This is a genomic window from Ectopseudomonas khazarica (genome assembly GCF_017915135.1).
Classification (GTDB): domain Bacteria; phylum Pseudomonadota; class Gammaproteobacteria; order Pseudomonadales; family Pseudomonadaceae; genus Aquipseudomonas; species Aquipseudomonas khazarica.
In genome coordinates this window covers 2,144,964-2,256,640 of the sequence record NZ_CP068551.1, presented here as the reverse complement: position 1 = coordinate 2,256,640, position 111,677 = coordinate 2,144,964, and the positions used below count along the sequence as shown (strand labels likewise).

Annotated in this window: 108 protein-coding genes, 6 tRNA genes, 1 other RNA gene and 1 pseudogene (2 of these 116 cut by a window edge); 44 read left to right on the top strand and 72 right to left on the bottom strand. The window is 65.5% G+C overall.

Going from position 1 to position 111,677, the window contains the following annotated elements:
- The 6 genes from ccoG to hemN all read left to right on the top strand — a co-directional run.
- Positions 1–684, top strand: the 3' end of a protein-coding gene (gene ccoG / locus JLK41_RS10690) for a cytochrome c oxidase accessory protein CcoG (protein WP_037057029.1). 729 nt of this gene lie to the left of the window's left edge; only the last 684 of its 1,413 coding nucleotides appear in the window; the start codon falls outside the window, past its left edge; its stop codon occupies positions 682–684.
- A 13-nt stretch (positions 685–697) separates the two neighbouring features.
- A complete protein-coding gene (locus JLK41_RS10685) occupies positions 698–1,216 on the top strand; it encodes a FixH family protein (protein WP_037057032.1) in 519 nt (172 codons plus the stop codon).
- Positions 1,217–1,218: 2 nt separating this feature from the next.
- On the top strand, positions 1,219–3,627 hold the full coding sequence (locus JLK41_RS10680; protein ID WP_210390983.1) for a heavy metal translocating P-type ATPase: 2,409 nt from the start codon (positions 1,219–1,221) through the stop codon (positions 3,625–3,627).
- 56 nt (positions 3,628–3,683) lie between these two features.
- Entirely contained in the window at positions 3,684–3,890 is a 207-nt protein-coding gene (ccoS, locus tag JLK41_RS10675) for a cbb3-type cytochrome oxidase assembly protein CcoS (protein WP_037057038.1), read from the top strand.
- Positions 3,883–4,566, top strand: coding sequence for a sulfite exporter TauE/SafE family protein (locus tag JLK41_RS10670; protein ID WP_037057043.1), 684 nt, complete (start codon positions 3,883–3,885; stop codon positions 4,564–4,566). Before ccoS ends, JLK41_RS10670 begins: the two co-directional genes overlap by 8 nt.
- Before the next feature lie 200 nt (positions 4,567–4,766).
- A complete protein-coding gene (gene hemN / locus JLK41_RS10665; RefSeq protein WP_047587448.1) occupies positions 4,767–6,149 on the top strand; it encodes an oxygen-independent coproporphyrinogen III oxidase in 1,383 nt (460 codons plus the stop codon).
- Between the two features lie 40 nt (positions 6,150–6,189).
- On the opposite strand, the gene JLK41_RS10660 is transcribed toward hemN, so the two are convergent.
- Positions 6,190–6,633: a DUF1931 family protein gene (locus JLK41_RS10660; RefSeq protein WP_037057048.1), complete on the bottom strand. Its 444-nt coding sequence runs from the start codon at positions 6,631–6,633 to the stop codon at positions 6,190–6,192.
- A 153-nt stretch (positions 6,634–6,786) separates the two neighbouring features.
- On the opposite strand from JLK41_RS10660, the gene fnr reads away from it, so the two are divergent.
- From fnr to JLK41_RS10640, 4 genes are all read left to right on the top strand, one after another.
- On the top strand, positions 6,787–7,521 hold the full coding sequence (fnr, locus tag JLK41_RS10655) for a fumarate/nitrate reduction transcriptional regulator Fnr (protein WP_037057050.1): 735 nt from the start codon (positions 6,787–6,789) through the stop codon (positions 7,519–7,521).
- 43 nt (positions 7,522–7,564) lie between these two features.
- Complete coding sequence (locus tag JLK41_RS10650) at positions 7,565–8,113, top strand: adenine phosphoribosyltransferase (RefSeq protein WP_037057052.1); 549 nt, start codon at positions 7,565–7,567, stop codon at positions 8,111–8,113.
- 69 nt (positions 8,114–8,182) lie between these two features.
- Positions 8,183–8,998 (top strand): ion transporter, encoded by an 816-nt coding sequence (locus JLK41_RS10645; RefSeq protein WP_037057066.1) that lies wholly within the window; start codon positions 8,183–8,185, stop codon positions 8,996–8,998.
- Positions 8,999–9,225: 227 nt separating this feature from the next.
- Positions 9,226–10,062 carry a metal-dependent hydrolase gene (locus JLK41_RS10640; protein ID WP_037057053.1) on the top strand — a complete coding sequence of 279 codons (837 nt, stop codon included), beginning with the start codon at positions 9,226–9,228 and terminating at the stop codon, positions 10,060–10,062.
- A 126-nt stretch (positions 10,063–10,188) separates the two neighbouring features.
- Here the strand turns inward: JLK41_RS10640 and JLK41_RS10635 are convergent, their stop codons facing one another.
- Positions 10,189–10,896, bottom strand: a complete 708-nt coding sequence (locus tag JLK41_RS10635) for a TetR family transcriptional regulator (protein WP_175254518.1) — start codon at positions 10,894–10,896, stop codon at positions 10,189–10,191.
- A 116-nt stretch (positions 10,897–11,012) separates the two neighbouring features.
- Between JLK41_RS10635 and JLK41_RS10630 the strand changes: the two genes are divergently transcribed.
- The 3 genes from JLK41_RS10630 to JLK41_RS10620 all read left to right on the top strand — a co-directional run bounded on the left by JLK41_RS10630 (position 11,013) and on the right by JLK41_RS10620 (position 13,894).
- On the top strand, positions 11,013–12,566 hold the full coding sequence (locus tag JLK41_RS10630; RefSeq protein ID WP_210390982.1) for a flavin-containing monooxygenase: 1,554 nt from the start codon (positions 11,013–11,015) through the stop codon (positions 12,564–12,566).
- Positions 12,563–13,450: an SDR family NAD(P)-dependent oxidoreductase gene (locus JLK41_RS10625; RefSeq protein WP_175254517.1), complete on the top strand. Its 888-nt coding sequence runs from the start codon at positions 12,563–12,565 to the stop codon at positions 13,448–13,450. The genes JLK41_RS10630 and JLK41_RS10625 overlap by 4 nt, the downstream gene beginning before the upstream one ends.
- 195 nt (positions 13,451–13,645) lie before the next feature.
- The gene (locus tag JLK41_RS10620) at positions 13,646–13,894 is read left to right on the top strand and encodes a hypothetical protein (protein WP_134675989.1); all 249 of its coding nucleotides are present in this window, start codon (positions 13,646–13,648) and stop codon (positions 13,892–13,894) included.
- Positions 13,895–13,968: 74 nt separating this feature from the next.
- On the opposite strand, the gene JLK41_RS10615 is transcribed toward JLK41_RS10620, so the two are convergent.
- From JLK41_RS10615 to JLK41_RS10605, 3 genes are read right to left on the bottom strand one after another with little or no spacing between them, the layout of a single operon-like run.
- Positions 13,969–14,184 (bottom strand): DUF3820 family protein, encoded by a 216-nt coding sequence (locus JLK41_RS10615; protein ID WP_047587460.1) that lies wholly within the window; start codon positions 14,182–14,184, stop codon positions 13,969–13,971.
- A gap of 46 nt (positions 14,185–14,230) precedes the next feature.
- Complete coding sequence (locus JLK41_RS10610; protein ID WP_210391214.1) at positions 14,231–14,824, bottom strand: 2-hydroxychromene-2-carboxylate isomerase; 594 nt, start codon at positions 14,822–14,824, stop codon at positions 14,231–14,233.
- A 42-nt stretch (positions 14,825–14,866) separates the two neighbouring features.
- Positions 14,867–15,598 carry an SDR family oxidoreductase gene (locus JLK41_RS10605; protein WP_210390981.1) on the bottom strand — a complete coding sequence of 244 codons (732 nt, stop codon included), beginning with the start codon at positions 15,596–15,598 and terminating at the stop codon, positions 14,867–14,869.
- A gap of 92 nt (positions 15,599–15,690) precedes the next feature.
- Here JLK41_RS10605 and JLK41_RS10600 point away from each other — a divergent pair, with 92 nt between their 5' ends.
- From JLK41_RS10600 to JLK41_RS10585, 4 genes are all read left to right on the top strand, one after another.
- Positions 15,691–16,257 (top strand): TetR/AcrR family transcriptional regulator, encoded by a 567-nt coding sequence (locus JLK41_RS10600; RefSeq protein ID WP_134675991.1) that lies wholly within the window; start codon positions 15,691–15,693, stop codon positions 16,255–16,257.
- Positions 16,258–16,305: 48 nt separating this feature from the next.
- Positions 16,306–16,956, top strand: a complete 651-nt coding sequence (locus tag JLK41_RS10595) for a YceH family protein (RefSeq protein ID WP_210390980.1) — start codon at positions 16,306–16,308, stop codon at positions 16,954–16,956.
- 32 nt (positions 16,957–16,988) lie between these two features.
- Positions 16,989–17,303, top strand: a complete 315-nt coding sequence (locus JLK41_RS10590; RefSeq protein ID WP_210391213.1) for an I78 family peptidase inhibitor — start codon at positions 16,989–16,991, stop codon at positions 17,301–17,303.
- Between the two features lie 70 nt (positions 17,304–17,373).
- Entirely contained in the window at positions 17,374–17,826 is a 453-nt protein-coding gene (locus JLK41_RS10585; RefSeq protein WP_037057064.1) for a MarR family winged helix-turn-helix transcriptional regulator, read from the top strand.
- 128 nt (positions 17,827–17,954) lie between these two features.
- Here the strand turns inward: JLK41_RS10585 and JLK41_RS10580 are convergent, their stop codons facing one another.
- The 6 genes from JLK41_RS10580 to JLK41_RS10555 form a co-directional block, all read right to left on the bottom strand.
- Positions 17,955–19,322 carry an aspartate aminotransferase family protein gene (locus tag JLK41_RS10580; RefSeq protein WP_210390979.1) on the bottom strand — a complete coding sequence of 456 codons (1,368 nt, stop codon included), beginning with the start codon at positions 19,320–19,322 and terminating at the stop codon, positions 17,955–17,957.
- A gap of 23 nt (positions 19,323–19,345) precedes the next feature.
- Positions 19,346–20,692 (bottom strand): glutamine synthetase family protein, encoded by a 1,347-nt coding sequence (locus tag JLK41_RS10575; protein WP_037054446.1) that lies wholly within the window; start codon positions 20,690–20,692, stop codon positions 19,346–19,348.
- A 28-nt stretch (positions 20,693–20,720) separates the two neighbouring features.
- On the bottom strand, positions 20,721–21,278 hold the full coding sequence (locus JLK41_RS10570) for a helix-turn-helix domain-containing protein (protein ID WP_210390978.1): 558 nt from the start codon (positions 21,276–21,278) through the stop codon (positions 20,721–20,723).
- A 16-nt stretch (positions 21,279–21,294) separates the two neighbouring features.
- The gene (locus JLK41_RS10565) at positions 21,295–22,584 is read right to left on the bottom strand and encodes an NAD(P)/FAD-dependent oxidoreductase (protein ID WP_210390977.1); all 1,290 of its coding nucleotides are present in this window, start codon (positions 22,582–22,584) and stop codon (positions 21,295–21,297) included.
- A gap of 68 nt (positions 22,585–22,652) precedes the next feature.
- Positions 22,653–22,952 (bottom strand): antibiotic biosynthesis monooxygenase, encoded by a 300-nt coding sequence (locus tag JLK41_RS10560; protein ID WP_134678271.1) that lies wholly within the window; start codon positions 22,950–22,952, stop codon positions 22,653–22,655.
- A 19-nt stretch (positions 22,953–22,971) separates the two neighbouring features.
- Positions 22,972–23,118, bottom strand: coding sequence for a hypothetical protein (locus JLK41_RS10555; protein WP_167494402.1), 147 nt, complete (start codon positions 23,116–23,118; stop codon positions 22,972–22,974).
- Positions 23,119–23,445: 327 nt separating this feature from the next.
- Here JLK41_RS10555 and JLK41_RS10550 point away from each other — a divergent pair, with 327 nt between their 5' ends.
- On the top strand, positions 23,446–24,393 hold the full coding sequence (locus JLK41_RS10550; RefSeq protein ID WP_210390976.1) for an AraC family transcriptional regulator: 948 nt from the start codon (positions 23,446–23,448) through the stop codon (positions 24,391–24,393).
- Here the strand turns inward: JLK41_RS10550 and JLK41_RS10545 are convergent, their stop codons facing one another.
- The 5 genes from JLK41_RS10545 to dnaX all read right to left on the bottom strand — a co-directional run bounded on the left by JLK41_RS10545 (position 24,394) and on the right by dnaX (position 29,590).
- On the bottom strand, positions 24,394–25,542 hold the full coding sequence (locus JLK41_RS10545; RefSeq protein ID WP_210390975.1) for an acyl-CoA dehydrogenase family protein: 1,149 nt from the start codon (positions 25,540–25,542) through the stop codon (positions 24,394–24,396).
- Between the two features lie 66 nt (positions 25,543–25,608).
- Positions 25,609–26,187: an eCIS core domain-containing protein gene (locus JLK41_RS10540; RefSeq protein ID WP_210390974.1), complete on the bottom strand. Its 579-nt coding sequence runs from the start codon at positions 26,185–26,187 to the stop codon at positions 25,609–25,611.
- A 28-nt stretch (positions 26,188–26,215) separates the two neighbouring features.
- Entirely contained in the window at positions 26,216–26,815 is a 600-nt protein-coding gene (gene recR / locus JLK41_RS10535; protein WP_037054265.1) for a recombination mediator RecR, read from the bottom strand.
- A gap of 241 nt (positions 26,816–27,056) precedes the next feature.
- Positions 27,057–27,383, bottom strand: coding sequence for a YbaB/EbfC family nucleoid-associated protein (locus JLK41_RS10530; protein ID WP_003460931.1), 327 nt, complete (start codon positions 27,381–27,383; stop codon positions 27,057–27,059).
- A gap of 23 nt (positions 27,384–27,406) precedes the next feature.
- A complete protein-coding gene (gene dnaX / locus JLK41_RS10525) occupies positions 27,407–29,590 on the bottom strand; it encodes a DNA polymerase III subunit gamma/tau (protein WP_210390973.1) in 2,184 nt (727 codons plus the stop codon).
- 471 nt (positions 29,591–30,061) lie between these two features.
- Here dnaX and JLK41_RS10520 point away from each other — a divergent pair, with 471 nt between their 5' ends.
- A complete protein-coding gene (locus tag JLK41_RS10520) occupies positions 30,062–30,283 on the top strand; it encodes a hypothetical protein (protein WP_037054270.1) in 222 nt (73 codons plus the stop codon).
- Positions 30,284–30,336: 53 nt separating this feature from the next.
- A complete protein-coding gene (locus JLK41_RS10515; RefSeq protein WP_037054273.1) occupies positions 30,337–30,624 on the top strand; it encodes a DUF3509 domain-containing protein in 288 nt (95 codons plus the stop codon).
- 184 nt (positions 30,625–30,808) lie between these two features.
- Here the strand turns inward: JLK41_RS10515 and ffs are convergent.
- Together ffs and JLK41_RS10505 are read right to left on the bottom strand one after the other, a co-directional pair.
- An RNA gene (gene ffs, locus JLK41_RS10510) (signal recognition particle sRNA small type) lies at positions 30,809–30,905 on the bottom strand.
- A gap of 105 nt (positions 30,906–31,010) precedes the next feature.
- A complete protein-coding gene (locus tag JLK41_RS10505) occupies positions 31,011–32,645 on the bottom strand; it encodes a methyl-accepting chemotaxis protein (protein WP_175253600.1) in 1,635 nt (544 codons plus the stop codon).
- Positions 32,646–33,136: 491 nt separating this feature from the next.
- On the opposite strand from JLK41_RS10505, the gene JLK41_RS10500 reads away from it, so the two are divergent.
- The gene (locus JLK41_RS10500; RefSeq protein ID WP_037054278.1) at positions 33,137–33,415 is read left to right on the top strand and encodes an HU family DNA-binding protein; all 279 of its coding nucleotides are present in this window, start codon (positions 33,137–33,139) and stop codon (positions 33,413–33,415) included.
- 44 nt (positions 33,416–33,459) lie between these two features.
- Here the strand turns inward: JLK41_RS10500 and JLK41_RS10495 are convergent, their stop codons facing one another.
- From JLK41_RS10495 to JLK41_RS10455, 9 genes are all read right to left on the bottom strand, one after another.
- Complete coding sequence (locus JLK41_RS10495) at positions 33,460–33,753, bottom strand: copper-binding protein (protein WP_210390972.1); 294 nt, start codon at positions 33,751–33,753, stop codon at positions 33,460–33,462.
- A 20-nt stretch (positions 33,754–33,773) separates the two neighbouring features.
- Positions 33,774–34,274, bottom strand: coding sequence for a cupredoxin domain-containing protein (locus JLK41_RS10490; protein WP_210390971.1), 501 nt, complete (start codon positions 34,272–34,274; stop codon positions 33,774–33,776).
- Between the two features lie 58 nt (positions 34,275–34,332).
- Positions 34,333–35,745 carry a multicopper oxidase family protein gene (locus JLK41_RS10485; protein WP_210390970.1) on the bottom strand — a complete coding sequence of 471 codons (1,413 nt, stop codon included), beginning with the start codon at positions 35,743–35,745 and terminating at the stop codon, positions 34,333–34,335.
- Between the two features lie 16 nt (positions 35,746–35,761).
- On the bottom strand, positions 35,762–37,162 hold the full coding sequence (locus tag JLK41_RS10480; RefSeq protein ID WP_210390969.1) for a TolC family protein: 1,401 nt from the start codon (positions 37,160–37,162) through the stop codon (positions 35,762–35,764).
- Positions 37,149–37,448, bottom strand: coding sequence for a hypothetical protein (locus JLK41_RS10475; RefSeq protein ID WP_210390968.1), 300 nt, complete (start codon positions 37,446–37,448; stop codon positions 37,149–37,151). The genes JLK41_RS10480 and JLK41_RS10475 overlap by 14 nt, the downstream gene beginning before the upstream one ends.
- Positions 37,449–37,523: 75 nt before the next feature.
- A complete protein-coding gene (locus JLK41_RS10470) occupies positions 37,524–37,910 on the bottom strand; it encodes a hypothetical protein (protein WP_210390967.1) in 387 nt (128 codons plus the stop codon).
- Between the two features lie 67 nt (positions 37,911–37,977).
- Entirely contained in the window at positions 37,978–39,405 is a 1,428-nt protein-coding gene (gene arcD / locus JLK41_RS10465; protein WP_210390966.1) for an arginine-ornithine antiporter, read from the bottom strand.
- Between the two features lie 213 nt (positions 39,406–39,618).
- Positions 39,619–40,221 carry a glutathione S-transferase family protein gene (locus tag JLK41_RS10460; RefSeq protein ID WP_210390965.1) on the bottom strand — a complete coding sequence of 201 codons (603 nt, stop codon included), beginning with the start codon at positions 40,219–40,221 and terminating at the stop codon, positions 39,619–39,621.
- A 115-nt stretch (positions 40,222–40,336) separates the two neighbouring features.
- Complete coding sequence (locus tag JLK41_RS10455) at positions 40,337–41,494, bottom strand: aminotransferase-like domain-containing protein (protein ID WP_210390964.1); 1,158 nt, start codon at positions 41,492–41,494, stop codon at positions 40,337–40,339.
- A gap of 82 nt (positions 41,495–41,576) precedes the next feature.
- Here JLK41_RS10455 and JLK41_RS10450 point away from each other — a divergent pair, with 82 nt between their 5' ends.
- The 4 genes from JLK41_RS10450 (at position 41,577) to JLK41_RS10435 (ending at position 46,189) form a co-directional block, all read left to right on the top strand.
- Positions 41,577–42,092, top strand: a complete 516-nt coding sequence (locus JLK41_RS10450; RefSeq protein WP_047584269.1) for a MarR family winged helix-turn-helix transcriptional regulator — start codon at positions 41,577–41,579, stop codon at positions 42,090–42,092.
- 135 nt (positions 42,093–42,227) lie between these two features.
- A complete protein-coding gene (locus JLK41_RS10445; RefSeq protein WP_037054308.1) occupies positions 42,228–42,746 on the top strand; it encodes an RNA polymerase sigma factor in 519 nt (172 codons plus the stop codon).
- Positions 42,743–43,702 (top strand): FecR family protein, encoded by a 960-nt coding sequence (locus JLK41_RS10440; protein WP_210390963.1) that lies wholly within the window; start codon positions 42,743–42,745, stop codon positions 43,700–43,702. Before JLK41_RS10445 ends, JLK41_RS10440 begins: the two co-directional genes overlap by 4 nt.
- Positions 43,703–43,783: 81 nt before the next feature.
- The gene (locus JLK41_RS10435) at positions 43,784–46,189 is read left to right on the top strand and encodes a TonB-dependent siderophore receptor (protein ID WP_210390962.1); all 2,406 of its coding nucleotides are present in this window, start codon (positions 43,784–43,786) and stop codon (positions 46,187–46,189) included.
- A gap of 54 nt (positions 46,190–46,243) precedes the next feature.
- Here JLK41_RS10435 and JLK41_RS10430 read toward each other — a convergent pair whose 3' ends face one another.
- Positions 46,244–46,891 (bottom strand): hypothetical protein, encoded by a 648-nt coding sequence (locus JLK41_RS10430; protein WP_210390961.1) that lies wholly within the window; start codon positions 46,889–46,891, stop codon positions 46,244–46,246.
- A 142-nt stretch (positions 46,892–47,033) separates the two neighbouring features.
- On the opposite strand from JLK41_RS10430, the gene JLK41_RS10425 reads away from it, so the two are divergent.
- The gene (locus tag JLK41_RS10425; protein ID WP_037054314.1) at positions 47,034–47,645 is read left to right on the top strand and encodes a LysE family translocator; all 612 of its coding nucleotides are present in this window, start codon (positions 47,034–47,036) and stop codon (positions 47,643–47,645) included.
- Positions 47,645–48,835: a benzoate/H(+) symporter BenE family transporter gene (locus JLK41_RS10420; protein WP_037054316.1), complete on the top strand. Its 1,191-nt coding sequence runs from the start codon at positions 47,645–47,647 to the stop codon at positions 48,833–48,835. Before JLK41_RS10425 ends, JLK41_RS10420 begins: the two co-directional genes overlap by 1 nt.
- 55 nt (positions 48,836–48,890) lie before the next feature.
- Here JLK41_RS10420 and JLK41_RS10415 read toward each other — a convergent pair whose 3' ends face one another.
- The 5 genes from JLK41_RS10415 to JLK41_RS10395 all read right to left on the bottom strand — a co-directional run bounded on the left by JLK41_RS10415 (position 48,891) and on the right by JLK41_RS10395 (position 53,863).
- The gene (locus tag JLK41_RS10415; protein WP_210390960.1) at positions 48,891–49,787 is read right to left on the bottom strand and encodes a bile acid:sodium symporter family protein; all 897 of its coding nucleotides are present in this window, start codon (positions 49,785–49,787) and stop codon (positions 48,891–48,893) included.
- 111 nt (positions 49,788–49,898) lie between these two features.
- Positions 49,899–50,660 carry an SDR family oxidoreductase gene (locus JLK41_RS10410; RefSeq protein ID WP_037054320.1) on the bottom strand — a complete coding sequence of 254 codons (762 nt, stop codon included), beginning with the start codon at positions 50,658–50,660 and terminating at the stop codon, positions 49,899–49,901.
- Between the two features lie 139 nt (positions 50,661–50,799).
- Positions 50,800–51,501 (bottom strand): orotidine-5'-phosphate decarboxylase, encoded by a 702-nt coding sequence (gene pyrF, locus JLK41_RS10405; RefSeq protein ID WP_047584319.1) that lies wholly within the window; start codon positions 51,499–51,501, stop codon positions 50,800–50,802.
- 143 nt (positions 51,502–51,644) lie between these two features.
- Complete coding sequence (locus JLK41_RS10400) at positions 51,645–52,562, bottom strand: response regulator (protein ID WP_152490105.1); 918 nt, start codon at positions 52,560–52,562, stop codon at positions 51,645–51,647.
- Positions 52,559–53,863, bottom strand: a complete 1,305-nt coding sequence (locus tag JLK41_RS10395) for a sensor histidine kinase (protein ID WP_037054328.1) — start codon at positions 53,861–53,863, stop codon at positions 52,559–52,561. Before JLK41_RS10395 ends, JLK41_RS10400 begins: the two co-directional genes overlap by 4 nt.
- Before the next feature lie 179 nt (positions 53,864–54,042).
- Here JLK41_RS10395 and JLK41_RS10390 point away from each other — a divergent pair, with 179 nt between their 5' ends.
- Positions 54,043–54,210: a DUF2897 family protein gene (locus tag JLK41_RS10390; RefSeq protein ID WP_080756935.1), complete on the top strand. Its 168-nt coding sequence runs from the start codon at positions 54,043–54,045 to the stop codon at positions 54,208–54,210.
- 99 nt (positions 54,211–54,309) lie between these two features.
- On the top strand, positions 54,310–55,068 hold the full coding sequence (locus tag JLK41_RS10385) for a CPBP family intramembrane glutamic endopeptidase (RefSeq protein WP_210390959.1): 759 nt from the start codon (positions 54,310–54,312) through the stop codon (positions 55,066–55,068).
- Here JLK41_RS10385 and JLK41_RS10380 read toward each other — a convergent pair.
- The 3 genes from JLK41_RS10380 to JLK41_RS10370 form a co-directional block, all read right to left on the bottom strand.
- Positions 55,019–55,837, bottom strand: coding sequence for a substrate-binding periplasmic protein (locus JLK41_RS10380; RefSeq protein ID WP_047584322.1), 819 nt, complete (start codon positions 55,835–55,837; stop codon positions 55,019–55,021). The two genes, JLK41_RS10385 and JLK41_RS10380, sit on opposite strands and share 50 nt — an antisense overlap.
- A gap of 77 nt (positions 55,838–55,914) precedes the next feature.
- Positions 55,915–56,700 (bottom strand): substrate-binding periplasmic protein, encoded by a 786-nt coding sequence (locus JLK41_RS10375; protein ID WP_037054335.1) that lies wholly within the window; start codon positions 56,698–56,700, stop codon positions 55,915–55,917.
- An 87-nt stretch (positions 56,701–56,787) separates the two neighbouring features.
- Positions 56,788–57,384, bottom strand: a complete 597-nt coding sequence (locus JLK41_RS10370; RefSeq protein WP_167494404.1) for a TetR/AcrR family transcriptional regulator — start codon at positions 57,382–57,384, stop codon at positions 56,788–56,790.
- A gap of 248 nt (positions 57,385–57,632) precedes the next feature.
- Here JLK41_RS10370 and JLK41_RS10365 point away from each other — a divergent pair, with 248 nt between their 5' ends.
- From JLK41_RS10365 to JLK41_RS10330, 8 genes are all read left to right on the top strand, one after another.
- Entirely contained in the window at positions 57,633–59,420 is a 1,788-nt protein-coding gene (locus tag JLK41_RS10365; RefSeq protein ID WP_210390958.1) for an acyclic terpene utilization AtuA family protein, read from the top strand.
- 185 nt (positions 59,421–59,605) lie between these two features.
- The gene (locus tag JLK41_RS10360) at positions 59,606–60,475 is read left to right on the top strand and encodes an SDR family oxidoreductase (RefSeq protein WP_179554004.1); all 870 of its coding nucleotides are present in this window, start codon (positions 59,606–59,608) and stop codon (positions 60,473–60,475) included.
- Between the two features lie 4 nt (positions 60,476–60,479).
- Entirely contained in the window at positions 60,480–62,096 is a 1,617-nt protein-coding gene (gene atuC, locus JLK41_RS10355; protein WP_134677829.1) for a geranyl-CoA carboxylase subunit beta, read from the top strand.
- 58 nt (positions 62,097–62,154) lie between these two features.
- On the top strand, positions 62,155–63,315 hold the full coding sequence (gene atuD, locus JLK41_RS10350; RefSeq protein WP_037054351.1) for a citronellyl-CoA dehydrogenase: 1,161 nt from the start codon (positions 62,155–62,157) through the stop codon (positions 63,313–63,315).
- Between the two features lie 124 nt (positions 63,316–63,439).
- The gene (gene atuE, locus JLK41_RS10345) at positions 63,440–64,237 is read left to right on the top strand and encodes an enoyl-CoA hydratase/isomerase family protein (protein ID WP_210390957.1); all 798 of its coding nucleotides are present in this window, start codon (positions 63,440–63,442) and stop codon (positions 64,235–64,237) included.
- A 170-nt stretch (positions 64,238–64,407) separates the two neighbouring features.
- Positions 64,408–66,396 (top strand): acetyl/propionyl/methylcrotonyl-CoA carboxylase subunit alpha, encoded by a 1,989-nt coding sequence (locus JLK41_RS10340; protein WP_210390956.1) that lies wholly within the window; start codon positions 64,408–64,410, stop codon positions 66,394–66,396.
- A 101-nt stretch (positions 66,397–66,497) separates the two neighbouring features.
- Entirely contained in the window at positions 66,498–67,322 is an 825-nt protein-coding gene (locus tag JLK41_RS10335; protein ID WP_210390955.1) for an SDR family oxidoreductase, read from the top strand.
- 253 nt (positions 67,323–67,575) lie between these two features.
- Positions 67,576–69,402 (top strand): long-chain-acyl-CoA synthetase, encoded by a 1,827-nt coding sequence (locus tag JLK41_RS10330; protein WP_210390954.1) that lies wholly within the window; start codon positions 67,576–67,578, stop codon positions 69,400–69,402.
- A gap of 36 nt (positions 69,403–69,438) precedes the next feature.
- Here the strand turns inward: JLK41_RS10330 and JLK41_RS10325 are convergent, their stop codons facing one another.
- From JLK41_RS10325 to JLK41_RS10290, 8 genes are all read right to left on the bottom strand, one after another.
- Positions 69,439–69,930, bottom strand: coding sequence for a hypothetical protein (locus JLK41_RS10325; RefSeq protein WP_425321849.1), 492 nt, complete (start codon positions 69,928–69,930; stop codon positions 69,439–69,441).
- A gap of 91 nt (positions 69,931–70,021) precedes the next feature.
- A complete protein-coding gene (locus JLK41_RS10320) occupies positions 70,022–70,702 on the bottom strand; it encodes a hypothetical protein (RefSeq protein ID WP_210390952.1) in 681 nt (226 codons plus the stop codon).
- Positions 70,699–71,271, bottom strand: coding sequence for an RNA polymerase sigma factor (locus tag JLK41_RS10315; RefSeq protein ID WP_179553996.1), 573 nt, complete (start codon positions 71,269–71,271; stop codon positions 70,699–70,701). Before JLK41_RS10315 ends, JLK41_RS10320 begins: the two co-directional genes overlap by 4 nt.
- On the bottom strand, positions 71,268–72,971 hold the full coding sequence (locus tag JLK41_RS10310; RefSeq protein ID WP_134677819.1) for a vWA domain-containing protein: 1,704 nt from the start codon (positions 72,969–72,971) through the stop codon (positions 71,268–71,270). The genes JLK41_RS10315 and JLK41_RS10310 overlap by 4 nt, the downstream gene beginning before the upstream one ends.
- 85 nt (positions 72,972–73,056) lie before the next feature.
- A complete protein-coding gene (locus JLK41_RS10305) occupies positions 73,057–74,502 on the bottom strand; it encodes an aminotransferase-like domain-containing protein (RefSeq protein WP_037054373.1) in 1,446 nt (481 codons plus the stop codon).
- Positions 74,503–74,689: 187 nt separating this feature from the next.
- Positions 74,690–75,502, bottom strand: coding sequence for an OmpA family protein (locus tag JLK41_RS10300; RefSeq protein ID WP_037054375.1), 813 nt, complete (start codon positions 75,500–75,502; stop codon positions 74,690–74,692).
- Entirely contained in the window at positions 75,502–75,852 is a 351-nt protein-coding gene (locus tag JLK41_RS10295) for a DUF4398 domain-containing protein (protein ID WP_175253622.1), read from the bottom strand. The genes JLK41_RS10300 and JLK41_RS10295 overlap by 1 nt, the downstream gene beginning before the upstream one ends.
- A gap of 9 nt (positions 75,853–75,861) precedes the next feature.
- Positions 75,862–76,695: a substrate-binding periplasmic protein gene (locus JLK41_RS10290; RefSeq protein WP_175253623.1), complete on the bottom strand. Its 834-nt coding sequence runs from the start codon at positions 76,693–76,695 to the stop codon at positions 75,862–75,864.
- 113 nt (positions 76,696–76,808) lie between these two features.
- On the opposite strand from JLK41_RS10290, the gene JLK41_RS10285 reads away from it, so the two are divergent.
- Positions 76,809–77,741, top strand: coding sequence for an alpha/beta fold hydrolase (locus tag JLK41_RS10285; protein ID WP_037054380.1), 933 nt, complete (start codon positions 76,809–76,811; stop codon positions 77,739–77,741).
- A gap of 57 nt (positions 77,742–77,798) precedes the next feature.
- On the opposite strand, the gene JLK41_RS10280 is transcribed toward JLK41_RS10285, so the two are convergent.
- On the bottom strand, positions 77,799–78,728 hold the full coding sequence (locus tag JLK41_RS10280) for an electron transfer flavoprotein subunit alpha/FixB family protein (protein WP_210390951.1): 930 nt from the start codon (positions 78,726–78,728) through the stop codon (positions 77,799–77,801).
- Positions 78,729–79,478 (bottom strand): electron transfer flavoprotein subunit beta/FixA family protein, encoded by a 750-nt coding sequence (locus JLK41_RS10275; RefSeq protein WP_037054384.1) that lies wholly within the window; start codon positions 79,476–79,478, stop codon positions 78,729–78,731. It abuts the gene before it with no gap.
- A 323-nt stretch (positions 79,479–79,801) separates the two neighbouring features.
- Here JLK41_RS10275 and JLK41_RS10270 point away from each other — a divergent pair, with 323 nt between their 5' ends.
- Positions 79,802–81,466, top strand: a complete 1,665-nt coding sequence (locus JLK41_RS10270; RefSeq protein WP_037054387.1) for an electron transfer flavoprotein-ubiquinone oxidoreductase — start codon at positions 79,802–79,804, stop codon at positions 81,464–81,466.
- Between the two features lie 125 nt (positions 81,467–81,591).
- Here JLK41_RS10270 and JLK41_RS10265 read toward each other — a convergent pair whose 3' ends face one another.
- The 15 genes from JLK41_RS10265 to leuC form a co-directional block, all read right to left on the bottom strand.
- Positions 81,592–82,368 (bottom strand): SDR family oxidoreductase, encoded by a 777-nt coding sequence (locus JLK41_RS10265; RefSeq protein WP_210390950.1) that lies wholly within the window; start codon positions 82,366–82,368, stop codon positions 81,592–81,594.
- 2 nt (positions 82,369–82,370) lie between these two features.
- On the bottom strand, positions 82,371–83,582 hold the full coding sequence (locus JLK41_RS10260) for an O-succinylhomoserine sulfhydrylase (protein WP_134677816.1): 1,212 nt from the start codon (positions 83,580–83,582) through the stop codon (positions 82,371–82,373).
- A 111-nt stretch (positions 83,583–83,693) separates the two neighbouring features.
- On the bottom strand, positions 83,694–85,202 hold the full coding sequence (gene purF / locus JLK41_RS10255; protein ID WP_037054392.1) for an amidophosphoribosyltransferase: 1,509 nt from the start codon (positions 85,200–85,202) through the stop codon (positions 83,694–83,696).
- Positions 85,203–85,277: 75 nt separating this feature from the next.
- Complete coding sequence (locus tag JLK41_RS10250; RefSeq protein WP_210390949.1) at positions 85,278–85,799, bottom strand: CvpA family protein; 522 nt, start codon at positions 85,797–85,799, stop codon at positions 85,278–85,280.
- A 225-nt stretch (positions 85,800–86,024) separates the two neighbouring features.
- A complete protein-coding gene (locus JLK41_RS10245) occupies positions 86,025–86,630 on the bottom strand; it encodes an SPOR domain-containing protein (protein ID WP_134677815.1) in 606 nt (201 codons plus the stop codon).
- 15 nt (positions 86,631–86,645) lie between these two features.
- Entirely contained in the window at positions 86,646–87,923 is a 1,278-nt protein-coding gene (gene folC / locus JLK41_RS10240) for a bifunctional tetrahydrofolate synthase/dihydrofolate synthase (protein ID WP_150609281.1), read from the bottom strand.
- Complete coding sequence (gene accD, locus JLK41_RS10235; RefSeq protein WP_037054398.1) at positions 87,920–88,804, bottom strand: acetyl-CoA carboxylase, carboxyltransferase subunit beta; 885 nt, start codon at positions 88,802–88,804, stop codon at positions 87,920–87,922. The genes folC and accD overlap by 4 nt, the downstream gene beginning before the upstream one ends.
- A 120-nt stretch (positions 88,805–88,924) precedes the next feature.
- The gene (locus tag JLK41_RS10230) at positions 88,925–89,575 is read right to left on the bottom strand and encodes a phosphoribosylanthranilate isomerase (protein ID WP_210390948.1); all 651 of its coding nucleotides are present in this window, start codon (positions 89,573–89,575) and stop codon (positions 88,925–88,927) included.
- Positions 89,576–89,621: 46 nt separating this feature from the next.
- Positions 89,622–90,485: a tRNA pseudouridine(38-40) synthase TruA gene (gene truA, locus JLK41_RS10225; protein WP_210390947.1), complete on the bottom strand. Its 864-nt coding sequence runs from the start codon at positions 90,483–90,485 to the stop codon at positions 89,622–89,624.
- A gap of 8 nt (positions 90,486–90,493) precedes the next feature.
- Positions 90,494–93,307 carry a motility hub landmark protein FimV gene (locus tag JLK41_RS10220; RefSeq protein WP_210390946.1) on the bottom strand — a complete coding sequence of 938 codons (2,814 nt, stop codon included), beginning with the start codon at positions 93,305–93,307 and terminating at the stop codon, positions 90,494–90,496.
- Between the two features lie 154 nt (positions 93,308–93,461).
- The gene (locus JLK41_RS10215) at positions 93,462–94,472 is read right to left on the bottom strand and encodes an aspartate-semialdehyde dehydrogenase (RefSeq protein ID WP_210390945.1); all 1,011 of its coding nucleotides are present in this window, start codon (positions 94,470–94,472) and stop codon (positions 93,462–93,464) included.
- A 135-nt stretch (positions 94,473–94,607) separates the two neighbouring features.
- Positions 94,608–95,720 (bottom strand): aspartate-semialdehyde dehydrogenase, encoded by a 1,113-nt coding sequence (asd, locus tag JLK41_RS10210; protein WP_037054409.1) that lies wholly within the window; start codon positions 95,718–95,720, stop codon positions 94,608–94,610.
- 56 nt (positions 95,721–95,776) lie between these two features.
- The gene (gene leuB, locus JLK41_RS10205) at positions 95,777–96,856 is read right to left on the bottom strand and encodes a 3-isopropylmalate dehydrogenase (protein ID WP_210390944.1); all 1,080 of its coding nucleotides are present in this window, start codon (positions 96,854–96,856) and stop codon (positions 95,777–95,779) included.
- A gap of 100 nt (positions 96,857–96,956) precedes the next feature.
- Positions 96,957–97,604 (bottom strand): 3-isopropylmalate dehydratase small subunit, encoded by a 648-nt coding sequence (gene leuD / locus JLK41_RS10200; RefSeq protein ID WP_037054414.1) that lies wholly within the window; start codon positions 97,602–97,604, stop codon positions 96,957–96,959.
- 11 nt (positions 97,605–97,615) lie between these two features.
- Entirely contained in the window at positions 97,616–99,043 is a 1,428-nt protein-coding gene (gene leuC / locus JLK41_RS10195; RefSeq protein WP_047584379.1) for a 3-isopropylmalate dehydratase large subunit, read from the bottom strand.
- A 221-nt stretch (positions 99,044–99,264) separates the two neighbouring features.
- Here leuC and JLK41_RS10190 point away from each other — a divergent pair, with 221 nt between their 5' ends.
- On the top strand, positions 99,265–100,146 hold the full coding sequence (locus JLK41_RS10190; protein ID WP_037054419.1) for a LysR family transcriptional regulator: 882 nt from the start codon (positions 99,265–99,267) through the stop codon (positions 100,144–100,146).
- A gap of 102 nt (positions 100,147–100,248) precedes the next feature.
- On the top strand, positions 100,249–103,536 hold the full coding sequence (locus JLK41_RS10185; RefSeq protein WP_210390943.1) for a sensor domain-containing protein: 3,288 nt from the start codon (positions 100,249–100,251) through the stop codon (positions 103,534–103,536).
- A 57-nt stretch (positions 103,537–103,593) separates the two neighbouring features.
- Here JLK41_RS10185 and JLK41_RS10180 read toward each other — a convergent pair whose 3' ends face one another.
- Together JLK41_RS10180 and JLK41_RS10175 are read right to left on the bottom strand one after the other, a co-directional pair.
- Positions 103,594–104,043 carry an Hsp20 family protein gene (locus JLK41_RS10180; RefSeq protein WP_210390942.1) on the bottom strand — a complete coding sequence of 150 codons (450 nt, stop codon included), beginning with the start codon at positions 104,041–104,043 and terminating at the stop codon, positions 103,594–103,596.
- Positions 104,044–104,149: 106 nt separating this feature from the next.
- Positions 104,150–105,115 (bottom strand): tRNA dihydrouridine synthase, encoded by a 966-nt coding sequence (locus JLK41_RS10175; protein WP_037054424.1) that lies wholly within the window; start codon positions 105,113–105,115, stop codon positions 104,150–104,152.
- 100 nt (positions 105,116–105,215) lie between these two features.
- On the opposite strand from JLK41_RS10175, the gene JLK41_RS10170 reads away from it, so the two are divergent.
- A complete protein-coding gene (locus JLK41_RS10170; RefSeq protein WP_150609268.1) occupies positions 105,216–105,611 on the top strand; it encodes a hypothetical protein in 396 nt (131 codons plus the stop codon).
- A gap of 7 nt (positions 105,612–105,618) precedes the next feature.
- Here the strand turns inward: JLK41_RS10170 and JLK41_RS10165 are convergent, their stop codons facing one another.
- Positions 105,619–106,068: an acyl-CoA thioesterase gene (locus JLK41_RS10165; protein ID WP_037054427.1), complete on the bottom strand. Its 450-nt coding sequence runs from the start codon at positions 106,066–106,068 to the stop codon at positions 105,619–105,621.
- Positions 106,069–106,270: 202 nt separating this feature from the next.
- On the opposite strand from JLK41_RS10165, the gene JLK41_RS10160 reads away from it, so the two are divergent.
- On the top strand, positions 106,271–108,133 hold the full coding sequence (locus JLK41_RS10160) for a sensor domain-containing diguanylate cyclase (protein WP_244976493.1): 1,863 nt from the start codon (positions 106,271–106,273) through the stop codon (positions 108,131–108,133).
- Here JLK41_RS10160 and JLK41_RS10155 read toward each other — a convergent pair.
- Both JLK41_RS10155 and JLK41_RS10150 read right to left on the bottom strand, forming a co-directional pair.
- Positions 108,103–108,942 (bottom strand): alpha/beta hydrolase family protein, encoded by an 840-nt coding sequence (locus tag JLK41_RS10155; RefSeq protein WP_210390941.1) that lies wholly within the window; start codon positions 108,940–108,942, stop codon positions 108,103–108,105. The two genes, JLK41_RS10160 and JLK41_RS10155, sit on opposite strands and share 31 nt — an antisense overlap.
- Positions 108,943–108,965: 23 nt before the next feature.
- Positions 108,966–109,505 (bottom strand): TetR/AcrR family transcriptional regulator, encoded by a 540-nt coding sequence (locus JLK41_RS10150; protein ID WP_210390940.1) that lies wholly within the window; start codon positions 109,503–109,505, stop codon positions 108,966–108,968.
- Positions 109,506–109,722: 217 nt separating this feature from the next.
- On the opposite strand from JLK41_RS10150, the pseudogene JLK41_RS10145 reads away from it, so the two are divergent.
- Positions 109,723–110,926 (top strand): annotated as a pseudogene (locus tag JLK41_RS10145) (ISL3 family transposase).
- A 64-nt stretch (positions 110,927–110,990) separates the two neighbouring features.
- Here the strand turns inward: JLK41_RS10145 and JLK41_RS10140 are convergent.
- The 6 genes from JLK41_RS10140 to JLK41_RS10115 all read right to left on the bottom strand — a co-directional run.
- Positions 110,991–111,066, bottom strand: a tRNA-Glu gene (locus tag JLK41_RS10140).
- 48 nt (positions 111,067–111,114) lie between these two features.
- Positions 111,115–111,190: transfer RNA gene (locus JLK41_RS10135), tRNA-Ala, on the bottom strand.
- Between the two features lie 47 nt (positions 111,191–111,237).
- A tRNA-Glu gene (locus tag JLK41_RS10130) sits at positions 111,238–111,313 on the bottom strand.
- A gap of 48 nt (positions 111,314–111,361) precedes the next feature.
- Positions 111,362–111,437, bottom strand: a tRNA-Ala gene (locus JLK41_RS10125).
- Between the two features lie 49 nt (positions 111,438–111,486).
- A tRNA-Glu gene (locus JLK41_RS10120) sits at positions 111,487–111,562 on the bottom strand.
- Between the two features lie 60 nt (positions 111,563–111,622).
- A tRNA-Ala gene (locus JLK41_RS10115) sits at positions 111,623–111,677 on the bottom strand; it runs 21 nt beyond the window's last position.

Genomic DNA, 111,677 nt, shown 5'->3' with positions numbered 1-111,677 from the left:
TACGATCCGCGTCGCGGCGAGTCTCGCGGCCCGCGCAAGAAGGACGCCGACTACAAGGCCCAGGGCCTGGGCGACTGCATCGACTGCAAGATGTGCGTGCACGTCTGCCCCACCGGCATCGACATCCGTGACGGCCTGCAGATCGAGTGCATCGGTTGCGCCGCCTGCATCGACGCTTGCGACAGCATCATGGAGAAGATGAACTATCCCAAGGGGCTGATCAGCTACACCACTGAACACAACCTGTCCGGACGCAAGACCCACCTGCTGCGCCCGCGCCTGATCGGGTACGCTGTCGCGCTCGTCGCCATGATCGGCCTGTTCGCCTGGGCCGTGGCCAACCGCCCGCTGGTCGAGCTGGACGTGCTCAAGGACCGTGTGCTGTTCCGCGAGAACGAGCGCGGCCACATCGAGAACGTCTACACCCTGAAGATCATGAACAAGGCGCAGCACGACATGACCTACGTGATCACCGCCGACGGTCTCGACGGTCTGGTCTACGAAGGCAAGCGCGAGGTTCGCGCCCTGGCGGGCGAGGTCTACTCCTTCCCGGTGGAACTCTCCATCGCGCCGGAGAAGCTGCCTTCCAGCGCCAACAACATCGTCTTCCACGTACAATCCGCGGATGACCCCAGTATCAAGAACGACGCCGACAGCCGCTTCATCGGCCCAAGCGTCCGCTGACAACGGAAAGAGCATGACCGAACACGCACCATCGCCAGCAAAACCCTGGTACAAGCAGTTCTGGCCCTGGTTCATCATCGCCCTGCTGGGCTACTCCGTGGTGCAGGGCCTGGCCCTGCTCACGCTGGCCACGCGCAATCCACCCGGGCTGATTTCCGATGACTACTACGACGTCGGCAAGGGCATCAACCAATCGCTGGAGCGCGAGCAACTGGCCGAGCGCCTGCAACTCCACGGCGAGCTGGTGCTCGATGGCGCCACCGGCGTCGCGACCCTGGTGCTGGAGGGCAACAGCCGCCCGCAGCAGATCGTCCTCAACCTGATCTCGCCGACCCAGCCGGAGCGCGATCGTCGCGTCATTCTGCAGCCCGGCGCCGATGGCCAGTACCGTGGCCAGATGGTCGACCAGGTCAGCGGCCGGCGCTTCGTCGAACTGCTGGGCCAGGAAGGCAGCCAGAGCTGGCGCCTGTTCGAGGAAGAGAACATTGCCGACGGCAAGGCCATCATGATCGGTGACAATCCCTCCTACTGATCATGCCCGCCCCTACGCCCTGCTATCACTGCGGACTGCCGGTTCCCACCGGCAGCCATTTCCACGCCACGGTCCTCGGCCAGCCCCGTGACCTCTGCTGCCCCGGCTGCCAGGCCGTGGCGGAAGCCATCGTCGCCGGCGGCCTCGAGCACTACTACAGCCACCGCAGCGAAAACGCCGCCAACCCGCAGACCCTGCCCAAGGCCCTGCCCGACGAGCTGGCGCTGTACGACCGCAGCGACGTGCAACAGCCCTTCGTGCAGCACGAGGGCGAGCTGAGCGAAACCCAGCTGCTGATCGAAGGCATCAGTTGCGCCGCCTGCGGCTGGCTGATCGAGAAACACCTGCGTGGCGTACCCGGCGTGGCCGAGGCGCACCTGAACCTGTCCAACCACCGCCTGCAGGTGCGCTGGCAGGATAGCCAGATCCCGCTCAGCCAGTTGCTCGCCGAGCTGCGCCGCATCGGCTATGCCGCTCACCCCTGGCACGCGGACGAGGCCGCCGAGCGGCTGGCGGCGGAGAACCGCAGGCGCATGCGCGAGCTGGGCGTGGCCGGCCTGCTGTGGATGCAGGTGATGATGGCGGCCATGGCCACCTGGCCGGAATTCAACGTCGACCTGACGCCCGAGCTGGACAAGATCCTGCGCTGGACCAGCCTGTTCCTCACCACCCCCATCGTCTTCTACTGCTGCGGGCAGTTCTTCCGCGGCGCCCTGCGCGACCTGCGCACCCGCCACCTGACCATGGACATCTCCGTCTCCCTGGCGATCGGCGGGGCCTACGTCGCGGGCATCTGGTCCACCGTCACCGGAGTCGGCGAACTGTACTTCGACGCCGTGGGCATGTTCGCCCTGTTCCTCCTCGCCGGACGCTATCTGGAGCGGCGTGCGCGCGAGAGAACCGCTGCGGCGACCGCACAACTGGTCCAGTTGCTGCCTGCATCCTGCCTGCGCCTGGCCGGTGATGGCCAGAGCCAGCGCATCCTGCTCAGCGAACTGCAGGTCGGCGAACGGGTGCTGGTGCAACCCGGTTCGCTGGTACCTGCCGACGGGCGCATTCTCGCCGGCCAGTCCAGCGTCGACGAATCCCTGCTGACCGGCGAATACCTGCCGCAGGCGCGCGCTATCGGCGACAGCGTCACCGCCGGCACCCTGAACGTCGAAGGCCCGCTGACCGTGGAAGTCCAGGCCCTGGGCGATGCCACGCGGCTGTCCGCCATCGTCCGCCTGCTCGAACGTGCGCAGAGCGAGAAGCCACGCCTGGCGGAGATCGCCGATCGCGTTTCGCAGTGGTTCCTGCTGTTCATCCTGCTGGCCGCCGCCCTGGTCGGTTTCATCTGGTGGGAAATCGACTCCAGTCGCGCCTTCTGGGTCGTGCTCGCCCTGCTGGTCGCCACCTGCCCCTGCGCACTGGCCCTGGCCACACCGACGGCGCTGACCACCGCGACCGGCAGCCTGCACAAGCTGGGCATGCTGCTGACCCGTGGCCATGTCCTCGAAGGGCTCAACCATATCGACACGCTGGTGCTGGACAAGACCGGCACGCTCACCGAGGGACGCCTAACCCTGAGCGCCATCCATCCGCTGCGCGAACTGGATCAGGACAGCTGCCTGGCGCTGGCCGCCGCCCTGGAAAACCGCTCCGAGCACCCCATCGCCCGCGCCTTCGGCCAGGCACCACGGGCCGCCGATGCGGTCGACAGCCATCCGGGCCTGGGCCTGCAGGGCAGCGTCGACGGCCGTCTGCTGCGCATCGGCGAGGCCCGCTTCGTCTGCGCGCTGAGCGGCCAGCAGGTACCGGAGATTGCCGGAGAGCACGGCCAGTGGTTGCTGCTGGGCGACGAGCAGGGGTCACTGGCCTGGTTCGTCCTCGACGATCGCCTGCGCGACGACGCTCCCGAGCTGATCGCCGCCGCCCGCGAGCGTGGCTGGCACATCCACCTGCTGTCGGGCGACAGCTCGCCGATGGTCGCCGAGGTGGCGCACCAGCTCGGTATCGAGGACGCCCGTGGCGGCCTGACACCGGACGCCAAACTGGCAGTGCTCAAGCAGCTGCACGGCGAGGGGCGCCGTGTGCTGATGCTCGGCGATGGCGTCAACGATGTACCGGTCCTGGCGGCAGCCGATATCAGCGTGGCCATGGGCTCGGCCTCCGACCTGGCCAAGACCAGCGCCGATGCGGTCCTGCTGTCCAACCGCCTGGGCAGCCTGGTACAGGGTCTGGCCATGGCCAGGCGCACGCGACGGATCATCATCGAGAACCTGTGCTGGGCGACGCTGTACAATGGCATGGTCCTGCCCTTCGCCGCGCTCGGCTGGATCACCCCCATCTGGGCGGCGGTCGGCATGTCGTTCAGCTCACTGCTGGTCGTGCTCAATGCCCTGCGCCTGAGCCGCAGCCCGAACAGCTAGGCACGAACCGCGCTCGGCGCTGTGCGTGCCTACCCATACGCCCCCACGGAGACCGCATGCCCGCGCTCTACATCCTGATCCCCGTCGCCATCGCCCTGGTCGCCTTCGCCATCTGGCTGTTCTTCTGGGCCGTGGACAGCGGCCAGTACGACGACCTCGACGGCCCCGCGCACAGCATTCTCTTCGATGACGAAGACCCGCTGCACAAGGCGGGCGTGGAACAGGCCGAAGAGCAGAGCAAGCAGGACAAGCCCGATGCTTGAGCTGGCGCCCCTGCTGGTGTCAGCCCTGATTCTCGGCCTGCTCGGCGGCGGCCATTGCCTGGGCATGTGCGGCGGCCTGATGGGTGCCCTGACCCTGGCCATTCCTCCCCAACAACGTGCTCGCCGCCTGCAGCTGCTGCTGGCCTACAACCTCGGGCGCATCCTCAGCTACAGCGCCGCCGGGCTGCTGCTCGGCCTGGCGGGCTGGGCCGTGCGCGGTAGTGCTGCCGAGGTCGTCATGCGCAGCCTCGCGGCCCTGCTACTGATCGCCATGGGCCTGTACCTGGCCGGCTGGTGGAGCGGCCTGACCCGCATCGAGGCGCTCGGCCGTGGCCTGTGGCGGCATATCCAGCCGCTCACCCGCCGCTTCATGCCGGTCAGCAGCCTGCCGCGCGCGCTGGTGCTCGGCGGCCTGTGGGGCTGGCTGCCCTGCGGCCTGGTCTACAGCACACTGCTGTGGGCCTCCAGCCAGGGCGATGCCCGCGTCAGCGCCCTGCTGATGCTGGCGTTCGGCCTCGGCACCTGGCCGGTCCTGCTGGCCACCGGCCTCGCCGCCGAACGCATCACCGCCCTGCTGCGCCAGCGCGGCATCCGCATGGCGGGTGGCCTGCTGGTCATCCTGTTCGGCCTCTGGACCCTGCCCGGCCCGCACCAGCACTGGCTGATGGGGCATTGAAGGCGGCTGCAAGCCAGAAGCTGCAAGCTGCAAGCTGCAAGCTGCAAGCTGCAAGCAGATGCACGATAGAAAGTGGCCGGATCGCTTTGGCGCCAGGCAGCGACGACAGCTCGACGCCCCACGCGCCCTTGATTCAGATCAAGCCGCCCGCCCAGCTGCATCCCTAGACTGGCCGCACAGCCTGACCAGGATTATTTCCCATGCTCGAAGCCATCCAGTGGGACGCCGATCTGATCCGCCGCTACGATCTCGCCGGCCCACGCTACACCTCCTACCCGACTGCCGTGCAGTTCCACGACGACATCGGTCCGTTCGACCTGCTGCACGCCCTGCGTGACAGCCGCAAGGCCGGCCGCCCGCTGTCGCTGTACGTGCACATCCCGTTCTGCGCGCACATCTGCTACTACTGCGCCTGCAACAAGGTGATCACCAAGGACCGTGGCCGCGCCCTGCCCTACCTGGAGAAGCTCGAGCGCGAGATCGAGATGGTCAGTCGCTACATTGGCAAGGAGCAGGTCATCGAGCAACTGCACTTCGGCGGCGGCACGCCCACCTTTCTCAACCACGACGAGCTGCGCCGGCTGATGCAGCACCTGCGTCAGCATTTCAACCTGCTGGATGACGATTCCGGCGACTACAGCATCGAGATCGACCCCCGCGAAGCGGACTGGTCGACCATGGGCCTGCTGCGCGAGCTGGGCTTCAATCGCGTCAGCCTGGGCGTGCAGGATCTCGACCCGGAGGTGCAGCGTGCGGTCAATCGCCTGCAGACGCTGGAAGAAACCCGCGCCATCATCGAGGCCGCGCGCACCCTGCAGTTCCGCTCTGTGAACATCGACCTGATCTACGGCCTGCCCAAGCAGACGCCGGAGCGCTTCGCCCGTACCGTCGCGGAGGTGATCGCCCTGCAACCGGACCGCCTCTCGGTGTTCAACTACGCCCACCTGCCCGAGCGCTTCATGCCGCAGCGGCGCATCAACAGCGAGGACCTGCCAGCGGCAGCCGACAAGCTGGCGATGCTCCAGGCCAGCATCGAGCAGCTGGCCAACGCGGGCTACCGCTACATCGGCATGGACCACTTCGCCCTGCCGGATGACGAACTGGCGATTGCCCAGGAAGAAGGCACCCTGCAGCGCAACTTCCAGGGCTACACCACCCACGGCCATTGCGACCTGATCGGCCTGGGCGTGTCGGCCATCAGCCAGGTCGGCGACCTCTACAGCCAGAACGACAGCGACATCGCCAGCTACCAGCAAAGCCTCGGCAACGGCCAGCTGGCCACCCGTCGCGGCCTGCACTGCAACGCCGACGACCGCCTGCGCCGCGCGGTGATCCAGCAGCTGATCTGTCATTTCGAACTGGATTTCCGCGGTATCGAGCACGCCTACGCCATCGACTTCCGCGACTATTTCGCGGCTCTCTGGCCAGACCTGCAACGCCTGCATGACGACGGCCTGATCGAACTGGGCGAACACGGCATCCGCGTGCGCCCTGCCGGACGCCTGCTGGTGCGCTCGCTGTGCATGCTGTTCGACCGCTACCTGAACGACCAGGTGCGCCAACGCTTCTCACGGGTGATCTGAAGCGCCGAGCGCCAGCGCTGCCTGAGCGCTGGCAGGCGAGTCAGGCCACGGACAGGCTCGCCACCGTCTGCATCTGCTGCTCGGTGAGGTTGCTCTCACGGATCAGCTTGATCAGATTGGCATTGGCCGAGGTCAGGGCGCCGTTGAGTGACGCCAGCTCGCTTTGCAACCCTTCCAGTTGCTGGCGCTTCGCCTCCGGATCGAGGCTCTGATCGCTCATCAGCGCCTCGATCTGCGCCTGTTTCTCGGCGATCTGCGCGCGCAGCTCACGGATCATCTTCAGCAGGTCCTTGATCGCCCTGGGCAGGTCGCTGTCGTCGATGTCCTTGTTCTTCTCGGCGCTCGCCGACATGCTCTTGCCCAGGTTGGAAAGGCTCACGCGAAGCCCTTCGCGCACCTCCTCCGGGCTCCGTTCCACTGCGGTATTTTGTCGCTGAACACCCTGGACGAGATTGCCCAGCGGGCCGCCGATATCGATACGCATCACGCTGCTCCCTGCCTTGGACGATAGTGCTACAGTCTGCATCGGCCGCCGCAGGGCAAACTTGAGCATCCGGTCAGGCCTCAGATGGCTAGCCCCTGCCTGCCCCGCTGCGGTACCCTTACGATCATTGCGTGTATATCGGGAAGCCCAACGATGTCCGAGAGCATCAAGTTGCGTACGCAACATCAAGCCCATTGCAAGGATTGCAGCCTGGCTGCCCTGTGCCTGCCCATTTCGCTGAACATGGAGGACATGGACGCGCTGGACGACATCGTCAAGCGTGGCCGTCCGCTGAAGAAAGGCGAGTTCCTGTTCCGCCAGGGCGATGCCTTCGGCTCCGTTTTCGCGGTACGTTCCGGCGCCCTGAAGACCTTCGGCCTGAGCGATGGCGGCGAGGAGCAGATCACCGGCTTCCACCTGCCCAGTGAACTGGTCGGCCTGTCCGGCGTCGATGGCGAGCGCTACCCGGTCTCCGCCCAGGCCCTGGAAACCACCTCCGTGTGCGAGATTCCCTTCGAGCGCCTGGACGACCTGGCCCTGCAACTGCCGCAACTGCGCCGCCAGCTGATGCGCATCATGAGCCGCGAGATTCGTGACGATCAGCAGATGATGCTGCTGCTCTCGAAGAAGACCGCCGACGAACGCATCGCGACGTTCCTGGTCAACCTCTCGGCCCGTTTCCGCGCACGCGGTTTCTCGGCCAACCAGTTTCGCCTGGCCATGTCGCGCAACGAAATTGGTAACTATTTGGGCCTTGCGGTCGAGACGGTGTCTCGCGTATTTACCCGCTTTCAGCAGAACAAGCTGCTCGAAGCCGAGGGCAAGGAAGTGCACATTCTCGATCCGATCGAGCTGTGCGCCCTGGCCGGCGGCAATCTAGACGTTTGAGTTCGCACGATTCTCGCGGGCTCAACGCATTCAGGACCCCACGATGATTTTCGACGAATTCAGCATCAAGACCCTGATCCGCCCGGTACCGGACTTTCCCAAGCCGGGCGTGATCTTCCGCGACATCACTCCGCTGTTCCAGTCGCCACGCGCGCTGCGTCTGGTGGCCGACAGTTTCATCCAGCGTTACGTCGAAGCCGAGTTCAGCCATATCGGCGCCATGGATGCACGTGGCTTCCTGATCGGCTCGATCATCGCCTACGAGCTGAACAAGCCGCTGGTGCTGTTCCGCAAACAGGGCAAGCTGCCGGCGGATGTCCTCAGCGAGGGCTACCAGACCGAGTACGGCGAAGCCTTCCTCGAAGTGCATGCCGACAGCCTCTGCGAGGGCGATTCGGTGCTGGTCTTCGATGACCTGATCGCCACCGGCGGCACCCTGATCGCCGCCGCCAACCTGGTGCGACGCATGGGCGCCGATGTGTTCGAGGCCGCCGCCATCATCGATCTGCCCGAGCTGGGCGGTTCGCAGAAACTCCAGGATGCCGGCATCGCCACCTTCACCCTGACCGCCTTCGCTCTCGACGACCATTGAGCCTCCGGACCCGCCCTCTCGCGGCGGGTCACGCTCGGGTACCCATCGACCCTTCTCGCTGAAATGACCATGCAAGCATTCGAACTCGACCAATCACCCGACTGGCGCAAGCGCCTGGGTGCCCGGATGGACAGCCTGACCACGCAACGCGTGGTCACCCTGCTGATCATCATCAACGCCGCCATTCTCGGTCTGCAGACCTCGCCGTCGCTCATGGCGGACTGGGGCAAGCCACTGCTGATCCTCGACAGCCTGATCCTCGCCTGCTTCGTGATCGAGCTGGCGCTGCGCTTCGCGGCGCACGGCGTCGCCCTGCTGCGCAATCCCTGGGCGGTATTCGACTGCGTGGTGGTGGCCATCGCCCTGGTGCCCGCCAGCGGCCCCTTCGCCGTATTGCGCGCCCTGCGCGTGCTGCGGGTGCTGCGTCTGGTCTCGATCAACCCGAGCATGCGCAAGGTGGTACAGGCCCTGCTCGCCTCGCTGCCCGGCATGGGCAGCATCGTCATGCTGATGGGGCTGGTGTTCTACGTCGCGGCGGTGATGGCCACGCAGCTGTTCGGCGCGAGCTTCCCTGAGTGGTTCGGTAACATCGGCGCCAGCCTGTACACCCTGTTCCAGGTGATGACCCTGGAAAGCTGGTCGATGGGCATCGTGCGCCCGATCATGGAACAGCACCCGCTGGCCTGGCTGTTCTTCGTGCCCTACATCCTCGTCGCCACCTTCATGATGCTCAACCTGTTCATCGCGGTGATCGTCAACGCCATGCAGAGCACGCACGAGCCGAGCGCCGAGGAGCTGGCCGCCGCCGCACGTGAACAGGCCATTCTCGACGAACTGCGCGCCCTGCGCAGTGAAGTGGCCGAACTGCGCCGCAACACGCCCTGATTTGCGCTACCGCGCGCCCGGCGTCTCGCGTCGGGTCGCGCCCCTCCCCAGACAGCCAGGCAGCACACCCGCCTTAAGTTGGCGGCGCCAGGCGCCGCCACACCCGATAGTTACATCGTTCAATGACACAGTTGGCCTGTCGAGGTCCCGGCACCTCGACCCGAATGCTGTCACCCGGAGCCGCACGATAACCGGGAGCGCCAACTCCCCTTAAGAGGACACGAACGATGAGCGCCAGCGCCACCCTGCCCCAAGCGAAATCCAGCTTCCCGGTTCGCCGCATGGATTTCAGCTTCAGCGAGACACCGAAATACTGGTTCTACGACGACCCTTTCATGAGTCAGTTCATGAACAACCTGTCGTCGCTTTTTCCCTACGGCGAGAAGTTCTTCGTCGACAGCGTACGGGCGGTCCGCGACCAGGTCAGCGAGCCGCAGCTGAAGAAGGACATCAGTGCCTTCATCGGCCAGGAGGCCATGCACTCCAAGGAGCACGCGGCGTACAACGACTACGCCAATGCCCACGATATCGATCTGGAGCGCCTGGAGCTGCGCATCAAGGTGCTGCTGGAATGGGTCACCCGCTTCAGCACCAAGAAGCATCGTCTGGCCGCCACCTGCGCCCTGGAACACTTCACCGCGACCATGGCCGAGCAACTGCTCAAGCGCGAAGACCTCACCACGCAGATGAACGACCCCAAGCTCTATCAGCTGTGGATGTGGCACGCGATCGAGGAGAACGAGCACAAGGCGGTCTGCTACGACGTCTACCAGAAGGTCTACGGCGGCTACTTCACCCGGACCCTGGTGATGCTGCTGACCACCGTGATCTTCTTCGGCGTGATCGGCTGGTTCCAGATCCACCTGCTGCGCAAGGATGGTCAGCTGTTCAACTGGCGCAGCTGGGGCTTCGGCCTGAAGAAGCTGTTCGGCCCGCGCAACGGCTTCTTCACCAAGCTGATCGGCCCTTACCTGGACTACTACCGCCCCGGCTTCCATCCGAAGGATCACGATACCGAGAAGCTGGAGAACCGCTGGCGCGAGCGCCTCGGCTTCAACAGCTGAGACCCCTGCAGGGCGGCCCAGGCCGCCCTTTTTCATGCAAGTGTGCAGCCGCGAAAGGCATCGCGGCTGAAGCCGCTCCTGCAAAAGCCCTCCATGCCCTGCATATCCCACCGCCGCCGGCGTCCCTCAGCCCAGCCGCAGCTGCCCCATGCTCTGCAGCACGCTGGCGCCGGTGAACAGCATGACAATCTGCTCCTCGGCCAATGCACAGATCGCCTCGCGCCGATGCGGCTGGCCGATGTAGTCCAGCGACTGCTCGAACAGACTGCGACTGATCAGCCCCGAGACCTGGCGCACGGCCGCCGCACTGACGATCCCCGGCAGCAGCTTGAACTCGACGATGTCGGCGGCCATGTCGTCGGCGAAATCATCCATCACCTGGCGCAGAGCCTCGCGCAGCACCGGTGAGGCGCCATGCAGCTCGCGGACACCGATGATGAAGGCCTCCGGGTGCGCGGCAACGAAGTCGAAGAACAGCTGCACCGTCTCGTGACAGACGCGCCGCCCACGCCCCAGGTCGATCCCCAGCAGCCTGGGCAGTGCCGGCCCCTGCTCCTTGACCGCGCGCTGTGCCGCCTCGCGGCGCAGGTCGCGCAACGGCTGGCGCAACAAGCGGGTGATCTCGCCGATCACGCTCAGGCCGAGATCGTCGACATCACGAAAGTGCCGGTAGAAGGTATTGGGGTTGAGGCCCGCCTCGCGGGCCAGTTCGCGCAGCCCCAGGCTGCTGAGGCTGCGGCTGGTTGAGGTGAGGCGTAACGCCGCCTCCATCAGCAGGCGCTTGCCGGGCGCCTCGCTGGCCTTGTCACGCACCTGCGCTTCGTCGTCGTGCATCCCTTCCCCTATCTAAAGTTGGCTTGCTGGCCCGATGCCTTGCCGCCGAGTATACACATGTCTACCTTGGTATACAGATGTAGACACCAACAAGAACGACAAGCAGGAGTCCGGCCATGAATGCGCCCGTGTCACCCCCTACCGCTGCCCGCCATTGCAAGATCGCCATCCTCGGCAGCGGCTTTTCCGGCCTCGGCATGGCCATCCGCCTCAGGCAACAGGGCGAGCAGGACTTCCTGCTGTTCGAAAAGGAGGCCGGCGTCGGCGGCACCTGGCGCGTGAACAATTACCCAGGCTGTGGCTGCGACGTGCAATCGCACCTGTACTCCTTCTCCTTCGAACCGAATCCGAACTGGACGCGCATGTTCGCCAAACAGCCGGAAATCAGGGCCTACCTGGAAGGCTGCTGGGAGAAATATCGCCTGCAGGACAAGACCCGGCTCGGCACCGAGGTGGTGGAGATCCGCTGGGACGAGCAGGCCGAGCTGTGGCACCTGCAGGATCGCGCAGGCAACCGCTACAGCGCGCAGTTCGTGGTGTCGGGGATGGGCGCCTTGTCCACGCCATCGATTCCCGCGCTCAAGGGCCTGGAGAACTTCAGTGGCGAGGTGTTCCACTCGCAGCAGTGGAACCACGACTACGACCTCTCCGGCAAACGCGTGGCGGTGATCGGCACCGGTGCCTCGGCCATCCAGTTCGTGCCGCAGATCCAGAAGCAGGTCGAGCACCTCGACCTCTACCAGCGCACCGCTCCGTGGATCATGCCCAAGCCGGATCGCGCCATCCGCGACAACGAGCGCAGCCGCTTCAAGCGCTTCCCGCTGGCGCAGAAACTCTGGCGCGGCGCCCTCTACAGTATCCTCGAGAGCCGGGTGATCGCCTTCGCCTTCGCCCCGCGCCTGCTGCGCATGGCCCAGGGAATCGCCAAGCTGTACATCAAGAAGCAGATCAAGGACCCGGTGCTGCGCGCCAAGGTCACCCCGGACTACACCATGGGCTGCAAGCGGGTACTGATCTCCAATGACTACTACCCGGCGCTGACCCAGGCCAATGTCGACGTGATCACCGATGGCATCGCCGAAATCCTGCCACATGGCGTGCGCACCAGCGACGGCCAGGAACGCGCCGTCGACGCGATCATCTTCGGCACCGGCTTCACCCCCAGCGATCCGTTGCCACGCGGCACGGTGTTCGGCCGTGGCGGCGTCGACCTGCTCGACACCTGGCCGGAAGGCCCGGAAGCCTACAAGGGCACCATGACCGCCGGCTTCCCCAACCTGTTCTTCCTGATGGGACCGAACACCGGCCTGGGCCACAACTCCATGGTCTACATGATCGAGTCGCAGATCACCTACGTGCTCGGTGCGCTGCGCCAGATCGACGACGGGCGCCTGCAGAGCCTGGAGCCCAAGCGCGAAGCGCAGGATGCCTTCAACAGGAAGATCCAGGGCACCCTCGGCGCCACGGTGTGGAACGCCGGCGGCTGCATGAGCTGGTACCTGCATCCGGTCAGCGGACGCAACTGCACGGTATGGCCCGGCTTCACCTGGCGCTATCGCATGCTGACCCGCCACTTCGACCCGCATGCCTACCACTTCAGCCGCAAGCAGGCCGCCCACCCGGCGCAAAGCAACGCCATCACCTTCGATGCCCAGGAGGCCAGCGCATGAAATCCTTCGAAAACAAGGTAGCCGCCATCACCGGCGCCGGCTCCGGCATCGGCCGCGCCCTCGCCTGGCACCTGGCTCGCCAGGGCTGCCACCTGGCGCTCTCCGACGTCAACGTCGAGGGCCTCAGGGAAACCGCCGAGCAGGCGCGCAAGCTGGGCGTCACCGTCAGCGAGCAGCGCGTCGACGTTGCCGACCGCGCCGCCGTCGAAGCCTGGGCGGAGCAGGTCGTCGTCGAGTTCGGCCGGGTCAATGCCATCTTCAACAATGCCGGCGTCGCTCAGGGTGGCACGGTGGAAGGCAACGACCACGCCGACTACGAGTGGATCATGAACATCAACTTCTGGGGCGTGGTCAACGGCACCAAGGCCTTCCTGCCCTATCTCAAGAATGCCGGCCAGGGCCATGTGATCAACGTTTCCAGCGTCTTCGGGCTGTTCTCGCAGCCCGGCATGAGCGCCTACAACGCCAGCAAGTTCGCCGTGCGCGGCTTCACCGAGTCGCTGCGCCAGGAGCTGGACATGGCCAACTGCGGGGTTTCCGCCAGCTGCGTCCACCCCGGCGGCATCCGCACCAACATCGCCAAGACCGCCCGCATGAACGACAGCCTGGCCAAGGTCACCGGCCAGGCCGCCGAGCAGGCACGCCAGCAGTTCAACGACCAGTTGCTGCGCACCACGCCGGAGCAGGCGGCCAAGGTCATCGTCAACGGCGTGCTGGCCAACAAGCGGCGCATCCTCATCGGTGCCGACGCCCATGTGCTGGACTGGATGCAGCGCAGCATGCCGGCGCTGTATCAGCGCCTGGTCACCCTGTCGATGCGCCTGGCCGCACGCTTCGCCCCGAGGCCGCGCAATGCCGGCAAGGCCAGCGAAGCGACCGAATAGCAGGCTGCATGCGAACACAGGGCCGGCGCACTGCCGGCCCTGTGCGTTTGTCGGGTAGTGCCCGGGGCGTCCGCAGCTGCGCTAAGGTATGGCAATAGACGCACCCTCATCCACGCGGCGCCGCCACCGGCCCCGGCTGGAACCTCGGTGCGGCGTCGACACCGAGGGCGGCACCTTGATCCAGAAGGTGGCCTCATGAGCGTACTCACCTGCACCCACCGCGACCACACCATCCGCGCCAGTGTCATGGAGCACCCCGGCTTGCCCACGCCCTGGGCCGGCGGTTGCCAGATCACCGATCCTGCCGGCCACACCAGCAAGCGCCAGACGCTGCCGGTGGACTACGCCTTCATGGATGACCTGGACAAGGCTCAGCACGCCTCCATCGCGCACGGCAGATGGCTGGTGGACCAGAAACTGGACCACGGTCGCAACTGGCACTGACCGCGCCCTGCGTGCACGAGCGGGGCGCCCGCCAGCCGCGCAGCGTCTCCTGGCGCTCCCGCTGCGGGCCTGAGCTAGCTGCGGTCGCGCAGCGGATCGAGCAACGGCTTGAGGCCGTTGTGATCGATCTCCTGCATCAGTGCCAGCAGCTGGCCCAGCTCGCCCTTGGGAAAACCCTCGCGGGCGAACCAGTTGAGGTAGTGCCCGGGCAGGTCGGCGATCAGCCGGTCCTTGTACTTGCCGTACGGCATGCGGCGGGTCACCAGGAGTTTCAGCGCTTCGGGGTTCATCGTTCGCTCGGGTCGTCGAAAAACAATCCGCCCATTGTGCCAGGCCTCAGCGACTCAATGCCTCACGCACGAAGTCCAGGCGGTCCTGGCCGAAGTACATGTCGTCTCCGACGAAGCAGGTCGGCGCACCGAACACGCCACGCCTGACCGCTTCCTCGGTGGTCGCCTTCAGCGCTTCCTTCACTGCGGGCTCGCCGATCTGCTGCTGCAACGCCGCAGCGTCGAGGCCGGCCGCCGCCAGCACTTCCGCGACCCTGGCTGGGTCGCCCATGTTCACGCCATCCACCCAGGTCGCCTGGAACAACGCCTGCAGCGCGTCGTCGAGGCGCTCGGGCTGGTGCAGCTGCACCGCCACCAGCAGGCGCATGAGGGTCAGGGTGTTGATCGGGAAATGCGGATTGAAACGCATCGGCACGCCGTAGCGCTCGGCGTAACGCGCCAGGTCGCGAATCATGTAGCGCCCCTTGGCCGGAATCATCGCCGGCGAGGCGTTGCCGGTCGCCTGGAAGACGCCGCCCAGCAGCATCGGCCGATAGACCAGCGCAGCGCCACAGTCGCGGCACAGCGCCGGTAGCTGGGTATGGGCCAGGTAGGAGGCCGGGCTGCCCAGGTCGAAGAAGAACTCCACCGTCTTGCTCATCAGCTTCACTCGCTCGTTGTTGTGGTTATCGGCTTGCACAGGTTACCAGCGCTCCATCCACGGCCGCAGGTCCAGCTCGAACGTCCAGGCATCGCGAGGCTGGGCGTGCAGGAACCAGTAGCTGTCGGCGATGTGCGCGGGGTCGAGGATGCCATCCTGATCCTTCCTGGCATACAGCTCGGGGAAGCTGTCACGAATGAAGGCCGTGTCGATCGCCCCGTCCACCACCACATGGGCCACGTGGACGTTCAACGGCCCCAGCTCGCGCGCCATGCTCTGCGCCAGGGCGCGAATGCCGTGCTTGGCCCCGGCGAAGGCGGCGAAACCGGCGGCGCCACGCAGGCCTGCGGTCGCCCCGGTGAAGAGGATGGTGCCGCGACCACGCCCGACCATGCGCCTGGCCACCGCCTGGCTGGTGAGGAAGCCAGCGAAGCAGGCCATTTCCCAGATCTTGAAATACTTGCGCGCGGTTTCATCGAGGATGCTGCAGGGCACGTTGGCGCCGATGTTGAAAACCATCACCTCGATAGGGCCGATATCCCGCTCGATGCGCTCGACCAGTTCGGCCACCTGCTCCTCACGCCGCGCATCGGAAGCAAAGCCATGGGCTTCGCCGCCCTCGTCACGGATCTGCTCCAGCAACGGCTGCAACTTGTCCAGGCTACGCCGGGTGACGCAGGCCACATAGCCTTCGCGGGCGAAACGCCGGGCAATGGCGCCACCGGTGGCATCACCGGCGCCGATGATCAAAGCGACTTTCTTGTTCTCGTTCATGGCTTCCTCCTTTTAACTAACGATCGTTAGCTGAACGAACGTTATGCTATGCTCCCGGACAGGTCAAGCCACCCTCATCCACGGAGCCTCTCATGCGTTATTCCGCCGAACACAAGGCCGAAACCCGCGAACGTCTGCTCGCCAGCAGCGGCGCCATCGCCAAGCAGCAGGGCTTTGCCGTGACCGGCGTGGATGCGCTGATGAAGACCATAGGCCTGACCGGCGCGGCGTTCTACAGCCACTTCCCGAGCAAGGACGAGCTGTTCGCCGAGCTGATCGAGCGCGAGCTGCGTATCAGCCTGCAGCGCCTGGGGGGCGAGCCGGGCGCTGCCGGGCATGACAAGCTGCAGCGCTGCCTGGCGGCCTACCTCAGCCTGGCGCATGTCGAGCAGCCCGACAAAGGCTGCGTGTTGCCGAGCCTGGGCGCCGAGATCGCGCGTGCCGACGAGCGCGTCCGGCAGCGCACCGAGCAGCAGATTCTGCAACTGCAGGAAACCTGGGCCGAGATCATCGGCGACCGTCAGCTGGCCTGGACGATCCTCGCGCAATGCCTGGGCAGCCTGCTGCTGGCACGCATGCTGGCCAGTCAGGACACGCGCCAGCAGGTGCTGGATGCCAGCCTGGACATGCTCGAACACACATTGAAGCCTGTCGGCTGAGCACGGATGCCGTTAACCTAGACGGAACATCCCTGCCAGGACCGCACCATGTCCCACACCCCTTCCCCGCTGGTTGGCGAAAGCCCCCTGCATGCGATCGAGGTCCGCATCCTCGGTTGCCTGATCGAGAAGCAGCTGACCACCCCGGAAAGCTATCCGCTGACGCTCAATGCCGTGCAACTGGCCTGCAACCAGAAGACCAGCCGTGAACCGCTGATGAACCTCGAATCCGGCGAAGTCGGGCGCTACCTGCGCAGCCTGGAAGGCCGGCAACTGGTGCATCTGCAGATGGGCAGCCGGGCGGACCGCTGGGAACAGCGCTGCGACAAGCAACTGGAACTGGTCAAGCCGCAGACGGTGCTGCTCGGCCTGCTCATGCTGCGCGGACCGCAGACGCTCAACGAACTGCTGACCCGCAGCAACCGCATGTACGACTTCGATGACGTGGCCGAAATCCAGCACCAGCTGGAACGCCTGATCGGTCGCGGCCTGGCCATGCTGCTGCCGCGCCAGGCGGGCCAGCGCGAGGACCGCTACATGCATCTGCTGGGTGAACCGGCGGACCTCGAAAGCCTGCTGGCCAACCGCCCGAGTGGCCGCAGCGAGGCCGCGGCACCTAACGAAGATCGCCTGGTCGAACTGGAAGCGCGCATCGCTGCGCTGGAAGAACGTCTGGCGCGCCTAGAAGGCGCGCAATGACCGCTACCCCCATGGAAAAGGAGCCCAACGCGTTGAACCTCAAGACTCGTTTCAGCCTGATCATCGCCACTGCCCTGCTCGCAGCCGGCTGCAGCAGCACCGCGGAAAAATCCCAACCGGCAGTCACCCCTGCCGACCCCAGCCAGGGCTGCACCTCCTCGGCGGTGGAGCACCTGAAGGGCGAGACCGCGACCCCCGAGCTGCTGGAGCAGGCACGCCAGCAGGCGGGCGCCAGTACCGCGCGCATACTGACACCCGGCAGCGTGGTGACCCTGGAATACAATAGACAGCGTCTCAACCTCAACGTCGATGACCAACGCGTGATCACCCGCGTTTCCTGCGGCTGATTGCAGCGCTGCGGATCGCTCCGCAGCGCTTGCGCCGACACTGCCCACCACCCTTGCACAGGCCAACGCCATGACCTCCCAAGTGGAACCCTGCGCCGAGCTGATGCTGGACAACCAGCTGTGCTTCGCCCTCTATTCCACCTCGCTGATGATGACCAAGACCTACAAGCCATTGCTGCAGGCACTCGGTCTTACCTACCCGCAGTATCTGGCAATGCTGGTGCTGTGGGAGAACGAGGGCATTACCGTCAGCGAGATCAGCGCGCGCATGCTAACCGATCCCGGCTCGCTGACGCCGCTGCTCAAGCGTCTGGAGAGCGAAGGCCTGCTGCAGCGCCAGCGCAGCAGCCAGGATGAGCGTGTCGTGCAGCTGTACCTGACCGACAAGGGCCGTGCCCTTCACGAGCAGGCCAAGGCCTTGCCGGCGTGCATCCTCAAGGCCTCCGGCCTCAACATCGACCAGCTGGGCGACCTGCGCGATGATCTGGTGGCCTTGCGCAAGCACCTGCAGGACGCCCTCTGAAACAACGCCTGCTTCTGCCCGGCCTGCGCATGAAAAAAAGACCCCGCGACCGTCACCGGTCGCGGGGTCTTGCTTTGTCGAGCGGGTGGCGGCCACGGCCCGCACTGCCGTGAACAGGACGCCAGGGCTTACGCCTGATTGCGCACCTGCTCCCAGGTCAGATCCAGGCACTTGCGCGCCTTCTCCACCAGTTCGTCCACTTCCGCCTGGCTGATCACCAGTGGTGGCGCGATGATCATGGTGTCGCCCACGGCGCGCATGATCAGGCCGTTGCTGAAGCAGTGGCCGCGGCAGACCATGCCCGCCCCCACATCAGCGGAGAAACGCTTGCGCGTCGCCTTGTCCTGCACCAGTTCGATGGCGCCGAGCATGCCGATACCGCGCACTTCGCCCACCAGCGGGTGATCCGCCAGCTCGCGCAGACGCTTTTGCAAATACGGTGCCGTTTCCGCCTTCACCCGCTCGACGATGCCTTCTTCCTTGAGGATGCGCAGGTTCTCCAGGCCCACCGCCGCCGCCACCGGATGCCCGGAATAGGTGAAGCCGTGGTTGAAATCGCCATGCGCCTCGATCACCTCGAACACCTTGTCGCTGACGATCAGGCCACCCATCGGCACGTAGCCGCTGGTCAGCCCCTTGGCGATGGTCATCAGGTCGGGCTGCAGGCCGTAGTACTGGCTGCCGAACCACTCGCCGGTACGGCCGAAGCCGCAGATCACTTCATCGGCGACGAAGAGGATGTCGTACTTCGCCAGGATCTCCTTGATCCGTGGCCAGTAGCTGTCCGGCGGCACGATCACCCCACCGGCACCCTGGATCGGCTCGGCGATGAAGGCCGCCACGTTCTCCTCGCCCAGTTCGAGAATCTTCTTCTCCAGCTGGTCGGCGGCCCAGATGCCGAACGCTTCCGGCGACTGCTCGCCACCCTCACCGAACCAGTACGGCTGCGGGATGTGGGCGATGCCGGGAATCGGCAGGTCGCCCTGCTCGTGCATGAACTTCATGCCACCGAGGCTGGCGCCGGCCACGGTGGAGCCGTGGTAGCCGTTCTCGCGGCCGATGATGATCTTCTTGTTCGGCTGGCCCTTGCACGCCCAGTAGTGGCGCACCAGGCGCAGCATGGTGTCGTTGCCCTCGGAGCCGGAACCGGTGAAGAACACGTGGTTCATGCCGGCCGGTGCCAGCTGGGCGATCGCCTGGGCCAGCTCCAGCACCGGCGGGTGGGCGGTCTGGAAGAAGGTGTTGTAGAACGGCAGCTGACGCATCTGTCGGGCAGCAGCCTCGACCAGCTCCTCGCGGCCATAGCCGACGGCCACGCACCACAGGCCGGCCATGCCATCGAGGATCTTGTGCCCCTCGCTGTCCCACAGGTGCACGCCACGGGCCTCGGTGATGATGCGCGGGCCGTTCTCGGCCAGCTGCTTGTAGTCACTGAACGGCGCCAGATGGTGGGCCTGGCTCAGGGCCTGCCAGTGTGCGGTTTTCGAGTTGTTCATGTCGCCTCCTTCGATCCGGGACATCACAGGTACCAGCGGTATTCACGCGGGCTGATGTCGTGCATGAAGGCCAGGTGATCCTGGCGTTTGTTCTCGCAATAGACCATGACGAACTCGCTGCCGAGGCCCGCCGCGACACGCTCGCTGGCTTGCATGCGGCGCACGGCGTCGAGCATGTCCTTGGGGAAATCGACGCCGCTGCTGCGGTCATCGTTGAGCGGTGCGATGGGCTCGACCCTGGCGTCGAGCCCCTGCTCGATACTGGTCAGCAACGCCGCCAGGACCAGATAGGGATTGGCGTCGGCACCGGGCAGACGGAATTCCAGGCGCAGGTTGCGGGTGTCCGACTCGGGGATGCGCACGCAGGCGTCGCGGTCCTCGAAACCCCAGCTGGCCTGGCTCGCCGAGTTCACCTGAGCGCCGAAACGGCGGTAGCTGTTGTGGTTCGGCGCGTAGATCGGCATCAGTTCCGGCAGCAGGCTCAGGCAGCCGGCCACGGCATGGCGCAGCGGACGCTGGTCGTCACGCGCCAGCAGGTTGTCACCCGCTTCGTCATACAGGCTGACATGCACATGCATGCCACTGCCGGGGTACTGCAGGTAGGGCTTGGCCATGAAGCTGGCGCGGTGGCCGTGCTGCAGGGCCACGCCCCGCGTGACCCGGCAGAACAGCGCGGACCAGTCGGCGGCCTGCATCGGGTCGGCGTTGTGGCTGAAGTTGATCTCGAACTGCCCCGGACCGATCTCGGCAGTGATCACCGTGGTGTCGATGCCCTGCAGGCGCGCGGTCTCGCTGATGTCGTCGAGCACCTCGGCGAAGCGCGACAGGCGCTCGATGTGCATGTTCGGCTGGTCGTCGGCGTCGCCACTGAGGTCATCACGCGGGTATTGCGGCAGGCCTTCCTTGAGCGCCTTGTCGAACAGGTAGAACTCCAGCTCGAACGCCACCACCGGACGGATGCCACGCGCCGCCAGGCGCTGCACCACCCGCGCCAGCACCTCGCGCGGCTCGAACTCGATGGGGGCGTCGGTGCCGTCGGAGCTGATCAGCATCTGCCCCAGCGGCTGGCGCTCCCAGGTCACCGGCTTGAGCGTGCCGGGAATCAGACGACGCGGCGCATCCGGGTCACCATCATGGAAGCAGTAGTCGCCGATCTCGTGGAGCCCGCCCTGGGCGCCGAGCAGCACGCAGTTCTGCGGCAGCTTCAGGGCACTGCCGGCGGCGACCTTCTCCAGCATCTCGATGGGATAGCGCTTGCCGTAGAAATGCCCGGGAATATCCAGGCAGATCAGGTCGACGAAGCGCACCTCGGGGTGGGCCTGGCGAAATTGGCGGACTTCGTCGAGCAGCTCGACTCGGGTGGCGTTCATGATGGTCATTTCCGGTCAACGGGAAGGTTCAGGTGTAGATCCACAGCACGCGCGCAGGCGCATCGCCCTGGTTGGCGTAACGCAAACGCGCGTAGCTCGGGACCTGGAAGGCATCGCCCGGGTACAGGGTGGCGCTCTCTTCGTCCTCGCCCAGCCACAGCGTCAGCTGGCCCTCGAGCACGTAGCCGGCCTGCTCCGAGCGGTCGCTCATCTGCCGCTCGCCACTGCTGGCACCGGGCTCGAGCAGGCTGTCGACGACCATGAAGGCGCCCTGCAGGGTCGGCGATGCCATGATGTCGGTGATGCCGCCCGCCAGGTACAGGGTGCGACGCTCGTCCGGCCGGGTGACCCAGTCCAGCGCCTTGGGTTTGGGCAGGCTGTAGAAATAGGTCGTCGGCACATCGAGGGCTTCGCTGATCGAGGTCAGGTCTGCGACCGTCGGGCGCGACAGGCCACGCTCGACCTGGGAAAGAAAGCCCACGGAACGCCCGATACGCTCGGCCAGTTCATTGAGGGTGACCTTCTTGTGCTTGCGCAGGTCGTGAATGAGAACCGCCAGCGCGGCCATCTCCAGGTTCTTGTCCATGTCAGGGCTGTCCATTTCAGAAGCTGTCTCTCAGTCGATACCAGGCCTTGCCGATGGCCTCGAGCGGCGCAGCCAGGCGTTCTCCAAAGGGAAAGTCGGGATTACGCAGTTGCCGGTACAGCGCCAGCTCATCCTCGTTGCCGAGGATGGCGTCGCTCACCACCCGTGCCGCCGCCAGGGTCGGCAGCACGCCATGCCCGGAGAAGCCCTGCAGCCAGTAACGCCCGTTCTCCCCGCCGATGTCCGGCGTGCGCGCGCGGGTCACGTCGATATGGCCGCCCCAGGCGAAGTCGATGGCCACGCCTGACAGCTGCGGGAAGACACGCTCGAGAATGGGCCGGGTCGCCGCCGCCATGTCCTGCGGCAAGCCGCCCAGGTAGGTACAGCCTCCGCCGAACAGCAGCCGGTGATCCGGCGTGCGGCGGAAGTAGTCGAGGACGAACTGATTGTCGGTGACGCAGGCATTGCGCGGCAGCAGCGCCTCGGCACGCGCCGCCCCCAGCGGCTCGGTAGCGATCTGGTAGGTGCCCACGGGCAGTATGCGTCGCGCCAGGCGCGGCTCCAGATGGTCGATGTAGGTGTTGCAGGCCAGCACCAGGTTGCTGGCCTGCACGCTGCCTTGCTCGGTACGCACGCGGTAGCCTGCAGCATGCGCTTCCTGGCTCAGCGCACGGCTCTGCTCGAAGATGCGACCGCCTGCCGCGACGAATGCCTCGGCCAGGCCAAGCGCCAGCTTGAGCGGATTGACGTGCCCGGCCTGCGGGTCGTAGAGCCCGGCACGGTAACGCTCGCTGGCCACCCACTCCGGCATCTGCTCACGCGAGACGAACTGCAGGGTGCGGTGCCCCCACTTGCTCGCGGCCTCTTCCTGCCATTCGTGCAGCTGTGCCACGCGCCGGGGCAGCACGGCCGTCCACAGATGGCCACGACGGTAGTCGCAGTCGAACGCATGGCGCTGCGGCAGCTCGCGCAGCTCGTTCGCCGCCCAGGCCATGCCGTCCCACAGACGCCGGGCACCCTCGATGCCAAGGGCCTTTTCCAGTGGCGGCATGTCGCACGACCAGCCCAGGATCGCCTGGCCGCCATTGCGCCCCGAAGCCGCCCAGGCCACGCGACTGGCTTCCAGCACGATGACCTGCAGACCCGCCTCGGCCAGGCGCAGCGCGGTGTGCAGGCCGCTGAAGCCCGCACCGACCACCAGCACATCGCACTGCACCTCACCTTGCAGGCGCGGATGATGGCTCAGCCGGTCCTTGCAGCTATGGGCGTAGTAACTGTCGACGTGCTCATGGGCGTGGCGAAACATAGACGACTCATGAAATTTAAAATAATTAATTTCATGAAAATCTATAGCGATAAATTCACAAAGGCAAGTCAGGCGACTTGTTGCTGCAGCTCCATCGCGCATTCGAGATGGGTGAAAAGCCCCTCCTCTATGGCCTGCGCCAGTACCCGGCGCAGGCATTCGCTACCGAGAAAGGCGTCTCGTGCTGCGGCCGAGTGCCACTGCCCTTCGACCTCCCAGGTCAGCGGGTCGCCACGCAGCGGCAGGACCCGCAGTCCCTGGCAGCCGGGAATGTCCCGGCCGATCTGATCTAGCCGGGCCAGGCACTGCCTCAACCGGACGGCGCGGTCATGGCGAGCGCGAATGGTCATACGGTGAACGATGCTCATGGCAACCTCCTGGAATGGATCAATGCAGATCGGCAGCCTGTCGCTGCAGAACATGGGGCGCGGCTTGCGGATCGGCGAAAACCGCTTCGCCACCCGCTCGAGAATCGAGCCAGGCAGTGGCGAGCAACAAGAGTGTCAGTGGTGCGATCAGCCATTTGCTGGACATGTGGCGGGCTCCTTCGGACACGTGGGGCACCGCTTAGCGGGTGGCGTAGCTACTTCAAGCGTTCGCGCGACGCAGGGACACGGCGCGATGACTACAGAGATTAACCGCCTGGTCACGGCAGCGTTAGCCGGATACTGGCCGATCATTGCCTAAAACTGCACGATCTACCGCAACCCCACATCGCAGACCAGGACTGGCAGCATTCCTGAAACACTCTGTTTCACGGGACGTTTGCCCATTACTGGCAAATATTTGCCCAATCCTGCAGGCGCCCATGACTTGCCTGAAAAACCTGGCTAGTCTTCGCAGACCTTCTGGAGGAGCGCCATGCAGTCACTCACCCATACCGCCACCAATCTCGACACTCCTCTTGCCGAGCTCAGCCATGAAATGGCGCGCCTCGTCGAACGCTTCGTCCCGGAGGATGGCCTGCACCTCACCGCCATCCCCGGTCTCAAGCTGGCGCGGGCCACCACCCCGAGCCTGCCGATGCAGACGGTCTACGACCCCTGCCTGTGCATCATCGCGCAGGGGCGCAAGGAGATACGCCTGGGCGACGAGCTCTATGTCTACGATCCGCTGAACTACCTGGTGGCCTCGGTGGTGCTGCCGGTCACCGGCCGGGTGATCGAGGCCAGCCCGGAAGCCCCCTACCTGAGCCTGGCACTGGAGATCGACCCGGCGCTGATCAGCAGCCTGCTGACCGAGATGCCACCCATCCCGGCACCCGACGCGGCCTCGCAACGGGCGCTGTTTCTCGATCGCCTCGACCCGCGCCTGCTGGATGCGGTGATTCGCCTGCTGCGCCTGCTGGAGACCCCACGCGACATCGCCATGCTGGCCCCGCTGGCCCTGCGTGAAATCTTCTACCGCATGCTGCTCAGCCCGCAGGGGCATCGCCTGCATGAAGTGGTGGTGGCCGACAGCCAGAGCCAGCGCATCTCGCGCGCCATCGAGTGGTTGCGCAAGAACTTCGATCAGCCGCTGCGCATCGAGGAGCTGGCCCGCGAGGTCAACCTCAGCCCCTCGACCCTGCACCATCGCTTCAAGGCCGTCACGGCCTTCAGCCCGCTGCAGTACCAGAAGCAGCTGCGTCTGCAGGAGGCACGCCGGCTGATGCTCTGCGACAACCTGGAAGCGGCGGCGGCCAGCTATCGCGTGGGCTACGAAAGCCCCTCGCAGTTCAGCCGCGAGTACAGTCGCCTGTTCGGCGACCCGCCACAGCGCGACATCGCACGCCTGCGCCAGGCGGCGCAGAACCAGGTCGCGTCCTGATCAGAGGCCCATCTGCTTGGCGATGATCTCGTTCATGATCTCTCGCGTGCCACCGCCGATGGAAAGGATGCGATTGTCGCGATACAGCCGTTCGACCAGCGATTCACGCATGTAGCCCATGCCGCCGAGGATCTGTACCGCATCGTAGGTCAGGCGATCGGCAATATCGGTGGCGAAGTTCTTGGCCATGGAGATTTCCTTGACCACGCTCCTGCCCGCCGCCATCTGCGCCGCCTGGCGGTAGGTGAACTCGCGGGAGACCTCCAGCTGGGTGGCCATTTCGGCCAGGCGATGCTTGAGCACCTGGAACTTGCCCACCGGCTTGCCGAACGCCTGGCGCTCGCGGGCCCACTTCATCGATTCGTCCAGGGCCAGTTGCGCCGTCATGTTGGCCATGATCGCCAGGCTCAGGCGCTCGCTCTGGAAGTTGGCCATGATGCAGGCGAAACCGGCGTTCTCGACGCCAATCAGGTTGTCCACCGGCACCTTGCAGTCGGCGAAGAACAGCTCGGCGGTATCCGATGCCCACCAGCCCATCTTCTTCAGCTTGCGCCCCACGCTGAAGCCCGGCGTACCCTTTTCCACCAGCAGCAGGCTGACACCGCCGAAACCTTCGCCACCGGTGCGCACTGCCACCGTGTAGTAGTCGGCACGCACACCACTGGTGATGAAGGTCTTGCTGCCGTTGATGCGGTAGTGGTCGCCCTCGCGCACGGCACGGGTCTTCAGGTTGGCCACATCGGAACCACCGGACGGTTCGGTGACCGCGAGCGCCATGATCTTCTCGCCGGCCAGCACCTGGGGCACCACGCGCTCGCGAATGGCCGGCCTGGCCCATTTGACTACCGGCGGCAAGCCGATATCCAGGGAGCCGAGCCCCGCCACCAGGCCACCCGAGCCACAGCGCATCAATTCTTCGCTGGCGGCGACCTTGGCGAATACGTCACCTTCGTGGCTGCCGCCGTACTGCTCCGGATAGCCGATGCCGAGAATGCCTGCCGCCCCTGCCTTGAGGTACAGCTCGCGGGGAAACTCCTCGGCCTCTTCCCAGTCGTCGATGTGCGGAAGGATCTCGCGCTCGACGAAACGCCGAACGGAGTCGCGAACCAGTTGGTGGGATTCATCGAAATACGACTGAGGGGCGGCCATGCGGGTACTCCCGTTATTGTTTTGGCCACCCTAACCTAGCGCTTGCTTGGTTTTCAAGCGAGCGTTTCATTTCTGCCCGCGCAGCGCGCGCCTGACCCGTACCTGCATGGCATAGGCTGGCGCCTCGACAGCCTCGAAATCACGCGTGTAGCGCTGGGCGAATCCGCTGCTGCCCCACTCGCGATACTGTCGTACGTGCCAGAGTTCGTGCGCCCAGAGGGCAGCATCCTGGCCGGCGGCATCAGCGCTGCGAAACACCACCACATCGATCAGAGTCACGGCCTGCACGTCCGGGTTGCGCAGCATGACGCTGGCAGCGTCCATCGCGTCGGTGCTGCCCACGCGAAAGCGCACCTCGTCGAGCAAGGCGTCATCGTAGAACGGCGCAAGCTGCGCGCGAATCATCAGGGGTATCGGCTCGGTGCCAGCATTCAGGGCCGCCTGGCGTGACTGCTGCAGCCAGGCTTCTAGGTGTGCGGCGGCCAGGTTCAGGCCATCTTCACGCACGCGGGCCGGATCGGGCACACACAGACAGCTCTGCCCCAGGCAAACCGGGATCTGGCCGAGCGCGCACTGCGCACTTGCCGCAACCGGTATCCCGAGCAGGAGCGCCAGCGCGACACGGCGCACGAAATCGCGGCCCATGGGCAGCGCGCAGCGTGGGTGCGAAGGGTCAGAGCGTGATCGGACGTCGGCCGGCCAGTGCGTGCGCCAGCGTGCCGCCGTCGACCAGCTCCAGCTCGCCCCCCAGCGGCATGCCGTGGGCGATGCGCGAAGCGACCAGGCCCTTGCCGGTAAGGATCTGCGCGATGTAGTGCGCCGTGGCCTCGCCTTCCACCGTCGGGTTGGTAGCGAGGATGACCTCGCTGAAGGCACCGGCGTCGATGCGCTCCAGCAGCTCGGGAATACCGATGGCTTCCGGCCCCAGGCCATCGAGCGGCGACAGGTGCCCCTTGAGCACGAAGTAGCGCCCCCGATAGCCGGTGTGCTCGACGGCGTAGACATCCATCGGGCCTTCCACCACGCACAGCAGGCTGTCGTCGCGACGCTCGTCGGCGCACAGGTGGCAGATGTCGTCCTCGCTCAGACTGCGGCAACGCTTGCAGTGCCCCACCCCTTCCATCGCCGCATTGAGTGCCTGCGCCAGGCGCTGGCCGCCACTGCGATCACGCTCGAGCAACTGCAGAGCCATGCGTTGCGCAGTCTTCTGCCCCACACCAGGCAGGATGCGCAGGGAGTCGATCAGCTGGCGAATCAGAGGACTGAAGCTCATGGTGTTCCTACAGGTTGATAGCCCGGACGCGCTCCGGGGAAATGGGCCAGGCAACAGGCCCGGATAGGCACTGAGGCCAGCCACCACCCTGCGCGCACGAGCGCCATGTCAGGCGTGGTGATCAGCCGACGTGCGGGGCAAGGCGCAGGTAGACGAAGAAGCGCCGTATGCGGGAGCGCATGCGAGTTCCGCGTCCGCCTGCAACGCCGCCCTGTGCGTCGGCTGGACGGCACGAGGCCGGTCAGAAAGGCATCTTGAAGCCTGGCGGGAGCTGCATGCCGGCCGTCATGCCGGACATCTTCTCCTGGCTGTTCTGCTCGACCTTGCGCACCGCATCGTTGACGGCCGCGGCGATGAGGTCCTCGAGCACTTCCTTGTCTTCCTGCATCAGGCTGTCATCCAGGGTGATGCGCTTGACGTCATGGCGGCCGGTCATCACCACGCTGACCAGGCCGGCACCGGACTGGCCGGTGACTTCGGCATTGGCCAGCTCTTCCTGCATCTTCTGCATCTTTTCCTGCATCTGCTGGGCCTGCTTCATCAGGCCTGCCATGCCACCTTTCATCATGTCGGTATCCTCGGGTGTTCGTGTTAACGGGAGGTGTCGAGTGGTTCGATACTGTCGTCGCGCACCTTGGCGGCGAACTGCTGGATCATCTGCTGCACCAGCGGATCGGCCTGGATCGAGGCCTCGGCACTGCGCTGGCGCTCGGCACGGCGACGGGCCGCCGCCTGGGCCGGTGTCTCTTGCTCGGGCTTGCACAGCTCGATACGCAACTTGATGCTGCGCCCCTGCTGCTGATTCAAGGCATCGTTGAGACGCCGCTGCTGGGTCGGATTGAACAACGCACTGTGCGCCGGGTCCAGGTGCAGCAGCCAGTCATCGCCATTGGCCTCGATCAGCGTGCAGTTGGCCGCGATGCTGCCGGTCATGCCGCCCAGACCCAGTTGCGGGAACAGGGACAGCCACTCGGCGGCCAGGCCCGTGGCGGGTTTGGCCGCAGGCAAAGGCTCTTCGACCTGCGGCGCCGCGGCTTCGCTCTGACCGAAATCGTAGTCGAGCGTTTCGGCGTCCATCTCGACGTAGTCGTAGTCACCGGGCGGCGGCTCATCGTCGCCAGCGTCAGCGTCGGCCTCTGCCTGCACGATCGCATTGGCGACCGAGGCCACGACCTCGGCCTCCAGCGGCGCCACGACAGGCGCCGACGGCGCTGCCACGACTTCAGGCTGGGCAACGGCAACAGCTTCTGGCGCCTTGGCGGTGTCCCAGGGCAGATCGACGACGGCTTCAGGCGCGACGGGTGCTGCTGGCTCTGGCTCTGGCTCTGGCTCTGGCTCTGGCTCTGGCTCTGGCGGCAGGCTGGCGGCGGTTTCGGGCGTGTCAACGACCGCTACCGGCACGTCCGCAACCGGCACGTCCGCAACCGGCACGTCCGCAACCGGCACGTCCGCAACCGGCGCAGGTTCGCTCGCGGCCGGCACAACGCTCGTGTCCGGTGCCACGGAAGCAGGCTCGGCGGCCGCCGGCATGACAGGCGCAGGCGCAGCCGCTACCGGGGCAGCGGCAGGCGCCGGGGCAGAAACGACAGGAGCCGGCATAGCGGTGCCGGCCACTGGGTTCGTCCGGGAATCAGCAGTGGCCTGGCTGATCCCCAACGGCTTTAGCGTGACCCTGGGAGCATCGTCGGCTCCCGCAGGGCGGAAGGCCAGCATGCGCAGCAGGACCATCTCGAAACCACCACGCGGCTCAGGCGCCAGCGGCAGATCGCGACGGCCGATCAAGCCCATCTGGTAGTAGAACTGCACATCCTCGGCAGGCAAGGCCTGGGCCAGCTGCAGCACGCGCTCGCGGTCACCCTGACCGTTGTCCACCGCGTCCGGCAGCGCCTGGGCGATGGCCACGCGGTGCAGCACGTTGAGCATCTCCGCCAGCACGCCATTCCAGTCCGGGCCCTGCTCCGCCAGATGACGCACGGCTTCGATCAGTGCGCGCGCATCGCCTTCGATCAGCGCGTGCAGCACGCCATAGACCTGGCCGTGATCCAGCGTGCCGAGCATGGCACGCACATCGGCGGCCAGCACCTTGCCTTCACCGAAGGCGATGGCCTGGTCGGTCAGGCTCATGGCATCGCGCATCGAACCATCGGCGGCGCGCCCCAGCAGCCACAGGGCGTCATCTTCGAACGGCACGTTCTCGGCGCTGAGGACATGGCTCAGGTGCTCAACCACCCGCTCCGGCGGCATGTTCTTCAGGGAGAACTGCAGGCAGCGCGACAGCACGGTGACCGGCAGCTTCTGCGGGTCGGTGGTGGCGAGCAGGAACTTGACGTGAGGTGGCGGCTCTTCCAGGGTCTTCAACAAGGCGTTGAACGAGCTGGTGGAGAGCATGTGCACTTCGTCGATCAGGTAGACCTTGAAGCGCCCACGGGTCGGCGAATACTGCACGTTGTCGAGCAGCTCGCGGGTGTCCTCGACCTTGGTACGACTGGCGGCGTCCACTTCGATCAGGTCGACGAAGCGCCCCTCGTCGATCTCCCGGCACACCGAGCAGGTCCCGCAGGGCGTGGAGCTGATGCCGGTCTCGCAGTTCAGGCACTTGGCGATGATCCGCGCAATGGTGGTCTTGCCCACCCCACGGGTACCGGTGAACAGGTAGGCGTGGTGCAGGCGCTGGCTGTCCAGGGCATTGATCAGGGCTTTGAGCACATGGGTCTGGCCGACCATTTCGCGGAACGAGCGCGGACGCCATTTACGTGCAAGAACCTGATAACTCATGGAAAACCGTCATGTGAGGAAAGCAAAAGTGGGCTAATCCTAGCGGAGCGACCGGCAAATTGCATCCGCCAACCGAGCCACTGAAAAGGCCCCTTGTCGAGTTGCGAAACAGTGCTGTTCATTTATTGCGCAATACAGTATGATTCGCGCCGTTCGTACCAAGCTGCAAGTCATCCAGGCCCTCGCGCCTCCCCGCTGGTTTCCCGGTTCAACGTCTAGCGCATTCCTGCGCAGCCGCCCTCCCCGATCCCACCTGCTGACTGATCAGGCCGACTCGCCACTCACGTTAACTGGCGCAGTTCCTCCGCCTGCCTCCGACGTACTGACCACGCCGAAGAACCGTAACAATGGAACTTTATCGTGCTAATACAGCTCCGATCGGTTGACTGCTATGGCCGCTTTTCGGCCAACCCCATGGAGCGACACCACGCGCAACGAAGCGCACATGCTTTAAAGGAAACACTTAGAAAAATGCATACTCAACATCAGATTCAGAAAGCCATCAGCACGCTGACCCACGCCTTCGCCCCGTTCGACTGCCGTATCCAGGCAGCGCGCAAAGGCAGCTTCAGCTTTACCCTGGTCGACAAGACCGGCATTGCCCAGTACAGCCAGCGCCTGTACCCGGGCCAATACGGCGACGACTCGCTGCAACAGGTGATCGAGCGCACCCGCCAGTCGCTCATCGCCTGAACCTATCGCTCATCCTGAGGTCCAAACTGGCCAATCTCAGGATGGAGTAGGTCATGGAATTCACCAACCAGCAACTCGTCGATCACCTGTTCACCCCGCTGCGTGCCAACTTCAGCTCCCCACGGCCGGACGGCAGCGTCATCCTCGCCCTGCTCGACGAGAGCGACAGTACCGTCTACAGCCGCGTGCTGGCCAAGCCACAGCTCGACGACCAGAACGCCTTCGCCCAGAGCCTGGAAGACATCCGCCTCGAACTGGCCGTACGCGCTGGCAACATCCCTGCCGAACTGCGCAAGACGCTCAAGGAACAGGACAGCGTACTGAGCTATCGCACGGCCTGAAGCAGAGCGCCGTCAACAGAGCGCCCGATGCCATTGGCATCGGGCGTTTTCGTTCATGGCGCAACGATCGCCGCATGCCGCACGAATGCGCATGGACGGGCGGTGACGAGCAGGCGGCAGCCCTGGCGATGCGCGCGCAAGCCAAGAAGATGATCGAAGTGGGGAATCGCAGATTGGAGGCGAGCCCTGCCAGCCACACCCCGGCACACGATGTTCCCGCTGTGGCTGCTCCCTTCCGGGCCTGACCAGGTTCACAGGTAATCGTTGCGAGGGGACCGACAGGACCCACCATCACGCAGCCCGTCATTGCGACGGGCCGCGCCATTGTAACGACTAAACGCAAAGTTACAACCGGTTCAAACACTTAGATGCGTTGCAGCACCCTCTCACACGCGAAAACGCCCCACCAGCTGCGCCAGACCGTGGGACAGCTCGGACAGGTGCTGGCTGGCCCGCGTGCTCTGCTCGGAGGTCTGCGCCGCCTCGTTGGAGAGGTCACGAATGTCGCTGATGTTACGGGCGATCTCCTCGGTCACGCTGCTCTGCTCCTCGCACGCCGTGGCGATCTGCGCGGCCATGTCGTTGATGCGCTGCACCGACTCACCAGTGACGTTCAACGCCTGGTCGACGCCGGCAGCCTGATCGACGCTCTGCCGGGCCCGTTCGCTCCCCGTGTGGGTCGCCTTGACCGCGTTCTGCACCCCGACCTGCAAGCGCTCGATCATGCCCTGAATGTCCTTGGTGGACTCCTGGGTACGCGCCGCCAATGCCCTGACCTCGTCGGCCACCACCGCGAAGCCTCGCCCCTGCTCGCCGGCACGTGCCGCCTCGATGGCGGCGTTGAGCGCCAGCAGGTTGGTTTGCTCGGCGATGCCCTTGATCACGGCCAGCACCGCGCCGATGTTGGCGGCCTCCTGCTCCAGGGTCTGGATGGTCGAGGAGGCGCTCTCCACTTCCTGCGCCAGCTGACGGATCGAGGCGATGGTCGCCCCCACCACCTCGGCTCCTTCGCGTGACTGTTGCTCGGCACTGCGCGCTGCATCCGCCGCATTCTGCGCATTGCGCGCCACCTCATGCACGGCCGTGCTCATTTCCGTCGCGGCGGTGCTGACCTGGTCGACCGCCGCATGTTCACTGCTGATCAACTGGTCATTGGCTGCCGCCAGACCGGCAAGGTTCTTCGCCGAGTCGGCCACCTCGTCGGTGACCCGCCCCACTTCCTTGATCAACGGCTGCAGCTTGTCGAGGAAGCGGTTGAAGGCATGGCTGAGCTGGCCCAGCTCGTCCTTGGACAGCACGTCGAGACGCACGCGCAGGTCGCCATCGCCATCGGCGATCTGCTCGATGCGATGCAGCAGGCTGTGCAGGGGACGCGTCACCAGCAGCGGGAAGCCGATGACCAGCAGCAGGCAGACGGCCAACCCTACGGCAATGACGATGCCCTGCTGCCAGGCCAGTTCTTCGCCACGGGCGATCGCCGCAGTGCCCACGGCGTTGGCGGAGCTGTCCTCCATTTCGCCGAGCTTGTTGATGGCGCCACGCATCACCTCGAACTGCGCCTCGCTGTCACCGAAGCTGAGGTGGCTCGCCTCCTCGGGGTTGCTGGCGGCCAGCTGCAATACTTTCAGGGAGGTGGCTTTCCACAGTTCGAAGCCGCGATCGAACTCGGCGACCAGCGCCATCGCTTCGCTGCCGGGCTGCATGTCCGCGAACTTGTGCACGCGGTCATAGGCCTGTTGCAGGTTCTCGGTGTGCGCGGCGCGCAGTTCCTCGAGATGGCTCCCCGAATCCTCGTCGAGCATACTGCGCTCGGCGATGAACGCCTGGTAGAGATCCCGGTCGGCATTGAGCAACAGGCTGATGCCTGGCAGGAAACGGTTGGTCAGGGTCGTCGAGGAATCGGCCACCTGCGTGATGCCACGCATGCCGAGCACGCCCATGGCCACCAACAGGGCCGCCAGAAGGAGGATGGGCAGGGCAATTTTCCAGCGAAAACCAAGGTCAGTGAAGGCACGCAGCATGATTGCACTCCAGTATCAATCAGGTAAGAGCAAGCATAGTCGAGGCTGGCAAAACTGATTCGTCAGCCTTCCTGGCCGTGAGCCTAGGCACGAAGGCTTAACACTTCGTTAAGCCCGATCAGGGTGCGTAATGCGGTTGCACAGGCTTGGCTCCCCTCTCCCATTTATGGGAGAGGGGCTGGTGGAGAGGGCTGAAAATGCCGCAAAGCTGCCAGTGCCCCCTCTCCGAACGCGGCCCGCCCTAACCCTCTCCCCAACGGGGCGAGGGGACTCGCGTCCGACCACCTTTTATGTGGACAGCATTCCGACCAGGGTCCCGGCTTTTTTATCCACCACCCGGAACCACCCGACCCGCTGCGACACTAAGCCCTATCGGAAGTGTCTGCCACGGCACTCCCGGGCTGTACCTTTTGTGCTAGCTTTCCCTCGTTTTCGGCTGCCCGGGCGCGAGCCAGGGCACCGAACCCCTCATCTGCAAACGGAGTTACATCATGGCAATCACCAAAGACCAACTGATCAGCGACCTGGCCGAGGCCGTTTCCCTGCCGAAAGCCACTGTCCGCACCCTGATCGATCAGCTGGGCGAAATTGTCGGCGACGCGCTGGAAAACGACGGTGAGATCACCCTTCCTGGCATCGGCAAACTGAAGGTGAGCGAGCGTCCGGCCCGCACCGGCCGCAACCCGCAGACCGGCAAGAGCATCGAGATCGCGGCCAAGAAAGTGGTCAAGCTGGTGCCTGCCAAGGCGCTGAGCGATGCGCTGAACTGATTGTCTGCCGGCCCGGACGCAATGCCGGGCCGGTCTGTTTCAGCTTACTTCAGTACATTCAACTCGGTGACGACGTAGCGACTCCCCCGCTGCTCCACCTGAAAGCTCACCTTCTCCCCGCCTGAAACGCCTTCCAGCAATTTCGGCTCGCCCACCTCGAACACCATGGTCATCGGCGGCATGCCGACGCTGGCGATGGGGCCGTGACGCAGGGTGACCTTCTGTGCGGCGATGTCCACCTTGCGCACCTCGCCCTGGCTCAGCGGCGCGGGTTCGGCGGCCTGCAACGGCAGGCTGAACAGGGTGGCCAGGGCCGTGATCATCAATGTGCTCTTCATACGTGCATTCCTCCAGCAGGTCATTCGGCCAACACCTGGATGCGGCCAGTCATGCCGGCCTGGTAGTGGCCGGCGATCAGGCAGGCGAAGTCGAACTCGCCTGCACGGTTGAACGTCCAGATCATCTCGCCGCTCTGCCCGGGCGCGACATGCGCCATGTAGGGCTCGTCGTGCTCCATGCCGGGAAACCTGGCCATCATCGCGGCATGCTGATCCAGCTCGGCTCGGGTGCCGATGACGAACTCATGCAGCAACTGCCCGTCGTTGTGATGAACGAAACGGATGGTTTCGCCCTGCCTGACCTGCAGGCGATCCGGTGTGAAACGCATCTGGTCGCCCATGCGGATGTCGATGCTGCGGTCGACCTGTGCAGCGTTGCCAGCGATGCCCCAGGGCTTTTGTTCCATCGGCATCGCCGCGGCATCGTGAGTGTCATGGGCTTCGCCGTGGGCAAGTGCCAACGGGCTATTCAGGACGCCACCCAGCGTCAGGGTCAGGGCAAGAAGCGATAGGGTTTTCATTCAGGATGATCCTCGATTGGTCTGCTGACCGGGCCGCGCGTGGCAGCCCGGCGTGTTTTCAATGCCCGGCATGGCCACCGGGTTTGCGTACCTGCACGTCCACCGGCGCCTCGACCGGCCGCTCGAGCGGCATCGACTGACCGCCGCCGTCACGCGTGCGGCTCGGCTCGGCCAGGGCGCCTGTCCACTCGTAGGCCTGCGAACCAGGCGGATGCCTGAACCAGCCCGGATTGCGGTAATCACCAGCGGCCTGTTCCTTGCGCACCTTGAGCAGGGTGAACATGCCGCCCATCTCCACCGAGCCGAAGGGCCCGTCACCGGTCATCATCGGCACGGTGTTGTCCGGCAGCGGCATCGGCATCTCCGCCATGTCGGCCATACCGCGCTCGCCCATCACCATGTAGTCGGGCACCAGCCTGGCGATCTTGCCGGTCATGTCGCGGTGATCGACGCCAACCAGCGTCGGCACGTCGTGGCCCATGGCATTCATGGTGTGGTGGCTCTTGTGGCAATGCAGTGCCCAGTCGCCCTCCTCGTTGGCGATGAACTCCATCTGGCGCATCTGCCCCACCGCCACGTCGGTGGTCACTTCCGGCCAGCGCGAAGCCAGTGGCGTCGGCCCGCCGTCGGTGCCGGTCACCTCGAATTCGTGGCCGTGCAGATGGATCGGGTGGTTGGTCATGGTCAGGTTGCCGACACGCAGGCGCACCCACTCGCCCTGACGCGCCACCAGCGGATCGATGCCGGGAAACACGCGACTGTTGAAGGTCCACAGGTTGAAGTCGAGCATCTGCATGATCTTCGGCGTGTAGGCGCCGGGCTCGATGTCGTAGGCGTTGAGCAGGAAGCAGTAGTCGCGGTCCACCTCGCTGATCAGCGGGTGGTGCTCCCTGGGGTGGGTGACCCAGAACCCCATCATGCCCATGGCCATCTGCACCATCTCATCGGCATGCGGGTGGTACATGAAGGTGCCGGGCCGGCGCGCGACGAACTCGTAGACGTACGTCTTGCCCACCGGGATCGCCGGCTGGGTCAGGCCCGAGACGCCGTCCATGCCGTTGGGCAGGCGCTGGCCATGCCAATGGATGCTGGTGTGCTCGGGCAGCTTGTTGGTGACGAAGATGCGTACCCGGTCGCCCTCCACCACCTCGATGGTCGGCCCCGGTGACTGGCCGTTGTAGCCCCACAGGTGAGCCTTGTAGCCGGGCGCCAGCTCGCGCACCACCGGCTCGGCGACCAGGTGGAACTCCTTGACGCCGTTGTTCATGCGCCACGGCAGCGTCCAGCCGTTGAGCGTCACCACCGGGTTGTAGGGGCGCCCGCTGCCTGGCTGCAAGGGCGGCTGGGTATCGGCGCTGGCCTGCAGCACCGGCTCGGGCAACGCGGCCAGGGACACCCGGCTGACCGCCGAGGTGGCGACCGCCGCACCGATGGCACTGGCGCCGAGAAAGAAATCACGTCGTGAAACCATGTCAGCAGATCCTTGTTCAGTGGCCGCCAGCGGCCGGCTCGGTACTGGCGACTGGCGCCGCGGCGAGCGTGGGATTGGGTGTGCCCAGCAGGGCCATGTCGAGGTCGGCGCGGGCCAGCCAGAAATCACGCTGCGCCTGCAGATAGCCATCCACCGCCAGCACCTGGCGACGGGCGTCGGCAAGCAGTTCGAAGGTGCTGATGAACATGCCGTTGTAGCGCAGCAGGTTTTCCTCGGCCATGCGCTGGCGCAGCGGCAGGACCTCGACGCGATAGTGGCGCGCCAGTTCGAAGGCATTGCGATAGACCTGGTAGGCCTCGCGCACCTGCGAACGGGCATTGATCGCCGTCTCGGCAGCCCGGTTGAGCGCCTGGCGATACTGCGCCTCGGCCCTCGCCACCTTGGCGCCGCTCCAGTCGAACAGCGGCAGTTCGACGCTGATCTCGTAACCGCGCTGGGTCGGTTCCTCGTTGGAGCGGTTGTTGACCACGCCCAGCTCCAGCACGTTGACGAAGCGCGTGGTGCGCGTCAGCCCAAGGTTCTGCGCCAGCCGCTCGACGTCCAGGCGCATCGCCTGAATGTCCTGGCGCTGGTTCATAGCCAGGCGCTCCACCTCCGGCAGTTCATCCGCCGCATCCGGCAACGGCGGCAAGCGCTCGGGCAGGCGATAGGCAATCTGCTCGCCCCACAGGCCGAGCAGCCGGGTCAGCCGCTCGCGGCTGGCCACCCGCGCCTGTTCGGCACGCAGTACGGCGATCCCCGCCTCGGCATAGAAGCCCTGCTGCTCGGCCTGCTGCAACTTGCTGAAGTTGCCGACCGCCGCCAGCCGCCTGGCCAGTTCGGCGCCGGCTTCGGCGGCCTCCAGCACCTGCCGCGCGTAGACCAGCCCCTCCTCCGCCGCGACCGCCTGGTACCAGGCCTTGCGCGTCTCGCTGGCCAGCTCGACCACCGCCAGGCTGGTGCGGCGCTGCAACTGCTCGAAGCGCCTGCCTTCGAGACGCGAGGTCATCGGCAAGGCGATCAACCGCGCCAGGTTCAGGTGCAGGCCGCGCTCGTATTCCACTTCGCGGCCTTTCTCCAGGCGCCCGTAGGAGAAACCGGGATTGGGCAGGCGCCCGGCCTGTACCCGCTCGGCTTCGCCAATGCCCAGCTCGTCGAATGCAGCCTGCAGGCCGCGATTGTTGAGCAGGGCCAACTGCACCGCCGCGTCGAGGTTCAGCGGCTCGGCCAGCAGTTCGCCGACGCGCGCCTCGATCTGGCTGCGCCCGGCGTCGTCGCGCGCCCAGAGCACCTGCTTGTCCAGCTGACGTTCGGCGTCCTGCTGCACCGCGTCGAATCCGCCGTCCTCGCTGAAGCTGGCGCAACCGGCCAGCAGCGACAGGGCACAGAGCAGCGCCAGGGGTTTAATGATGGTCATGACCACCTCCCGAAGCAGGCTCGGCAGATGACTCGGCCGGCTGTGCCCAACCCTCCATGCTGTAGGTACGCCAGCCGCCGATACGACCGACCTGGTCGTTGGCCTCGCGCCAGTCCTGCAAGGGTTCGTCGGTGTGCGTGCGGTAGTCGCTCAACGGCGACTGGTAGACCTGTGCCGGCACCGCGGCAGCGGCATCCAGCGGGTCGGGCTGGACGGCCAGCAGCACGCCGGGCAGCGCCAGGGCAAAGGCACCCAGCGACCACCCGGCAATCGGATGAAACTTCATGATGTGTTCTCGCGTAGGGCGGCCAACCGGCCGCATGAGCTACAAGCGCCGGTCTACGGCGCTAACCTCGGGGGCTCAGGCGAGAAAAGGACGCGGGGGGCGTTCAGGCGTGTCGGCCACGCCGATGACGAGGCGATCGGGCCAGGCCATGGGCGGCTCGGCGCTTCGCGCGATGCTGTGATTCAGGAACGGCTCGCCGGGCGCGGCGACACCGACGCAGAAGGCGCACAGGGTGCAGACACCGCCATCCGCGGCGGGCGCGGCATCCTGCTGCAGGTCAGACGCGTCGGCCGTGGCCATGCCATGAGCCATGCCGGACGCGCCATGCTCCGCCATGCTCATCGACATGACGCTGCTGCGGTGAACCTGCTGGCAAAGTTGCATGCCGAGCGCCGCCATGGCCTGTGTCGGCAAGGCCAACATCAGCATCCAGATCAGGGCGGTACGCAGGGTCTTGCGCATAGAGGTCGTGCAGCCGGTTCAGCAAGCGATGTTCGGATTATCCTTACACCGGGCGCTTTGTCCAGCGCTACAAGGTCAAATGCCCGGCGTACAGGCCATAGCCGGCCACCACGGCGGTCAGCAGCACCGCGCTGAAGATCAGCCATTCATGGGGCCGGAACAAGGCCTGGCCCAGTTCGCGCTTGGCCCGCTGGAACAGCAGCACGCCCGGCGCGTAGAGCAGCGCCGACAGCAGCAGGTACTTCACCCCGCCGGCATACAGCAGCCAGGCGGCATAGAGAATCGCCAGCAGACCGACCAGCAGATCCTTGCGCCGTACTGCGGCTTGCGCCTCGTAGGTCTCGCCACGCACCACCAGCAGCAGCGCGTAGATCGACGACCACAGATAGGGCACCAGGATCATCGACGAGGCCAGGTAGATCAGCGACAGGTAGGTGCCCTGAGCGAACAGGATGATCAGCAGGAACAACTGGATCATCGCGTTGGTCAGCCAGAGCGCGTTGGCAGGCACCTTGCTGGCGCTCTCCCGGCGCAGGAAGGCCGGCATGGTGCCGTCCTTCGCCGCGACGAAGAGGATCTCCGCGCAGAGCAGCGCCCAGGACAGCAATGCACCGAGCAGCGAGACGGCCAGGCCGACGCTGATCAGCACCGCGCCCCAGCGCCCCACCACATGCTCCAGCACACCAGCCATCGACGGGTTCTGCAACGCGGCCAGCTCGGGCTGGCTCATCACCCCCAGCGACAGCAGGTTGACCAGCATCAGCAACGCCAGCACCCCGAGAAAGCCGATCACCGTGGCGGTGCCGACATCCCTGCGCCGTTCGGCACGCGAGGAGTACACGCTGGCCCCCTCGATACCGATGAACACGAACACGGTGACCAGCATCATGTTGCGCACCTGCTCCAGCACGCTACCGAACTGCGGGTTGCTGCGCCCCCAGATATCCCGCGTGAAGACGTCGCGATCGAACGCCAGGCCGACGATGACGATGAACAGCAGGATCGGCACCAGCTTGGCCACCGTGGTGACCAGGTTGATCAGCGCCGCCTCCCTGATCCCGCGCAGCACCAGGGCATGCACGCACCAGAGCAACACCGAGGCGCAGCCGATGGCCAGGGGCGTATTGCCCTCGCCGAAGGCCGGGAAGAAATAGCCCAGTGTAGAGAACAGCAGCACGAAGTAACCGACGTTGCCCAGCCAGGCGCTGATCCAGTAGCCCCAGGCCGAAGAGAACCCCATGTAATCGCCCAGACCGGCTTTGGCATAGACGTATACACCACCGTCCAGCTCCGGTTTGCGATTGGCCAGGCCCTGGAACACGAACGCGAGCGCCAGCATGCCCACCGCCGTGATTCCCCAGCCGATCAGCACCGCACCGACATCCGCCCGGGCGGCAATGTTCTGCGGCAGCGAGAAGATCCCGCCACCCACCATCGAGCCCACCACCAGCGCGGTGAGCGCACCCAGGCTCAGTTTTCGACTTCCGTCCGACATGGCGGTCCCTCTGCGAGCTACCGCCAAACTCTAGCAGGCCGTTGAAAAACGTAGGCGAGGCAGCCAGTGCAAGACGAAAACAGGCGAAAAAGCGGAGTTTACGAGCTGTAAATGAGCATTTTGAGCCTGTTTTTAACGCTGCAATGGCAATGCAGGTAGTTTTTCAACAGTCTGCTAGACCAGAGCGGTGAACCTACCAGCACACTTCCCCGCTCAGCCCAGCATCGTCACGTGATGCGGGTGGCTGGCCACGCGATCGAGCCAGGCACGCACCGCCGGGAAGGCTTCGAGACTGAAGCCGCCTTCGTCCGCGACATGGGTATAGGCATAGAGCGCGATATCGGCAATGGAGTAGTGCTCACCGACCAGATAGGGCGTGCGTTCGAGCTGCCTCTCCATGACCTTGAGCGCCTTGTAGCCGAGCTTCAGGCAGCGTGCGTGCTCCTCGCGACGGTCCTCGGGCATCCCCTGGTAGAGCTGGATGAAGCGCGCCACCGCGACATAAGGCTCATGGCTGTACTGCTCGAAGAACTGCCACTGCAGCACCTGAGTACGCAGGCGCGGCTCGCTGGGCAGGAACTCGCTGCCATCGGCAAGGAAGTTGAGAATGGCGTTGGACTCCCACAGGCAGGTGCCATCGTCCAGCTCCAGCACCGGAATCTTGCCGTTGGGGTTCTTCGCCAGGAAGGCTTCGCTCTGCGTCTCGCCCTTGAGGATATCGATGGGAATCCACTGGTACGGCTTGCCCAGCAAATGCAGCATCAGCTTGACCTTGTAGCAGTTGCCCGAACGGTAGTCGCCATAGACCTTGAACATCGCGTTGCCCTCCCTATCAATCCTCGCGGCAAGCTCGCCGCCAATCACCCTGCCTGCCGGAGCTGCCGTGTCCGGAGCACTCGCGACTCACGCCGCGCCTGCAGGCAAACAACCGTCACGCACCCTGCGCACCACGGATCACCGCAGCCAACCGGCGCAAACCCTCGCCCAGGCGCTCCGGCGCCACATGGCTGAAGTTCAGTCGCAGATGCCCGGGGTTGGCGTCCGGGTCGATGAAGAACGGCTCGCCCGGCATGAAGGCGACATTCTGCGCCAACGCCGCATCGAGCAGCGTACGGGTATCGAGCGGCTGCTTCAGGGTCAGCCAGAAGAACAGGCCGCCCTGCGGAACCTCCCACTCGGCGAGATCGCCGAAATGCTCCAGCAGCGCACCCTGCATGGCGTCGCGACGGATACGGTAGAAGTCACGCAGCTCGGCCAGGTGACCACGGTACTGCTCGCTGCCCAGCCACTGCAGCGCCTGCCACTGACCGATGCGGTTGGTGTGCAGGTCGGCCGACTGCTTCAGACGCAGCAGGTGCGGGTACAGGTCCCTGGTGGCGATCAGATAGCCCACGCGCAGGCCCGGCAGCAGCGTCTTGGACACGGTACCGGTGTAGATCCAGCTGGCTTTGCGCAGGCGGCTGACGATGGGCGTGGCGCTGCCGGCATCGAACACCAGCTCACGGTACGGCTCGTCCTCGATCAGGGTCACGCCGAATTCGTCGAGCAGCGCCGCCACGGCCTCGCGCTTGGCTTCGCTGTAGCGCGTGGCGGACGGATTCTGGAACGTCGGGATCAGGTAGGCGAAAGCCGGCTTGTGCTGTTCCAGGCGCTGGCGCAACACGGCCAGCTCGGGGCCGTCGGCCTCCTGCGGCACGCTGATGCAGTCGGCACCGAACAGCTGGAACGCCTGCAGCGCCGCCAGGTAGGTCGGCGCCTCGAGCAGCACTTCGGTGCCCGGATCGATGAACAGCTTGGAAGCCAGGTCCAGCGTCTGCTGCGAGCCGCTGACGATCAGCACCTGGCTGGCATCGCACGGCACCCCCAGGGCACGCGCCTCGGCAGCGATGGCTTCGCGCAGCGCCGGCTCGCCTTCGCTCATGCCGTACTGGCCCATGCTCGCCGGCATCTCGGCCCAGTCCACCTTCGGCAGCATCGGTTCGGCCGGCAGGCCACCGGCGAAGGACATCACCTCCGGACGCTGCGCCGCGGCAAGAATTTCACGGATCAGGGAGCTTTTCAGGCGGGCGATGCGTTCGGAGAAGGCCATGGTGTGTCCTGGGGTGCCAAAGTCGTTTAATTAAGTCAAACTGCTTGACCGAAACTACGCCGCCACCCAGAGATACGTCAATATGACTGACCTAAAAAATTTCTCCGAGAAATTTTTAACGTCGCCCGGCGACAGCCCCCAGGGTGGCCTCAATGGTGCGCAGGTCATGCGCAATTCCGCCGCCCAGCAGGCCGCCATGGAGGCCTTCTTCTTCGGCTATCAGGCCTTCACCGCCAAGCCCGACGAGATGCTGGCCAAGCGCGGACTGTCGCGCGTGCACCACCGCATACTGTTCTTCATCGCCAAGTACCCGGGCCTGAATATGAGCGAACTGCTCGGTTACCTGGGCGTCAGCAAGCAGGCACTGAACATGCCGCTGCGCCAGCTGATGGAGATGCACCTGGTGCAGAGCGAGGCGGCTGCGGACGACAAGCGCAAGCGCCTGCTGGTGTTCACGCCGGAGGGCGCCAAGCTGGAACAGGCCCTGCGCCGGGAACAGGCCCGCCTGCTGCAGCGCGCGTTCGCCGAAGTGGGCGAAGACGCCGTGCAGGGCTGGCTCCAGGTCAACCTGGCCCTGGCCTCCAGCCACAGCAACTAGTCCGGGCCGTGGCCCCTGTAGCTGGCCTTCTGCAACCATCCATCGCCGATTTGACGCAGCGATTGCGTCATGGCCGCCTCCTCTGCGAACATATGCGAATCATTATCAACTCAACTTAGATCTCGCGAGGGGCGTGTGTCGGTTCAGGACTCCAGCAATCAGCAGTTGGTCGGCCTGCTCTACCGCGATCACCGCGACTGGCTGTTCGGCTGGCTGCGCAAGAGCCTGAACTGCGCGCAACGCGCGGAAGATCTGAGCCAGGACACCTTCGTCCGCCTGCTGGGGCGCACCGAGCTGCACAGCCCACGCGAACCCCGCGCCCTGCTCACCACCATCGCCAAAGGGCTGCTGGTCGACCAGTTCCGACGCAATGCCCTGGAGCGCGCCTACCTGGATGAGCTGGCACTGGCCCCCGAGGCCGTGCAACCCAGCCCGGAAGAACAGGCGCTGGCCCTGGAGCAGCTGGCGGAGATCGATCGCCTGCTCGGTCAGCTGTCGAGCAAGGCGCGCGCGGCATTCCTCTACAACCGCCTGGACGGTCTCGGCCATGCCGAGATCGCCGAGCGTCTGGGGGTCTCCCCTTCCCGCGTGCGCCAGTACCTCGCCCAGGGCCTTCGCCAGTGCTATGTCGCGCTGTATGGGGCACCGCAATGAGCCAGGTTTCGGCTCGCGCCCTGGATGAGGCGATCGCCTGGCAGCTGTGTCTGGGTTCGGGCAATGCCAGCGAGCAACAGCACCGCGAGTTCGCCAGGTGGCTGGCCGTCCACCCCGAGCATGGCCTGGTCTGGCGCCGCCTCGGCGGGATCGATCAGCAACTCGCTGCGGCCAACACGCCCCTGGCGCGCCGTGCGCTGCTGCAAGGCGGCATCAACCGCCGACGCAGCCTGCGTCGCCTGGGCGGTGGCACCCTCGGCCTGCTGCTTGCCGCCGGCGTCGCCCTGACCCTGCTGGTTCAGCAGCGCCCGCTGGACGACTATCTGGCCGACTATCACACCGCAAGCGGCGAGCAGCGCGACCTGTTGCTCGCCGACCGCAGCCAGGTGCGCCTCAACAGCCGCAGTGCGCTGGACGTGGAGTTCGACGCCAGAGAGCGTCGCCTGCGCCTGCGCAGTGGCGAGATCCTGATCCAGACGGCCAAGGGCGATACGCGCCCGTTCATCGTCGAGACCGAGCAGGGCCGCCTGCACGCGCTGGGCACGCGCTTCCTGGTGCGCCGCGAAGGTGCGGCGACCGAGCTGATCGTCCTGCAGTCGGCTGTCGCCGCCAGGCCGCGGGCGGCCACCGAGGAGCGCATCATCCACAGCGGCGAGCAGGTGCGCATGGACCGCCATCACCTGAGCGACAGCTCGCCCGCGCCGGTCGGCGCCGACGCCTGGAGCCGCGGCATGCTGGTGGCGGACAACCTGCCGCTGCAACAGCTGATCGACCAGCTGGGCGAATACCGCAGCGGCTACCTGGGCCTCGATCCGAGCCTGAGCGGCCTGCGCATCAGCGGCAGCTTCCCGCTGCACGACAGCGACAAGGCACTGGCCGCCATCGCCCTCAGCCTGCCCGTGCAAACCGAGCGACTGGGCCCCTGGTGGACTCGCGTGGTGCCCCGGGAAAAATAGTTTTCCCTCCCCCCTGTCACTTTTTCGTTCTGCTTCGGCAAGAAGGCATTGAGATACATTAACTCTTAGGAGACGTTCGCAATGTCCTTCCGCCCTGCTCCGTTCCGCCACACACTGCTGGCCCTCACCGTCGCCTGCGCCGGCCATGTCGGCCTGGCCCACGCCGAAGCCTATCAGTTGCCGGCAGGCCCACTGGCGCCGACGCTCAATCAGATCGCCAGCCAGGCCGGCGTGACCCTGAGCATCGACCCGGCCCTGACCGAGGGCAAACGTTCGGCGCCGGTCAGCGGTGACTACGAAGCCCTCGACGCGCTGAACCAGGCACTGCGCGGCACCGGCCTGCAGCTGCAGGGACGCGGCGGCGCCTACAGCCTGGCCCCCGCAGCGGAAGCGGCGATGGCCCTGCCGGACGTGACCGTCACCGCCAGCGAGCAGGCGGCCGAACGCGCCCTGGGCCCGACTCGCGGCTACCTGGCCAACCGCACGGCCACCGGCACCAAGACCGATACGCCACTGCTGGAAACCCCACGCTCGATCTCCGTGGCCACCCGCGCGCAGATGCAGGATCGCAAGGTGCAGAACCTCGACGATGCCGTGCGCTACATGCCCGGCGTGATCGCCAGCAGCTACGGCAGCGACAGCCGCGCCGACTGGATGAAGATCCGCGGCTTCGAACCGATCCAGATGCTCGATGGCCTGCCGCTGCCCAAGGGCAGCTACACCATGGCCAAGCTGGAAACCTGGAACCTGGAGCGCGTCGCCGTGCTGCGCGGGCCGGCCTCATCGGTCTATGGCCAGACCCCGCCCGGTGGCCTGGTCGATGCCGTCAGCCGCCGGCCGCAGGCCGAGAGCAGCCATGAGGTGCAGGTGCAGATCGGCAACTACCAGCACAAGCAGATCAGCTTCGACAGCACCGGCAAGATCGACGACGACGGTCGTTTCCTCTACCGCTTCAGCGGTGTCGGCCGTGACAGCGGTACGACTGTCGAGCATATCGACGATCAGCGCTTCAACCTGGCGCCGAGCCTGACCTGGAACATCGCCGACGAGACCAGGCTGACCCTGCTCGGCCAGTTCAACCGCGACGATACCGGTGGCACCAGCCAGTTCCTGCCGTTGCAGGGCACCAAGCTCGATACGCCGGCAGGCAAGGTCGACTACAACAAGAACCTCGGCGACCCCGACTGGGAGTTCTACGACAAGACCTTCTATGCCCTGGGCTATGCCTTCGAGCACCGTCTCGACGACATCTGGCAGTTCCGCCAGAACCTGCGCTACAGCAAGCTCGAACTGGACAACCAGATCATCACCGCAGGTGGCTGGTCCGGTGCGGTCAGCGACGACGGCAGCGTCAGCCGCGGGGCCAACGTGTACGACGAGAACATCAGCCATTTCGCCGTGGACAACAACTTCCAGGCCGACTTCAGCACCGGCGCGCTGGATCACACCCTGCTGCTCGGCCTGGATTACCTGCGGGTGAATACCGACTACCGCTGGCTCTACGGCAGCGCACCGAGCAGCAACATCATCACCCCGGTCTACGGCCGGGACTTCAGTGGCGTCGCCTACAGCGCCTTCCAGGACTACAACCAGAAGCGCCGCAACACCGGCCTCTACCTGCAGGATCAGATCGCCCTGGACGCCTGGCGCCTGACCCTCGGTGGGCGCTGGGACCGACTGGAAACCGACTCGGTGTTCCACAACGCCAGCGACGCCAAAGACAGCCGCCGCGACAGCCAGTTCAGCGGCAACGCGGCGCTCAGCTACGTCTTCGACAGCGGCTTCACCCCGTACCTCTCCTATGCCGAGTCCTTCCAGGCCGAAGCGGGCGGCAGTGGTGGCGAAGCGTTCAAGCCCAGCACCGGCAAGCAGTACGAACTGGGGGTCAAGTACCAGCCACCCGGCAGCGACCTGCTGCTGACCGCTGCGGTCTATGACCTGAAACGGCAGAACATCGTCACCACCAACGTCGCCGGGGCTACCGAGCCGGTCAGTGAAGTCCAAGTACGCGGCCTGGAGCTGGAGGCCACCGGTAACGTCACGGAAAACCTCAGCCTGACCGCGTCCTACACCTACACCAACAGCAAGATGACCGAGGTGGGCGACCCGCGTGACAAGAACCGCGCGCTGCCGCTGATCCCCGAGCATCAGGCGTCCGCCTGGGCCGACTACGACTGGCATCAGGGCGCGCTGGCAGGCTTCGGGGTGGGCTTCGGCGCTCGCTTCGTCGGCTCCACGGACAACATCGCGGTCGGCAGCATGGGTTTCGTGCGCGCCGCCTCCGACGGCCACAGCAGCGCCTACACCGTCTACGATGCCGTCGTGCGCTACGACCTGGGCCAGCTCGATAGCAGCCTGCGCGGCGCCAGCCTGTCGCTCAATGCCAGCAACCTGTTCGACAAGGAGTACCTGGCCACCTGCGACGGCTTCTACTGCTATGCCGGCGACCCGCGCCGGGTCACTGCCAGCCTCGACTACAAGTGGTAGGCAGGCACGCCACCGGGGTCGCCCAGCGGGCGGCTCCGGCCCTATGCAACACCCTCAGTCAACCTGCTCCGGCAACTCGGCCGCCGCACTGAAGAACACCCGCATCAGCGCCACTCCGGCACCGAGCAGGGGCAGCACGGCCAGCAGCGCCAGTATCACGCTGGCCAGCATCACCCCGCCGACGATGTCGAGCCAGGCCATCACCTTCAGCGCCGGATAGGGGCATGCCACCTTCAGCAGGCGAATCCCCAGCCAGGCGGTGCAGGCGCCCATCAGCGCCAGCAGCAGCATGTAGCCCAGCGTCGGCCAATCCAGGGCGGTGAACAGCTGCTCGCCGAATGCGCTATCCGCCAGTTCCAGCGACACCGTCACCAGCAGCAGGCTCCAGATCGGAGCCGCCAGATGCCGGGCGGCGAAACGTGCCTCGGCGAACGCCTTGAAGCGCAGCAGCAGGTAGCAGCCAAGCAGCACCAGCATCAGGCTCAACCAGCCGATGTAGCTCTGCAGCCGCTGCGCCTCGCGCTCATCCAGCCATGCGCCGGCCAGGGTCAGGCCGACCACCAGGGCATTGGCCAGCACCGCCACCAGCGCCAGCCAGCCAAGCACGCGCAGCTGGCGGGCGCTCCAGCCCGGCAGTGGCGGCCCCCCACGACGGTCGAGCAATTCCACCTGCGGTGCGCTGTAGGGATTGTCCGGCTGCATCACCCTGCCCCTGTTCGACGATGGCTGCAGGCTAACCAGCCAGGTCCCGCTTGAACAGACTGTACGGTTCAACCCAGGCGTGGCTGTATCGCGACTTCATGCCGGCAGCGCAATAGGCTTTGCCAGTCACCGGAGAACAACAATGACGCCCGAACTCCTGCTCGCCTTCATCACCTTCGCCTTCGTCACCTCGGTGACGCCGGGGCCCAACAACATGATGCTGCTGGCCTCGGGCGTGAACTTCGGCTTGCGCCGCAGCATTCCGCACATGCTCGGTATCAGCCTGGGCTTCATGCTCCTGGTGACGGCGACAGGGCTGGGCCTTGGCCAGCTGTTCGAGCGCGTGCCCGTGCTGCACGAGGTGCTGCGCTATGTCGGCGCCGCCTACCTGCTCTACCTGGCCTGGAAGATCGCCCAGTCCGGCGCCCCGCAGAGCCGCGAGAACCCGACCGCGAAGCCCTTCACCTTCCTCCAGGCTGCCGCCTTTCAATGGGTCAACCCCAAGGCGTGGATCATGGCCATCGGCGCGATAACCACCTATACGCCGCAGGACGGTTTCTTCAGCAACGTGCTGCTGATCGCGGCGCTGTTCGCCCTCGTCAACTGCCCCAGCGTGGGCCTGTGGACGGTGGCTGGCAGCCTGCTGCGCAACTGGCTGGACAATCCGCGCCTGCTGCGCGCGTTCAACATCGGCATGGCCCTGCTGCTGGTCGCCTCGCTCTATCCCATCCTCGTCGACACTGGAATGTTCTGATGCAAGATGTCGCCCCTACCCGCCTGCGCCCGCTGGCGGACACCTCCACTTCGGCCGTGGTCGCCGGCTTCATCGCCATGCTCACCGGCTACACCAGCTCCCTGGTGCTGATGTTCCAGGCCGGCCAGGCGGCAGGCCTGAGCGCTGGCCAGATATCCTCGTGGATCTGGGCCCTGTCGATCGGCATGGCGCTGTGCTGCATCGTCCTCTCGCTGCGCTACCGCGCGCCGGTGATGATCGCCTGGTCCACCCCGGGCGCCGCGCTGCTGATCACCAGCCTGCCGCAGGTGTCCTACGGCGAAGCCATCGGCGCCTACATCCTCGCTTCGGGCCTGATCCTGCTGATCGGCCTGACCGGCACCTTCGATCGCCTGATGCGCCGCATCCCTGCCTCCATCGCCGCCGCCCTGCTGGCCGGGGTGCTGTTCAAGATCGGCCTGGAAATCTGCGTGGCAGCCGAGCAGCAGCCCACTCTGGTGGTCGCCATGCTGCTCGCCTACCTGTTCGGCAAGCGCCTGTGGCCGCGCTACGCGGTACTCGCCGCGCTGATCGTCGGCAGCCTGCTGGCCGGCCTCTTCGGCCTGCTCGATTTCAGCGGTTTCGAACTGCAGCTGGCCACGCCGCAATGGACCACGCCGAGCTTCTCCCTGGCTGCGGCGATCAGCATTGGCATCCCGCTGTTCATCGTCGCCATGGCCTCGCAGAACCTGCCGGGCATGGCCGTGCTGCGCGCGAATGGCTACGACGTACCGGCCTCGCCGCTGCTGACCAGCACCGGCCTGGTGTCGATCCTGATGGCGCCGTTCGGCAGTCACGGCATCCACATGGCCGCCATCAGCGCCGCCATCTGCGCCGGCCCGGAGGCCCACGAAGACCCGCACAAGCGCTACACGGCGGCGGTCTGGTGCGGTGTGTTCTACGCCATCGCCGGCCTCTTCGGCGCAACGCTGGCCTCGCTCTTCGCCGCCCTGCCGGCCGCGCTGATCCTGTCCATCGCCGCGCTGGCGCTGTTCGCCTCGATCATCGGCGGCCTGACCCAGGCCATGAGCGAACCGAACGAGCGTGAAGCGGCGCTGATCACCTTCCTGGTCACCGCCTCGGGCATGACCCTGGCAGGCGTCGGCTCGGCATTCTGGGGCATCGTCGCCGGCCTGCTGACCCTGGCGATCCTCAACGCCGGCAAACGCTGAGCGGGTTCAGGCGCACTCGCGAGGGGCTCCTGCGGAGCCTCTCGCTTTGCTGCGGCTACGCCCCGTCGCCCTGAGCCACCGGCTCGACCAGCTCAGCGCCGTGTACGTGGTTGACCCACAAGCCGAACAGCGCCGCCGTGACGAACATGATCAGGCTGTAGATCGCCGCCGGAATGGCCATGGTCGGGTTGTTCAGCAACGCCGGGCTCAGCGCCAGCGCGATGGCCAGGGTGCCGTTGTGGATACCGATCTCCATGGCGATGGCCTGGCGCAGATCGAGCTTGAGCAGGCGCGGCACGCAGTAGCCCACCGCCATGCTCAGCAGGTTGAAGGCCAGCGCCGCACCACCCACCGCCGGCGCGTACTCGACGAAGGTGCGCCAGTCCTTGGCCACCGCCAGCAGGATGATCAGCAGCAGGAACAGCGCCGAAACGATCTTCACCGGCTTCTGCATGCGCTCGGCGAAGTGCGGGAAACGGCTGCGCAGCCACATGCCGATGGCAACCGGACCGAGGACGATGGCGAACACCTGCACCACTTTGGCGAACTGCAGCGGAATGGCCTGGTCGGCGGACATGAAGTGCGCCAGCGACAGGTTGACGATCAGCGGCATGGTCAGGATGGCGACCACCGAATTGACGGCGGTCAGGGTGATGTTCAACGCCACGTCGCCATGGGCCAGGTGGCTGTAGAGGTTGGCCGTGGTACCGCCCGGCGAGGCCGCCAGCAGCATCAGGCCGACGGCCAGCGCCGGCGCCAGGCCGAACAGCTTGGCCAGGAAGAAGCAGGCCAGCGGCAGCAGGAGCAACTGGCAGGCCAGGCCGATCAGCACCGGCCGGGGAAACTTGGCCACGCGGGCGAAGTCGGCCAGGCTCAACGACAGGCCCAGGCCGAGCATGATGATGCCCAGCGCGGCGGGAAGGAAAAGCGTCAGCAAGGGATCGGCGGTCATTATTGTTATCGCTCCTGTTCAACCTGGCAGGATTCTGCGCAGTCAGGGCCACCGCTGACAGTGGCCCTGCGTGCCAAGATTCGCCCGTGATCGCCCCCCGCACGGGTGCGATCAGATCGCCGTGGCGCCACCGTCGACGGCCAGGGCCTGGCCGGTGGTGAAGCCGGCGTGATCGCTGCACAGGTACAGCACAGCCGCGGCGATCTCTTCCACCTTGCCGATGCGCCCGACCGGATGCATGGCGGCGGCGAACTCGGCCTTGCGCGGGTCGGCCTCGTAGGCGCGGCGGAACATGTCGGTGTCGATCACGGCAGGGCATACCGCATTGACGCGCACCTTCTTCTTCGCGTACTCCACTGCCGCCGACTTGGTCAGGCCGATCACCGCGTGCTTGGAAGCCGCATAGATGCTCATCTTCGGCGCCGCCCCCAGGCCCGCCACCGATGCCGTGTTGACGATGGCGCCGCCACCCTGGGCCAGCAGGAGCGGTATCTGGTGCTTCATGCACAGCCACACGCCCTTGACGTTGACGCCCATGATCGCGTCGAACTCGGCCTCGTTGCCGTCGGCCAGCTTGCCCTGCTCGATCTCGATACCGGCATTGTTGAAGGCGTAGTCCAGGCGGCCGTACTGGCTCAGGGTCGCCTCCATCAGGGCCTTCACCTCGGCATCGCGGGTAACGTCGCAGCGCACGAAGCAGGCGTCACCACCGGCGGCACGAATCAGCTCGACGGTGCCTTCACCGCCAGCCACGTCGACATCGGAAACCACCACCTTGAGCCCTTCGGCGGCGAATGCCTGGGCGGTGGCGCGGCCTATGCCGGCCGCGGCGCCGGTGACCAGGGCGACCTGGCCGGAAAACGTCATGCTCATGTCTGCTTCCTCGCAGCGATTCTTGTTGAATTGGCGAGGAGTCTAGCCAGACGGCTGGACGCAGAGCAGCACTATCAGGCTCTGGAGTGACAGGTCATGCAGGGCGCTGATGGCGTGGCGCCCTGGGTCGGCGCGCGGCTCAGCCCTGCAGTTCGGCGACCACGGCGGCCAGCGCCTGCGCCGGGTCGACGGCCTGGCTGATCGGACGACCGATCACCAGGTAGTCGGAGCCGGCATCCAGCGCCTGACGTGGGGTCAGAATGCGCTTCTGGTCGTCGGCACTGCTGCCGGCCGGACGAATGCCGGGCGTCACCAGTTGCAGACGCGGCTGTTCGAGCTTGAGCGCCGGCGCCTCCTGCGCCGAGCAGACCAGGCCATCGAGCCCCGCTTCGGCAGCCAGGCCGGCCAGACGCAGCACCTGCGCCTGTGGCGTTACGTCCAGGCCGATGCCGGCCAGGTCCTGCTGCTCCATGCTGGTCAGCACGGTCACACCGATCAGCAGCGGCTTGGCGCCAGCCAGCTTGTCCAGTTCGTTGCGGCAGGCCGCCATCATGCGCAGGCCGCCGGAGCAATGCACGTTGACCATCCACACGCCCATCTCCGCCGCCGCCTTGACCGCCATCGCCGTGGTGTTCGGAATGTCGTGGAATTTCAGGTCGAGAAACAGCTCGAAGCCCTTGGCCTGCAGCGCCTCGACCACTTGCGGGCCGCTGCGGGTGAACAGCTCCTTGCCGACCTTTACCCGGCACAGCGCCGGATCGAGCTGGTCGGCCAGCGCCAGGGCGGCGTCACGGCTGGGGAAGTCGAGGGCGACGATGATGGGGGTTTGGCAGGCAGGCATGGGACGGCTCTCGGGCTGGGTCAAAAACGCCGCGCATTGTAGCGCAAAGCGACCGGGCGCTGGAGCAGCACGCCACCCGGCGCCACCGCAGAACGCGCTCGCCTGCCGCAGGCCGCAGAGCAGGCGCGGCCGACGGCATGCAATCAGGCGATCAGCCGCTCTCGCAGGCGCCCGAGCATGCCCATCAGGCTGCCGACCTTTTCCTGCTCACGCTCGTCACGCGGCACCTCGGCCAGGCGGCTGACCACCTGCTGCGGCTGCGCGCGCCAGATCGCCGCCTGTTCGGCGGCAGCCTTGAGGCCCTTGTCGAACAGGCCACGGCGAATCGGCTTGGGCAGGTAGCGAAAGATCTGCGCCTCGTTGACCAGGCGCAGCAGGGCCTGGGTGTCCTGAAACGGCGTGACCACCAGACTGAGCAAGCGCGGGTGGGCCTGGGCCAGGGTCTTGAGCAGCGGCGCGGTGTCTTCGCCGGCAAGCTTGAGGTCGCTGACCAGGATATCCACGCGCTCGTTGTTCAGTTGCAGCATCGCCTCGGCGAGGTTGCGTGCACGCAGCAGGCGATGCCCCCCGGCCACGCAGAACTCGCCGACCACGGCGAGGGTGTCGGGCTCGTCGTCCAGCAACAGCAGCGAGAGCGGTGCGCTCAGCTGTTCGTGGGTAGTGGCAAGCAGCGGCTGGGCCTGACGCACGGCCAGCTCGGCGGCCTGGCGCAGGGTGAAGGCCATTTCCTGCTGATCCCAGGGCTTGGTCAGGTAGCGGAAGATGCCACCGTTGTTCAGTGCTTCCACCGCCGCATCCAGATCGGAGTAGCCGGTCAGCAGGATGCGCAGGGTGTCCGGTGCGATCTCGCGCGCCTCGGCGAGCAGCTGCGCCCCGCTCATCTGCGGCATGCGCTGATCGCTGACCAGCACGTGGATGTGCTCGTCACGCAGGCGCTGCAGGGCGCGCAGCGGGTCGCTCTCGGTCAGCACCTCGTAGTGACGCCGGAATTGCAGGGCGAGGCTGCGCAGAATGCGCTCTTCATCGTCGACGAACAGTATGCGAACGGGTGCGGACATCAGGCGCTCCTTTTCATGGCGACGGTGACGGGCAGTGGCAGGCTGATCAGGAAACGCGTGCCGCGTCCCGGTTCGGAGGCGACACGGATCTGGCCGCCGTGGTCCTGGATGATCTTGTAACTGATGGACAGGCCGAGGCCGGTGCCCTGCCCCACGGGCTTGGTGGTGAAGAAGGGGTCGAAGATCTTCGCCAGGACCTCGGCCGGCATGCCGCTGCCGTTGTCCTGCAACGAGACGTGAACACCCTGCTCGTCCGCCCAGCTGCGGATCTGGATGCGCCCGACCCCGTCGATGGCCTGCGCCGCGTTGGTCAGCAGATTGAGCAGGACCTGGTTGATCTGCGAGGGCGCGCAGGCAACGCGGGGCAACTCTCCGAGCTGCTGCACCACCTCGGCCTTGTCCTTGATGTGGTTGCGGGCGATCAGCAGCGCACTGCGGATGCAGTCGTTGAGGTCGACCTCTTCGCTCATGGCCCGGTCCAGGCGGGCGAAGTCCTTCAGGCCGACCACCAGTTCGGCGATCTGCTCCAGGCCATACAGGGTGTCCCCGTAGAGCTGCTGCAGGTCCTCGGCGAGCAGCTCCGGGGCCGCCTGCCGGCGCGCCTGTTCGGCAGCCTGCAAGGCCTCGCCCAGGCGCGCTTCGTCGCAGCCGGGATCGTTCAGGCACTGGCCCAGATGAGCCTGGGCCGCGGCCAGATCGAACAGCGGCGCGCTGAGCTCACGCAGCAGCTGCACGTTGTTCTTCACATAGCCCAGCGGGGTATTCAGCTCGTGGGCAACACCCGCCACCATCTGCCCCAGCGAGGCCATCTTCTCCGACTGCAGCAGCTGCGCCTGGGACTCCTTGAGGTCCACCAGCGCCTGGCGCAGCACGCGATTGCGCTGCGCGACCCGCGCCTCCATGGCCTTGAGCAGGTCGAGCACGGTACCCAGGCCGCAGTAGTGGCCCTGGCCATCGATGAGGATGAAGTCCTCGGTAATCGGGTACTGCAACTGCGCCGTGACCTGCTTGGCCGCCTCTTCCAGGCCGGCCTCGAGCGAGACGATCAGCGGCGCGGGATTCATCACCTCGCCCACCGGGTGGCGCCCGCGCAGGTCGCGGCCGAAGCGCTGCATGAAGATGTCCTGCAAGGTGGCGCGGCTGACCAGCCCCAATGGCAGTCCCTGGTCATCGACCACCGGCAGGGAAAGAAAGGCGCGGTGCTCGGCCGCCAGAAACAGGTCGGCCACCTCATTGATACTCATCGACGCAGCGAGTGGTTCGACCGCTCGCATCAGCGATTGCAGCGCTCTGGCTTGGGTCACGAACAGCCTCCCCCAGCTGTCTGAAAGTCGCCATTCAAACAGCGCCAAGTTGCCATCATGTGACAGAGATCACGATCGCCCCCGTGCTTCAGGCGCAGCCGAGCGCCGTCGGGGAGCCCGCCTGACAACAGACAGCCGAGCGCGTATGGTGAAGGTCCATCCCCCGAGAGGAACCCTCCATGCCCTGGTACGCCTGGCTCATCCTGGTTATCGCCCTGGGCTCCATCGTCGGCAGCCTGCTGATGCTGCGTGACACGGCGAAGAAACTGCCGTTGACCGAGGAGCAGCTCAAGCGCATTCACGAGCGCAATGCCGAACAGGACGCCAAGGACAATCGCGAACGCTGAAGCGGCGACTCATCGACCTGCCGCGACAGACTCGAACAGGGTCGCCGAACGGCTCGCCCACTCCTGCTAGACTGCGCCCCTCGCCCACGAGGAGGCGCCATGCCCCTGCACCTGCGCTTGCTGATTCCAGCCTTCACCCTGGCGCTGGGTTTCGCGACGGGTTTCATCCAGCCGATCGGCCTGCTGCTCGGCGCGCTGTTCAGTGCTGCCGTGCTGCTCGGTCATCGATCACTGCCAAACGGGCCGTGGGCCATCCTGGCCCTGCTCGGCGGCATTGCCCTGGCCGCGCACCTGTTGCCGGGCTTCAGACCATGGTCGCTATGGGAGCCGCGCAAACTGAGCCCTGACGCGGCACCTTACGCGCTGCGCCTGTCCTGGGACAAACTGCTGGTGGGCATGACGCTGCTGGCCTGGTGGCTGGGGCAACCCGGCAAGCCGGCGCTCTCCTGCACGCGCGCCGGGCTGGTCTGCATCCTCACGCTGCTCGCCGTGCCGCCGCTGGCCATTGCCCTGGGCCTGGTCGCCTGGCAGCCGAAATGGCCAGATGGGCTCTGGCTGTGGCTGGCGGTCAATCTGGGCGTTGCGGTGGTGGCCGAGGAACTGCTGTTCCGTGGTGTGCTGCAGCCCGCCCTGACCCAGCGCCTGGGCACATGGCCGGGCCTGCTGCTCACCGCCGCCCTGTTCGGCGCGGCTCATTTGCCGTTCAGCGCGCTATTCGCCCTGCTGGCTGCCGTGGCCGGTCTCGGCTACGGCCTGGCGTTCCACTACAGCGGGCGCCTGAGCCTGGCGATCGCTCTGCACGCTGCGGTCAATCTTCTGCACGTGCTGCTGCTGAGCTACCCACTACGACTGGCATGACGGCGATGCGATACGGCGAGAAGATCCGCTCGAGCTCGCCCTTGGCCCGTAGTCGCTCGAGCAAGGCGGCGAACGCCTCGGGGCTGATCGGCGAGCCGGCACGGACCATGGCGTGATGGTGGTAAACCTGATCGATGCGCTCTGAAATCAGCAGCGCGCGGGCATGCTCGCGGTTGCGCTTGATGAAGTCGTAGAGGTTCGAACGGGTGACCAGCGCAATGTCCGCCCGACCGCGCAGGACCATCAGCAGGTTGCTGTCATGGGAATGGCCGAGGTTGGCGTTGTAGGTCCGGGTCAGGAATTCAGGGTCGCTGTTGAAGTCGGCGAAGCCGTAGTGGTAACCACGGTAGAGGGCCAGGCGCTTGCCCTGCAGCTGATCGAAGTAGTCCTGGCCACGCAGCTCCTCGTCCCGCGCGACGAACAGCTCGGCATCCTCCAGCCCCATGTCGACGGCCGTGGCATCGATGTCCTGCCAGCCCCAGCTGGGGTTCTCGAAGATCGCCATGTCGATGCGCCCGCGCTGCAGATCGCCGAAGCGCCGCACGATGGCCGTGGGCAGCATGGTGAAGTGATAGTCGCTCTGCTCCTGATTGAGGGCTTCGAGCAGCTGCGGCAGCAGCCCGGTCGACTCACGCGCATTGGATTTGTCGACATAGGGAGGGAAATGCGCACCGCCGACCTTGACGGTCTCGGCTGCGGAAACTGCACCGACGAGCAACAGCGAGACAGCACTCAGCCATCCGTGAATCCAGCGCCGCGAATGCCGCATGTCGACTCCCCAAAAAAATCCTTCTTCTAGTTGTGGTGCAGCCTACCCGAGTCTTTGCTGACCAACCAGATAGTTTTTCAGTCCGCTACTACTTTGCCAGCCAATGTCAGACGATAGCGTCGAAGTAGCGCAGGAAGCTCACCATTTTCTTGTAACTCACTCAGCATTCCGGCTACCTGATCGGGTGTCAGCACCCCGCCAGGACGCAGCAACACCTGATGGCGATACTGCTGGTCGACACGCTCGGAAACCAGCAGTTCGGGCACCAGTTGCGGGTTCCGGTCGAGGAACATCTGCAGGTACGACCAGGTCACCACCGCCACATCCACCCGACGCGCCAGCAGCATCCGCAGGTTGCTGTCATGAGAATAGGTCATAAGCGCATCGAACGTATGCGCGAGGTACTCGGGATCCGCCTCGAAACCCGCGAAGCCATAATGGTAGCCACTGTACAGGGCCAGACGCTTGCCCTTCAGGTCGTCGAAATACGCCTGGCCACGCCCTGGTTCGGCTGCCGCGACGTAGACCTCGGCATCGTCGATGGAAAGGTTCAGCTCCAGGTGCGGCGTCGCGTCCCAGCCCCAGAGGCTCGACTCGAAGAAGATCAGGTCGAAGCGCCCGCCCTGCAGATCACGATAGCGGCGGGTCGCCGACGTCGGCACGAGCACGAAATGGTATTGCCGCTGCAATGCATTGAGCGCATGCAGCAGATCCGGAACCAGCCCCTGCGGATGCGGCGACTCGGGTTTGTCCAGATAGGGAGGGAAGTGGTAGCCGCCGACACGCACCTCCTGCGCCGCGATGGCCGTTGGCACATTCAGCAGCGTGAGGTAGGTAAGCAGACAAGCAACTAGCGCACGCAAACTCGACCTCGCGTCACGTAATACAGGGTGCGATACGCCTCGGAACCCGCCAACGGTCGTCATCGACCCTAGCTTAGTTCAATTTGCTCAAGCTTCCTTGCAGACCAATGACAAGGCCTCTTCGGCCAGCTGATCCAGGGTCATCGGGCCCTGGGAGCGGAACCAGGTGGTGGTCCAGCTCAACGCGCCGGTAAGGAAGCGCCGCTGGATGAACGGGTCGCCGTTGAAGTAGCCCGCGTCGCGCGCCTCGCCCAGCACCTCCAGCCAGATCTGCTCGTAGGTGTCACGCAGCGCCAGCACCTGTGCCTGCCCCGCCTCGGAAAGCGAACGCCATTCGTAGACCAGCACCGCCATCGCCTCGCCGGTACCGCCCATGATCGATTGCAGCTCGCAGCGAATCAGCGCCAGCAGGCGCTCGCGAGTGCCTTGCGCCTGCGCCAGCGCCGCACGCATCAGCGCGGTGTTGTAGACGATGGTCTCCTCCATCACCGAGCGCAGGATCTCGTCCTTGCTCTTGAAGTGATGAAAGATGCTGCCCGACTGGATGCCGATGGCGGCGGCCAGGTCACGCACCGTCGTGCGTTCGTAGCCCTTGCTGCGAAACAGATGGGCGGCCATCTGCAGCAGCTTGCCGCGTGCGCTGTCCGGGTCGGTAATCCGGCCTGTCTCGACCAGTTCCTGCATTACCGCCTGGGCCCTGTGTTCTTCCACGCTGACTGATCCCCCTCACTGCCCTGCCCGGCAATTGTTCTGATGAATTCTCGATGCTGCCGGCAAGTACTTGTCTTGCATGATGAAATGTATGCGCCGAACACCTACCAAGCAAGCGCTTGGGCGCATTTTTGGCCGTTTTGCCCTCTCCCGGCGCTTTTCAACCAAGCGCTTGCTTGGTAATGTCGACGCATCCCTTCAATGTGTCACGGGCCATCACAATGACTAAAACCGTACGCATCGGCTGCGCCTCCGCATTCTGGGGCGACACCTCCACCGCCGCCGCCCAGCTGGTTCGCGGGGCCGAGCTGGACTATCTGGTGTTCGACTACCTGGCCGAGATCACCATGTCGATCATGGCCGGCGCACGGATGAAGAAGCCCGACGAGGGCTACGCCCGCGACTTCGTCGAGGTGCTCACGCCCCTGCTCGGCGAACTGGCGCACAAGCGCATCCGCGTCATCAGCAACGCCGGCGGGGTCAACCCGATGGCCTGTGCCGCGGCCCTGAAGGCGGCCTGCGAGCAGGCCGGCGTGCAACTGAAGATCGCCGTGCTGCATGGCGACAACCTGCAGCCCAAGCTTGGCGAACTGGTCAAGGCCGGTACCCGCGAGATGTTCAGCGACGCGCCGCTGCCGCCCTTCTGTGTATCGGTCAACGCCTACCTGGGCGCACCGGGCATCGTCGCCGCGCTCGAACGCGGCGCCGATATCGTCATCACCGGCCGCGTGGTCGACAGCGCCGTGGTCAGCGCCGCCCTGGTGCACGAATTCGGCTGGGCCTGGGACGACTACGACAGGCTGGCCCAGGCCGCCCTGGCCGGGCACATCATCGAATGCGGCGCGCAGTGCACCGGCGGCAACTTCACCGACTGGCGCGACGTGCCGGACTACGAACACATCGGCTTCCCCATCGTCGAGGTCGCGGACGATGGCCATTTCGTCGTGACCAAGCCGGAACGTTCCGGCGGCCTGGTCACGCCTTTCACCGTCGGCGAGCAGATGCTCTACGAGATTGGCGACCCGCGCGCCTATCTGCTGCCGGACGTGGTCTGCGATTTCACCCAGGTGCAGCTGAGCCAGGTCGGCCCTGACCGGGTGCAGCTGCAGGGTGCCCGCGGTCTGCCTCCCGGCGACCGCTACAAGGTCAGCGCCACCCACCCGGACGGCTTCCGCTGCACCGCCAGTTTCCTGCTCGCCGGCATCGATGCCGTGGCCAAGGCCGAACGGGTCAGCCAGGCGATCATCCGCAAGACCGAAGAGCTGTTCGCCGAGCGCGACTGGGGTCCGTACCAGGAGGTCAGCATCGAGCTGCTCGGTAGCGAAGCCACCTACGGCGCCCATGCCCATCGCCGCTACAGCCGCGAAGTGGTGGTGAAGATCGCTGCACGTCACGCCAGGAAGGAAGCACTGCTGCTGTTCTCCCGCGAGATCGCCCAGGCCGCCACCGGCATGGCCCCCGGCCTGACCGGCATCGTCGGCGGACGACCGACCGTGTACCCGGTGATCCGCCTGTTCAGCTTCCTCGTGGACAAGAGCGCCTGCGCCTTGGAGGTGGAGATCGACGGCGAGCGCCAGCCAGTCGGCCTGCCGCAGGTGGCGGCCTTCGACCCGACCCAGGTGCCCGCCCCCGCTGCCCTGCCCATCCCCATGGACGACGCCGACAGCGCCGTACCCCTGGTGCGCCTGGCCGTGGCGCGCTCCGGCGACAAGGGCAACCACAGCAACATCGGTGTGATGGCGAGAAAGCCCGAGTACCTGGCGTGGATCGCCGCCGCGCTGACACCCGAGGCGGTGGCTCAGTGGATGGCCCACACTCTGGATGCCGAGCAGGGACGCGTGAGCCGCTGGTACCTGCCGGGCAGCCACAGCCTCAACTTCCTGCTGGAGAACGCGCTGGGCGGTGGTGGCGTCGCCAGCCTGCGCATCGACCCGCAGGGCAAGGCGTTCGCCCAGCAGTTGCTGGAGTTCCCGGTGCCGGTGCCAAGGGCGCTGGCTGAAGCGCTGTAGGTGCCAATCGCAGGGTGGATGACGCGTCATCCAGCCACCGGCTTCGGGTGGGAAACGCTGCGCGGCTTCCACCTTCCATGTTGTAGTAGCGGTCGGGCGACGTATCGCTTCAGCCGCGATCTGGACTGGGCAAGAGCATCGCGGCTGAAGCCGCTCTTACGGAACCGAGAAGGACAACAAGAACAATGAGCTACGACTCCGTATTCCGACCCGGCCTGTTCGCAGGCCAGACCATCCTGGTCACCGGTGGTGGCAGCGGCATCGGCCGCTGCGTGGCCCACGAACTGGCCCATCTCGGCGCTCACGTGGTGCTGGTCGGGCGCAAGCAGGACAAGCTGGAAAACACCGCGGGCGAGATCATCGAAGATGGCGGCAGCGCCAGCTGGCATGTCTGTGACATCCGCGACGAAGACAGCGTGAAGGCCATGGTCGCCACGCTGATCGAACAGCGCGGGCGCATTCACCAGCTGGTCAACAATGCCGGTGGGCAGTTCCCGGCGCCGCTGATCGGCATCAACCAGAAAGGCTTCGAGACCGTGGTGCGCACCAACCTGGTGGGCGGCTTCCTGGTGGCCAGGGAAGTCTTCCTGCAGAGCATGAGCAAGCACGGCGGCGGCATCGTCAACATGCTCGCCGACATGTGGGGCGGCATGCCCGGCATGGGCCACTCGGGCGCGGCGCGGGCCGGCATGGAGAACTTCACCAAGACCGCCGCCTACGAGTGGGGCCACGCCGGCGTACGGGTCAACGCCGTGGCACCCGGCTGGATCGCCTCCAGCGGCATGGACACCTACCCCGAATCGATGAAGAACATGATCCGCAACCTCAAGGATCACGTACCGCTGCAACGCATCGGCAGCGAGTCCGAGGTGGCCGCGGCCATCGTGTTCCTGCTCAGCCCCGGCGCCAACTTCATCAGCGGCAACACCATCCGCATCGATGGTGCCGCCAGCCAGGGCACCCGCGCCTGGACACTGGGCAAGGCGACGAACAGCGAGTCGTACAACGGTTTCCACCGAGCCTACGTGCCCGACGTACTGAAAGACCAGGAGTAAGGCGATGCCTGTGATCCAATCGGAAATCGACGTACATGGCGACGCCTTCGCGCAGAACCGCGAGGCCATGCTGGCGGCCATCGCCAGCTTCCGCGACGTGGAACAGAAGGTGCTCGACAAGGCCCAGGAGGCCAAGGCCAAGTTCGACAAGCGCGGCCAGCTGCTGCCCCGCGAGCGCATCAGCCTGCTGCTCGACCTCGGTGCGCCGTTCCTCGAACTGGCCTCGCTGGCCGGCTACAAGCTGCACGACGACAAGGACGGCAGCCAGGCCGGTGGCGGGCTGATCGCCGGCATCGGCTACATCGCCGGGGTGCGCTGCCTGGTGATCGCCAACAACAGCGCGATCAAGGGCGGCACCATCTCCCCCACCGGCCTGAAGAAATCCCTGCGTCTGCAGCAGATCGCGGTTGAGAACAAATTGCCGGTGGTGACCCTGGCCGAGAGCGGCGGCGCCAACCTCAACTACGCCGCCGACATCTTCGTCGAAGGCGCACGCGGCTTCGCCAACCAGGCGCGCATGTCCGCCATGGGCCTGCCGCAGATCACTGTGGTGCACGGTTCCAGCACCGCCGGCGGGGCCTACCAGCCAGGGCTGTCGGACTACGTTGTGGTGGTGCGTGGCAAGGCCAAGATGTTCCTCGCCGGCCCGCCACTGCTCAAGGCCGCCACCGGCGAGATCGCCAGCGACGAGCAACTCGGCGGCGCCGAGATGCATGCCCAGGTCGCCGGTACCGCCGAGTACCTGGCCGAGAACGACGCCGATGGCGTGCGCCTGGCCCGCGAGATTCTCGCCATGCTGCCGTGGAACCAGCAACTGCCTGCACGCCCGGCGAAAACCTGGCGCGAGCCGCTGTACCCGGCCGAGGAGCTGCTCGGTCTGGTACCAGCCGACGCCAAGAAGCCCTATGACGTGCGCGAAATCATCGCGCGCATCGCCGATGGCTCGGCGTTCCTCGACTTCAAGAACGAATTCGACAGCCAGACCGTCTGCGGCCACCTGCAGATCGAAGGCCAGGCCTGCGGTTTCATCGGCAACAACGGCCCGATCACCCCGCAGGGTGCGGCCAAGGCGGCGCAGTTCATCCAGCTGTGCGAGCAGAGCAATACCCCGATCCTGTTCTTCCACAACACCACCGGCTTCATGGTCGGTACCGAGTCGGAACAGCACGGCGTGATCAAGCATGGCTCGAAGATGATCCAGGCGGTGGCCAACGCCACGGTGCCCAAGCTCACCATCGTCGTCGGCGGCTCCTACGGCGCCGGCAACTACGCCATGTGCGGACGTGGCCTCGACCCGCGCTTCATCTTCGCCTGGCCCAACAGCCGCACCGCGGTGATGGGCGGCGCCCAGGCCGGCAAGGTGCTGCGCATCGTCACCGAGGAGAAACACGCCAAGGAAGGCAAGGAGGCCGACCCGAAGATGCTCGACATGCTGGAAACCGTTACCGCGCAGAAGCTCGACAGCCAGTCCACCGCGCTGTACGGCACCGCCAGCCTGTGGGACGACGGCCTGATCGACCCGCGCGATACGCGCAAGCTGCTGGGCCTGTTGCTGGATATCTGCGCCGAAGCGAGCCTGCGTCCGTTGAAGACGAGCAGCTTCGGCGTCGCCAGATTCTGAAAAACCCAGGGCGGGTGCAACCCGCCGCCAGCCCCATTCGATACGGAGCACAACAACAATGATCTTCACCCAGGAACACGAAGAACTCCGCCGCACCGTCCGCAACTTCGTCGACAGGGAAATCAACCCGCATGTCGATGAATGGGAGAAGGAAGGTCGTTTCCCCATCCACGACATCTTCAGGAAAGCCGGCGAACTGGGTCTGCTGGGCATCTCCAAGCCGGAGCAGTTCGGCGGCATGGGCCTGGACTACAGCTACTCGATCGTCGCCGCCGAGGAGTTCGGCACCATCCATTGCGGCGGCATTCCCATGTCCATCGGCGTGCAGACCGACATGTGCACGCCCGCCCTGGCCCGCTTCGGCTCCGACGCGTTGCGCGACGAGTTCCTGCGCCCGGCCATCAGCGGCGAGATGGTCGGCTGCATAGGGGTTTCCGAGGTCGGTGCCGGCTCCGACGTGGCCGGTCTGAAGACCAGCGCACGCAAGGACGGCGACGACTACGTGATCAACGGCAGCAAGATGTGGATCACCAACTCGCCATCGGCGGACTTCATCTGCCTGCTGGCCAACACCAGCGACGACAAGCCGCACGTCAACAAGTCGCTGATCGTGGTGCCGATGAAGACGCCGGGGATCAGCGTCAGCCCGCACCTCGACAAGCTCGGCATGCGCAGCTCGGAAACCGCCCAGGTGTTCTTCGACAACGTGCGCGTGCCGCAGCGCTACCGCATCGGTCACGAAGGCGCCGGCTTCATGATGCAGATGCTGCAGTTTCAGGAGGAACGCCTGTTCGGCGCGGCCAACATGATCAAGGGCCTGGAGCACTGCGTCGACAGCACCATCGACTACTGCAAGCAGCGCCACACCTTCGGCCAACCGCTGATCGACAACCAGGTCATCCACTTCCGCATGGCCGAGTTGCAGACCGAGATCGAAGCCCTGCGTGCCCTGGTCTACCAGGCCACCGAGCAGTACGTGAAGGGGCGTGACGTGACCCGCCTGGCATCGATGGCCAAGCTCAAGGCCGGTCGCCTGGGCCGCGAGGTATCCGACGCCTGCCTGCAGTACTGGGGCGGCATGGGCTTCATGTGGGACAACCCGGTGTCGCGCGCCTACCGCGACGTGCGCCTGGTCAGCATCGGCGGCGGTGCCGACGAAATCATGCTCGGCATCATCTGCAAGCTGATGGGCATCCTGCCCGGGAAGAAGAAAGCCTGAACGCAGGGTGGATCACGCCTTATCGATCCACCCTGACGGTGGACGTAAGAAGCGACGTCCAGCCTACGCGCCGAAACGCCATTGCCGTGCGGCGGGTTCCACCCGCCCTACACCGAGGTATGCGATGAACGACCTGCCCCACTGCGAAACCCTGCTGCTGAACCTCGAGAACGGCGTGCTGCACGTCACCCTGAATCGTCCGGACAGCCGCAACGCCATGAGCCTGGCCATGGTCGGCGAGCTACGCGCCACCCTGGAAGCCGTGCGCCATGAGCCGGAGGTACGCGCCCTCGTCCTGCGTGGCGCGGACGGCCACTTCTGCGCCGGTGGCGACATCAAGGACATGGCTGGCGCCCGTGCCAGAGGCGGCGACGCCTACCGCGAGCTGAACCGCGCCTTCGGTGCGCTGCTGGAGGAGGCCCAGGCCGCACCGCAGGTGCTGGTGGCCGTACTGGAAGGCGCCGTGCTCGGCGGCGGTTTCGGCCTGGCCTGCGTGTCCGACGTGGCCATCGCCGCCAGCGACGCCAGATTCGGCCTGCCTGAGACCACGCTGGGCATCCTGCCGGCGCAGATCGCCCCGTTCGTGGTGCACCGCATCGGCCTGACCCAGGCCCGCCGCCTGGCGCTGACGGCCGCCCGTGTGGACGGCGCCGAGGCGCTGCGCCTGGGCCTGGTGCATCACTGCGAGGCCGACGCGGCTGCGCTGCAACAGCGCCTGCAGGACACCCTGGCACAGATCCGCCAGTGCGCGCCGCAGGCCAATACCCAGACCAAGGCGCTGCTGCTGGCCAGCGAACGCGAGGCGCTCGGCCCACTGCTCGACCGCGCGGCCGAACAGTTTGCCGCCGCCGTCACGGGCGCCGAGGGCGTCGAAGGCACCATGGCCTTCGTGCAGAAACGCAAGCCGAAATGGGCGCAATGATGGCTTGGACGGCCTGACACCGCCGTCCTTTAGGAGCAACCGCTGGGTGGCTGTCGCTTTTCACATCCGCCCGCGCACGTACCACACACGGTGGATCGAGACAGCGCGATCCACCCTACGAACATCGTGGCCCGGATGAAATCCGCGGATCGCCGCACAGGAGCACGAAGATGCCCGCATTCAACAAGATCCTGATCGCCAACCGTGGCGAGATCGCCTGCCGGGTGATGCGCACCGCCCTCGAGCTCGGTTACCGCACCGTTGCGGTCTACTCCGAAGCCGATGCCGACGCCCGCCATGTGCAGCTGGCCGATGAGGCGGTGTGCATTGGCCCCGCCCAGGTGAGCCAGTCCTACCTGCGTATCGATGCCATCATCGAGGCGGCGCGCCGGACCGGCGCCGACGCCATCCACCCCGGCTACGGCTTCCTCTCCGAGAACGCCGATTTCGCGCGTGCCTGTGCAGACGCCGGCATCGCCTTCATCGGCCCGAGCGTGGACGCCATCCACCTGATGGGCAGCAAGCGCCTGTCGAAGATCGCCATGCTGGAAGCCGGCGTGCCGTGCATTCCGGGCTACGAAGGTGCCGCCCAGGACGACGACACCCTGGCCAGCGAAGCCGAGCGCATCGGCTATCCGCTGATGATCAAGGCCAGTGCCGGTGGCGGCGGTCGCGGCATGCGCCTGGTGCAGGCATCCGCTGAACTGCTGGCGCAGATTCGCACGGCCCGCTCGGAGGCGCAGAACGCCTTCGGCTCCGGCGAGCTGATCCTCGAACGCGCGGTGATCCGCCCGCGCCACGTCGAGATCCAGGTGTTCGGCGACACCCACGGCAATATCGTCTACCTCGGCGAGCGCGACTGCTCGGTGCAGCGCCGCCACCAGAAAGTGGTAGAGGAAGCGCCCTGCCCGGTGATGACGCCCGAGCTGCGCCGCGCCATGGGTGAAGCCGCGGTGAAGGCGGCGGCCTCGGTCAGCTACGTCGGTGCCGGCACGGTGGAGTTCCTGCTCGACGCCAGTGGCGAGTTCTTCTTCCTGGAGATGAACACCCGGCTGCAGGTGGAACACCCGGTCACCGAACTGATCAGCGGACAGGACCTGGTGGCCTGGCAGATTCGCACCGCTGCCGGCCAGCCACTGCCGCTGCGCCAGGAGGAAATCCGCCTGCAGGGTCACGCCATCGAAGTGCGCCTGTATGCCGAGGATGCCGCCGCCGGCTTCCTGCCACAAACCGGCCAGGTTCTGCGCTGGGAGCCGGAGCTGCTGCCGGGTGTGCGCATCGACCACGGCCTGCTCGAAGGCCAGGCCGTCACGCCCTTCTACGACCCGATGCTGGCCAAGGTCATCGCCTACGGCGAGACCCGCGACGACGCCCGGCGCAAGCTGGTGCGCGCCGTGGAGCGCTGCGTGCTCCTCGGCGTCAACGGCAACCAGCGTTTTCTCGCCAACCTGCTCGAACACCCGCAGTTCGCTGCCGGCAACGCCACGACGGCGTTCATCGCCGAACACTTCGAGAACGATCCCAGCCTGCAGCCACACAGCGCCAGCCTGGCCGAGCTGGCCATCGCCGCCGCCCTGCTCTACCAGGCTTCAGCAGGCGCGCGCGCACATCAGCCGGGGCTGTCCGGCTGGCGCAACGCGGGCGGTGCACCCTGGCGCTGCGTGCTCAAGCAGGGCGAGCACAGGCATGCCGTCGAGCTGGCGGTCGCCGCCGGCGGCCCTCAGGCACAACTTCGCGTGAGCCGGGGTGACGAGCAGCTGTGCCTGCGCCTGCTGGCCAGCGACGGACGCTGGCTGACCCTGGAGCTGGACGGCGTGCGCCGCCGCCAGGCTTATCACCACGAAGGCGAGCACCTGTGGCTGTATGGCGAGCAGGGCAACCTGGAACTGCTGGACGTCACCCACGAACCGGCCGGGGGCCAGAATGCCGCCAGCAGCGGTGCGGTGAAGGCGCCGATGGACGGCGCCATCGTCGACGTCCTGACCAGCGAGGGCGCCAGCGTCAGCAAGGGCCAGCTGCTGCTGGTGCTGGAAGCCATGAAGATGGAGCACCCGCTCAAGGCGGGTGTCGATGGCATCGTCCGGCGGATCGGCGTCAGCCAGGGCGACCAGGTCAAGAGCCGTCAACTGCTGGTGGAAATCGAAGCTTCAGAAACCTGATGCGAGGTGGATGGCACTGCATCCATCCGCCCCGACACCACCCGGGTGGGTGAACGGAACGTCATCCGCCCTACGACAACAACGAGCCCCGGAGCACTCCCATGTCACTTTCTGCCAAGACCCTGTTCATTACCGGCGCCAGCCGTGGTATCGGCCGTGAAATCGCGCTCAAGGCCGCCGCCGAGGGCGCCAATATCGTCATCGCGGCCAAGAGCGCCGAACCGCATCCCAAGCTGGAGGGCACCATCTTCAGCGTCGCAGCCGAAGTCGAGGCCGCTGGCGGCAGGGCGCTGCCCCTGCAACTGGACGTACGCGACGAACAGGCCGTGGCAGCCGCCATGGCCCGCGCAGCCGAGCATTTCGGCGGCATCGACGCGCTGGTCAACAACGCCGGCGCGATCAAGCTGGTGGGGGTGGAGCGGCTCGAACCCAAGCGCTTCGACCTGATGTACCAGATCAACACCCGCGCCGTGATGGTCTGCAGCCAGGCCGCCCTGCCCTATCTGAAACAGAGCGCCGGTGGGCATATCCTCAACCTGTCGCCGCCACTCAACCTCGACGCCAAGTGGTTCGCCCAGCATGGTCCCTATACCGTCACCAAGTACGGCATGAGCATGCTGACCCTGGGCATGAGCGAGGAATTCAAGAAGTACGGCATCAGCGTCAACTCGCTGTGGCCGAAGACCATGATCGCCACCGCCGCCATCGAGTTCGAGCTGGGCAGCCGCGACGCCTTCAAGCGTGCGCGCACCCCGGCGATCATGGCCGACGCGGCCCGTGCGATCCTGGCGAGCGAGGGCCGCAGCATCAGCGGACGCCTGCTGATCGACGAGGACATCCTGCGCGAACAGGGCCAGAGCGATTTCGAACAGTATCGCTTCGACCCCGCAGGCGACAGCCTGATACCCGACCTGTTCGTCGACTGAACACTGCGGCCCTTCGTAGCCCGGATGCAATCCGGGGATTGGCTCTCGGGTCGTCCCGGATTGCATCCGGGCTACGGCTGCACGCGGGCCCATGGCGGAGCGGACCTGCTCTGCCACCTGGGCGCGCCCTGAAGAGCGACGCCTATTTGCCGATCTGCCCTCGCCCGCATGCGCCAGGGCCATGGCTGCGCCCAGCCAGGCCAACTAGAGTCAGGCCTCGCGTCCCACGACTGACACCCCAAGTGCGAGCCCCATGAGCCAAACCGATCTGATTTCGCCCATTCGCTTCCTGGCCCACCTGCCGCAGCACCTGCCACGCGTGCCGCGCATGCTGCGTGGCCTCTACTACGCCGGCATCCGCAACCGCGAGAAGCCGCTGTCACTGGCCTGGGCACTGCAACGCGCCGCCCGGCATCACCCCGAACGCCCGGCACTGATGGACGAGCAACGCCAGATCAACTACCGCGACTTCAATGCCTGGGCCAACCGCCTGGCCTGGGCGTTCAAGCGCGAGGGTGTCAGGCATGGCGACGTGATCGCGGTGATGCTGGAAAACCGCCTGGAGCTGCTGGCGATCCTCGCAGCCCTGAGCAAGCTCGGTGCCGTCGGCGCACTGATCAACACCACCCAGCGCGGCAAGGTCCTGGCGCACAGTTTCAATCTGGTCGAACCGCGCCTCCTGGTGATCGGCGACGAGCTGCTCGGAGCCTTCGAGGAAATCGCCGAGCACCTGCACGACCCGCATGCTCGCCGCTACTGGGTAGCCGATCAGGACTGCCTGGTCGATGCGGGACGGCCGCCGAGCGGCTGGGCCAACCTCATGCAACTGGGCAGCGGCCAGGCGCAGGACAACCCACCGGACAGCCTGCGCGTACGCATGAAGGATGCCTGTTTCCTGATCTACACCTCCGGCACCACCGGCCTGCCCAAGGCCTCGATCATGAGCCATGGCAAGTGGATCAAGGCATACGGCGGCTTCGGCCACTCCGGCCTGACCCTCAACGCGCACGACGTGCTCTATCTCACCCTGCCCTGCTACCACAACAACGCCGTCACCGTATGCTGGAGCGCGGCGCTGGCCGGCGGTGCCGCCATTGCCCTGCGGCGCCGTTTCTCCGCCAGCGCCTTCTGGAGCGACGTGGCGCGCTACCGGGCCACCTGCTTCGGCTACATCGGCGAGCTGTGCCGCTATCTGCTCAACCAGCCCGTGCACCCGGCGGAGCAGGACAACAGCCTGCGCTGCATGATCGGCAACGGCCTGCGTCCGTCGATCTGGGCCGAGTTCAAGCAGCGCTTCGGCGTCCGGCAGATCACCGAGTTCTATGCCTCCAGCGAAGGCAACATCGGCTTCACCAACGTGTTCAACTTCGACAATACCGTCGGCTACACACCGGCCACCTACGCCATCGTGCGCTACGACCTGGAGAACGACTGCGTCCTGCGCGACGCGAAGGGCTTCCTGCACAAGGCCGACAAGGGTGAAGCAGGCCTGCTGATCAGCGAGATCAGCGCCAAATGGCCCTTCGACGGCTATACCGACCCGGCCAAGAGCGAGTCGGTGATCCTGCGCAATGTGTTCAAGCAGGGCGACGCCTGGTTCAACACCGGCGACCTGATGCGCGATATCGGCTGCAAGCACGCGCAGTTCGTCGACCGCCTCGGCGACACCTTCCGCTGGAAAGGCGAGAACGTCTCCACCACCGAGGTGGAGAACGTGCTCGGTGCCTTCCCCGGCGTGGAAGACGCGGTGGTCTACGGCGTGGAGATTCCCGCCACCAACGGCCGCTGCGGCATGGCTGCACTGCGCCTGACGCCCGGCAGCGATCTCGATGGCGCAGCGCTGGCGAGCTACCTCGACGCGGAGCTGCCGGCCTACGCCGCGCCCCTGTTCATCCGCCTGCTCGGCGAAGTGGAGACCACCGGTACCTTCAAGTACAAGAAAACCGATCTCAAGCAGGCTGGTTACGATCCGGCCCGGAGCGACGACCCACTCTACGTGCGCCTGCCCGACACTGCGCACTTCCAGCGCCTGGACAGCACGCTGCACGCGGCCATCGTGCGCCAGGACTATCGTTTCTGATCAGGGTTGCCGGACGGGTAGCGTCAATCCTGCCGCCTACTGCTTGAACTCGAACTGCACCTCGGCGCCTTCGATCGAATCCCAGTAATCGTCCTCGCGCTCATTGCTGATCAGTCGACCGCTGATCTGGAATGGGCTCTGCAGTTCGGGCTTTTCGCCAAACAATGGCGGCAGCAGCGGTGCAAGATCCTCGCGGGTTTCGCCCTCCAGGGCCTGCGCGAACAGCTCCTGCGGCACGCTCAGGTCCAGTGCTGGCGTCGATTCGGACTTGGCTCGAGGCGCCTTGCCGACCTCGGCCTTGGGCTTCGCGGCAGGCTGCGGCTCGGCACGGGCGGGCGTGGCTTCGACCGCCTCGGCCGCTAGCTGCGCGTCGACAGGCGCTATGCTGGCCACCTCGACTGCTGGCGCCTCGACGGCAGACTCGACCACCAGCGGAACGGATTCCGGCCGTTGCGCGACGGGGTTTGCCGCACGCTCGCAGGCGCTCAGCAAACCCAGGCACAACAGCAACAGAACGGACTTACGCATCATGGGACAACGGCAACTCTGTGAATGAGACAACCATGCTCCTCCGACCGGACATGGCTGGCAAGCCGACTTACATGACCTTTACCTGACATCAGTCTTGCGGCGGTTGCGTGGCCAGATGCGTCAGTTCGGCCTCGATATCCAGCTGCGGGTAGTCAGCCTGCAACTTTTCGTACAGCAGCTGGGCCTTGTCCCTCTCCCCCGCTCGACGCAGCTCGAGCAGGCGCAGCAAGGCCTCGCGCGGCTCGCTCTGAACGACCAGCTCGGCCAGCGGTTCGCTTGCAGCGGTGCTGGCCATCGGGGCATCGGCCAACGCCGCCGGGGCGACCGGGGCGGCCTGGCGTGCCATGACCTCGCTCTTCATGCGCTCTCGCGGCTCGGCCATACGCGCCACCGACTCGTTCTCCGCCGCACGCTTGGCGGCCATCTGCGCCGGCGGCGCCGGGCTCATCACCACGCTCGGCGGCACGCTGTCGAAGGCCTCCGGCGTCTGCTCCAGCGTGCGCCAGGTCAGGCTGACGCCGATGCCCAGGCAGGCCACACCAGCCAGCGCCACCGACCAGCGTTGCCGACCGCTGCCGAACAGCCACTGGTGCAGGCGCTGCCCCCAGCCGGCCTCGGCCGCAGCCGCGCCCTTGGCGTCGCGCGCGGCCGCGCTGGCCGCCATCAGGATGCGTGCATCCAGCTCGGCCGAGGGCTCGCCACTGCCGTGGGCACGGAAATGCGCCAGCAGCGCCTGTTCGTGCTCCAGAGGTTCTCGTTCATCTGTCATGCGGACAACTCCTCGCTGGCCAGCAGCCGGCGCAACTTCTGCAGGGCGTAGCGCAGACGGCTCTTGACCGTCTCGGCCGGCGTGCGGGTCAACTCGGCAATCTCGTTCAGTTCCAGGTCGCCATGGGCGCGCAGCAGGAACACTTCGCGCTGCTCCTCCGGCAAGTCGGCCAGCGCCGCCTGCAGCCGCTCGCTGTCACGCGTCAGCCCCCAGTGCTGCTCCGGCCCGGGCTGCGGGTCAACCTGGGCATGCTGGCCCTCATCGTAGGGCTCGTGCCCGGTCTGCTGCCGCCCGCTCTTGCGCCAGTGGTCGATCAGGCGATTACGCGCGATCTGATACAGCCAGGTCTTGAACAGCACGGCCTCGCGCTGCTCGCTCTGGCTGCGCACCAGGCTCATCCAGGTTTCCTGGAACACTTCCTCGGCCAGGGCATGCTCGCCGCACAGTCCGAGCAGGAAGCGAAACAGGCCTAGCCGATGGCGCTGGTACAACGCGTTGAAGGCCGCGGCATCGCCGCGGCGGTAACGCCGCAACAAGGCGGCGTCGTCATCCGTGAGAGGTGCGATCACTGCAGGGCTCGTGTCTGGGTCGAGCCGGAAGTTTGCAGGCTCTGGGCGATTTCGGCCAGCTGAATGAACTCGCCACGCAGACCAAAGCGATCCTCGCCCTTGGCCGAGCGGGCCAGCTCGATACTGCGCGCCAGGTCGAAGTCCCCGGTGTAGCGACCACCCTTGAGCTGCTGGGCGAACGCCGCCACCGCCGCAGCAAAGCGCAGGTCTTCGCTGGCAGTGGCGATCGGCTGCGCCTGCGCGCGCAGGATGGGACGCTCCAGCAGACGGCTCGTCGACGTGCCAGGAGCCTTGTAGCGAATGCGCAACCAGGCCAGTTCACCCGCGCCGCTCTCCGGCTGCGTGCGCGGCTGGTAGCGCAACGGCTCCAACCAGCCCTTGGCGCCGGCCGGAACGATCTCGTACAGCGCGGTGACGCTGTGCCCGGCGCCGATCTCGCCCGCGTCGACCTTGTCGTTGCTGAAGTCCTCGCGCTTGAGTGCACGGTTCTCGTAACCCAGCAGGCGATACTCGCTGACCTGCGCCGGGTTGAACTCCAGCTGCAGCTTCACGTCGCCTGCCACTGTCACCAGCGTGGAACCGAGCTGGTCGACCAGCACCTTGCGTGCTTCACGCAGGTTGTCGATATAGGCGTAGTTGCCGTTGCCGGCATCCGCCAGCTGCTCCATCAGGCGTTCGTTGTAGTTGTCCACGCCAAAGCCCAGGGTCGTCAGGGATACCCCGGTCTTGCGCTTGTCCGCAGCCAGTTGCTTGAGGCTGTCGAAGTCACTGATGCCGACGTTGAAGTCACCATCGGTGGCCAGCAGGATGCGGTTGATGCCGTCCTTCATCAGGTGTTTCTGCGCCTGCTGGTAGGCCAGTTGAATACCCGACTCCCCCGCCGTCGAGCCGCCGGCCGTCAGCTGCTCGATGGCGCCACGAATGGCCGCCTTGTCGCTGCCCGGCGTGGAGTCCAGCACCACCTGGCTGGCACCGGCATAGGTCACCAGCGACACACGGTCTTGCGGGCGCAGCTGGTCGACCAGCAACTTCAGGGTGCCCTGCACCATCGGCAGGCCCTCCCGGCGGTGCATCGAGCCGGATACATCGACGAGGAACACCAAGTTGGCCGGCGGCATCTCCTCGACGCGGCGATCAGACGCCTTGATGGCAATACGCAGCAGGCGGGTCTGCGGGTTCCAGGGTGTCACCGCCAGTTCGGTGCTGACGCCGAACGGCGCATCGCCCTGGGGCAACGGGTAGGCATAGGGGAAATAGTTGACCAGCTCCTCCAGGCGCACCGCATCCTGCGGCGGCAACTGCCCGCCGTTGAGGAAGCGTCGCACGTTGGCGTAGCTGCCGGTGTCGACATCGATGCTGAAGGTGGACACCGGCGTCTCGCTGACGGCGAAGACCGGGTTGTCGGCGTAGGCCTGGTACTGCTCGCGCGACTCGTCGCGATAGCCTGGCGGCAGGACATCGGCGAGAGGTGCAGGCGCATGGGCGAGCTGCGCCATGCGCTTCTGGCTCGGCTCGGCGAGCATCTCCAGCGCGGCTGCCGGCTTGGCCGCGCGCTCACGCAGGACCGGTGCGGCTTCGGCTTTGCTGGCCTGCGCCTCGGGCTCCGGCCCGGAAGCACTGCACGCTGCCAATGCCAGCAAGGCACCAGCCGAGAACCCGACGGCAAGCGGGCGAACGAACGACGAACGATGGGGGGACATGTGGCACCTCCTGGGCAATGGCACGAGACCTTCGCTCAGGTAGACGCAGCCCCCTCCCCGGACGGGTTAACGCCCGCCGATATTTTCACGATTCCCAGACGCCGCCGGCTTCCTGGCACAACTGCGTGGCCAGCATGCCCAGCGTCATCAACGCCCGCTCCGCCTCGCGATTCCACGGGATGCCGCAGTTGAGGCGCACGCAATGGTTGAACTGCTCGGTGTTGCTGAAGATCAGCCCCGGCGCGATCGAGATGCCCTGCTGCAGCGCCCGCACATGCAGGTCCTTGGTGTTGACCCGCGCCGGCAGGCTGACCCAGAGAATGAAGCCGCCCTTGGGCCGGGTCATCTGCGTCCCTGCGGGGAAATACTGCTGCACCGCCAGCTGGAAGGCGCTGAGATTCTTGCGGTACTCCTGACGGATATGCCGCAGGTGGCGGTCATATCCCCCGTTCTCCAGGTAAGCCGCCACCGCCATCTGCGTGACGCTGCAGGCCGAGTGCGTGGTAAAGGTCTGCAGGCGCTGAATCTCGTCCTGATACTTGCCGGCGACGATCCAGCCGATGCGCACCCCGGGCGACAGCGTCTTGGAGAAGCTCGAGCAGTAGATCACCCGGCTCTCGCGGTCGTGCGACTTGAGCGCCTTGGTCGGCCCCTGCTCGAACATCAGCTCGCCGTAGATGTCGTCCTCGACGATCTGGAAGTCGTAGTCCCCGGCCAGGCGCAACAGCTGGCGCTGGCGTTCCTCGGGTATGGTGCCACCCAGCGGATTGGACAGCCGTGCGGTCAGCACCAGCGCCTTGATCGGCCACTGGTTGGCCGCCAGCTGCAAGGCCTCGAGACTGATGCCGGTCGTCGGGTCACAGGGAATCTCGATGACCTTGAGCCCGAGCAGGTCGGCCAGCTGCAGCAAGCCATAGTAGGTCGGCGACTCGACGGCGATCAGGTCGCCCGGCTTGGTCAGCACGCGCAGGCTCATCTGCAGGGCGTCGACGCAACCATGGGTGATCACCACCTCCGACGGATCGACCACCACACCCGCATCGCGCATGCGGATCGCCACCTGGCGGCGCAGCGGTTCGAAGCCGGGGCTGAACATGTAGCTGAACGCGCGTGGACTGTGAAAGCGGGTGACCTTGGCCAGTTGCTGGTGCAGCGCCCGAACCGGCAGGTAATCGACGTGCGGCACCGCAGCGCCGAGCGGGAACACCCCCTCGCGCCGCGACTCGGTCAGCACCTGGTTGATGATGCTGGCACGGGTGACCAGCCCAGGCCGCTCCACCTTGGCGATATCCGGCGTCGGCGCCGTCAGCGCGGGCGTCTGGTGCACGTAGAAGCCTGACTGGGGCCGCGCCCGGATCAACCCCTGGTCCTCGAGGTTGGCATAGGCCTGCAGCACAGTGGCGTGGCTGACATTGAGCTGTGCGCTCATCTTGCGCACGGACGGCACCCGCTCCCCAGGCTGATAGACGCCACGACGGATGTCCTCGGCCAACTGCTGGGCGATGCGCTGATAGAGCAACAGATTGGTCATGGATCATCCTCCGGGTCACTGAACCGTAACAGTAACCGATTGCTACACAATTGTACCGGCACAGATTAGAACAGTTTCCTTCATACAGCACCCACTGGGTATCTGTGTCTCGCCAGCAGTGCCAGAGGTCCGGATGACAGGCAACAAAAAACCCCGGCCAGTGCCGGGGTTCTGGGTAACGCCTGGGTCAGCGTTCGGCGCCGAGCCTGCCGCGCTCGTCGGAGAAGACGATCTCCACCCGGCGATTCTGCGCCCGCCCGCGCGCCGAGGCATTCTCGGCCACGGGGAAGTCGACACCATAGCCCGCGACCTGGATGCGCTTGGCGTCGATACCGAGGTCGACGAGCAGATCGGCCACCGCCTGCGCACGTGCGCGGGACAGCGCCAGGTTCTCCGCCGCATCGCCGGTGTTGTCGGTATAGCCTTCGATGCGTACACGCCGCTGCGGGTTGATCTGCAGGAACTGCACGAGCTTGAGCACCGTGCGGTTGGCCGCAGGCTGCAGATCGGCACGGCCGGCATCGAACAGCATGTCGCCGAGCGTCATCACCAGGCCACGCTCGGTCTCGCTGGTGGCCAGGCTGACCATCTGCTCCTCCAGCCAGCCATTGTGCTGCTGCACACTCAGCAGCTTGGCTTCACGCAGGGTTAGCTGCAGGCGCTGACGCTCCAGCTCGAGCTTGGCCGCGCGCTCCTGATTGAGGTTGATGTCGCTGTGCTGCCGGGCGATCTCGGCATAGCGCTGGCTGAGGTAGGCGTAGTGACGCACGTCCGCCGCGCTGCCCCAGTAACTCGACAGACGCTCGGCACGTGCCAGCGACTCACCGGCGCGGATCACGTCCTTGGGTGCTGCCCGCAGGACACCGGGGTCTTCCTTGACGGACTGGAAGCTCAGGCGCGCCTGCTCCAGCGTCTCTTCGTTCGCCGCCTGGTTCAACGCACAGCCACTCAGCAGCGCAGCCCCCAGCAACAGACCACCCAGATTGCCGAAAGCCCTCATCACATGGCCCCCAGCTGCTGGCGCAGTCGATTGATACGCTGATTGATTTCCAGCAACTGCTCATGCCCCTTGGCATTGATATGTTCGGCTTCGGCCAGGCGTGCATCCAGCTCGGCCTGCTCGGCCAGCAGACGCGCGGCCTTGTTCTCGCCGTCCTGCATCGCGGCCTGGGCCTGGGCGAACTTTTCTTCGGCCAGGCGCAAGGAGGCCGATTGCTCACCGTCCACGCCCAATGTCCGGGCCTGGGTCAGCGCCTGTTCGGTCAGGCGCAGTTGCTCGACGGGAGCAGGATCGCTGGCGCAGGCGGTCAGGCCCAGCACCATGAGCAAGGGAAAGGTTCGTTTGATCACGCAAGTTTCCTACTGAGTAACGTCGCCAACCGGGTCGGGCTGCATCTGCTGCGCCTTCCACAACTCCATGTTGTGTTGCAGGAACTGCTCGGGCAGCCCGGCGGCGACCAATTCTGTCATCTTCCGCGCCAGCTGTCCGCGCAACCACGGCTCGTTGCAGGCCGAGTTGTGCGACAGGGTGAGGTACAGGCCCTCACTGGAGATCGGTGGATCCAGCACCTCGAGGTCATCGTCCACGCCCAGGGTCTCGGCCAGCGCCAGCCCGGGATAACGCTCGTAGAGCACATAATCGGTGCGCCCGAGCAGCAGCTTCTGAAACGCCTGGGTCAGGCTGGAAACACCTTCCAGGGTCAGGTTTTCCTTGGCGAAGCTATCGAACTGCTGGCCGAAGCTGTTGCCCACCAAAGTATCGCCGGTATGCCCCTGCAGATCGATCCAGCTGCCATAGGCGAACCCTTCGTCCTTGCGCACCCAGACCACGCTGGGCGTGAAGAAGAACGCCGGATGCACGTAATCCATGTTCTCCAGACGCGGCAGCGTGATGAATGCGCCGGCGAGCAGGTCGACACGCCCGGTGCGCACCTCGTCCTGCGCCCGCGACCAGGGGCCGGTGTAGATCACGTCGACCACCACGCCCAGTTCCTTGGCCAGGTGTTTGAGCAGGTCGGCATTGGCCCCGATCAACTGCTGCGGGTTCTGCGGGTCGCGCCACAGGTAAGGGGGGTATTCCGGGTTACCGGTCGCCACCAGGCGCTCGCACTTGCCCGCAGCCAGGCCGGTAAGCGGCATCAGGACCAAGGCGCACCACAGCAACAGCGACTTAAACGGATAACGCTTAGGCATCGGCTACTCTCGGTTCATGCGTTGATCGGCAGGATGACGAAGCATCCCGGAAACCTTCAGTGTTCATGCTAGCTTAATGGCGCCGCCATAATAATTCGCGATAAGGACGCGCCATGAAAAAACTGCTGCTCTTGCTACTGGTGCTGCTGTCAGCCAGCGCTGCCATCCTCTACGCCTTCCCCTCGACCCAGCTGGCGGGGTTGCGCCTGATCGAGCAGTATCGCGCCGGGCTCAGCCATGAACGACTGCGTGTCGGCGATCTTAACATCCATTACTACCGGGGAGGACCGGACACGGCCGAAACCCTGGTATTGATCCATGGCTTCGCTGCGGACAAGGACAACTGGCTGCGCTTCTCCCGCGACCTGACCCACGACTATCAGGTGATTGCGCTGGACCTGCCAGGCTTCGGCGACAGCGACCATCCCGCCGGCAGCTATGACGTCGGCACCCAGGCCGAGCGCCTGGCCGGCATTCTCGACGCGCTGGGAATCGAGCGCGCCCATGTCCTGGGCAACTCCATGGGCGGGCACATTGCCGCCCTCTACGCCGCACGCTATCCGCAGCGTGTCAGCTCGCTGGCGCTGTTCGACAACGCCGGGGTCGAAGCGCCGCACAAGAGCGAACTGTTCCAGCTGCTGGAGCGCGGCGCCGACAACCCGCTGGTGGTGCGCAGCCAGCAGGACTTCCAGCGCCTGCTGCAATTCGTCTTCGTCGAGCCCCCGTACCTGCCGGAGTCGCTCAAGCAGTACATGGCTGAACAGAGCATGGCCAACGCGGGCCACTACGACCAGGTGTTCCAGCAACTGGTCGAACGCTACATTCCCCTCGAGCCGGAACTGCCCAAGATCGAGGCACCGACCCTGCTCCTCTGGGGCAAACAGGATCGCGTGCTGGACGTGTCGAGCATCGACGTCATGCAACCCCTGTTGCACAGGTCCAGCGTGGCGATCATGGACAACGTCGGCCACGCCCCGATGCTCGAACGCCCCGAGGAAAGCGCCCTGCTCTACCGGCGCTTCCTCGACAGCCTGCAGCAGCCTTGAAGCCAGGCAATAAAAAACCCGCTCATCAGAGCGGGTTTTTCGTAGCGGGAAAGCAGGTCAGACCAGCTTTTCCAGCTCCGGTACGGCTTCGAACAGGTCAGCGACCAGGCCGTAGTCAGCCACCTGGAAGATCGGCGCTTCTTCGTCCTTGTTGATCGCCACGATCACCTTGGAGTCCTTCATGCCGGCCAGGTGCTGGATCGCGCCGGAGATACCGACGGCGATGTACAGCTGCGGCGCGACGATCTTGCCGGTCTGACCGACCTGCATGTCGTTCGGCACGAAGCCGGCGTCGACAGCGGCGCGCGAAGCACCGACGGCAGCGCCCAGCTTGTCGGCCAGGGCGTACAGGTGCTTGAAGTTGTCGCCATTGCCCATGCCGCGGCCGCCGGATACGACGATCTTGGCAGCGGTCAGTTCCGGACGGTCGGACTTGGCCAGCTCTTCGCCGACGAAGGCGGACTTGCCGGCATCGGCCGGGCCGGATACCGCTTCAACGGCGGCGGAACCACCTTCGGCGGCAGCGGCGTCGAAACCGGTGGAACGCACGGTGATCACCTTGATGGCAGCCGAGGACTGCACGGTAGCGATGGCGTTACCGGCGTAGATCGGACGCTTGAAGGTGTCGGCGCTCTCGACCGCGATGATCTCGGAGATCTGGTCGACATCCAGCGCAGCGGCGACGCGCGGCAGGATGTTCTTGCCGTTGCTGGTAGCGGCAGCCAGGATGTGGCTGTAGCCCTTGCCCAGTTCGGCAACCAGCGGCGCGACGTTCTCCGGCAGCTGGTTGGCATAGGCGACGTTGTCGGCCAGCAGAACCTTGGACACGCCAGCGACTTTGGCAGCGGCTTCGGCAGCAGCGCCAGCATTGGCGCCGGCTACCAGCACGTGAATGTCGCCACCGATCTTCTGCGCTGCAGCGACGGTGTTCAGGGTAGCGGCAGCCAGGGCGGCATTGGTGTGTTCAGCGATAACCAGGATAGTCATTTAGATTACCTTCGCCTCGTTCTTCAGTTTCTCGACCAGTTCAGCCACGGACTTGACCTTGATGCCGGCGCTGCGAGCGGCCGGTGCTTCGACTTTCAGGGTCTTGACGGTGGAGGCAGTGGAAACGCCCAGCGCGTCCGGAGTCAGGGTCTCCAGCGGCTTCTTCTTGGCCTTCATGATGTTCGGCAGCGACGCATAACGCGGCTCGTTCAGACGCAGGTCGGTGGTGACGATCGCCGGCAGGTTCAGCGCAACGGTCTGCAGACCGCCATCGATCTCACGGGTCACGTTGACCTTGTCGCCAGCCACTTCGACCTTGGAGGCGAAGGTGCCCTGGCCGAAGCCAGTCAGCGCACCGAGCATCTGGCCGGTCTGGTTGTTGTCGCTGTCGATGGCCTGCTTGCCCATGATCACCAGCTGCGGCTGCTCCTTGTCGACCACAGCCTTGAGCAGCTTGGCCACGGCCAGGGAGTTCAGCTCGTCATTGGACTCGACCAGGACGGCACGGTCGGCGCCGAGAGCCAGCGCGGTACGCAGTTGCTCCTGGGCAGTGGCCGGGCCGATGGTGACGACGACGATTTCGCTCGCCACGCCCTTCTCCTTCAGGCGGACGGCTTCTTCCACGGCGATCTCGCAGAAGGGGTTCATGGACATCTTGACGTTGGCGAGGTCGACGCCGCTGTTGTCCGCCTTGACGCGAACCTTGACGTTGTAGTCAACCACTCGTTTGACAGCTACAAGAACCTTCATGGATTCCTCGTTACTCTCCGGTGAATAAGAATCTCGCCAAGGCGAGCCTGGTCAGCGATACAAATTGGCAGGAGCCAACCTTTTAGCCCAGACGGCGAGCGCAAAACCGCCCGTATCTTGACCCCGCGGCCTGGCTCGGTCAATACAGCGAACCGGCCGGTCATCCGCGATGTAGTAGGATTCTAACAGGCCTACAGAAAATTCAAACAAACGTTTGTATTGGCCCGCTGGAAGGGTGTAGATATAATGGCCGCGCCGCACTCAGGGATCGAGCTGCGCCCTCCAACATAAAACATCGAAGAGCCTTGAGTAGGAGATAGCCTGTGGAACGCGAATTTATGGAATTCGACGTCGTCATCGTCGGCGCCGGCCCGTCCGGCCTGTCAGCCGCCTGCCGACTGAAGCAGAAAGCCGCTGAAGCGGGCCAGGAGATCAGCGTCTGCGTGGTCGAGAAAGGCTCCGAAGTCGGTGCGCACATCCTCTCCGGTGCCGTATTCGAGCCACGCGCCCTGAACGAGCTGTTCCCTGACTGGAAAGAGCTGGGCGCCCCGCTGAACACCCCGGTCAAGCGCGATGACATCTATCTGCTGCGCGATGCCGACAAGGCTACCCGAATTCCTGACTTCTTTGTGCCAAAAACCATGCACAACGAAGGCAACTACATCATTTCCCTGGGCAACCTGTGCCGCTGGCTGGCGCAACAGGCCGAGAACCTCGGCGTCGAGATCTATCCCGGCTTCGCCGCCCAGGAAGCGCTGATCGACGAGAACGGCGTGGTACGCGGCATCGTCACCGGCGACCTGGGTGTGGACCGCGAAGGCAATCCCAAGGAAGGCTACTACACCCCCGGCATGGAGCTGCGCGCCAAGTACACCCTGTTCGCCGAAGGTTGCCGTGGCCACATCGGCAAGCAGCTGATCAAGAAGTACAACCTGGACAGCGAAGCCGACGCCCAGCACTACGGCATTGGCATCAAGGAAATCTGGGACATCGATCCGGCCAAGCACGAGCAAGGCCTGGTGGTGCATACCGCAGGCTGGCCGATGGACATCATGGGCACCGAAAACACCGGTGGCTCCTTCCTCTATCACCTGGAAAACAACCAGGTGGTGGTCGGCCTGATCATCGACCTGTCCTACGCCAACCCGCACCTGTCCCCGTTCGACGAGTTCCAGCGCTACAAGCATCACCCAGTGATCGCCAAGTACCTGGAAGGCGGCAAGCGCGTCGCCTACGGCGCCCGTGCCATCTGCAAGGGTGGCATCAACTCGCTGCCGAAGATGGTCTTCCCCGGCGGCGCGCTGATCGGCTGCGACCTCGGCACCCTGAACTTCGCCAAGATCAAGGGCAGCCACACGGCGATGAAGTCCGGCATGCTCGCCGCCGACGCGATCGCCGAAGCACTGGCCGCCGGCCGCGAGGGTGGCGACGAGCTGAACAACTATGTCGATGGCTTCAAGGCCAGCTGGCTGTACGACGAGCTGTTCCGCAGCCGCAACTTCGGCGCCGCCATCCACAAGTACGGCGCCATCATCGGCGGCGGCATCAACTGGCTGGACCAGAACATCTTCGGCGGCAACGCGCCCTTCACGCTGCACGACAACAAGCCGGACTACGCCTGCCTGAAGCCGGCCGCCGAATGCGCGAAGATCGCCTACCCGAAACCGGACGGCAAGCTGAGCTTCGACAAGCTGAGCTCGGTGTTCCTCTCCAATACCAACCATGAAGAAGAACAGCCCTGCCACCTCAAGCTGGCCGACGCGAGCATCCCGCTGGCGAAGAACCTGCCGCTGTACGACGAACCGGCGCAGCGTTACTGCCCGGCTGGCGTATACGAGGTGGTGACTCAGGAAGACGGCGAGAAGAAGTTCCAGATCAACGCGCAGAACTGCGTGCACTGCAAGACCTGCGACATCAAGGACCCGGCCCAGAACATCACCTGGGTGGCGCCGGAAGGCACTGGCGGCCCGAATTACCCCAACATGTAATTCGCCTCGGCATGAAAAAGGCTCCCTCGGGAGCCTTTTTCATTGCGCCATGCTGACGCGGGAGGGGCTTTAGCCGCGAAGGCGATTTTGCGAACTCGCCACCAAAGCGCCTGCCACAGACCCGCTCAGTCCTGATAGATCATCTTGCGGCTCATGCCGCCATCGATGACGAACTCCTGGCCGGTGATGAAGCCCGCCGCATCCGAGAGCAGCCAGGCGACCTGCGCTGCGACATCCTCGACCGTCCCGACCCGCCCGACCGGATGCTGGGCATGATCGAACACCGACAACGGTTCCAGGCGCTGCTGTGACGGATCACGCGCATCGATCCAGCCAGGGCTGACGCAATTGACCCGGACGTCCGGGCCGAGGCTGATGGCCAGCGCATGAGTCAGCGCCAGCAGACCACCCTTGCTCGCCGCATAGGCCTCGCAATCGGCTTCGGACTGGCTGGCCCGGGTCGAGGCGATGTTGACGATGGCACCGCGATGCCCGCGCAGATAAGGCGCGCAATGCTTGGCCAGCAGCATCGGTCCGGTCAGGTTCACCGCCAGCATGCGATTCCAGCGCTTCAGATCGAGCGACTCCAGCGCCGGCGTGTGCGGCTCGGCGATAGCGGCACTGCACACCAGGGCATCGAGGCGACCGAACTGCCCCAGCACCTCGGCAACACCGAGGCTCACCTGATCTTCCTTGGCCACGTCCACGGCCACGAACCAGGCGTTGTCACCCAGCGCACGCGCGACCCTGGAACCCCGCTCCCGATCGATATCGGCGAGCACCACCTGCCAGCCCTCGGTGATCAGCCAGGCGCTGATACCCAGGCCAATGCCACGCGCAGCACCAGTGACCAGCGCGACACGCCCGTTGTTGGGCGTATCGTCGTTACCCCACTCCAGCATGCTCAGAGTGCAGCCAGGCCGCGTGCAAGATCAGCTTTCAGGTCCTGCAGCTCTTCCAGGCCCACGGCAAGGCGGATCAGGCTATCGCGGATACCGGCATTGGCGCGCTCCTGCGGCGTCAGGCGCCCATGGGACGTGGTCGCCGGGTGAGCGATGGTGGTCTTGGTGTCGCCCAGGTTGGTGGTGATGGACACTACCCGCGTGGCGTCGATCACCTTCCAGGCCGCGTCGCGACCGCCCTTGACCTCGAAGCTGACCACCGCACCGAAGGCGCTCTGCTGCCGCTTCGCCAGTTCGTGCTGCGGATGGCTGGGCAGGCCGGCGTAGTAGACGCGCTCGACCTGCGGCTGCTGCTCCAGCCACAGCGCCAGCTGCAGGGCGCTCTCGCTCTGCGCGCGCATGCGGATGCGCAGGGTTTCCAGGCCCTTGATGAACAGCCAGGCATTGAACGGGCTCAGGGTCGGGCCGGCGGTGCGCAGGAAACCCACCACTTCCTTCATCTGCTCGCTGCGCCCGGCCACCACGCCACCCATGCCGCGGCCCTGGCCGTCGATGTACTTGGTCGCCGAGTGCATGACGATATCGGCGCCCAGCTTCAGCGGCTGCTGCAGGGCCGGCGTGCAGAAGCAGTTGTCCACCGCCAGCAGGGCACCGTGCGCATGAGCGATTTCGGCCAGCGCCGCGATATCCACCAGCTCGGCCAGCGGGTTGGACGGCGACTCGACGAACAGCAGCTTGGTAGTGGGCCTGAACGCCGCCTGCCAGGCATCCAGGTCGGCCAGCGGCACGTAGTCCACCTCGACACCGAAACGCTTGAGGTACTTCTCGAACAGGCTGATGGTGGAGCCAAACACGCTGCGCGATACCAGCACATGGTCACCGCCGCTGCACAGGCTCATGACGATGGCGAGGATCGCCGACATGCCCGACGCCGTCGCGACCGCCTGCTCGGCGCCCTCCAGCGCGGCAATGCGCTCCTCGAAGGTGCGCACGGTGGGGTTGGTGTAGCGCGAGTACACGTTGCCCGGCACTTCGCCGGCGAAACGCGCAGCCGCATCGGCGGCCGTGCGGAACACGTAACTGGAGGTGAGGAACAGCGCCTCGCCGTGCTCGCCCTCTGGCGAGCGACGCTGACCGGCACGCACCGCCAGGGTGTCGAAGCCTGCGTCGTCGAGATCGCTATCGAGTCGCCCAGCATCCCATTCCAGTGTCATCTTTCTACCTCACGAATAAGTAGCCCGGATGCAATCCGGGAACTTCAGTGTGACATTCCCCCGGATTGCATCCGGGCTACGACCGAGGGCAGGCATCCCCTGCCCCGTGCTTCAGTTGTTGTGCAGATCGATGATCGCACTGACAGCCTGCGACTTGGCCTTGCTGGCATCGTTGCGCGCCTGCTCAATGCGATTCAGGTAGGCCTCGTCGACATCGCCGGTCACGTACTTGCCATCGAATACCGCGCAGTCGAAGTTGTCGATCTTGATCTTCTTGCTGCCGCTGACCGCCTCGATCAGGTCCTGCAGGTCCTGGTAGACCAGCCAGTCGGCGCCGATCAGCTCGCCCACCTGCTCGGTGGTGCGACCATGGGCGATCAGCTCATGGGCGCTGGGCATGTCGATACCGTAGACGTTCGGATAACGCACGGCCGGTGCGGCGGAGCAGAAGTAGACGTTCTTCGCCCCGGCTTCGCGTGCCATCTGGATGATCTGCTTGCAGGTGGTGCCACGCACGATGGAGTCGTCCACCAGCATCACATTCTTGCCCCGGAACTCCAGCTCGATGGCATTGAGCTTCTGCCGTACGGATTTCTTGCGCGCCGCCTGGCCGGGCATGATGAAGGTTCGGCCGATGTAGCGGTTCTTGACGAAGCCCTCGCGGAACTTGACGCCCAGATGGTTGGCCAGCTCCACCGCGGCAGTACGGCTGGTGTCCGGGATCGGGATGACCACGTCGATGTCGTGCTGCGGACGCTCGCGCAGGATCTTCTCGGCCAGCTTCTCGCCCATGCGCAGACGCGCCTTGTACACCGAGATGCCGTCCATGATCGAATCCGGACGCGCCAGGTAGACGTGCTCGAAGATGCACGGCGCATAGCTCGGGTTCTTCGCGCACTGGCGGGTAAACAGACGGCCATCTTCGGTGATGTAGACCGCCTCGCCCGGAGCCAGATCACGGATCAGGGTGAAACCGAGCACGTCCAGCGCGACGCTTTCCGAGGCGATCATGTACTCGACGCCTTCGTCGGTGTGACGCTGACCGAAGACGATCGGACGAATGCCATTGGGGTCGCGGAAGCCGACGATGCCGTAGCCGGTGATCATCGCCACCACCGCGTAACCGCCGACGCAACGCTCGTGCACGTGGGTGACCGCGGCGAACACGTCTTCCTCGGTCGGCTGCAGCTTGCCACGCTGCGCCAGCTCATGAGCGAAGACGTTGAGCAGTACCTCCGAATCGGAGTTGGTGTTCACGTGACGCAGGTCGGACTCGTAGATTTCCTTGGCCAGCTGCTCGACGTTGGTCAGGTTGCCGTTGTGCGCCAGGGTGATGCCGTACGGCGAGTTGACGTAGAACGGCTGCGCCTCGGCCGAGCTGGAGCTGCCAGCGGTCGGGTAGCGCACGTGACCGATGCCCATGTCGCCCACCAGGCGCTGCATGTGGCGCTGCTGGAACACATCACGCACCAGGCCGTTGTCCTTGCGCAGGAACAGGCGACCATCATGGCTGGTCACGATGCCGGCAGCGTCCTGGCCGCGATGCTGAAGGACGGTAAGCGCGTCATACAGCGCCTGATTGACGTTCGACTTGCCGACGATACCGACGATGCCACACATGTGCCACGACCCCTGCTAGATAGTTCAGGCTAATTCAGCGACCAGCGCAGCGGTTGCTCCGCACTGGCCACTCTTTTAAAGCAGATCGGCTGGGTGAGCCGCTCCACCGGAAAACCACTGACCGGACCACCCCAGAATGAGGTTCTTCGACCAGTCGGCGACCATCAGAAAATGCGACACCAGCTGTGACTGCTGCCACCATTCGTCCTGCTCCACCGGCGCCAGGCTGACCAGCCCCACCAGCACCACCACCAGCAGGCCACCCCGTGCGGCGCCGAATACCATGCCGAGAAAACGGTCGGTACCGGACAGGCCAGTCACGCGAATCAGCTCACCGATGAGAAAGTTGACCAGAGCGCCGACCAGCAAGGTGGCGATGAAGAGAATGGTACAGGCCGCTATCACCCGTGCAGAAGGCGTATCGATAAATTCGACGAGATGCTGGGCCAGCGCGCCACCGAACATCCAGGCGACGATGCCCGCGATGATCCAGGTCAGCAGCGACAGGGCTTCCTTGACGAAGCCGCGCTTCAGGCTGATCAAACTCGATATGGCGATGACGGCGATGATCGCCCAATCGACCCAGGTGAATACCACGGTGCGGCCTACCAGCGGAAAAGGCGGAACATTTTACCAGAGCCCGGCGCATCGGGTAACCGGGCGATGAAAAGTCCCGCCTTCCAGGCCATGTGAAAACGTCGCGAGCGAAGGTCAGGCAAGGCAAAAACGACGTCGCGTTCGGCTTCACGGGCTGCAAACGCGCATTGCGAGGCGTCCCTTGACGCAGCATGGCCAAGCGCAGGAGTTTTCACACAGTCAGCTTCAACCGGCCTCTGGCTGAAAACGCACGACGAAACCGCTGAGCTTGTGCTGGCGATTGAGCTGGTCACGCAGGCGCTCGGCCTCGGCACGCTCGATCAGCGGACCGACGAAGACCCGATTCATCCCCTCGAAGGTGCGGATGTACGCGTTGTAGCCCTGGCTGCGCAGGGTCTTCTGCAAGGTTTCCGCACCGCTGCGGCTGGAGAGACTGGCCAGTTGCACCGACCAGCTGATCGGCAGGCTGTTGGCATCCAGGCGAGCGTCCGGCTTGGCCGGCGCCGTGGTCGCCACTGGCGCGGGCTTGCTCGGCTCCGGCTTGCTCGGCTCGACGACAGGCTTCGGCTGCTCCTGCACCTCGACCACCTGCGGCGCCTCGTCCTCGACCGGAATGGGTTCCTGCGGCAACACCTCGGGCTCGACCACCTCGGCCGGCTGCACGATGATCTCGGCAGTCGCCGGCGCTTGCGGCATGTCCGGAGCGTCGACCACGACGCGGCGCATCTCGTCCTCGCGCGACAGCAGCATCGGCAGGAAAATCACCGCCAGTGCCACCAGCACCAGAGCACCGACCATGCGCTGCTTGAGCCCCTTGTCCAGCATTGCCATCCCCCAATCCCCTTATCAAGCCGGGCGGGCCAGCCAGTCCAGGGCCTCGGCCACGCAGAAAAACGATCCGAACAACAGAATCTCGTCACCCTCGGCCGCCCGCTCGCACTGCGCGTCCAGTGCGGCATGCACATCCGGGTGCAGCGTCACCACAGCCCCCAGCCCTTGCAGGTGGTCCGCGAGGGCCTGCGCCGGGCGCGAACGTGGCGTGGCGAGTGGCGCCACGGCCCACTCGTCGACCTCACCGAGCAGCGGCGCGACGACCCCCGGCAGATCCTTGTCCGCCAGCAGACCGAACACGGCCCGACGCTTGCCGCTCACCGGGCGACTCTGCAGACGCTGCGCCAGATAATCGGCGGCATGGGGATTATGCCCAACATCGAGCAACAGTGTGAGTGCCTTGCCACGCCAATCCACCTGGCGACGATCCAGACGCCCGGTCACCCGGGTCGCCAGCAAGGCCCGACGGATCGCCTCGGCGGACCAGGGCAGCGGCAGCAGCGCGTAGGCCTGCAAGGCCAGCGCGGCATTCTCCATCGGCAGATCGAGCAGCGGCAGCTGTTCAAGCCGCAGTACCCTGCCCTGCGTATCGAGACCGTACCAGGACCAGTCCTGCTCATCGACGCTCAGGTCATAGTCACGCCCACGCAGGTAAAGCGGCGTGTCCAGGTTCAGCGCCTGGTTGAGCAAGGGCTGTGGCGGATCGAGGTCTGCGCACAGCGCCGGCTTGCCGGCGCGCATGATCCCGGCCTTCTCGAACGCCACCGACTCGCGCGTGTCGCCCAGCCAGTCGGCATGGTCCAGGCCGATGCTGGTGATCAGCGCCAGGTCGGCATCGACGAGATTGACCGCATCCAGACGCCCGCCGAGCCCGACCTCGAGCACGACCGCGTCCAGCCCGGCGCGCTCGAACAGCCAGAAGGCCGCCAGCGTGCCCATTTCGAAGTAGGTCAGGGAGATCTCACCGCGCGCCGCCTCGACCGCCGTAAAGGCCTGGCAGAGCTCCGCGTCGCTCGCCTCGCGCCCCTGCAGGACGACACGCTCGTTGTAGCGCAGCAGGTGCGGCGAACTGTAGACGCCGACGCGCTGCCCCTGCTCGGCGAGCAGGCTGGCGAGAAAGGCACAGGTAGAGCCCTTGCCGTTGGTGCCGGTCACGGTGATCACCAGCGGCGCGGGCTTGCCCAGGCCGAGCCGCCGCGCCACCTCGCGCGAGCGATCCAGGCCCATGTCGATGGCCGAGGGATGCAGTTGCTCGAGGTAGGCGAGCCACTCGCCCAGGCTACGTTCGATCATGCAGTGGCCGGCAGCGCAACCGGAGAAGGACGATTCATCAGCTGCGCCAGCAGGCGAGCCAGACGCGGACGCAGTTCGTTGCGCGAAATGATCATGTCGATGGCGCCATGCTCCAGCAGGAACTCACTGCGCTGGAAGCCTTCAGGCAGTTTCTCGCGCACGGTCTGCTCGATCACGCGCGGCCCGGCGAAGCCGATCAATGCCTTGGGCTCGGCCACGATCACGTCGCCGAGCATGGCCAGGCTGGCGGAGACGCCGCCGTAGACCGGATCGGTCAGTACCGAGATGAACGGCAGGCCTTCTTCACGCAGGCGCGCCAGCGCAGCGGAGGTCTTGGCCATCTGCATCAGCGAGATCAGCGCCTCCTGCATGCGCGCACCACCGGAAGCGGAGAAGCACACCAGCGGGCAACGGTTCTCCAGGGCGTAGTTGGCCGCCTGCACGAAGCGCTCGCCGACGATGGCGCCCATGGAGCCGCCCATGAAGGAAAACTCGAACGCGCAGACGGCGATCGGCATGCCTTCGAGCGTACCGCTCATGGAAATCAGCGCATCCTTCTCACCGGTCTGCTTCTGTGCGGCGGACAGGCGATCCTTGTACTTCTTGCTGTCGCGGAATTTCAGGCGATCGACGGGTTCCAGATCGGCGCCCAGCTCTTCGCGACCATCGGCATCGAGGAACAGGTCGATACGCGCACGCGCGCCGATGCGCATGTGGTGGTTGCACTTGGGGCAGACGTCCAGGGTCTTTTCCAGCTCGGGACGATAGAGCACGGCATCGCAGGACGGACACTTGTGCCACAGGCCCTCGGGCACAGAGCTCTTCTTCACCTCGGAACGCATGATCGAGGGGATGAGTTTGTCTACCAACCAGTTGCTCATGCTGTCATTTCTCCATAACCGTTGGTTCGGATGGACGCCTCATCATGAAGCACCCACCTCCAGCAATTCTTTTCTGCCGTATCGATGGCGCGCACAAACGGGCCACGGCGGCGTGACAGGCTAATTGACGGCCCCGCCGCAGTCGCCGTCACATTGCGCGTCAACGACTGCCCGCACGAACGCGCGAATCTTGCTTGCATCCTTTATGCCTTTGCTCGCCTCCACCCCGCCACTGACGTCGACGGCATAAGGCCTGACCTGACGAATCGCGCTGGCGACGTTGCTCGCGTCGAGGCCGCCGGCCAGAATGATGGGCCGGCTCACGTCCTGCGGCACCAGAGACCAGTCGAACGCCGCACCGGTACCCCCGGGCACGCCCTCGACGAAGGTATCGAGCAGGATGCCCCGCGCACCGGCATAGGGCGCCATCATCGCAGCGACATCCTCCCCCGCACGCACCCGCAGCGCCTTGATGTAAGGGCGAGCGAATCCTTCGCAGTCGGCCGGCGACTCGTCGCCATGAAACTGCAGCAGATCCAGGGGCACTTGCGCCAACAGGGCCTGCAACTGCTCACGCGGCATGTTCACGAACAATCCGACGCTGGTCACAAACGGTGGCAAGGCCTGCACGATCGCCACCGCCTGCTCGACACTGACCGCGCGCGGGCTCCTGGCGTAGAACACCAGGCCGATGGCATCCGCACCGGCCTCGACGGCTGCCAGCGCATCCTCAACCCGGGTAATGCCGCAAATCTTGCTGCGCACGCGCATCGACTTCACACCTCTTGATCGGCGAACGCCGGATGTTAGCAAAGGCCTAGCCCGCCCGCACATCCGCCAGCCCGGAGAGAAAGTGCGGCCCCAGGTAGCGCGACGGCAATTCGAACTCTTCGGGATACTCCACCTGGATCAGATAGAGTCCGTAAGGATGTGCCGTCACCCCACCACTGCGTCGCTCCGCTCGCTCCAGCACCTCGCTCACCCAGCCTGTCGGACGCTCTCCGGCGCCAATGGTCATCAGCACTCCGGCGATATTGCGCACCATGTGATGGAGGAAGGCATTGGCCCGAACGTCCAGCACGATGAAGCGGCCATGCTCGATGACTTCCAGGTGATGCACGGTCTTGATCGGCGACTTGGCCTGGCACCGGGTAGCACGGAACGCGCTGAAATCATGGGTACCGACCAAGGCACGGGCCGCTTCGCGCATGCGCGCCACATCCAGCGGACGGTGATTCCAGGTCACCTCCTCGGCCATGTGCGCCGGGCGGATCGGGTCATTGTAGATGACATAGCGATAACGCCGCGCCATGGCGCTGAAGCGCGCATGGAAATGCGCCGGCATCACCTTCGCCCAGGTCACGCTGATGTCCTTGGGCAGGTTCATGTTGGCGCCCATGATCCACGCGTGCAGCGACCGCTCGACAGCGGTGTCGAAATGCACCACCTGGCCACTGGCATGCACCGATGCATCGGTGCGCCCGGCACAGTGAATGTTCACCGGCGCACCGCCGGCAACCTTGGACAGGGCACTTTCCAGGCAACCCTGAATGGAGGCGACCTGGCCGCTCTGGCGCTGGAAACCGCGGTAACGTGCGCCCTTGTATTCGAGGCCCAGGGCGATTCTGGAAAAGCCAGCGGCCGCCATTTCGGCGGCCGCTACAGGTACTGCTTCAGACATGGATTCGATCAAACCAGCTTGGCAATCATCTCGCGAGCTTCCTGCTGCTGGGCGTCGCTGCCTTCGGCAACCACTTCGTCGAGGATGTCACGCGCACCCTCGGTGTCGCCCATATCGATGTAGGCGCGCGCCAGGTCCAGCTTGGTCGCGGTCTCATCGGTGCCGGAGAGGAAGTCGAAGTCATCGTCACCCTCCAGCTCGCTGGCGATACCGTCGGCTGGCGCCAGCGGCGCGTCCTGCGGTTCGTCGAGGTCGGTGGAGAGCTGGTCCAGCTCGGCCGTGACTTCATCCAGCTGCGCCGCGAAACTGTCGGCTTCCACCGCAGGCTGGGCCGGGCTCTCGTCGTCGAGCGACAGATCGAAATCCGCCGGCAGGTCGAGGTCGGCAGCAGGCGCTTCGTCCGGCAGATCGAGGCCGAGGTCGGCCAGATCATCGGCCGGCTGAGCAGCCGGGGCGTCGTCGTCCAGGCTCAGCAGGAACTCGTCGGCATCGTCCGCAGCCGCCGTCGACGGCTCATCCAGATCCAGACTGAAGTCGGACAGGTCATCGGCAGACTGCGACAGCTCGACCTTGTCGTCGTCCAGGGACAGGTCGAAGCTCAGGTCATCGTCGCTGGCCGCTGCCGGAGCAGCCGGCTCGTCGACCAGACCGAAATCCAGGTCGTCATCCAGCGACAGCGGCGCTTCTTCCGCCTTGGCAGACTGCACGTCGCCACCCAGGTCGGACTCGAGATCATCGAGGCTCAGGTCGAAGGCATCGTCGAGGTCGTCAGCGGCTGCAGCAGCCGACTCGTTACGCGGCTCATCCAGGCCGAGATCATCGAGACTGAACTCGCCGATGTCGTCCGAGGACGCCACGGCAGCCGCCGCGCCAGCGCCGGCAAAGGCAGCGATGGCAGGATACTTGGCCTTGAGCTGCTCGGCTTCGGCGTTCACGCCACCGAACTCGCGCAGTTCGTTGTCCTGGCGGGCGAAACCTTCGCGATCGCCCAGTTCGGCATAGACCTCCATCAGTTTCAGACGCAGGTCGCTGCGGTGCGGCTCGTCATTGATCGCGTTCTGCAGCAGCTCGGCAGCCTGGTTGAAACGGCCATAGGCGATGTAGATGTCCGCCTCACCCAGGGCATCGCCGGTCTGCGCGGAAACGCGCTCCTCGGCGCCAGCCGGTGCAGCGGCGGCGGCTGGCTCGTCCTCGAGGCCGGCGAAGGTGTCTTCGGGCATGTCGAGTTCAGGAGCGAAGCCCTGATCTTCGGCCAGCTCGTCACCCAGCTCGTCATGCTGCTCCGCTTCTTTCATCGCATTGCGGCGCGACAGAGCCATCAGGCCGACCAGCAACAGCAGCAGTGCACCACCGCCCGCCAGACCCAGGGTCATCGGGTTGCTCATCAGGTCATCGATGAAGCTCTGCGGAGCAGGTGCGGGAGCCGGAGCGGCAGGCTTGCTCTCCTCGACCGGCTGAACCGGAGCGGCTGGTTCAACGGCAGCAGCCGGCTCACTGGCCGGCTGTTCGGTGGCGGCGGCGCCGTCTTCGACGGGCGCCTCCAGCTCTTCGGAATAGTTGTAGTCAGTCGCCGCCTCTTCAGGCGGCGAGACCGGAGGCGTCGCCGCCTCCGAGGCCGGCGGCACCGCTTCGGGCTCCGCAGCGGGCGCCTCCACTTCCGGAGTCACCTCGGGTGTTTCAGGCGTTGGCGCTGCGGCCGGAGTAGCGGCCATGTCGGCCTGCATCTTGGCCAGCTGGTTGTCCTTGAGTTCGATCAGGCGCTGCAGCTTGTCCAGCTGACTCTGCAGATCGCCAACCCGGCTCTGCAGTTCGGCATTCTCACGACGCGTCGAGTCGAGGCTTTCCTGCGTCACCGCCAGCTTGTCGGCCAGGGCCTTGCTGTCGGCCGAACCGGTGTCACTGCCGCGCGTGGACTTGCCCGCATCGGCGGCGACCAGTTTCAGGCTGTCCCCGGTCTTCGCCGTGGACGGTGCGGCACCAGCCTCGGCACGGCGGGTGGCATCCAGCTGCCGCGACGCGACAGCACGACCTTCACGCCAGGCAGCGTTCTGCTCGGCAACCTGGGCGACCGCTTCGGCGTTGCTGCGACGGCGAATCTGCTGCTCATCCGGCAGACGCAGCACCTGACCGCTCTTCATGCGGTTGATGTTGCCGCCGATGAAGGCGTCGGGATTCAGGTCCTGAATGGCCAGCATGGTCTGATTGACCGAGCCACCGCCGACGCGCTGGGCGATTTCCCAGAGGGTGTCGTTGGCCGTGGTCTTGTATTCGTTGCCGCTGATGGCGCGCGAAGCGGGCGCCGGGGCAGTCGGACGCGGCGCGGCGGCAGGCTTGCTGCTGGCAGTGGGCGTTGCTGCCGGGCGCGGCGCCGGGGCTGCTGCCGGCAACTTGGGCGCGGCCGCTACGGTCGTCTGCGGGGAGTACAGCGGCGGGTCCAGCAGCAGCGTGTATTCACGCAGCAATCGACCGTTCGGCCAGAGCACTTCCACCAGGAAGTTGAGATAGGGCTCGCGCACCACCTTGCTGGAGGTGACACGAATCACGCTCTTGCCGTTCGGCTTCAGCACAGGGGTGAATTTCAGATCGGTCAGGAAGTACTGACGATCGACACCCGCCTTCACGAAGTCTTCGGGAGAAGCGAGGCTGGGAATGACTTCGTTGGAGGCCAGATCACGGACCTCCAGCAATTCGATTTCCGCTACCAACGGCTGATTCAACGAGGATTGCAGGGTAACTTCACCCAACCCCAGCGCATGCGCCATACCGGAAGACAGCGCAGAAGCCGCTGCGATTGCCAGCACTAGTTTGCGAACCCGAACCATAGCGTTATCCCTTGTTTTATCTTTTTCTCGGCTTGCGAGAAGGTCTTGGTAATTGCTGCCTGCCTCCGCTCCTAGAGCGGCTCCCCATTCAGCAATCAACTCAGCCAGTATTGCCAAGCTAGAAAGATTCTTCAAATTTCTAGGTAAGTATCTTTTACAGATAGTGTTTTATCAATAACTCGGCTATTTGCACAGCATTCAGGGCGGCGCCTTTTCTCACATTATCAGACGCAATCCACAAATTGAGTTGCCGTGGATCGCTCACACCACGACGAACGCGCCCAACATAGACCAGATCCTGGCCGACCGCGTCACCCACCGCCGTCGGATAATCGCCCGCCTCGACCAGCTCGATTCCCGCTGCCGTTTCCAGCAGACGCTGCACCGCCGCGATATCGATATCCACGTCACTCTGCATGGCGAGTGCCAGGCTGTCACCGAAGAATACCGGCACCAGGGCGCAGGTCGCCCCCACCGCCAGCCCGGGCAAACCCGACAGTTGCTGCAGCTCGGCGGCCAGACGCTTCTCCAGTTCAGCATGCCCCTGCTCGTCCACCGCACCGACCTGCGCCAGCACATTGAAGGCGATCTGCCGATCCACCGCCTGGGTTTCCAGCGGGCGGGCATTGAGCAGCTCGGCCGTCTGCCGCGCCAGCTCCTGCACGCCACTGCGACCCAGCGTGGAAATCGACAGCATGGCATTCAGCTGCACCTGGCGTGGCTGCAACAGCGGCTTCAGCGCTGCCAGCACCACCGCGCAGGCAGTCGCCGAAGGCGTCGGCACGCTCACCTGCCACGGCGCAGTCAGGTCTGGCGTTGCGCCCTCGCCCAGTTCGGGCAGAACGCACGGCGCCAGATCCAGCGGCAAGGCGGCACTGAGATCGATCAGCGAACAGCCGGCAGCACGCACGGCCTCGTGAAAAGCCCGCGTCACCTCCACGCCCGCGGCAAAGAATGCCAGCTGGACCTGCGTGAAATCGAACGCCTCGAGCGACCTGACCCGCAGCTGACGCCCGCGGAAGGAGAGGCTCTGCCCGGCGGACTCGCTACTGGCCAGGAGATGCAGGTCCTTGACCGGGAAGTCGCGCTCCTCGAGCAGTTCGACCAGCGCCTCACCGACATGACCGGTGGCGCCGACCAGGGCGATATTGATGGTTTTGCTCATGCTTCGATCTGCCGCACAAAAGGAGCGGCACTGTAACCGCGCCCTTCTTGCCACCGCAACTGCAAGCCCGGAAACGACGAAGCCCCGCTACCGAGGTAGCGGGGCTTCGTCTGCATCACGCGTCTGCGGTGCGCCTCAGCGCTCCAGCAGGATTCGCAGCATGCGCCGCAGCGGCTCGGCCGCGCCCCACAGCAGCTGGTCACCCACGGTGAAGGCGCCCAGGTACTGCGAGCCCATGTTGAGCTTGCGCAGGCGGCCGACCGGTACGCTCAGGGTACCGGTCACGGCAGTCGGGCCGAGGTCGCGGATGGAGTCTTCGCGATGGTTCGGCACCAGCTTGACCCAGGGGTTGTGCTGACTGATCAGGCCTTCGATGTCGGCCATCGGCACATCCTTGTTCAGCTTGATGGTCAGCGCCTGGCTGTGGCAACGCATAGCACCGATACGCACGCAGATGCCGTCGACCGGGATCGGGCTCTTGAAGCGGCCGAGGATCTTGTTGGTCTCGGCCTGCGCCTTCCACTCTTCACGGCTCTGGCCGTTAGGCAGTTCCTTGTCGATGTAGGGGATCAGGCTGCCGGCCAGCGGCATGCCGAAGTTGTCGACCGGGAAGTCTTCGCCACGCATGGCCTCGGCGACCTTGCGGTCGATGTCGAGGATGGCGCTGGCCGGGTCGGCCAGGTCGTCCGCGACAGCGGCGTTGATCGCACCCATCTGCTTGATCAGCTCACGCATGTTCTGCGCACCGGCACCGGAGGCGGCCTGATAGGTCATGGCGCTCATCCACTCGACCAGGCCGGCTTCATACAGGCCACCGAGCGCCATCAGCATCAGGCTGACGGTGCAGTTGCCGCCGATGTAGTTCTTGCTGCCGGCATCCAGCGCCTGGTCGATCACCTTGCGGTTGACCGGGTCAAGCACGATCACCGCGCTGTCGTCCATGCGCAGGCTGGAGGCGGCATCGATCCAGTAACCCTGCCAGCCGGCTTCACGCAGCTTGGGGAAGACTTCGTTGGTGTAGTCACCGCCCTGGCAGGTCAGGATCACGTCCAGGCCTTTCAGGTCGTCAATGTTGTAGGCGTCCTTCAGCGGCGCAATGTCCTTGCCAATCGCCGGCCCTTGGCCGCCAACGTTGGAAGTGGTGAAGAACACCGGCTCGATCAGGTCGAAATCCCGCTCCTCCAGCATGCGCTGCATGAGCACGGAACCGACCATGCCACGCCAACCGATCAGACCTACACGTTTCATAACGACTACACCTATATAAACAGCCCGCCGGAACCACCCCGGCGGGGCTGGAAAGATTACAGACTACGCAGCGCTTCGACTACTGCATCACCCATCGCGGAGGTACCGACCTTGGTCTTGCCCTCGGACCAGATGTCACCGGTGCGCAGGCCCTGATCCAGCACCAGGCTCACGGCTTTCTCGACGGCATCGGCGGCGGCGACCTGGCCGAAGCTGTAACGCAGCATCATGGACACCGAGAGAATGGTGGCCAGCGGGTTGGCGATGCCCTGGCCGGCGATGTCCGGCGCGGAGCCGTGGCACGGCTCGTACATGCCCTTGTTGTCGGCATCCAGCGAGGCCGACGGCAGCATGCCGATGGAACCGGTGAGCATCGACGCCTCGTCAGACAAAATGTCACCAAACATGTTGTCGGTGACCATCACGTCGAATTGCTTGGGCGCACGCACCAGTTGCATGGCGGCGTTGTCGACGTACATGTGGCTCAGTTCGACGTCCGGGTAGTCCTTGGCCACTTCCTCGACAACGGCGCGCCACAGCTGGCTGGACGCCAGCACGTTGGCCTTGTCCACCGAGCACAGCTTCTTGCCACGGACACGGGCCATGTCGAAGCCGACCTTGGCGATACGGCGGATCTCGCTCTCGCTGTACGGCAGGGTGTCATAGGCCATGCGCTCGCCGTTCTCCAGCACCTTGCTCTCGCGCGGCTGGCCGAAGTAGATGCCGCCGGTCAGCTCACGCACGATGAGAATGTCCAGGCCGGCGACGATTTCCGGCTTGAGGCTCGAGGCCTCGGCCAGTTGCGGGTACAGCAGCGCCGGGCGCAGGTTGCCGAACAGGCCCAGCTGCGAACGGATCTTCAGCAGGCCACGCTCCGGACGGATGGCCGGGTCGATGCTGTCCCACTTCGGGCCGCCGACGGCACCGAGCAGAATCGCATCGGCCGCGCGCGCGCGCGCCAGGGTCTCGTCGGCCAGCGGCACGCCGTAACGGTCGATGGCCGCACCACCGAGGTCATCGAAGCTCAGCTCGAAGCCCAGGCTGTACTTGTCGTTGGCCAGGTTCAGCACCTTGACCGCCTCGGCCATGATCTCCGGACCGATGCCGTCGCCAGGGAGAACCAGAATCTGTTTCATAAAAAGATTTCCTTCGGAAATAGCTACAAGCTTCAAGCTGCAAGCCACAAGCGCAAGCCGCTTTCACGAGCAGCCTGAAGCTTGCGCCTTGCAGCTCCTGTTATTTGATCGCGCCGAACAGCCAGGGACTGCCCTGCTGGTAGCTGGCCTCGAAGGCCTTGATCGCGTCCTGATCCTGCAGGGTCAGGCCGATGTCGTCCAGGCCGTTGAGCAGGCAATGCTTGCGGAAGGCATCGACCTCGAAGCTGTACTGCACGCCATCGGGACGAGTCACGGTCTGCGCCTCGAGGTCGACGGTCAACTGGTAACCCTCGGTGGCCTCGGCCTGCTCGAACAGCGCATCGACCTCTGCATCCTTGAGGATGATCGGCAGCAGGCCGTTCTTGAAGCTGTTGTTGAAGAAGATGTCGGCGAAGCTCGGTGCGATCACCGTGCGGAAACCGTACTCGTCCAGCGCCCAGGGCGCGTGTTCACGCGAAGAGCCGCAGCCGAAGTTCTCGCGCGCCAGCAGCACGCTGGCCCCCTGGTAACGCGGGAAGTTGAGCACGAACTCCTGGTTGACCGGGCGCTTGGAGTTGTCCTGGTTCGGCTGACCGACATCCAGGTAGCGCCACTCGTCGAACAGGTTCGGACCGAAACCGGTGCGCTTGATCGACTTCAGGAACTGCTTGGGAATGATCTGATCGGTGTCGACGTTGGCCCGATCGAGCGGGCAGACCAGGCCGGTGTGTTGGGTAAAGGCTTTCATCTTCTAGCTCCTCAGGCCTGGATCAGTTCACGAACGTCGATGAAACGACCGGTCACCGCCGCAGCGGCAGCCATGGCCGGGCTCACCAGGTGGGTACGACCACCCGCGCCCTGGCGGCCTTCGAAGTTGCGGTTGGAGGTGGACGCGCAATGCTCGCCACTGCCCAGCTTGTCCGGGTTCATCGCCAGGCACATGGAGCAGCCCGGCTCACGCCATTCGAAACCGGCCTCGATGAAGATCTTGTCCAGCCCCTCGGCCTCGGCCTGCGCCTTGACCAGGCCGGAGCCCGGCACCACCAGCGCCTGCTTGACGGTCGCCGCGACCTTGCGCCCCTTGGCCACCTCGGCGGCGGCACGCAGGTCTTCGATGCGCGAGTTGGTGCAGGAGCCGATGAACACGCGGTCGAGCTGGATCGCGGTGATCGGCTGGTTAGCAGCCAGGCCCATGTACTTCAGCGCCCGGGTGATCGAGTCCTTCTTCACCGGGTCGGCCTCGACAGCCGGGTCCGGCACGTTCTGGTCGACGGCCAGGACCATTTCCGGCGAGGTGCCCCAGCTGACCTGCGGCTTGATCTCGGAGGCGGCAAGCTCGACCACGGTGTCGAACACCGCATCGGCGTCGGAGACCAGGTTCTGCCACTGCGCCACGGCCTTGTCCCAGTCGCTGCCCTTGGGCGCGAACGGGCGATCCTTGACGTAGGCGATGGTCTTCTCGTCCACCGCCACCAGGCCGACACGGGCACCGGCCTCGATGGACATGTTGCAGATGGTCATGCGGCCTTCCAGCGACAGGTCGCGGATGGCGCTGCCGGCGAATTCCAGGGCATGGCCATTGCCACCGGCGGTGCCGATCTTGCCGATCACGGCCAGCACGATGTCCTTGGCAGTGACGCCGAACGGCAGCTTGCCCTCGACGCGCACCTGCATGTTCTTCATCTTCTTGGCCACCAGGCACTGGGTGGCGAGCACGTGCTCGACCTCGGAGGTGCCGATACCATGCGCCAGCGCACCGAAGGCGCCATGGGTGGAGGTGTGCGAGTCGCCGCAGACCACGGTCATGCCCGGCAGGGTGGCGCCCTGCTCCGGACCGACCACGTGGACGATGCCCTGGCGCACGTCGTTCATCTTGAACTCGAGGATGCCGAAGTCATCGCAGTTCTCGTCCAGGGTCTGTACCTGGATGCGCGACACTTCGTCGGCGATGGCGTCGAGGCCGCCCTGGCGCTCGGCCCGGGTGGTCGGCACGTTGTGATCCGGGGTGGCGATGTTGGCGTCGATGCGCCACGGCTTGCGCCCGGCCAGACGCAGCCCCTCGAAAGCCTGCGGCGACGTCACTTCGTGAAGGATGTGACGATCGATGTAGATCAGCGAGGAACCGTCATCGCGACGTTTCACTTCGTGCATTTCCCAGAGCTTGTCGTAGAGCGTCTTGCCGGCCATCAGCGTTACCTCATCAGCGTGTTTCTATGCCAGGGCGAAAAGGCCCTTTGGCTTATGGGGTGAAATGCTATGATCGCGGCACGAATAACTCAAATTCATATTTTTCATCCAGGAGATTCCCCAAAGGAATCCACCCACACCGCAAGCTGCAAGCGACAAGCCGCAAACAATGCCGCGCGACTCGACCTGCCGCTTGCAGCCTGCCGCTAGGAGCTGCCGTTATGGATCTGGCCAACCTCAACGCCTTCATCGCCATCGCCGAAACCGGCAGCTTTTCCGAAGCCGGCGAGCGCCTGCACCTGACCCAGCCTGCGGTCAGCAAGCGCATTGCCGGGCTGGAACAACAGCTGGGCGTGCGCCTGTTCGATCGCCTGGGCCGCGAGATCGGCCTGACCCAGGCCGGTCGCGCCCTGCTGCCACGCGCGTACCAGATCCTCAATGTGCTGGACGACACCCGCCGCGCCCTGACCAACCTGTCGGGCGAAGTCAGCGGTCGCCTGACCCTGGCCACCAGTCACCACATCGGCCTGCACCGCCTCCCTGCCCTGCTGCGCGCCTTTACCCGCGCGCACCCGCAGGTCGCGCTGGACATCCAGTTCCTCGACTCGGAAGTGGCCTATGAAGAAGTGCTGCATGGCCGCGCCGAGCTGGCGGTGATCACCCTCGCCCCGGAAACCCGCGAACCCATCCGCGCCGTGGCCGTCTGGGACGACCCGCTCGACTTCGTCGCCGCGCCCGAGCACCCGCTGGCACGCAGCCAGGCCGTCAGCCTGGCGGACGTCGCGCAGCACCCTGCCGTATTCCCCGGCGGCAACACCTTCACCCACCACATCGTCCAGCGCCTGTTCGAAGCGCAGGGGCTGACGCCCAACATCGCCATGAGCACCAACTACCTGGAAACCATCAAGATGATGGTCTCCATCGGCCTGGCCTGGAGCGTGCTGCCGCGCACCATGCTCGACGACCAGGTCGCTCGCCTGCCGCTGCCCGGCATCCAGCTCACGCGGCAGCTGGGCTACATCCTGCACACCGAGCGCACGCTGTCGAACGCGGCCAGGGCCTTCATGGCGCTGCTCGACAGTCAGCGCGACGACCTTGCGTAGGCGGCCAACCTGCGACTAACGTGGCGATAGACCACTACGCAGGAAGCCAAATGCCTTCGACGCCCGCCATGCTTCTCACGCGCACCAGAGGAGGGTTCGGCCATGGCCAGATCGACTGACCAGACACCGCCCCTGCCGCACATTCCGGCGATGGACCCCGTCGAATTCGAGCAGGCCTGGCAGGATGCGCAACGCTTGCTGGCCGCGCTGAACGGCGCCCACCTCGGCACCTGGTACTGGGACATCCGCAGCGGCCAGGTGAACTGGTCGCGTGGCGCACAGGCCCTGTTCGGCCTGGACCCCAACCGCCCGGTCACCCGCGAGCTGCGCTACATCGAGCTGATCCCCGAGGAGGAGCGCGCCGAGGTCCTGGCGACCTTCCACAACATCCTCAAGGGCGAGCCGATCAGCAAGGCCCTGCGCCACCGCATACGCTGGCCCGATGGCAGCCTGCACTGGCTGGAGATCACCGGCAGCCTGCAACACGAGGCCGATGGCCGCCCGCGCATGTTCGGCGTGATCCGCGACATCAGCGCCCAGCAGGAACGCGCGGAAGCGCTGCGCGCCTCGGAAGAACGCTTCGCCAGCCTGTTCCGCCTGAGTCCCGACATCATGATGCTGGTGCGCTACGACGACAGCGAGATCGTCGAGGTCAACCAGCACTTCACCCAGGCCTTTGGCTGGGGCGCGAGCGAGGTGCTCGGCCGCCCCACCGCCGACCTGGATATCTGGGTGCATAACGCACAGCGCGACCACCTGCGCCAGCAGGCGCCTGTCAGCCAGGACCCCGTGATCCAGGAAGTGCAGCTGCGTACCCGCAGCGGCGAGATCCTCGACGGCATCCTCTCGAGCCAGTACATCGAACTGCAGGGCGAGCGCCTGATGCTCTGCACCTTCCTCGACACCAGCGAACGCAAGCGCGCGGAGAACGCCCTGCGCGCCAGCGAGGAAAAATTCGCCAAGGCCTTCATGCACACGCCGGACGCGGTCGCCATCACCGAGCGCGCGACCGGTCGCTTCATCGAGGTCAATCGCAGCTTCGAGCAGCAGTTCGGCTGGAGCAGCGCCGAGGCGGTGGGCCGTACCTCGCTGGAGCTGGGTGTCTGGGCCGACCCCGATGACCGCCTGCGGATGCTCGAAGCGCTCGAGGCCGGCAGCCTGAACAACCTGGAGGTGCGCCTGTTCAGCCGCGACGGCAGCGTCAGCATCAACCTGCTGTTCGGCGGCGTCATCGAACTGGACAGCGTCGAATGCCTGGTGCTCACCGTGCGCAACATCACCAGGCAGCGCGCCCAGGAGCAGGCGCTGCAGGAGAGCAAGCAGCGCCTGAAACTGGCGCTGGAGTCCGCCGATCTGGGCACCTGGGACTGGCACATCCCCAGCAGCCGGCTGTTCGCCAGCGCCAGGGCCGCGGAGCTGCAGGGCTTGTCGGCGACACCCTTCGAAGGCGCCTTCCTGGACTTCTTCCGCCAGGTACCGATGGCCGACCGACACAGCCTGCGGCAGAGCTACCAGCAACTGGTCGAGGAACGCCGCAACCACTACCAGGTCACCTACCGGGTGCAACTGAAAGATGGCGGCCTGCGTTTTCTCGAGAGCACGGCCAAGCTGCAGCTCGACGAGCAAGGGCAGCCGCTGCGCATGGTCGGCACACTGGTGGACATCAGCGAGCGGGTCGTGCACGAGCAGCGCGTCAGGGCCTCGGAGGAGAAGTTCGCCAAGGCCTTCCACTCCAGCCCGGACGCCATCACCATCACCGAGCGCGACAGCGGCCGCTACATCGAGGTCAACGAGGGCTTCTCGCGCATCACCGGCTACCAGAACGCGGAAGTGATCGGCCGCACCTCGCACGACCTGAACATCTGGGCCTATCCCGATGAACGCGCGCGGATGATCGAGCACCTGACCCAGCATGGCCATGTCCTGCACATGGAAATGCATGGCCGCCACCGCGACGGCGAAGTGCGCCTGGTCGACGTGTCCGTGCAGACCATCGAACTCAACGGCGTGACCTGCCTGCTGCTAACCGCCCGCGACATCAGCGAGCTCAAGCAGGCCCAGGCACAGGTCCAGCACCTGGCGTATCACGACGCGCTGACCAACCTGCCCAATCGCGCCCTGCTGATGGATCGCCTGACCCAGCAGATTTCCCTGCTCAAGCGCCACGATCTGCGCGGCGCCCTGCTGTTTCTCGACCTCGATCACTTCAAGCACATCAACGACTCGCTCGGCCACCCGGTGGGCGACGCCGTGCTGCGCCTGGTCACTGCGCGCCTGGAAGCCAGCGTGCGCCTGGAAGACACCGTGGCGCGGCTCGGCGGCGACGAGTTCGTGGTACTGCTCTCGGGCCTGGAAGGGAAACGCTCCGAGGTGACCCGCCAGGTACGCCAGGTCGCGGAAAAGCTGCGGCAACTGCTGGCAGAGCCGATGCTGCTGGACGGCCATCGCCTGCAGGTGACCCCGAGCATCGGCGTCGCCCTGATTCCCGACCACGGCAACACCCCGGCGGACCTGCTCAAGCGCGCCGACATCGCCCTCTACCGCGCCAAGGACTCCGGGCGCAACGCCATCCAGCTGTTTCGCTCCACCATGCAGGAAGCCGCCAGCGCCCGCCTGCGCCTGGAGAACGATCTGCGCCTGGCCCTGGCGCGCGGGGAGTTCGAGCTGCACTTCCAGCCCCAGGTCGACGCCCGCGACGGCAAGGTGGTCGGCGCCGAGGCCCTGCTGCGCTGGCAGCACCCGCAGCTGGGCCCGCAGTCACCGGCGCAGTTCATCCAGGTTCTGGAAGAGAGCGGTCTGATCATCGAGGTCGGCAGCTGGGTCCTCGCCGAGGCCTGCCACTTCTGCTCCCAGCTGCTGGTCGGCGGACTGATCGACAGCGAGCGCTTCAGCCTGTGCGTCAACATCAGCCCGCGCCAGTTCCGCCAGCACGAGTTCGTCGAGCGGGTCGCCAAGAGCCTGAAGGACAGCCGGCTGCCGAACGCCATGCTCAAGCTGGAGGTGACCGAGGGCATCGTCATCCAGAACATCGACGATACCGTGGGCAAGATGCTGCGGCTGAAGAAGCACGGCGTCAGCTTCGCCATGGACGACTTCGGCACCGGCTACAGCTCGCTGACCTACCTCAAGCGCCTGCCGGTGGACATGCTGAAGATCGACCAGTCGTTCGTGCGCGACGCCACCAGCGACCCCAACGATGCCGAGATCATCCGCGCCATCATCGCCATGGCCCGCAGCCTGGACCTGGAACTGATCGCCGAGGGCGTCGAACAGCAGGAACAGCTGGACTTCCTCCAGGCCCTCGGTTGCCACCTCTATCAGGGCTACCTGTTCAGCAAGCCGCTGCCCCAGGACGCCTTTCGTCAGCTCTTGCAGGCACAGGATCGCTGACCCCCGAAACGCAGAAGGCGCCCAGTGGGCGCCTTCCTTTCGCAGCATGAACGGGGATCAGCTTTCCAGTGCCGGGCGCTGGCTGCCGATCGGGATGCGCTTGGCCTTGGCCTCTTCCGGCACGATGCGCTCCAGCTCGACGTTGAGCAGGCCGTTGACCAGGCTGGCGCCCTTGACCTCGATATGGTCGGCCAGGCGGAACGACAGCTTGAATGCGCGCTGGGCGATGCCCTGGTGCAGGTAGCTGACGCTTTCCGCGCTGCGATCACGCTTGTTGCCGACCACGGTCAGCACGCCACGCTCGACCTGCAGTTCCAGGTCGTCCTCCTCGAAACCGGCAGCCGCGACCACGATGCGGTAGTGGTCCTCGCCGTGCTTCTCGACGTTGTAGGGAGGGTAGGAGCTGCCAGCGTCGTTGCTACGCAGGGCAGATTCGAAAAGATCGTTGAAACGGTCGAAACCGACGGACTGGCGGAACAGGGGGGCCAGGGACAGTACGTTGCTCATGAGTATTCTCCTGATGATTCAGCAAGTGTCATAGCGCGGGACCCGACTTCGGCATCCCGCAGTCACTTATCTGAGGCCACCCGGAAAAATTTCAAGGCTTTCCCTGTCAAGCCCTGTTCGCATCCACTGCTGCAGCCCCGAGCAGGCGATCGATGCGCTCGCAGTCCTGCTCGCGGCGGACCTCGGCGAACAGCGCGACGGCCTCGGGGTAGGTGCGGGTCAGCATCGCCAGCCACTGCTTCAGGCGCCCCGGCGCGTAACGCGGTGCCAGCTTGCGCCGGGCCTGCTGCCAGAAATCCAGCAGCAGCGGCTGCAGTTCGGCCCAGCCCATTTCCTGCGGTTCCTCACCAGCCCTGAGCGCCGCGATCTGCCGCGCCAGGCCCGGCCGCGATACCAGCCCACGACCCAGCATGATGTCGTCCACCCCACTGATCTCACGGCAGCGCCGCCAGTCATCCAGGGTCCACACCTCGCCGTTGGCGAACACCGGAACGCCGACCACCTCCTGCACCCGCGCCACCCACTCCCAGTGCGCCGGCGGCTTGTAGCCCTCGACCTTGGTCCGCGCATGCACCACGATCTGGCTCGCCCCGCCTTCGGCCAGCGCCCGCGCGCAATCGAGCGCCCCTTCCTTGCCCTCGAACCCCAGGCGCATCTTGGCCGTGACCGGAATCTCGGCCGGCACCGTACGCCGCACCTCACGGACGATGGCATGCAGCAGCTCCGGCTCCTTGAGCAGCACCGCCCCACCCCGCGACTTGTTCACGGTCTTGGCCGGGCAACCGAAGTTGAGATCGATCACCGGCGCGCCCAGGGTGCAGGCGAATGCCGCGTTATCGGCCAGGCACTGAGGATCGGAGCCGAGAAACTGCACGCGCATCGGCGTACCGGCCCGGGTGCGTGCGCCGCCGAACAGCTCGGGGGCCAGCTTGTGGTAGGTGGCGGCGGGCAGCAGCCGCTCGCTGACGCGAATGAACTCGGTGACGCACCAGTCGATGCCGCCGATGCGGGTCAGTACGTCGCGCAGGATCTCGTCGACCAGCCCCTCCATGGGTGCCAGGGCGATTTGCATGAGGTTGTCCGGGGAAAATGGGGCGCACAGTTTAAGGGGTCGCGCGCCGTGCGCAAGATGGGCGACACTGATCGCATGGATAGCCACAGGAGCTGCCGCCATGCGTCATACCGCACTCGTTCTGCTCGGCCTGCTGTGCCTGGGGGCCCATGCCAGCGACACCCTGCCACGCGGCGTCGAACATCGCCCCCCGGCCCCTGCCGTCGGTGCGCCGGCCCGCCTGATCTTCAGTCGCGACAACAACGCTCCGAACGCCTGCAATGTGGAGCTGTACATCAATCAGCAAGTGGTGGCAAAGCTCGGCCCGGACGAGCGCACCAGCCTGGACCTGCCCAGCGGCGAGCTGAGCATCGCCGTGGCCATGTCACCCGATGGCTACTGCGGCGGCCGTGGCCCCGGAGCGGCCCAGTCGATAGTGCTGGGCCCGGGTGAAACCCGGCATTTCGCCATCGTGGTGAAAGCTGAGCAGGTGTTTCTCGCCCCGCTGTTCAACTGAGGGCGAGTCACAGCTCCAGCGGATAAGGCTGCAACAGCGCCTGGCCATAGCCCTCGACGAACTCCACCGGCATGCGCTTGGGGCGGCCACTGGACAGCTCGATGCAGACGAAGGTGGTCTTGGCCCGCAGCAGCGTCGTACCGTCCTCGGGACGCAGCAGCTGGAAACGCCGATCCATCTTCAGGCGCTGATCGGATTCGACGATCCAGGTCGCCATCTGCAGACGCTGCCCCTCATAGGCGCTGGCCAGGTAGTCGATCTCGTGTCTGACGACCGCCATGGCGCGGTCCAGGCGCCGGTACTCCACCAGGTCCAGCCCGAGGAACTGCGAGTGGCGCCAGGCACAGCGCTCCAGCCAACTGACGTACACCGCGTTGTTGGCATGTCCGAGCCCATCGATATCGTCAGCCGTGACATCGATATCGATCAGAAAGGGGCTGGGCAGGTCCCAGGTCATGGTCTTGTCTCCAGGCTTGCCGCAGAGGCTGCGGACGGGGATTGATGCCGAGCGCCGGCTCGCACGCCTGGCGACGCCATCAGCCGCGACTCGACGCCCGCATGATACGCCGCAACGCCGATCCGTGCAGGGCCGAGCTTTCATCGCGTCATCTCAAAGCGCCATAATGCCGCGCAAGTGCCCGAGAGCCGAGAACGAGCAATTGACTGCCGCCCTGCGCCTACTGATGCTTCTGCTGCTGCCAGCCCTGTCCTGGGCGGGCAGCCTGCCGCTGCCGATCGGCCAGGCGCAGGTCCTGCCCGGCCCCTACATGCAGTACTGGAAGGACCCGAGCGGCAGCGCCGACTTCACCGACGTGCGCAACCTGCCCGACTCGGCCTGGCAGGAGGTCGGCCGGCGCGACGCCAGCTTCGGTTACGGCGGCAGCGCCTACTGGCTGCGCCTGGACGTTCACAACCCCCACCCGCGCTCGCTCGGCTGGGTGCTGCTGGTCGGCAACCCCCTGCTCGATCAGCTGGATGCCTACGGCCTGGACGGCAAGCGTATCTACCGTGCCGGCGACCAGCGCCCGTTCGACTGGCGCTGGGTCGAGCATCGCCAACTGCTGCTGCCGCTGCAGGTCGGCCCCGGCGAACAGCGCCGCATCTGGCTGCGCATGCAGACTGCGGGCTCGGCCAACCTCAGCGCCAGCCTGATGACCCGCGACGCCTTCGACCACCAGGAACAGCGCAGCCTGCTGCTGCAGGGCCTGTTCTTCGGCGCACTGATCGCGATGTTCATCTACAACCTGAGCATCTTCGGCATCACCCGTGATCGCAACTACCTCTGGTACAGCCTGTTCGTCGCCAGTTTCGGCTTCTACCAGTTCATCCAGCTGGGCTTCGCACTGCAGTGGCTCTGGCCCAATGCCCTGACCTGGCACCAGCTGAGCTTTCCATTCGCCTCCGCGCTGGCGACGCTGTTCGGCATCCAGTTCACCTACGGTGTGCTGGAGCTGGACAAGGCGCCAAAGGCCTATCGCCGGACGACCAGCCTCCTCAAGGCCTGCACCTGGCTGGTCCTGGGCATGGCCCTGTTCGGCCCCTACACCCCGGCCCTGATGGGCAGCTTCGTCATAGTGGCCGCCTGCGCGATAGCGGCCTTCGTGATCACCCTGCTGCGCTGGCGTGCCGGCTTTGCCGCGGCGCGCCTGTTCGCCCTGGGCTGGTTCGTGCTGATCAGCGCCAGCCTCGCCAGCATTCTGACCGGCACCGGCCTGCTGCCCTACTCCTTGCTCACCCTGCACATCCAGCAGATCGGCGGCCTGATCGAGATGACGGTATTCTCCGTCGCCCTCGCCGCACGCATTCGCCAGGCCCAGGAGGCCGAGCGCGCAGCCCAGGCCAGGCTGATCGACCAGGAACGTCGCCTGCGCAGCGAGCAGGCCAAGCACCTTGAGCTGCAGACGAAGATCAGCGAGAGCCTGGATCAGCACGTGCAGGAGCGCACCGCCACCCTGCAGGACACCCTGCAGCAGCTCTCCAGGGCCAACCTGCGCCTGGCCGAACAGAATCGCCGCGACGGCCTCACCGGCCTGTTCAATCGCCAGACCCTGAACGAAGAACTGGTGCGCGCCTACGCCCGCGCCGAGCGCAGCCGGCAATCGATCGCCGTGTTGATGCTGGATCTGGATCACTTCAAGCAGGTCAATGACCGTTATGGCCATCTCGCCGGCGATGCCTGCCTGCGTCATGCAGCCGAGCGTTTCCAGCAGCGCCTGCGCAGCAGCGACCTGCTGGCCCGTTTCGGCGGCGAGGAGTTCGTCGCCCTGCTCGACAACACCGACCTGACGGGCGCCCTGGACCTGGCCGAGCAGTTGCGCGAGGACCTGGCCCAGCACCCCTGCCCCTACCAGCAGCAGGACATCCCGCTGAGCCTGAGCATCGGCCTCTACGCGGGCGTGCCCAGCGAACCGGGCTGCGCCGAACACTGGCTGGACCTGGCCGACCGCGCGCTGTATCGCGCCAAGGCAGCCGGGCGCAATCGCGTGGTCAGCTACGACGCCACGGCCTTCAGCGACGCCTGACGCACCTCGCCGAGCAGGTCGAGCACGGCCCGCACGATCGCCGGATCCCCCAGCAGCCGCTGGTGCCCACCCGCCGGCAAGCGCAGCAACTGACTGTCGAACCAGGCCTGGTGGATCAACTCGGCCTCGCTGACCGGCACCACTGCATCGTCCTCGGCGTGCACGACCAGCCCCGGAACGTTCAGCTGATAGCGCTGCACGTCGAGGTGCGCAGCGGGAATGCCTGCATGGGTTTCCACCTGACGCACGAAATGCGCACGAGCCGCCGCAGGCAGACCCATGAAATGGGCGAAGCCTCGCAGCACCCCGAGAATCCGGCTCGGCGCCGCGATGCTGACCAGCGCGTCGGTGCGCAGGCCCATCTGGATGGCCAGCAGCGCGCTGGCCCCGCCCATCGAATGGCCGATGATCGCCTGCAACGGCGGCAGCTCGCTGGCCGCCTCGAGCAAGGCGCGGGCAAACAGCACGACATTCGCCTCACGCCCCGGTGAGCGCCCATGGGCGGGCGCATCCAGCGCCACGACACCATAGCCGGCATCGACCAGGCCACGGATCAGCAGCGCGAACTGGGTCGGCCGCCCCTCCCAGCCATGCATCAGCAACACCGTTGGCCCGCTACCCCAGCGCAAGGCCGAGAGACCGAAACGCAGCGTGATGCGCTCGGCGCTGTTCAGCAACGGCAGCTCCCAGTCGCGCGGCGGCAGGTTGCGCGGTGTCATGAAACGTTCGCGCAGTCGGCTGGCGAGCAGTTGCGGGGCCACTCGCCCCAGAGCTGCATTGACGCCACGTACCCATGTCATCTGGTTCATCATCGTCTCCTCGAAAGCCGATCTCACAGCACCGCCGCTTTGGCGGCACGCAACAAGCGGTCGGACAGCTCACCGGCGCCCAATGCCCGGGCAAGCGCCAGACCACCTACCATCAGCGCCAGGTCAGCCAGCGCCGTATCCGCCTCCTCCGGCGTGGCGCTCATCTGCGCCACCATCTGCTCCACGTGCTCGACCAGGGCCAGACGGAAGCCGTCCGGCAGGCGTTCGATCTCCGCCAGCGTGCTGGGCAGCGGGCAGCGATCAGCGGGCTCGTCGCGATGCCGACGCGACAGGTAGAAGGCTGCCAGCAGCGCCCTGCGCTCCCTGCCGTCCAGGCGCTGATCGACGCCAGCCAGGCGCTCCCTGCGCACACCGAGCAACTGCCTGAACGCCTCCAGCATCAGCGCATCCTTGCTGCTGAAATGCGCATAGAAGCCACCCACCGTGAGCCCCGCCGCCGCCATCACCTCGGCAACGGCCGGGTCGCCAGGGCCGCGCTCGGCAAGGACTCGCCCAGCGGCCGCGAGAATGCGCTTGCGGGTTTCGTACTTGCGTTCGGTCATGGCTGCGGCTCCTTTATATGACGATCACAATATTACAGTCATCATCTTTTCTTGCAAGCAGCCGCGACGACCATCGGTCGTCTTCACGGCAGCGACAGGAATGAGCAGGCAAACAAAAGGTTCTTCGCGGAGTCTGGGGGAAGAGCGCGTTGACAGTCAGGGAAGTGGGTAAATTGGCAGTCGCCAAACGAACCAACCCCCACGCCCTGCTGCCACCGTGCATCCTATTGATCTTGCCCAGTTCTGGCCAGGCTACGCAGTCGTCGCCTGTCGCCCCTCTGCCGACAACATCCTGTTGATCGAACTCAAGCCTCAAGCCGACGCCATCCCCGAATGTGGGCGCTGCGGCCAAGCTTGTCCGCTGATCCACGAGCGCCGACTGCGTCGGATACGCGATCGGGATTTGTTGGATCAGCGCGTTCTGCTCCAGGTGCCTGTGCGCCGCGTTGACTGCCTGCGCTGTGGGCGGGTGACCGAGCGGATCGCCTGGCTGGAGCCGGCGTCACGTCTGACGCGGCGCTTGCAGGCCTGGCTCGAGGCTTTGCTGCAACTGCTGCCGATCAGCCACGTCAGCCGCCTCACCGGCATACACTGGCACACGCTCAAGCAACTCGACAAACGTCGGCTGGATGCCGCCGTCGGCACCTTCGAGCCGGGTGATGTGCGTTGCCTGGTGATGGACGAGTTCGCCCTGCACAAAGGCCATCGCTACGCCACGGTGATCATGGATGCCGAGCGCACGCGGGTGCTATGGGTCGGTCATGGCAACAGCCGCGAGGCGATCCGCCCATTCTTTGAGTTACTGGGCGAGCGCTGCCAACGGATCGAAGCGGTGGCGATGGACATGAACACCGCCTTCGATTTGGAGGTGAAGCGGCACTGCCCTCAAGCCGAAGTGGTGTACGACCTGTTCCATGTGGTGGCGCGCTACGGGCGTGAGGTGATCGACCGTATCCGCGTCGACCAGGCCAATCTCCTGCGCGATGACAAACCGGCACGCAAGGTGGTCAAGCAGAGCCGCTGGCTGTTGCTGCGCAATCGCGAAAACCTGAAGGACGGCCAAGCCGTGCAGTTGCAGGAGTTGCTCGCCGCCAACCAGCCATTGGCCACGGTCTACGTGCTCAAGGATGCGTTAAAAGGAAGTCTGGTACGCCCCCACTGTGCGGGAGGGTTGGCGGCGCTGGCGAAGTTGGCTGCGGCATGCTCGGGACAGCGGTCTGGCGCCGCTCCAACGCTTTGCCCGGAATCTGCGCAAATACGCCCGTGGCATCCTCGCAAGCGCCCGCTTCCCCCTGCACACCAGCGTCCTGGAAGGCGTGAACAACCGCATCAAGGTGATCAAGCGGATGGCCTATGGCTTCCGGGACTCTGACTACTTCTTCCTGAAAATCAAGGCCGCCTTCCCCGGGAAAGCGCGATGAACCAAACAAAAAGGGGCCACCTCGTGAGAGGCAGCCCCTGGGTTCCGCAAATGCGGCAAGAAAATGGCGTCCCCTAGGGGACTCGAACCCCTGTTACCGCCGTGAAAGGGCGGTGTCCTAGGCCACTAGACGAAGGGGACGAAACCTTCGAACGACAAGGCCAGCACGAGGCTGGCCTTGAGTGTGATTGGTGGAGCTAAACGGGATCGAACCGTTGACCTCTTGCATGCCATGCAAGCGCTCTCCCAGCTGAGCTATAGCCCCGAATCCTTGCGGTCGGCTCGCAACACCTGCGCGTTGCGACTGGAAAATGGCGTCCCCTAGGGGACTCGAACCCCTGTTACCGCCGTGAAAGGGCGGTGTCCTAGGCCACTAGACGAAGGGGACAAAACCTTCGAACGACAAGGCCAGCACCTGGCTGGCCTTGCGTGTGTTTGGTGGAGCTAAACGGGATCGAACCGTTGACCTCTTGCATGCCATGCAAGCGCTCTCCCAGCTGAGCTATAGCCCCGAAACCTTGCGGTCTGGCTGCAACGCCTGAGCGTTGCGGCTGGAATAAGTGGCGTCCCCTAGGGGACTCGAACCCCTGTTACCGCCGTGAAAGGGCGGTGTCCTAGGCCACTAGACGAAGGGGACGCAAGACCCTGATCGTGAATCGACTCACATCGATTCTGGCACTCCCGAAGGAGTCGAGATTGGTGGAGCTAAACGGGATCGAACCGTTGACCTCTTGCATGCCATGCAAGCGCTC

What these genes read in the sequence shown, in the direction of transcription:
- JLK41_RS10645 (WP_037057066.1), top strand. Translation starts at nt 8,183, where the DNA reads ATGCAAGCATTCGAACTCGACCAATCACCCGACTGGCGCAAGCGCCTG.
- folC (WP_150609281.1), bottom strand. Translation starts at nt 87,923, where the DNA reads ATGATCGAACGTAGCCTGGGCGAGTGGCTCGCCTACCTCGAGCAACTG.
- leuD (WP_037054414.1), bottom strand. Translation starts at nt 97,604, where the DNA reads ATGAAAGCCTTTACCCAACACACCGGCCTGGTCTGCCCGCTCGATCGG.
- JLK41_RS10555 (WP_167494402.1), bottom strand. Translation starts at nt 23,118, where the DNA reads ATGTCCAGCAAATGGCTGATCGCACCACTGACACTCTTGTTGCTCGCC.
- JLK41_RS10605 (WP_210390981.1), bottom strand. Translation starts at nt 15,598, where the DNA reads ATGAACGAGAACAAGAAAGTCGCTTTGATCATCGGCGCCGGTGATGCC.
- accD (WP_037054398.1), bottom strand. Translation starts at nt 88,804, where the DNA reads ATGAGCAACTGGTTGGTAGACAAACTCATCCCCTCGATCATGCGTTCC.
- ccoS (WP_037057038.1), top strand. Translation starts at nt 3,684, where the DNA reads ATGCCCGCGCTCTACATCCTGATCCCCGTCGCCATCGCCCTGGTCGCC.
- JLK41_RS10290 (WP_175253623.1), bottom strand. Translation starts at nt 76,695, where the DNA reads ATGCCTAAGCGTTATCCGTTTAAGTCGCTGTTGCTGTGGTGCGCCTTG.
- JLK41_RS10520 (WP_037054270.1), top strand. Translation starts at nt 30,062, where the DNA reads ATGCATACTCAACATCAGATTCAGAAAGCCATCAGCACGCTGACCCAC.
- JLK41_RS10415 (WP_210390960.1), bottom strand. Translation starts at nt 49,787, where the DNA reads ATGACCGCCGATCCCTTGCTGACGCTTTTCCTTCCCGCCGCGCTGGGC.
- JLK41_RS10310 (WP_134677819.1), bottom strand. Translation starts at nt 72,971, where the DNA reads ATGTCCCCCCATCGTTCGTCGTTCGTTCGCCCGCTTGCCGTCGGGTTC.
- leuB (WP_210390944.1), bottom strand. Translation starts at nt 96,856, where the DNA reads ATGAAACAGATTCTGGTTCTCCCTGGCGACGGCATCGGTCCGGAGATC.
- JLK41_RS10165 (WP_037054427.1), bottom strand. Translation starts at nt 106,068, where the DNA reads ATGACCTGGGACCTGCCCAGCCCCTTTCTGATCGATATCGATGTCACG.
- recR (WP_037054265.1), bottom strand. Translation starts at nt 26,815, where the DNA reads ATGAGCTTCAGTCCTCTGATTCGCCAGCTGATCGACTCCCTGCGCATC.
- JLK41_RS10265 (WP_210390950.1), bottom strand. Translation starts at nt 82,368, where the DNA reads ATGCTGGAGTGGGGTAACGACGATACGCCCAACAACGGGCGTGTCGCG.
- atuD (WP_037054351.1), top strand. Translation starts at nt 62,155, where the DNA reads ATGATCTTCACCCAGGAACACGAAGAACTCCGCCGCACCGTCCGCAAC.
- JLK41_RS10150 (WP_210390940.1), bottom strand. Translation starts at nt 109,505, where the DNA reads ATGACCGAACGCAAGTACGAAACCCGCAAGCGCATTCTCGCGGCCGCT.
- arcD (WP_210390966.1), bottom strand. Translation starts at nt 39,405, where the DNA reads ATGTCGGACGGAAGTCGAAAACTGAGCCTGGGTGCGCTCACCGCGCTG.
- JLK41_RS10425 (WP_037054314.1), top strand. Translation starts at nt 47,034, where the DNA reads ATGACGCCCGAACTCCTGCTCGCCTTCATCACCTTCGCCTTCGTCACC.
- JLK41_RS10625 (WP_175254517.1), top strand. Translation starts at nt 12,563, where the DNA reads ATGAAATCCTTCGAAAACAAGGTAGCCGCCATCACCGGCGCCGGCTCC.
- JLK41_RS10340 (WP_210390956.1), top strand. Translation starts at nt 64,408, where the DNA reads ATGCCCGCATTCAACAAGATCCTGATCGCCAACCGTGGCGAGATCGCC.
- JLK41_RS10580 (WP_210390979.1), bottom strand. Translation starts at nt 19,322, where the DNA reads ATGAACAACTCGAAAACCGCACACTGGCAGGCCCTGAGCCAGGCCCAC.
- JLK41_RS10480 (WP_210390969.1), bottom strand. Translation starts at nt 37,162, where the DNA reads ATGACCATCATTAAACCCCTGGCGCTGCTCTGTGCCCTGTCGCTGCTG.
- JLK41_RS10155 (WP_210390941.1), bottom strand. Translation starts at nt 108,942, where the DNA reads ATGAACCAGATGACATGGGTACGTGGCGTCAATGCAGCTCTGGGGCGA.
- JLK41_RS10570 (WP_210390978.1), bottom strand. Translation starts at nt 21,278, where the DNA reads ATGGACAAGAACCTGGAGATGGCCGCGCTGGCGGTTCTCATTCACGAC.
- JLK41_RS10260 (WP_134677816.1), bottom strand. Translation starts at nt 83,582, where the DNA reads ATGACACTGGAATGGGATGCTGGGCGACTCGATAGCGATCTCGACGAC.
- JLK41_RS10685 (WP_037057032.1), top strand. Translation starts at nt 698, where the DNA reads ATGACCGAACACGCACCATCGCCAGCAAAACCCTGGTACAAGCAGTTC.
- JLK41_RS10320 (WP_210390952.1), bottom strand. Translation starts at nt 70,702, where the DNA reads ATGACAGATGAACGAGAACCTCTGGAGCACGAACAGGCGCTGCTGGCG.
- JLK41_RS10565 (WP_210390977.1), bottom strand. Translation starts at nt 22,584, where the DNA reads ATGTTTCGCCACGCCCATGAGCACGTCGACAGTTACTACGCCCATAGC.
- JLK41_RS10635 (WP_175254518.1), bottom strand. Translation starts at nt 10,896, where the DNA reads ATGCACGACGACGAAGCGCAGGTGCGTGACAAGGCCAGCGAGGCGCCC.
- JLK41_RS10475 (WP_210390968.1), bottom strand. Translation starts at nt 37,448, where the DNA reads ATGAAGTTTCATCCGATTGCCGGGTGGTCGCTGGGTGCCTTTGCCCTG.
- JLK41_RS10575 (WP_037054446.1), bottom strand. Translation starts at nt 20,692, where the DNA reads ATGAACGCCACCCGAGTCGAGCTGCTCGACGAAGTCCGCCAATTTCGC.
- JLK41_RS10540 (WP_210390974.1), bottom strand. Translation starts at nt 26,187, where the DNA reads ATGGGCCGCGATTTCGTGCGCCGTGTCGCGCTGGCGCTCCTGCTCGGG.
- JLK41_RS10170 (WP_150609268.1), top strand. Translation starts at nt 105,216, where the DNA reads ATGCGTCATACCGCACTCGTTCTGCTCGGCCTGCTGTGCCTGGGGGCC.
- JLK41_RS10490 (WP_210390971.1), bottom strand. Translation starts at nt 34,274, where the DNA reads ATGAAAACCCTATCGCTTCTTGCCCTGACCCTGACGCTGGGTGGCGTC.
- JLK41_RS10670 (WP_037057043.1), top strand. Translation starts at nt 3,883, where the DNA reads ATGCTTGAGCTGGCGCCCCTGCTGGTGTCAGCCCTGATTCTCGGCCTG.
- JLK41_RS10550 (WP_210390976.1), top strand. Translation starts at nt 23,446, where the DNA reads ATGCAGTCACTCACCCATACCGCCACCAATCTCGACACTCCTCTTGCC.
- JLK41_RS10485 (WP_210390970.1), bottom strand. Translation starts at nt 35,745, where the DNA reads ATGGTTTCACGACGTGATTTCTTTCTCGGCGCCAGTGCCATCGGTGCG.
- JLK41_RS10505 (WP_175253600.1), bottom strand. Translation starts at nt 32,645, where the DNA reads ATGCTGCGTGCCTTCACTGACCTTGGTTTTCGCTGGAAAATTGCCCTG.
- JLK41_RS10460 (WP_210390965.1), bottom strand. Translation starts at nt 40,221, where the DNA reads ATGTTCAAGGTCTATGGCGACTACCGTTCGGGCAACTGCTACAAGGTC.
- JLK41_RS10370 (WP_167494404.1), bottom strand. Translation starts at nt 57,384, where the DNA reads ATGCAGGAACTGGTCGAGACAGGCCGGATTACCGACCCGGACAGCGCA.
- JLK41_RS10180 (WP_210390942.1), bottom strand. Translation starts at nt 104,043, where the DNA reads ATGAGCAACGTACTGTCCCTGGCCCCCCTGTTCCGCCAGTCCGTCGGT.
- JLK41_RS10330 (WP_210390954.1), top strand. Translation starts at nt 67,576, where the DNA reads ATGAGCCAAACCGATCTGATTTCGCCCATTCGCTTCCTGGCCCACCTG.
- JLK41_RS10360 (WP_179554004.1), top strand. Translation starts at nt 59,606, where the DNA reads ATGAGCTACGACTCCGTATTCCGACCCGGCCTGTTCGCAGGCCAGACC.
- JLK41_RS10430 (WP_210390961.1), bottom strand. Translation starts at nt 46,891, where the DNA reads ATGCAGCCGGACAATCCCTACAGCGCACCGCAGGTGGAATTGCTCGAC.
- pyrF (WP_047584319.1), bottom strand. Translation starts at nt 51,501, where the DNA reads ATGCCTGCCTGCCAAACCCCCATCATCGTCGCCCTCGACTTCCCCAGC.
- JLK41_RS10280 (WP_210390951.1), bottom strand. Translation starts at nt 78,728, where the DNA reads ATGACTATCCTGGTTATCGCTGAACACACCAATGCCGCCCTGGCTGCC.
- JLK41_RS10300 (WP_037054375.1), bottom strand. Translation starts at nt 75,502, where the DNA reads ATGAGGGCTTTCGGCAATCTGGGTGGTCTGTTGCTGGGGGCTGCGCTG.
- JLK41_RS10610 (WP_210391214.1), bottom strand. Translation starts at nt 14,824, where the DNA reads ATGAGCAAGACGGTGGAGTTCTTCTTCGACCTGGGCAGCCCGGCCTCC.
- JLK41_RS10380 (WP_047584322.1), bottom strand. Translation starts at nt 55,837, where the DNA reads ATGCGGCATTCGCGGCGCTGGATTCACGGATGGCTGAGTGCTGTCTCG.
- JLK41_RS10595 (WP_210390980.1), top strand. Translation starts at nt 16,306, where the DNA reads ATGTCCCACACCCCTTCCCCGCTGGTTGGCGAAAGCCCCCTGCATGCG.
- JLK41_RS10230 (WP_210390948.1), bottom strand. Translation starts at nt 89,575, where the DNA reads ATGCGCGTGCGCAGCAAGATTTGCGGCATTACCCGGGTTGAGGATGCG.
- JLK41_RS10680 (WP_210390983.1), top strand. Translation starts at nt 1,219, where the DNA reads ATGCCCGCCCCTACGCCCTGCTATCACTGCGGACTGCCGGTTCCCACC.
- hemN (WP_047587448.1), top strand. Translation starts at nt 4,767, where the DNA reads ATGCTCGAAGCCATCCAGTGGGACGCCGATCTGATCCGCCGCTACGAT.
- JLK41_RS10285 (WP_037054380.1), top strand. Translation starts at nt 76,809, where the DNA reads ATGAAAAAACTGCTGCTCTTGCTACTGGTGCTGCTGTCAGCCAGCGCT.
- JLK41_RS10500 (WP_037054278.1), top strand. Translation starts at nt 33,137, where the DNA reads ATGGCAATCACCAAAGACCAACTGATCAGCGACCTGGCCGAGGCCGTT.
- JLK41_RS10410 (WP_037054320.1), bottom strand. Translation starts at nt 50,660, where the DNA reads ATGAGCATGACGTTTTCCGGCCAGGTCGCCCTGGTCACCGGCGCCGCG.
- JLK41_RS10630 (WP_210390982.1), top strand. Translation starts at nt 11,013, where the DNA reads ATGAATGCGCCCGTGTCACCCCCTACCGCTGCCCGCCATTGCAAGATC.
- JLK41_RS10185 (WP_210390943.1), top strand. Translation starts at nt 100,249, where the DNA reads ATGGCCAGATCGACTGACCAGACACCGCCCCTGCCGCACATTCCGGCG.
- atuC (WP_134677829.1), top strand. Translation starts at nt 60,480, where the DNA reads ATGCCTGTGATCCAATCGGAAATCGACGTACATGGCGACGCCTTCGCG.
- JLK41_RS10190 (WP_037054419.1), top strand. Translation starts at nt 99,265, where the DNA reads ATGGATCTGGCCAACCTCAACGCCTTCATCGCCATCGCCGAAACCGGC.
- JLK41_RS10545 (WP_210390975.1), bottom strand. Translation starts at nt 25,542, where the DNA reads ATGGCCGCCCCTCAGTCGTATTTCGATGAATCCCACCAACTGGTTCGC.
- JLK41_RS10640 (WP_037057053.1), top strand. Translation starts at nt 9,226, where the DNA reads ATGAGCGCCAGCGCCACCCTGCCCCAAGCGAAATCCAGCTTCCCGGTT.
- dnaX (WP_210390973.1), bottom strand. Translation starts at nt 29,590, where the DNA reads ATGAGTTATCAGGTTCTTGCACGTAAATGGCGTCCGCGCTCGTTCCGC.
- JLK41_RS10450 (WP_047584269.1), top strand. Translation starts at nt 41,577, where the DNA reads ATGACTGACCTAAAAAATTTCTCCGAGAAATTTTTAACGTCGCCCGGC.
- JLK41_RS10245 (WP_134677815.1), bottom strand. Translation starts at nt 86,630, where the DNA reads ATGGCAATGCTGGACAAGGGGCTCAAGCAGCGCATGGTCGGTGCTCTG.
- JLK41_RS10560 (WP_134678271.1), bottom strand. Translation starts at nt 22,952, where the DNA reads ATGAGCATCGTTCACCGTATGACCATTCGCGCTCGCCATGACCGCGCC.
- JLK41_RS10365 (WP_210390958.1), top strand. Translation starts at nt 57,633, where the DNA reads ATGACTAAAACCGTACGCATCGGCTGCGCCTCCGCATTCTGGGGCGAC.
- JLK41_RS10305 (WP_037054373.1), bottom strand. Translation starts at nt 74,502, where the DNA reads ATGACCAATCTGTTGCTCTATCAGCGCATCGCCCAGCAGTTGGCCGAG.
- JLK41_RS10530 (WP_003460931.1), bottom strand. Translation starts at nt 27,383, where the DNA reads ATGATGAAAGGTGGCATGGCAGGCCTGATGAAGCAGGCCCAGCAGATG.
- JLK41_RS10220 (WP_210390946.1), bottom strand. Translation starts at nt 93,307, where the DNA reads ATGGTTCGGGTTCGCAAACTAGTGCTGGCAATCGCAGCGGCTTCTGCG.
- JLK41_RS10435 (WP_210390962.1), top strand. Translation starts at nt 43,784, where the DNA reads ATGTCCTTCCGCCCTGCTCCGTTCCGCCACACACTGCTGGCCCTCACC.
- asd (WP_037054409.1), bottom strand. Translation starts at nt 95,720, where the DNA reads ATGAAACGTGTAGGTCTGATCGGTTGGCGTGGCATGGTCGGTTCCGTG.
- purF (WP_037054392.1), bottom strand. Translation starts at nt 85,202, where the DNA reads ATGTGTGGCATCGTCGGTATCGTCGGCAAGTCGAACGTCAATCAGGCG.
- JLK41_RS10385 (WP_210390959.1), top strand. Translation starts at nt 54,310, where the DNA reads ATGCCCCTGCACCTGCGCTTGCTGATTCCAGCCTTCACCCTGGCGCTG.
- JLK41_RS10620 (WP_134675989.1), top strand. Translation starts at nt 13,646, where the DNA reads ATGAGCGTACTCACCTGCACCCACCGCGACCACACCATCCGCGCCAGT.
- atuE (WP_210390957.1), top strand. Translation starts at nt 63,440, where the DNA reads ATGAACGACCTGCCCCACTGCGAAACCCTGCTGCTGAACCTCGAGAAC.
- JLK41_RS10455 (WP_210390964.1), bottom strand. Translation starts at nt 41,494, where the DNA reads ATGGCCTTCTCCGAACGCATCGCCCGCCTGAAAAGCTCCCTGATCCGT.
- JLK41_RS10660 (WP_037057048.1), bottom strand. Translation starts at nt 6,633, where the DNA reads ATGCGTATCGATATCGGCGGCCCGCTGGGCAATCTCGTCCAGGGTGTT.
- truA (WP_210390947.1), bottom strand. Translation starts at nt 90,485, where the DNA reads ATGTCTGAAGCAGTACCTGTAGCGGCCGCCGAAATGGCGGCCGCTGGC.
- JLK41_RS10615 (WP_047587460.1), bottom strand. Translation starts at nt 14,184, where the DNA reads ATGAACCCCGAAGCGCTGAAACTCCTGGTGACCCGCCGCATGCCGTAC.
- leuC (WP_047584379.1), bottom strand. Translation starts at nt 99,043, where the DNA reads ATGGCCGGCAAGACGCTCTACGACAAGCTCTGGGAAATGCACGAAGTG.
- JLK41_RS10650 (WP_037057052.1), top strand. Translation starts at nt 7,565, where the DNA reads ATGATTTTCGACGAATTCAGCATCAAGACCCTGATCCGCCCGGTACCG.
- JLK41_RS10495 (WP_210390972.1), bottom strand. Translation starts at nt 33,753, where the DNA reads ATGAAGAGCACATTGATGATCACGGCCCTGGCCACCCTGTTCAGCCTG.
- JLK41_RS10325 (WP_425321849.1), bottom strand. Translation starts at nt 69,930, where the DNA reads ATGCGTAAGTCCGTTCTGTTGCTGTTGTGCCTGGGTTTGCTGAGCGCC.
- JLK41_RS10600 (WP_134675991.1), top strand. Translation starts at nt 15,691, where the DNA reads ATGCGTTATTCCGCCGAACACAAGGCCGAAACCCGCGAACGTCTGCTC.
- JLK41_RS10275 (WP_037054384.1), bottom strand. Translation starts at nt 79,478, where the DNA reads ATGAAGGTTCTTGTAGCTGTCAAACGAGTGGTTGACTACAACGTCAAG.
- JLK41_RS10585 (WP_037057064.1), top strand. Translation starts at nt 17,374, where the DNA reads ATGACCTCCCAAGTGGAACCCTGCGCCGAGCTGATGCTGGACAACCAG.
- JLK41_RS10470 (WP_210390967.1), bottom strand. Translation starts at nt 37,910, where the DNA reads ATGCGCAAGACCCTGCGTACCGCCCTGATCTGGATGCTGATGTTGGCC.
- fnr (WP_037057050.1), top strand. Translation starts at nt 6,787, where the DNA reads ATGTCCGAGAGCATCAAGTTGCGTACGCAACATCAAGCCCATTGCAAG.
- JLK41_RS10390 (WP_080756935.1), top strand. Translation starts at nt 54,043, where the DNA reads ATGCCCTGGTACGCCTGGCTCATCCTGGTTATCGCCCTGGGCTCCATC.
- JLK41_RS10335 (WP_210390955.1), top strand. Translation starts at nt 66,498, where the DNA reads ATGTCACTTTCTGCCAAGACCCTGTTCATTACCGGCGCCAGCCGTGGT.
- JLK41_RS10440 (WP_210390963.1), top strand. Translation starts at nt 42,743, where the DNA reads ATGAGCCAGGTTTCGGCTCGCGCCCTGGATGAGGCGATCGCCTGGCAG.
- JLK41_RS10215 (WP_210390945.1), bottom strand. Translation starts at nt 94,472, where the DNA reads ATGAGCAAAACCATCAATATCGCCCTGGTCGGCGCCACCGGTCATGTC.
- JLK41_RS10175 (WP_037054424.1), bottom strand. Translation starts at nt 105,115, where the DNA reads ATGCAAATCGCCCTGGCACCCATGGAGGGGCTGGTCGACGAGATCCTG.
- JLK41_RS10515 (WP_037054273.1), top strand. Translation starts at nt 30,337, where the DNA reads ATGGAATTCACCAACCAGCAACTCGTCGATCACCTGTTCACCCCGCTG.
- JLK41_RS10420 (WP_037054316.1), top strand. Translation starts at nt 47,645, where the DNA reads ATGCAAGATGTCGCCCCTACCCGCCTGCGCCCGCTGGCGGACACCTCC.